The organism is Streptomyces sp. NPDC003284, assembly GCF_053589675.1.
In genome coordinates, this window is record NZ_JBSFSI010000020.1 from 1 (window position 1) to 115343 (window position 115343).

At 72.8% G+C, this 115343-nt stretch carries 97 protein-coding genes, 1 tRNA gene and 2 pseudogenes (1 of these 100 running past the window's edge); 50 read left to right on the forward strand and 50 right to left on the reverse strand.

What is annotated here, in order from left to right; all coding sequences use genetic code 11:
- From ACWDYF_RS30665 to ACWDYF_RS30690, 6 genes and pseudogenes are all read left to right on the forward strand, one after another.
- Positions 1-2447, forward strand: a pseudogene (locus ACWDYF_RS30665) (hypothetical protein); the annotation flags it as partial.
- Entirely contained in the window at positions 2447-3232 is a 786-nt protein-coding gene (locus tag ACWDYF_RS30670) for a hypothetical protein (protein WP_389474663.1), read from the forward strand. The pseudogene ACWDYF_RS30665 and the gene ACWDYF_RS30670, both read left to right, overlap by 1 nt.
- Before the next feature lie 56 nt (positions 3233-3288).
- Positions 3289-3513: a pentapeptide repeat-containing protein gene (locus ACWDYF_RS30675; RefSeq protein ID WP_389474685.1), complete on the forward strand. Its 225-nt coding sequence runs from the start codon at positions 3289-3291 to the stop codon at positions 3511-3513.
- A gap of 82 nt (positions 3514-3595) precedes the next feature.
- Positions 3596-4126 (forward strand): GNAT family N-acetyltransferase, encoded by a 531-nt coding sequence (locus ACWDYF_RS30680; RefSeq protein WP_389474665.1) that lies wholly within the window; start codon positions 3596-3598, stop codon positions 4124-4126.
- Positions 4127-4166: 40 nt separating this feature from the next.
- The gene (locus ACWDYF_RS30685) at positions 4167-4625 is read left to right on the forward strand and encodes an SUKH-3 domain-containing protein (protein ID WP_389474667.1); all 459 of its coding nucleotides are present in this window, start codon (positions 4167-4169) and stop codon (positions 4623-4625) included.
- 386 nt (positions 4626-5011) lie between these two features.
- The gene (locus tag ACWDYF_RS30690; RefSeq protein WP_389474669.1) at positions 5012-5890 is read left to right on the forward strand and encodes a hypothetical protein; all 879 of its coding nucleotides are present in this window, start codon (positions 5012-5014) and stop codon (positions 5888-5890) included.
- A gap of 12 nt (positions 5891-5902) precedes the next feature.
- Here ACWDYF_RS30690 and ACWDYF_RS30695 read toward each other — a convergent pair whose 3' ends face one another.
- Positions 5903-6316, reverse strand: a complete 414-nt coding sequence (locus tag ACWDYF_RS30695) for a hypothetical protein (RefSeq protein WP_389474671.1) — start codon at positions 6314-6316, stop codon at positions 5903-5905.
- A gap of 86 nt (positions 6317-6402) precedes the next feature.
- Between ACWDYF_RS30695 and ACWDYF_RS30700 the strand changes: the two genes are divergently transcribed.
- From ACWDYF_RS30700 to ACWDYF_RS30710, 3 genes are all read left to right on the forward strand, one after another.
- Positions 6403-6618, forward strand: coding sequence for a hypothetical protein (locus ACWDYF_RS30700; protein ID WP_158690406.1), 216 nt, complete (start codon positions 6403-6405; stop codon positions 6616-6618).
- A 128-nt stretch (positions 6619-6746) separates the two neighbouring features.
- Positions 6747-9017 carry an SF1B family DNA helicase RecD2 gene (gene recD2, locus ACWDYF_RS30705; protein WP_381743009.1) on the forward strand — a complete coding sequence of 757 codons (2271 nt, stop codon included), beginning with the start codon at positions 6747-6749 and terminating at the stop codon, positions 9015-9017.
- A 313-nt stretch (positions 9018-9330) separates the two neighbouring features.
- A complete protein-coding gene (locus ACWDYF_RS30710) occupies positions 9331-10620 on the forward strand; it encodes a citrate synthase (protein WP_018568388.1) in 1290 nt (429 codons plus the stop codon).
- Positions 10621-11434: 814 nt separating this feature from the next.
- Here the strand turns inward: ACWDYF_RS30710 and ACWDYF_RS30715 are convergent.
- Positions 11435-13696 carry a heavy metal translocating P-type ATPase gene (locus tag ACWDYF_RS30715; protein WP_389474674.1) on the reverse strand — a complete coding sequence of 754 codons (2262 nt, stop codon included), beginning with the start codon at positions 13694-13696 and terminating at the stop codon, positions 11435-11437.
- Positions 13697-13811: 115 nt separating this feature from the next.
- Entirely contained in the window at positions 13812-14051 is a 240-nt protein-coding gene (locus tag ACWDYF_RS30720; protein ID WP_064533239.1) for a heavy-metal-associated domain-containing protein, read from the reverse strand.
- 211 nt (positions 14052-14262) lie between these two features.
- Between ACWDYF_RS30720 and ACWDYF_RS30725 the strand changes: the two genes are divergently transcribed.
- On the forward strand, positions 14263-14655 hold the full coding sequence (locus ACWDYF_RS30725) for a hypothetical protein (protein WP_389474676.1): 393 nt from the start codon (positions 14263-14265) through the stop codon (positions 14653-14655).
- Positions 14656-14694: 39 nt separating this feature from the next.
- Here the strand turns inward: ACWDYF_RS30725 and ACWDYF_RS30730 are convergent, their stop codons facing one another.
- On the reverse strand, positions 14695-14895 hold the full coding sequence (locus tag ACWDYF_RS30730; RefSeq protein WP_018568391.1) for a helix-turn-helix transcriptional regulator: 201 nt from the start codon (positions 14893-14895) through the stop codon (positions 14695-14697).
- A 331-nt stretch (positions 14896-15226) separates the two neighbouring features.
- On the opposite strand from ACWDYF_RS30730, the gene iolC reads away from it, so the two are divergent.
- From iolC to ACWDYF_RS30755, 5 genes are all read left to right on the forward strand, one after another.
- Positions 15227-16177, forward strand: coding sequence for a 5-dehydro-2-deoxygluconokinase (gene iolC, locus ACWDYF_RS30735; RefSeq protein WP_389474680.1), 951 nt, complete (start codon positions 15227-15229; stop codon positions 16175-16177).
- Between the two features lie 559 nt (positions 16178-16736).
- A complete protein-coding gene (gene mmsA, locus ACWDYF_RS30740; RefSeq protein WP_389474682.1) occupies positions 16737-18239 on the forward strand; it encodes a CoA-acylating methylmalonate-semialdehyde dehydrogenase in 1503 nt (500 codons plus the stop codon).
- 385 nt (positions 18240-18624) lie between these two features.
- Entirely contained in the window at positions 18625-20043 is a 1419-nt protein-coding gene (locus ACWDYF_RS30745; protein WP_018568394.1) for an APC family permease, read from the forward strand.
- Between the two features lie 150 nt (positions 20044-20193).
- Positions 20194-22854 carry a CocE/NonD family hydrolase gene (locus tag ACWDYF_RS30750; protein ID WP_389472818.1) on the forward strand — a complete coding sequence of 887 codons (2661 nt, stop codon included), beginning with the start codon at positions 20194-20196 and terminating at the stop codon, positions 22852-22854.
- Positions 22851-23723, forward strand: a complete 873-nt coding sequence (locus ACWDYF_RS30755; protein ID WP_018568396.1) for an ABC transporter permease — start codon at positions 22851-22853, stop codon at positions 23721-23723. The genes ACWDYF_RS30750 and ACWDYF_RS30755 overlap by 4 nt, the downstream gene beginning before the upstream one ends.
- A 105-nt stretch (positions 23724-23828) precedes the next feature.
- On the opposite strand, the gene ACWDYF_RS30760 is transcribed toward ACWDYF_RS30755, so the two are convergent.
- Positions 23829-24221 (reverse strand): rodlin, encoded by a 393-nt coding sequence (locus ACWDYF_RS30760; protein WP_381743021.1) that lies wholly within the window; start codon positions 24219-24221, stop codon positions 23829-23831.
- A 247-nt stretch (positions 24222-24468) separates the two neighbouring features.
- Here ACWDYF_RS30760 and ACWDYF_RS30765 point away from each other — a divergent pair, with 247 nt between their 5' ends.
- The 4 genes from ACWDYF_RS30765 to ACWDYF_RS30780 all read left to right on the forward strand — a co-directional run bounded on the left by ACWDYF_RS30765 (position 24469) and on the right by ACWDYF_RS30780 (position 27907).
- Positions 24469-24861 carry a rodlin gene (locus ACWDYF_RS30765; RefSeq protein WP_381743022.1) on the forward strand — a complete coding sequence of 131 codons (393 nt, stop codon included), beginning with the start codon at positions 24469-24471 and terminating at the stop codon, positions 24859-24861.
- Positions 24862-25114: 253 nt separating this feature from the next.
- On the forward strand, positions 25115-25342 hold the full coding sequence (locus tag ACWDYF_RS30770; protein WP_018568399.1) for a chaplin: 228 nt from the start codon (positions 25115-25117) through the stop codon (positions 25340-25342).
- 135 nt (positions 25343-25477) lie between these two features.
- Positions 25478-26062: a chaplin gene (locus ACWDYF_RS30775; RefSeq protein WP_026252620.1), complete on the forward strand. Its 585-nt coding sequence runs from the start codon at positions 25478-25480 to the stop codon at positions 26060-26062.
- 216 nt (positions 26063-26278) lie between these two features.
- The gene (locus ACWDYF_RS30780) at positions 26279-27907 is read left to right on the forward strand and encodes a glycoside hydrolase family 26 protein (protein ID WP_389472828.1); all 1629 of its coding nucleotides are present in this window, start codon (positions 26279-26281) and stop codon (positions 27905-27907) included.
- Here the strand turns inward: ACWDYF_RS30780 and ACWDYF_RS30785 are convergent.
- Genes ACWDYF_RS30785 through ACWDYF_RS30820 form a run of 8 tightly spaced genes read right to left on the reverse strand, consistent with a single transcriptional unit; the run spans position 27893 to position 37468 of the window.
- Positions 27893-29062 carry a GNAT family N-acetyltransferase gene (locus ACWDYF_RS30785; protein ID WP_389472830.1) on the reverse strand — a complete coding sequence of 390 codons (1170 nt, stop codon included), beginning with the start codon at positions 29060-29062 and terminating at the stop codon, positions 27893-27895. The genes ACWDYF_RS30780 and ACWDYF_RS30785 overlap by 15 nt on opposite strands.
- Entirely contained in the window at positions 29059-29712 is a 654-nt protein-coding gene (locus tag ACWDYF_RS30790) for a lipopolysaccharide biosynthesis protein (protein ID WP_389472832.1), read from the reverse strand. The genes ACWDYF_RS30785 and ACWDYF_RS30790 overlap by 4 nt, the downstream gene beginning before the upstream one ends.
- Positions 29709-30893, reverse strand: a complete 1185-nt coding sequence (locus ACWDYF_RS30795; protein WP_389472834.1) for a glycosyltransferase — start codon at positions 30891-30893, stop codon at positions 29709-29711. Before ACWDYF_RS30795 ends, ACWDYF_RS30790 begins: the two co-directional genes overlap by 4 nt.
- A gap of 1 nt (position 30894) precedes the next feature.
- Positions 30895-31668 carry a polysaccharide deacetylase family protein gene (locus tag ACWDYF_RS30800; RefSeq protein WP_381743030.1) on the reverse strand — a complete coding sequence of 258 codons (774 nt, stop codon included), beginning with the start codon at positions 31666-31668 and terminating at the stop codon, positions 30895-30897.
- Complete coding sequence (gene murJ / locus ACWDYF_RS30805) at positions 31652-33349, reverse strand: murein biosynthesis integral membrane protein MurJ (protein ID WP_389472838.1); 1698 nt, start codon at positions 33347-33349, stop codon at positions 31652-31654. The genes ACWDYF_RS30800 and murJ overlap by 17 nt, the downstream gene beginning before the upstream one ends.
- Positions 33346-34737 (reverse strand): O-antigen ligase family protein, encoded by a 1392-nt coding sequence (locus ACWDYF_RS30810; protein ID WP_389472841.1) that lies wholly within the window; start codon positions 34735-34737, stop codon positions 33346-33348. The genes murJ and ACWDYF_RS30810 overlap by 4 nt, the downstream gene beginning before the upstream one ends.
- A gap of 5 nt (positions 34738-34742) precedes the next feature.
- Positions 34743-36194 carry an exopolysaccharide biosynthesis polyprenyl glycosylphosphotransferase gene (locus tag ACWDYF_RS30815; RefSeq protein ID WP_389472846.1) on the reverse strand — a complete coding sequence of 484 codons (1452 nt, stop codon included), beginning with the start codon at positions 36192-36194 and terminating at the stop codon, positions 34743-34745.
- Positions 36191-37468: a glycosyltransferase gene (locus ACWDYF_RS30820; protein ID WP_389472851.1), complete on the reverse strand. Its 1278-nt coding sequence runs from the start codon at positions 37466-37468 to the stop codon at positions 36191-36193. Before ACWDYF_RS30820 ends, ACWDYF_RS30815 begins: the two co-directional genes overlap by 4 nt.
- 244 nt (positions 37469-37712) lie before the next feature.
- Here ACWDYF_RS30820 and ACWDYF_RS30825 point away from each other — a divergent pair, with 244 nt between their 5' ends.
- Together ACWDYF_RS30825 and ACWDYF_RS30830 are read left to right on the forward strand one after the other, a co-directional pair.
- Positions 37713-37952, forward strand: a complete 240-nt coding sequence (locus tag ACWDYF_RS30825) for a chaplin (protein ID WP_018568410.1) — start codon at positions 37713-37715, stop codon at positions 37950-37952.
- 271 nt (positions 37953-38223) lie between these two features.
- Entirely contained in the window at positions 38224-39081 is an 858-nt protein-coding gene (locus ACWDYF_RS30830) for a hypothetical protein (RefSeq protein WP_389472854.1), read from the forward strand.
- 273 nt (positions 39082-39354) lie between these two features.
- On the opposite strand, the gene ACWDYF_RS30835 is transcribed toward ACWDYF_RS30830, so the two are convergent.
- Both ACWDYF_RS30835 and ACWDYF_RS30840 read right to left on the reverse strand, forming a co-directional pair.
- Positions 39355-39561, reverse strand: coding sequence for a DUF397 domain-containing protein (locus tag ACWDYF_RS30835; protein ID WP_389472857.1), 207 nt, complete (start codon positions 39559-39561; stop codon positions 39355-39357).
- A gap of 17 nt (positions 39562-39578) precedes the next feature.
- Positions 39579-40418 carry a helix-turn-helix domain-containing protein gene (locus tag ACWDYF_RS30840; protein ID WP_382845684.1) on the reverse strand — a complete coding sequence of 280 codons (840 nt, stop codon included), beginning with the start codon at positions 40416-40418 and terminating at the stop codon, positions 39579-39581.
- 249 nt (positions 40419-40667) lie between these two features.
- On the opposite strand from ACWDYF_RS30840, the gene ACWDYF_RS30845 reads away from it, so the two are divergent.
- Positions 40668-40982 (forward strand): recombinase family protein, encoded by a 315-nt coding sequence (locus ACWDYF_RS30845; RefSeq protein WP_451584314.1) that lies wholly within the window; start codon positions 40668-40670, stop codon positions 40980-40982.
- Complete coding sequence (locus ACWDYF_RS30850; RefSeq protein ID WP_382845689.1) at positions 40979-41518, forward strand: ATP-binding protein; 540 nt, start codon at positions 40979-40981, stop codon at positions 41516-41518. The genes ACWDYF_RS30845 and ACWDYF_RS30850 overlap by 4 nt, the downstream gene beginning before the upstream one ends.
- A gap of 227 nt (positions 41519-41745) precedes the next feature.
- On the opposite strand, the gene ACWDYF_RS30855 is transcribed toward ACWDYF_RS30850, so the two are convergent.
- The 6 genes and pseudogenes from ACWDYF_RS30855 to ACWDYF_RS30880 form a co-directional block, all read right to left on the reverse strand.
- A complete protein-coding gene (locus ACWDYF_RS30855; RefSeq protein ID WP_093563103.1) occupies positions 41746-42723 on the reverse strand; it encodes a TniQ family protein in 978 nt (325 codons plus the stop codon).
- Positions 42720-43658, reverse strand: coding sequence for a TniB family NTP-binding protein (locus ACWDYF_RS30860; RefSeq protein WP_389472863.1), 939 nt, complete (start codon positions 43656-43658; stop codon positions 42720-42722). The genes ACWDYF_RS30855 and ACWDYF_RS30860 overlap by 4 nt, the downstream gene beginning before the upstream one ends.
- 115 nt (positions 43659-43773) lie before the next feature.
- Positions 43774-45285: a Mu transposase C-terminal domain-containing protein gene (locus ACWDYF_RS30865; protein WP_389472865.1), complete on the reverse strand. Its 1512-nt coding sequence runs from the start codon at positions 45283-45285 to the stop codon at positions 43774-43776.
- A gap of 15 nt (positions 45286-45300) precedes the next feature.
- Positions 45301-45816: a hypothetical protein gene (locus tag ACWDYF_RS30870; RefSeq protein WP_389472868.1), complete on the reverse strand. Its 516-nt coding sequence runs from the start codon at positions 45814-45816 to the stop codon at positions 45301-45303.
- Positions 45816-46577, reverse strand: coding sequence for a TnsA-like heteromeric transposase endonuclease subunit (locus ACWDYF_RS30875; protein ID WP_323185593.1), 762 nt, complete (start codon positions 46575-46577; stop codon positions 45816-45818). Before ACWDYF_RS30875 ends, ACWDYF_RS30870 begins: the two co-directional genes overlap by 1 nt.
- A 43-nt stretch (positions 46578-46620) precedes the next feature.
- Positions 46621-46929: pseudogene (locus ACWDYF_RS30880) on the reverse strand (transposase family protein); the annotation flags it as partial.
- A 193-nt stretch (positions 46930-47122) separates the two neighbouring features.
- Between ACWDYF_RS30880 and ACWDYF_RS30885 the strand changes: the two are divergent.
- From ACWDYF_RS30885 to ACWDYF_RS30895, 3 genes are all read left to right on the forward strand, one after another.
- Positions 47123-47770: a hypothetical protein gene (locus tag ACWDYF_RS30885; protein ID WP_266482230.1), complete on the forward strand. Its 648-nt coding sequence runs from the start codon at positions 47123-47125 to the stop codon at positions 47768-47770.
- Between the two features lie 23 nt (positions 47771-47793).
- Positions 47794-48444 carry a hypothetical protein gene (locus ACWDYF_RS30890; RefSeq protein ID WP_239697271.1) on the forward strand — a complete coding sequence of 217 codons (651 nt, stop codon included), beginning with the start codon at positions 47794-47796 and terminating at the stop codon, positions 48442-48444.
- 134 nt (positions 48445-48578) lie between these two features.
- The gene (locus tag ACWDYF_RS30895; protein WP_389472873.1) at positions 48579-49691 is read left to right on the forward strand and encodes a hypothetical protein; all 1113 of its coding nucleotides are present in this window, start codon (positions 48579-48581) and stop codon (positions 49689-49691) included.
- 415 nt (positions 49692-50106) lie between these two features.
- Here ACWDYF_RS30895 and ACWDYF_RS30900 read toward each other — a convergent pair whose 3' ends face one another.
- Together ACWDYF_RS30900 and ACWDYF_RS30905 are read right to left on the reverse strand one after the other, a co-directional pair.
- Complete coding sequence (locus ACWDYF_RS30900) at positions 50107-50976, reverse strand: nucleotidyltransferase domain-containing protein (protein WP_385035402.1); 870 nt, start codon at positions 50974-50976, stop codon at positions 50107-50109.
- A gap of 7 nt (positions 50977-50983) precedes the next feature.
- Positions 50984-51526 (reverse strand): SLATT domain-containing protein, encoded by a 543-nt coding sequence (locus tag ACWDYF_RS30905; protein WP_032771831.1) that lies wholly within the window; start codon positions 51524-51526, stop codon positions 50984-50986.
- Positions 51527-52021: 495 nt separating this feature from the next.
- Here ACWDYF_RS30905 and ACWDYF_RS30910 point away from each other — a divergent pair, with 495 nt between their 5' ends.
- The 4 genes from ACWDYF_RS30910 (at position 52022) to ACWDYF_RS30925 (ending at position 54573) form a co-directional block, all read left to right on the forward strand.
- Complete coding sequence (locus ACWDYF_RS30910) at positions 52022-52306, forward strand: hypothetical protein (RefSeq protein WP_037892954.1); 285 nt, start codon at positions 52022-52024, stop codon at positions 52304-52306.
- A gap of 154 nt (positions 52307-52460) precedes the next feature.
- A complete protein-coding gene (locus tag ACWDYF_RS30915) occupies positions 52461-52973 on the forward strand; it encodes a hypothetical protein (protein WP_018568413.1) in 513 nt (170 codons plus the stop codon).
- A 207-nt stretch (positions 52974-53180) separates the two neighbouring features.
- Complete coding sequence (locus ACWDYF_RS30920; protein WP_389472878.1) at positions 53181-53723, forward strand: tyrosinase family oxidase copper chaperone; 543 nt, start codon at positions 53181-53183, stop codon at positions 53721-53723.
- A complete protein-coding gene (locus ACWDYF_RS30925; protein ID WP_381743044.1) occupies positions 53707-54573 on the forward strand; it encodes a tyrosinase family protein in 867 nt (288 codons plus the stop codon). The genes ACWDYF_RS30920 and ACWDYF_RS30925 overlap by 17 nt, the downstream gene beginning before the upstream one ends.
- A 170-nt stretch (positions 54574-54743) precedes the next feature.
- On the opposite strand, the gene ACWDYF_RS30930 is transcribed toward ACWDYF_RS30925, so the two are convergent.
- Positions 54744-55025, reverse strand: a complete 282-nt coding sequence (locus tag ACWDYF_RS30930) for a chaplin (protein WP_018568416.1) — start codon at positions 55023-55025, stop codon at positions 54744-54746.
- A gap of 277 nt (positions 55026-55302) precedes the next feature.
- On the opposite strand from ACWDYF_RS30930, the gene ACWDYF_RS30935 reads away from it, so the two are divergent.
- The 4 genes from ACWDYF_RS30935 (at position 55303) to ACWDYF_RS30950 (ending at position 62017) form a co-directional block, all read left to right on the forward strand.
- On the forward strand, positions 55303-56820 hold the full coding sequence (locus tag ACWDYF_RS30935; RefSeq protein ID WP_389472883.1) for a helix-turn-helix domain-containing protein: 1518 nt from the start codon (positions 55303-55305) through the stop codon (positions 56818-56820).
- A gap of 288 nt (positions 56821-57108) precedes the next feature.
- Entirely contained in the window at positions 57109-60309 is a 3201-nt protein-coding gene (locus ACWDYF_RS30940; protein WP_389472886.1) for a M28 family peptidase, read from the forward strand.
- Between the two features lie 260 nt (positions 60310-60569).
- Positions 60570-61334 (forward strand): IclR family transcriptional regulator, encoded by a 765-nt coding sequence (locus tag ACWDYF_RS30945; RefSeq protein ID WP_381743050.1) that lies wholly within the window; start codon positions 60570-60572, stop codon positions 61332-61334.
- Positions 61335-61534: 200 nt separating this feature from the next.
- Complete coding sequence (locus ACWDYF_RS30950; protein WP_389472889.1) at positions 61535-62017, forward strand: STAS domain-containing protein; 483 nt, start codon at positions 61535-61537, stop codon at positions 62015-62017.
- Here ACWDYF_RS30950 and ACWDYF_RS30955 read toward each other — a convergent pair.
- Together ACWDYF_RS30955 and ACWDYF_RS30960 are read right to left on the reverse strand one after the other, a co-directional pair.
- Positions 61974-62489 carry a potassium channel family protein gene (locus ACWDYF_RS30955; protein WP_389472990.1) on the reverse strand — a complete coding sequence of 172 codons (516 nt, stop codon included), beginning with the start codon at positions 62487-62489 and terminating at the stop codon, positions 61974-61976. The two genes, ACWDYF_RS30950 and ACWDYF_RS30955, sit on opposite strands and share 44 nt — an antisense overlap.
- A 284-nt stretch (positions 62490-62773) precedes the next feature.
- A tRNA-Arg gene (locus tag ACWDYF_RS30960) sits at positions 62774-62849 on the reverse strand.
- A 321-nt stretch (positions 62850-63170) separates the two neighbouring features.
- Between ACWDYF_RS30960 and ACWDYF_RS30965 the strand changes: the two genes are divergently transcribed.
- From ACWDYF_RS30965 to ACWDYF_RS30980, 4 genes are all read left to right on the forward strand, one after another.
- The gene (locus ACWDYF_RS30965) at positions 63171-64793 is read left to right on the forward strand and encodes a dynamin family protein (protein WP_381743054.1); all 1623 of its coding nucleotides are present in this window, start codon (positions 63171-63173) and stop codon (positions 64791-64793) included.
- Positions 64794-64796: 3 nt separating this feature from the next.
- Complete coding sequence (locus tag ACWDYF_RS30970; protein WP_389472893.1) at positions 64797-67106, forward strand: GTPase; 2310 nt, start codon at positions 64797-64799, stop codon at positions 67104-67106.
- Positions 67107-67350: 244 nt separating this feature from the next.
- Complete coding sequence (locus tag ACWDYF_RS30975) at positions 67351-67878, forward strand: single-stranded DNA-binding protein (protein WP_037892964.1); 528 nt, start codon at positions 67351-67353, stop codon at positions 67876-67878.
- 247 nt (positions 67879-68125) lie between these two features.
- Positions 68126-69592 (forward strand): Cys-Gln thioester bond-forming surface protein, encoded by a 1467-nt coding sequence (locus ACWDYF_RS30980; protein ID WP_389472898.1) that lies wholly within the window; start codon positions 68126-68128, stop codon positions 69590-69592.
- A gap of 95 nt (positions 69593-69687) precedes the next feature.
- Here the strand turns inward: ACWDYF_RS30980 and ACWDYF_RS30985 are convergent, their stop codons facing one another.
- The gene (locus ACWDYF_RS30985; RefSeq protein WP_389472901.1) at positions 69688-70218 is read right to left on the reverse strand and encodes an HAD domain-containing protein; all 531 of its coding nucleotides are present in this window, start codon (positions 70216-70218) and stop codon (positions 69688-69690) included.
- Between the two features lie 115 nt (positions 70219-70333).
- Positions 70334-70783 carry a hypothetical protein gene (locus ACWDYF_RS30990; protein WP_389472904.1) on the reverse strand — a complete coding sequence of 150 codons (450 nt, stop codon included), beginning with the start codon at positions 70781-70783 and terminating at the stop codon, positions 70334-70336.
- 223 nt (positions 70784-71006) lie between these two features.
- On the opposite strand from ACWDYF_RS30990, the gene ettA reads away from it, so the two are divergent.
- From ettA to ACWDYF_RS31005, 3 genes are read left to right on the forward strand one after another with little or no spacing between them, the layout of a single operon-like run.
- Positions 71007-72671: an energy-dependent translational throttle protein EttA gene (gene ettA, locus ACWDYF_RS30995; RefSeq protein WP_026252626.1), complete on the forward strand. Its 1665-nt coding sequence runs from the start codon at positions 71007-71009 to the stop codon at positions 72669-72671.
- A 9-nt stretch (positions 72672-72680) separates the two neighbouring features.
- The gene (locus ACWDYF_RS31000; RefSeq protein ID WP_018568429.1) at positions 72681-73097 is read left to right on the forward strand and encodes an acyl-CoA thioesterase; all 417 of its coding nucleotides are present in this window, start codon (positions 72681-72683) and stop codon (positions 73095-73097) included.
- Positions 73094-73879 (forward strand): serine/threonine-protein kinase, encoded by a 786-nt coding sequence (locus ACWDYF_RS31005; protein ID WP_389472909.1) that lies wholly within the window; start codon positions 73094-73096, stop codon positions 73877-73879. Before ACWDYF_RS31000 ends, ACWDYF_RS31005 begins: the two co-directional genes overlap by 4 nt.
- A gap of 49 nt (positions 73880-73928) precedes the next feature.
- Here the strand turns inward: ACWDYF_RS31005 and ACWDYF_RS31010 are convergent, their stop codons facing one another.
- The 4 genes from ACWDYF_RS31010 to ACWDYF_RS31025 form a co-directional block, all read right to left on the reverse strand.
- Positions 73929-74894: an ABC transporter ATP-binding protein gene (locus tag ACWDYF_RS31010; RefSeq protein ID WP_381743067.1), complete on the reverse strand. Its 966-nt coding sequence runs from the start codon at positions 74892-74894 to the stop codon at positions 73929-73931.
- A gap of 187 nt (positions 74895-75081) precedes the next feature.
- A complete protein-coding gene (locus tag ACWDYF_RS31015; RefSeq protein ID WP_389472913.1) occupies positions 75082-77820 on the reverse strand; it encodes an FtsX-like permease family protein in 2739 nt (912 codons plus the stop codon).
- 1 nt (position 77821) lies between these two features.
- The gene (locus tag ACWDYF_RS31020) at positions 77822-81106 is read right to left on the reverse strand and encodes an FtsX-like permease family protein (protein WP_389472916.1); all 3285 of its coding nucleotides are present in this window, start codon (positions 81104-81106) and stop codon (positions 77822-77824) included.
- Between the two features lie 225 nt (positions 81107-81331).
- Entirely contained in the window at positions 81332-81736 is a 405-nt protein-coding gene (locus ACWDYF_RS31025) for a globin (RefSeq protein ID WP_389472921.1), read from the reverse strand.
- A 129-nt stretch (positions 81737-81865) separates the two neighbouring features.
- Here ACWDYF_RS31025 and ACWDYF_RS31030 point away from each other — a divergent pair, with 129 nt between their 5' ends.
- Positions 81866-82864 carry a methyltransferase domain-containing protein gene (locus ACWDYF_RS31030; protein ID WP_389472924.1) on the forward strand — a complete coding sequence of 333 codons (999 nt, stop codon included), beginning with the start codon at positions 81866-81868 and terminating at the stop codon, positions 82862-82864.
- 18 nt (positions 82865-82882) lie between these two features.
- Here ACWDYF_RS31030 and ACWDYF_RS31035 read toward each other — a convergent pair whose 3' ends face one another.
- The 14 genes from ACWDYF_RS31035 to ACWDYF_RS31100 all read right to left on the reverse strand — a co-directional run bounded on the left by ACWDYF_RS31035 (position 82883) and on the right by ACWDYF_RS31100 (position 102443).
- On the reverse strand, positions 82883-84691 hold the full coding sequence (locus tag ACWDYF_RS31035) for an FHA domain-containing protein (RefSeq protein ID WP_389472927.1): 1809 nt from the start codon (positions 84689-84691) through the stop codon (positions 82883-82885).
- A gap of 81 nt (positions 84692-84772) precedes the next feature.
- Entirely contained in the window at positions 84773-86119 is a 1347-nt protein-coding gene (locus tag ACWDYF_RS31040; RefSeq protein ID WP_389472930.1) for a vWA domain-containing protein, read from the reverse strand.
- Positions 86120-86242: 123 nt separating this feature from the next.
- Positions 86243-87628, reverse strand: coding sequence for a protein phosphatase 2C domain-containing protein (locus tag ACWDYF_RS31045; RefSeq protein ID WP_389472934.1), 1386 nt, complete (start codon positions 87626-87628; stop codon positions 86243-86245).
- A gap of 3 nt (positions 87629-87631) precedes the next feature.
- A complete protein-coding gene (locus tag ACWDYF_RS31050) occupies positions 87632-90208 on the reverse strand; it encodes a serine/threonine-protein kinase (RefSeq protein ID WP_389472937.1) in 2577 nt (858 codons plus the stop codon).
- Positions 90205-91530, reverse strand: coding sequence for a hypothetical protein (locus ACWDYF_RS31055; protein WP_389472940.1), 1326 nt, complete (start codon positions 91528-91530; stop codon positions 90205-90207). The genes ACWDYF_RS31050 and ACWDYF_RS31055 overlap by 4 nt, the downstream gene beginning before the upstream one ends.
- An 83-nt stretch (positions 91531-91613) precedes the next feature.
- Positions 91614-92630 (reverse strand): glutamate ABC transporter substrate-binding protein, encoded by a 1017-nt coding sequence (locus ACWDYF_RS31060; RefSeq protein WP_381743081.1) that lies wholly within the window; start codon positions 92628-92630, stop codon positions 91614-91616.
- A gap of 41 nt (positions 92631-92671) precedes the next feature.
- Positions 92672-94162 carry a hypothetical protein gene (locus tag ACWDYF_RS31065; protein WP_381743083.1) on the reverse strand — a complete coding sequence of 497 codons (1491 nt, stop codon included), beginning with the start codon at positions 94160-94162 and terminating at the stop codon, positions 92672-92674.
- A 233-nt stretch (positions 94163-94395) separates the two neighbouring features.
- On the reverse strand, positions 94396-95367 hold the full coding sequence (locus ACWDYF_RS31070; RefSeq protein WP_018568444.1) for an N-acetylglucosamine kinase: 972 nt from the start codon (positions 95365-95367) through the stop codon (positions 94396-94398).
- On the reverse strand, positions 95358-96623 hold the full coding sequence (locus tag ACWDYF_RS31075; protein WP_381743085.1) for a 6-phospho-beta-glucosidase: 1266 nt from the start codon (positions 96621-96623) through the stop codon (positions 95358-95360). Before ACWDYF_RS31075 ends, ACWDYF_RS31070 begins: the two co-directional genes overlap by 10 nt.
- A gap of 5 nt (positions 96624-96628) precedes the next feature.
- Positions 96629-97522 carry a carbohydrate ABC transporter permease gene (locus ACWDYF_RS31080; RefSeq protein ID WP_389472946.1) on the reverse strand — a complete coding sequence of 298 codons (894 nt, stop codon included), beginning with the start codon at positions 97520-97522 and terminating at the stop codon, positions 96629-96631.
- 2 nt (positions 97523-97524) lie between these two features.
- The gene (locus ACWDYF_RS31085) at positions 97525-98466 is read right to left on the reverse strand and encodes a carbohydrate ABC transporter permease (protein ID WP_018568447.1); all 942 of its coding nucleotides are present in this window, start codon (positions 98464-98466) and stop codon (positions 97525-97527) included.
- Between the two features lie 7 nt (positions 98467-98473).
- Positions 98474-99811 carry an ABC transporter substrate-binding protein gene (locus ACWDYF_RS31090; RefSeq protein WP_389472950.1) on the reverse strand — a complete coding sequence of 446 codons (1338 nt, stop codon included), beginning with the start codon at positions 99809-99811 and terminating at the stop codon, positions 98474-98476.
- 90 nt (positions 99812-99901) lie between these two features.
- A complete protein-coding gene (locus ACWDYF_RS31095; protein ID WP_018568449.1) occupies positions 99902-101113 on the reverse strand; it encodes an ROK family transcriptional regulator in 1212 nt (403 codons plus the stop codon).
- 241 nt (positions 101114-101354) lie between these two features.
- Complete coding sequence (locus ACWDYF_RS31100; RefSeq protein ID WP_389472955.1) at positions 101355-102443, reverse strand: mechanosensitive ion channel family protein; 1089 nt, start codon at positions 102441-102443, stop codon at positions 101355-101357.
- 347 nt (positions 102444-102790) lie between these two features.
- Between ACWDYF_RS31100 and ACWDYF_RS31105 the strand changes: the two genes are divergently transcribed.
- The 4 genes from ACWDYF_RS31105 to ACWDYF_RS31120 all read left to right on the forward strand — a co-directional run bounded on the left by ACWDYF_RS31105 (position 102791) and on the right by ACWDYF_RS31120 (position 106503).
- Entirely contained in the window at positions 102791-103327 is a 537-nt protein-coding gene (locus tag ACWDYF_RS31105; RefSeq protein WP_018568451.1) for an HNH endonuclease, read from the forward strand.
- Between the two features lie 222 nt (positions 103328-103549).
- On the forward strand, positions 103550-103936 hold the full coding sequence (locus ACWDYF_RS31110; protein WP_389472958.1) for a hypothetical protein: 387 nt from the start codon (positions 103550-103552) through the stop codon (positions 103934-103936).
- Positions 103937-106159 carry a 4-alpha-glucanotransferase gene (gene malQ / locus ACWDYF_RS31115; RefSeq protein WP_389472960.1) on the forward strand — a complete coding sequence of 741 codons (2223 nt, stop codon included), beginning with the start codon at positions 103937-103939 and terminating at the stop codon, positions 106157-106159.
- Positions 106160-106242: 83 nt separating this feature from the next.
- Complete coding sequence (locus ACWDYF_RS31120; protein WP_026252631.1) at positions 106243-106503, forward strand: hypothetical protein; 261 nt, start codon at positions 106243-106245, stop codon at positions 106501-106503.
- Positions 106504-106696: 193 nt separating this feature from the next.
- On the opposite strand, the gene ACWDYF_RS31125 is transcribed toward ACWDYF_RS31120, so the two are convergent.
- The gene (locus tag ACWDYF_RS31125) at positions 106697-107362 is read right to left on the reverse strand and encodes a TetR/AcrR family transcriptional regulator (RefSeq protein ID WP_389472962.1); all 666 of its coding nucleotides are present in this window, start codon (positions 107360-107362) and stop codon (positions 106697-106699) included.
- Positions 107363-107520: 158 nt separating this feature from the next.
- Here ACWDYF_RS31125 and ACWDYF_RS31130 point away from each other — a divergent pair, with 158 nt between their 5' ends.
- The 3 genes from ACWDYF_RS31130 to ACWDYF_RS31140 all read left to right on the forward strand — a co-directional run bounded on the left by ACWDYF_RS31130 (position 107521) and on the right by ACWDYF_RS31140 (position 111084).
- A complete protein-coding gene (locus tag ACWDYF_RS31130; protein ID WP_389472965.1) occupies positions 107521-108957 on the forward strand; it encodes an FAD-dependent monooxygenase in 1437 nt (478 codons plus the stop codon).
- A gap of 223 nt (positions 108958-109180) precedes the next feature.
- A complete protein-coding gene (locus ACWDYF_RS31135; protein ID WP_389472968.1) occupies positions 109181-110083 on the forward strand; it encodes a DMT family transporter in 903 nt (300 codons plus the stop codon).
- A gap of 62 nt (positions 110084-110145) precedes the next feature.
- Positions 110146-111084 (forward strand): LysR family transcriptional regulator, encoded by a 939-nt coding sequence (locus ACWDYF_RS31140; protein WP_381743095.1) that lies wholly within the window; start codon positions 110146-110148, stop codon positions 111082-111084.
- A gap of 31 nt (positions 111085-111115) precedes the next feature.
- On the opposite strand, the gene ACWDYF_RS31145 is transcribed toward ACWDYF_RS31140, so the two are convergent.
- Together ACWDYF_RS31145 and ACWDYF_RS31150 are read right to left on the reverse strand one after the other, a co-directional pair.
- The gene (locus ACWDYF_RS31145) at positions 111116-111892 is read right to left on the reverse strand and encodes a GntR family transcriptional regulator (protein WP_381743097.1); all 777 of its coding nucleotides are present in this window, start codon (positions 111890-111892) and stop codon (positions 111116-111118) included.
- Positions 111889-112431, reverse strand: a complete 543-nt coding sequence (locus ACWDYF_RS31150) for a UTRA domain-containing protein (protein ID WP_389472971.1) — start codon at positions 112429-112431, stop codon at positions 111889-111891. Before ACWDYF_RS31150 ends, ACWDYF_RS31145 begins: the two co-directional genes overlap by 4 nt.
- A gap of 149 nt (positions 112432-112580) precedes the next feature.
- Here ACWDYF_RS31150 and ACWDYF_RS31155 point away from each other — a divergent pair, with 149 nt between their 5' ends.
- A complete protein-coding gene (locus tag ACWDYF_RS31155; protein WP_389472973.1) occupies positions 112581-113015 on the forward strand; it encodes an ATP-binding protein in 435 nt (144 codons plus the stop codon).
- Between the two features lie 120 nt (positions 113016-113135).
- On the opposite strand, the gene pepN is transcribed toward ACWDYF_RS31155, so the two are convergent.
- Positions 113136-115343 carry the 3' portion of an aminopeptidase N gene (gene pepN / locus ACWDYF_RS31160; protein ID WP_389472976.1) on the reverse strand. The gene runs 375 nt beyond the window's last position, so 2208 of the gene's 2583 nt are visible here — the last part of the coding sequence; the start codon falls outside the window, past its right edge — the gene reads right to left on this strand; the stop codon is at positions 113136-113138.

The window sequence follows — 115343 nt, forward strand, 5'->3', positions numbered from 1 at the left end:
GTGCGGTGACTTTCAATGTGCTGACCACGGTGTTCACGGGTGGTGCGGGGGGTGCGGCGTCGGGTGCGGGCAAGGCCGGCGCGGTCGCGAAGGCGTTGTCGGTGGCGGGCAAGGCGGGCAGGGTCATCGACCCGATGACGTATGTCGCCAAGGGCGCGGGCGCGGGCCTGTCGAAGATCGGGGACATCACCAAGGCCCTGAAAGGCATCGGCAAGATCGACATCCCGGCCCTCCCCGAGAACGCGATCACCCTCCCCAAGGACGCCTTCCGGCTCCCCGACGGCAGCTTCCACCTCCCCGAAGGCACCCCGATCCCGGAGGGAGCCACGAAACTGCCGAACGGCACCTTCAAGCTCCCCGACGACGTCCCCGTCGTCCACGACGGCGCCCACCCCCTGCCCGCCCCCGACCACACCGGTCCCCTCTATGGACACCCCGACGGCCACATCGTCGACGGCAACGGCAAAATCCTCATCCACGCCGACGAACTCCACAAACCCCCCACCACACAAACCAACCTCCCGCACACCCCCACCCCCACCCGCGAACCCGCCCTCGTCGGCACGGCCCCCCACACCGCGGAACACGCCGGTGAACACATCCGACTCGGCAGCAACACCAGTCACGACCTCGGAGACGTGCATGGAATCGGGGACAGCAGGCCCACTGCGTCCTCGGCTCACGGTGGTGGCCACCCCTCTGATGGCAGCGTGCATCACCACGGAACAGAGCCGTCAGCCGTTCACGAGTCGCCGTCGGGACACCCCAACGGCAACGAGGGTGCTGACCGCCCCCACCACGACAGTCACGTCGGGGACGGTCACGACGGCTCCACGGTGGATCACCACGATCCGCACGGAGGGGCTCACGGGCACGAATCCGACCTCGGCGGCGGAGGAGACACGCACCTCCCACGGGACATCGATCTCGACGGACCGATGGCGAACGTGCCCGACGGACCCTCCGGTTCCTTGCCGGACGGCTCGTGGGCAGGTGAGAACGGGCTGCATCTCGATCCCGAGGCGAACCGGGTGGCCGACGAGTTCATGGATCGTTCCAAGAAGGCCGAACCTGACATCACTGAGTCGATGCAGTCTGTTGCGAGCCGGGTCGACGAGGGGAAGCTCATCGGGCTCGAGTACCGGCTGAAGGGAGCGGACTCCCTCAAACGCAAGCTCGCCACAGACCTGTTCGAGAACATCGGCAGGCGTCCTGACGAGGTTCTGGGAGGCATCAAAGACTCCATCCGCTACACCATGGAGGTGCCGGTGGAGCGCTACACACATGGTGTTCAGCAGGCGATCGATGAACTCCAGGCCAAGGGTTTCGAGAACGTCACCTACAAGAACACTTGGGACTCCGCGGGATATAAAGGGATCAACTCCACCTGGCGGGACCCTGTCAGTGGCCAGGCGTTCGAAGTGCAGTTCCACACTGCCGACAGCTTCACAGCCAAGATGGACGGCCACATCCTCTATGAGAAGGAGCGCTTGCCTGGGGTTTCCCCCGAGGAACTCGCCGCCATCAAAGTTGAGCAGACCGAGCTGTTCGGCAGGGTACCGGTGCCTCACGGAGCAGCTGACATCCGGCTCGGCGCCCATGGATCCGCGGATGTTGTCCCGGCCATCAGCAGGGAATCCGGCGGGAGTGCCGGGCATGCGGTGCCTCCGACGCACGAGCCACATGGTCCCCCGCACGATCACCAGGCATCCGACCTCCACGACCCCGAGCACTCCGTCGAGCCGACGGGGCACGGCCAGGGGACGTCACACGGACACCAGGAATCGCCTGGTGAGAGTCCGTACACAGAGGGGCCGCGGGGCGGCTGGAGCGGTGCCGGCTGGGTGGAGAAGCCTGATCCCATTCATGACCCGGATTCTGTGGTCGCAGCCGAGATGTACGAGCACATCAGGTCGACGGAAAATCGGGTGGAGCTGCCCGCTATCTCGAAGAACACGGGTGTCGACGAATCGGTGCTCCGGCAGGTGAAGAGTCACTTGTTCCGGTCCCAGCATGAGGTGGCCATCGGTCCCGGCACCACCAAGAAGGGCCTCTTTACTCCTCGCAGGGACATCGGCGAGCTGTGGTTCGCAGCCAGGGAAGGAAAGCTGAGCGAGGAAGGAGTACAGCAGTTCAAGCACCTCATGGCGCATGAGTACGTGGAGAGCAGCCTCATGAAGTCGGGTCTCCCGTACATCCGCGAGTATGATCACTTGTGGGAGTTGGACCCGTCTGACGGCAAGTACTACCGACCTCAGTTCCCGCAGGATGTGCGCGACGCAGGAGCCCACGATCTGGCGCCCAACGACAAGATCGGGGGGTTCCGCCACTGGAGGTCCTTGGGGATGGAGCACCCTGGGGTCGTTCTGGCCGATGACCTGTCCAACCTCGATGACGTAGTGAAAGCAATTCACCAGCAATTGCGCTCGAAGGGGTTGGAGCTGTAGTGAGTACCGAACTGTCGCGCACCGTACTGGAACGTCTGCGTACGGTGGAGTGGTACGGCGACTGGGACACTGCCACTGCGCACACCCGATCGCGGGCACTCTTGATGCGTGAATTCATGCGCCGTTCCGCCCTTTGGGCAGAAAATTATGGTGCGCAAGCCGAATGGCCCTTCTTTGACATCACAGAGTTCATCGATCCGGCTTTCTCCTTCGATCCGGAAGTGGAGAGAGAGCTGGATGAATTTCTGATGCGTATGGTTCCCACTCCGTCGACTGCGAGAACGTGCCGCGGTGCCGTGCGGTGGCCGGCTTTTCGCGCAGTGCACGCGGAAGACTTGCCCGACCTTCCCGATCCGTACGAACCGCTGCTGCTCATGTATGGGAGGGGCGGTGGGTATTCGGTCGAGGAATTCATTGACCTCTACGGTGTGATGATTCCTTACGGGAATTTTGAGTCGAACCTCAGGGCCGAGCCGTTCCTCACGCTTGAGGCCTCCACGCTTGACGCGCTCGACCAAGACGCAACGGGTCGTATCACGTACTACGCCAAGGTCGCCGACGGTTACTCCCGCATCGCCCCGCTCGGCATCGTAAGGAGGAGAAAGGTCGGAAGGGAGGGTGCGACACATGACGAGGCATTCACGCGCAACCTGCGGTGGGAGCCTACGGAGTATATGCGTCGATACGAACTGGGAGAAAACGATGTGGACCATGTGGAGATTTCGGAGCGGGAAGCTGCCGCGTTCATCGAATCCGTGACCAAGCGCCTGGCGGGCGCTCGATAGCCATCGAAGGTCCGCAAAGGGAAACAAGGATCAGCAGGACGGACGACAGAGCCGATCTGACGGGCTCCTCGCTGGTGCAGGTCGAACTCGACGATGCCGTCATGAGGGAAGCGGTTCTCGGCGGGGCGGATCTGGCGAAGGCTTCGCTGTGTGACATGGATGTCATGAGAGCCGCCTGCCGTGGCGCTCGGTTCATGGGCTCCGCCCTGCCGGCCGTTGACTTCCGGTCCGCGGACCTCAGCGGCGCGGTCCTCGTCCGGGTCGTCGCCTCCGCCGGGTAGGGGCAGGAGTTCCGGTCAACTGACGCACGCGCGCTCCAATACCCAGAGGCGGCACCTGCCTGCGCAGTGCCATACTCCGCTCATGAAAACCGAGGTGGCGGGGACCGCGACGGCCTGGAGTCTGCGTCCCGCCGTGGTGACAGACATCGAGCCGATCGCGGAACTGCGGGCCGAGGTCATGCGCGCCGATCTGGAGCGCCTCGAACGCTACGACGAGCACCGGGTGCGGCAGCGGCTGCGCGACTCCTTCTCCTCGCGGCACACCTCAGTCATCGAGGTCGGCGGTGAACTCGCGGGCTGTGTGACCTTCCGTCCGGCCGACGGCAGGCGATGGCTGGAGCACTTCTACCTCGCCCCGCACCACCAGGGACGGGGCCTCGGCTCCGCCGTTCTCCGCACACTGCTCCGGCGAGCCGACGCCCAGGGCGAGACCGTCGCCCTGAACGTCCTTCAGGGCAGCCCTGCCCGCCGCCTCTACGAACGCCACGGCTTCACTCTGCACGCAGAAGACCCGGTCGACGTCTTCCTGGTCCGTCCACCAGGTGCGGACGTCTCGTCGTACGCGCGGAACGAGGCGAACCGGCCGGGCCTGCTTCCTCGAAAAAATGGCTGAGGAATCTCATGGCACTGGAGACGGCACCCCGTCCCGGGCCGTGTCCGAATGGCTTGTGGCGAACGGCTGGTTCCCCGCACGCGACATCGGTGCGGAAGCCGAGGAACTGGTCCGGATCCGGGCAGAGGATGCCCGGCGACAGGGCGTCACGCTGTCGCCCCTGCCATCCGCGTCGCGGATCGTCCACGTGTACGGCGGTCTCACACTGCCGTGGCCGGGAGCAGGGAGAGCGGCCCTGATCATGGAGCCGACTGTTGGCTACGACGGAGATGCGGCAGCGATCACCGAGTTGGCGGCTGCACTGGGGACCCGACTGTTCCCCGTGGGATACGAATGGCCCGAGTACGGCATCGTTCTGGTGGACGAGCATGGCCGATTCTTCATGCTGCACCACACCGGGGGGTACTACATGGGAAAGGACGAGTTCGACGCCTTTTCCCGCCTCCTGAGGTCGGAGGCGTATCCCGACGCGGAGGACTTCTTCGATGAGACCTGCTGATCCCTCTCATCCCTGCGAAGCCGCCTCTTGGATCTTTTGCAGCCGTGAGGGCCCAGCGGTCCTCTCGAAGGGCCCGATCCCCGGCTCGCCGGCGGCCAGGAACCCTTGGACGACCGGACCGAGGCGGTCGCAAGCCGCGTACGCGCCGCCGAACGGCAGGGCATCCGGAGGAACGGAGCCGGTCGGACCGGAGGAACGGAGCCGGTCGAGCGGCGGAGCTGCCCGGCCTGCGCGTCGTGCCCCACGTAGAACGTCGCGACGCCGGGAAAGCCCAGGCCGTGAACGTGTTCACGGAGGGCGGCCGCGGTCTGTCCGAAGGCGGCCACCACCTCGGACACGGTCAACGATCACCAAGGGCTCGTCCGCCACCTGACACCATGCTGCGGATGGACGTCTTCCTGACCCCGGCCGCGGCCGGACCCGAGGAGATACGGCGGATCCTGGCCGAGGCGTTCCGCGTCCCCGTCTCCGGCGTCGACGTCTCGGAGCAGTCCGAGGTGCGGTCGCGGAACTGGGACGCCCTCGTCACCTGCGAGTACGAGCACCTCGCCCGAGCCGCTGCCGGGGACCTCTCATGGGTCCTCGGCGTGTACGCGGCGCGAGAGGTCGAGCGGCGGCCCGCGGGGGAGGAACTGGCCGCCCACCTGGCCGGGCGGCTCCGCGTGCCCGTGTTCCACACCTGGGACGGTGGGCTGCCCTGGATCAACAGGGTCGCTCTGCCCGGCGGTGGGGTCACACTCGCGCGAGTGACCGAACCCGGTGGCCCGGAGGCCGGATTCTCCGTGGAAGCGGCCGAGGCGCCGATCACCGGCATGCCCCATGTGCCCGTCCTCCACCTCCCGGAGGTGGTGCGCGCCTTTCCGGTGCCGACGCCGCTGACCGACGCGGTGCTGTCCATGGGCGCGGCGAGCGGGCCGGAGCGGAGGGCTCGCGGAGCGTTGGCCGGCTGGGAGCGGCTGTGTGTGCGGCTGCGGAGCGGCTGGCCGCCTCGCGGCTGGTACTCCGCAGCCCTGTACGCCGAGGACCTGGCGTGGCGCGACACACTCGCGGCGGCCCTGGCGGACCTCCCCGACGGCCTACGGCACGAAGCCACCGGGCTACTGCGGGAACTGGACGGCGAGTACCGTGCGTCGACGCTGAACGACGCCGGGCACGCCCTCTCCGCCGCCCTTCGCACCGAGGCGGCTACGACGGCCCCGCCACCCGGTCGTGCCTGGTACTGGAACCGCCGCCCCCAGTACCTCCCATGGGCGGAACCGAAGTGACAGGGACCACCGTCAGTCCTCCCCGGCGAACAACTCCTCCGCATCCGCCGTCCGCACCGCCCGCTGGGCCCAGGCTTCGAGCTGGTCCAGGTCGGTGCAGGTGTTCACCCGCTCGCGGATGGCGTCCGTCACGGGGATGCCACGCCACTCGATGATGCGGAGCGTCATCTCGCGCCGGTCCTGGAGCCTTCCTTGCTCCCGGCCTTCCTCGCGCACCTGCTGGGCCAGCGGATGCCGCCAGAAGTACTGGATCGCCGTCATCAGTTCCCTCCACATCTGTTGTGCCTGGGGGTCGCCCAGGCAGGAGTCGACGAATTGCACGAAGACCGCGGCGCTGTCGGGGTCGATGGTTCCCAGGGCGGAAGCCAGGGACTTCAGTTCCGTACGAGACGAGCAACGAGCCGGGCCGCCGTAAGTCGCTCCCACGTCCGAAACTCGTGCCCGCGTCCGACAAGAGCCCCCTCCCGCGAAGCTCTGGATGTCCCCAAATGCCCCTGGCTATGCTGTAGTTCATGAAAATACGGAGAAACATCACCCGTCGTGCCGTCGCCGCCCTGGCCCTCGCGGGTGCCCTCGGGTTCGGTGCCGCTTCCTACGTCGGGGCGTCGCACAGCGAGGCCGGCCGGAAGACGGCGGCGTACGAGTTCGAGTGCAACGCCGACAGCTGTAACCCGACCAGCTGCAACTGGCTGTGGGGTTCGTACCCGGGAACCGGCTCCGGCTGCTGATCGCCCGGGGCGGACCCGGAGCCGCCGGATCCGCCCCGGCTCCCGCCGCCCCTGCCGACACCCTCTCCCTACCCCACCCTCCTCCCCACCCCGCCCCCACTGTCACCCCCCACCGGTACCGTCGGATCATGGCTCGACAGGCGGGGACCCAGGCGGCCCAGGGTGACGGTGAGCGGCGGTTCGCCGTGGTCGAAGGGGTGCTGGAGCGGATCACGTACGCGAACGAGGAGAACGGGTACACGGTCGCGCGCGTGGACACCGGCAGAGGCGCCGGTGATCTGCTGACCGTCGTCGGGGCGCTGCTCGGTGCGCAGGTGGGGGAGTCGCTGCGGCTGGAGGGCCGCTGGGGGTCCCATCCGCAGTACGGGAAGCAGTTCCACGTCGAGAACTACACGACGGTCCTGCCGGCCACCGTCCAGGGCATCCGCCGCTACCTCGGCTCCGGTCTGGTCAAGGGGATCGGGCCGGTCTTCGCGGACCGGATCACCCAGCACTTCGGCACCGACACCCTGCGGATCATCGAGGAGGAGCCCAAGCGGCTCATCGAGGTCCCCGGCCTCGGGCCCAAGCGGACCGGAAAGATCGCCGACGCCTGGGAGGAGCAGAAGGCGATCAAGGAGGTCATGCTCTTCCTCCAGACGGTCGAGGTGTCCACCTCCATCGCCGTGCGCATCTACAAGAAGTACGGCGACGCGTCGATCTCCGTGGTGAAGAACCAGCCGTACCGGCTCGCCGCCGACGTCTGGGGCATCGGCTTCCTGACCGCCGACAAGATCGCCCGATCCGTCGGCATCCCGCACGACAGCCCGGAGCGGGTCAAGGCGGGACTCCAGTACGCGCTGTCGCAGTCCGCCGACCAGGGGAACTGCTTCCTGCCCGAGGAGCGGCTGATCGCCGACGCGGTGAAGCTGCTCCAGGTGGACACCGGGCTGGTCATCGAGTGCCTGGCCGCCCTCGCGGAGCCGGACGAGGACGGCGGCGATCCCGGGGTCGTACGGGAGAAGGTGCCCGCCGCCGAGGGCGAGGCGGCCGAGTCCGTCAGCGCCGTGTACCTGGTGCCGTTCCACCGCGCCGAGCTCTCCCTGTCCGCCCAGGTGCTGCGCCTGCTGCGCACCGGGCAGGACCGGATGCCGCACTTCCGGGACGTGGCCTGGGACAAGGCGCTGGGCTGGCTGCGCGGACGCACGGGGGCCGATCTCGCGCCCGAGCAGGAGGCGGCCGTCCGGCTCGCGCTGACCGAGAAGGTGGCGGTGCTGACCGGCGGGCCCGGCTGCGGCAAGTCCTTCACCGTGCGCTCGATTGTGGAGCTGGCCCGTGCCAGGAAGGCGAAGGTGGTGCTGGCCGCGCCGACCGGCCGGGCCGCCAAGCGGCTGTCCGAGCTGACCGGCGCCGAGGCGTCCACCGTCCACCGGCTGCTGGAGCTGAAGCCCGGCGGCGACGCGGCGTACGACCGGGACCGGCCGCTGGACGCCGACCTCGTCGTGGTCGACGAGGCGTCCATGCTGGACCTGCTGCTCGCCAACAAGCTGGTCAAGGCCGTACCGCCGGGGGCGCACCTGCTGTTCGTGGGGGACGTGGACCAGTTGCCCAGTGTGGGCGCGGGCGAGGTGCTCCGGGATCTGCTGGCCGAGCGGAGCCCGGTCCCGGCGGTGCGCCTGACCCGGGTCTTCCGCCAGGCCCAGCAGTCCGGCGTCGTCACCAACGCGCACCGCATCAACTCCGGTCAGCAGCCGCTCACCGACGGTCTGAAGGACTTCTTCCTCTTCGTCGAGGACGACACGGAGGAGGCGGGCCGGCTCACCGTGGACGTGGCGGCGCGGCGCATCCCGGCCAGGTTCGGGCTCGACCCGCGCCGGGACGTGCAGGTGCTCGCGCCCATGCACCGGGGCCCGGCGGGCGCCGGCACGCTCAACGGGCTGCTCCAGCAGGCCATCACGCCGGGCCGCCCCGATCTCGCGGAGAAGCGGTTCGGCGGCCGGGTCTTCCGGGTCGGCGACAAAGTCACCCAGATCCGCAACAATTACGAGAAAGGGGCGAACGGCGTCTTCAACGGCACCGTGGGCGTGGTCACTTCGCTCGACCCGGTCGACCAGCGGCTGACGGTGCTGACCGACGAGGACGAGGAAGTGCCCTACGAGTTCGACGAACTGGACGAGCTGGCGCACGCGTACGCGGTCACCATCCACCGCTCCCAGGGCAGCGAGTACCCGGCCGTGGTGATCCCGGTGACCACCGGCGCCTGGATGATGCTCCAGCGCAACCTGCTCTACACGGCGGTGACCCGGGCCAAGCGGCTGGTGGTGCTCGTCGGCTCGCGCCGGGCCATCGGCCAGGCGGTGCGCACGGTCTCGGCGGGACGCCGCTGCACGGCGCTGGATTTCCGGCTCCGGGGCGCCTGAAGCCGCAGAACGGCCAGAGAAGGCCCGGAAGGGCGACAAAATCTGACGAACGGGCCGCTCCTGGCCCGGAAAATCCCGTCGCCGCCCCCGGCGCGGGCCCGTCGCGCAAAAAATGATCGATCAAACGAGTCGCAAAGGTCACAGAACACTTCCCGACACTGCTCCGAGGGGGCAGGATGAGCAGGTTGGCGGCACTGAGTGCCGCCAATAGGCCCAATGGTCGACCCCGAGTGCACTCTCCTGAGCCAAATGGGGGATGGTAGAGACAGTCAGGGCACCTCGAAGATGAGGCACTACGTCGGTGAGGGAAGACGTGAGCGACAACTCTGTAGTACTGCGGTACGACGGCGACGAGTACACCTACCCGGTGATCGACAGCACCGTCGGCGACAAGGGCTTCGACATCGGGAAGCTCCGCGCCCAGACCGGTCTGGTGACTCTGGACAGCGGCTACGGCAACACGGCCGCGTACAAATCCGCCGTCACCTATCTCGACGGCGAGCAGGGCATTCTCCGGTACCGCGGCTACCCCATCGAGCAGCTCGCCGAGCGCTCCACCTTCCTTGAGGTGGCCTACCTGCTCATCAACGGTGAGCTGCCGACCGTCGACGAGCTCTCCACCTTCAAGAACGAGATCACGCGGCACACCCTGCTGCACGAGGACGTCAAGAACTTCTACAAGGGGTTCCCGCGCGACGCCCACCCGATGGCGATGCTGTCCTCGGTCGTCTCGGCGCTGTCCACCTTCTACCAGGACAGCCACAACCCGTTCGACGAGAAGCAGCGCGACCTGTCCACGGTCCGGCTGCTCGCCAAGCTCCCGACGATCGCGGCGTACGCGTACAAGAAGTCGATCGGCCACCCGTTCGTCTACCCGCGCAACGACCTCTCCTACGTGGAGAACTTCCTGCGGATGACCTTCTCGGTCCCCGCCGACGACTACGAGCCCGACCCGGTCGTCGTCTCCGCGCTGGACAAGCTGCTGATCCTGCACGCGGACCACGAGCAGAACTGTTCGACCTCCACGGTCCGCCTCGTCGGCTCCTCGCAGGCCAACATGTTCGCCTCCATCTCGGCCGGCATCAACGCGCTGTGGGGCCCGCTGCACGGCGGCGCCAACCAGTCCGTGCTGGAGATGCTGGAGGGCATCCGCGACTCCGGCTCCGACGTCGACACCTTCATCCGCAAGGTGAAGAACAAGGAGGACGGCGTCCGCCTGATGGGCTTCGGCCACCGGGTCTACAAGAACTTCGACCCGCGCGCCAAGATCATCAAGGCCGCCGCGCACGACGTGCTCTCCGCGCTGGGCAAGGACGACGAGCTGCTCGACATCGCCCTGAAGCTGGAGGAGCACGCGCTCTCCGACGACTACTTCGTCGAGCGCAAGCTCTACCCGAACGTCGACTTCTACACCGGTCTGATCTACCGGGCCATGGGCTTCCCGACCGAGATGTTCACGGTCCTGTTCGCCCTGGGCCGGCTGCCGGGCTGGATCGCCCAGTGGCAGGAAATGATCAAGGAGCCGGGTTCCCGCATCGGCCGCCCGCGCCAGATCTACACGGGCGTCGTCGAGCGCGACTTCGTCCCGGTCGAGGAGCGCTGAGGCGCCGCTTCGCCGCACGGGCCTCGCGCCCCGGGCCCCGTTTCCGCCGGTCAGCCGGTGGGTGCGGGGCCTTCGTGTGTCCGGAGCCGTCCGGAGCCGTCCGGGGTCATTCGGAGCCGTACGGAAGGAGGCAAGGGGCCGAGCGGAGAGGAGGGCGGGGGAGGGCGAGTGAGGGCGAGGGCGGCGGCGGGAAGCGGAAGGCGCCCCGGTGTGCCAGTCCCCCCACGGGCCGGCGACCAGGGCGCCTTCCCATGTCCCGGTATCGGATTCCCCCCACGGGATCCGGCCGGGCGTCTGTGAGAAAACCAGCGCCTGAACCGCTGTTCTTCGTACTGCTGTACTGCCGTACTGCTGCCTCAGTTGCCTCCGGTGCGTGCGCCGACCGGCGCCCGCACCGTTACCGCTCCGCGCTGTGCCGGGACAGCGCACACCCGGGAGGGCCGCTCAAAGCTTCCCGAAGTACGTGTCCCGGCAACGCAGTTCCAGGGAAGTCCCCCAAGACATCCCCAGACGTCAGTCGGCGCCCCCCAAGACGCTTCCTGACATCGCCAAACTTAGACCTTCGAACCCCTTCGATGGTTACGTTCACATCACTGTGACATGCGTCTCTTGCATATGTCCCATAGGTGCGCAAGAGCCCTGATATGGCGATCGAGACCCAAGCGTAAGGATGATGCGCGAGCCTTGTGAAGAGCTTATGTGAGGCGCGCGCCGGACTCCAGGGGGTCCGGCACTTCCGTCTCCCAACCGGTATGTCCGTCGCGGAACCGGCACTTCCGCGGCGGGACCGGTACGTCCGGCGGGCCGGTCCGGCTCAGCGGAACCGGCGCAGCCGCAGGCTGTTGGTCACCACGAAGACCGAGGAGAACGCCATCGCCGCGCCCGCGATCATCGGGTTGAGCAGTCCGGCGGCGGCCAGTGGCAGCGCGGCCACGTTGTAGCCGAAGGCCCACACGAGGTTGCCCTTGATGGTGGCCAGCGTCCGCCGGGAGAGCCGGATGGCGTCCGCGGCCACCCGCAGGTCCCCGCGGACCAGCGTCAGGTCGCCCGCCTCGATGGCGGCGTCGGTGCCGGTGCCCATCGCCAGGCCGAGATCGGCGGTGGCGAGCGCGGCGGCGTCGTTCACGCCGTCGCCGACCATGGCCACCGTCCGGCCCTCCGCCTGAAGGCGCCGTACCGCCGCGACCTTGTCCTCGGGCAGCACCTCGGCGATCACGTCACCGGCGTCGATGCCGACCGCCCGTGCCACCGACTCGGCCACCGTCCGGTTGTCACCGGTCAGCAGCACCGGCCGCAGTCCGAGGGCGCGCAGCCGCGCCACGGCCTCCGCGCTGGTCTCCTTGACCGCGTCCGCCACGGCCAGCACACCGCGGGCCGCTCCGTCCCAGCCGACCACGACGGCCGTACGGCCGTTCTCCTCGGCCGCGCGCCGGGCACGGGCCAGCTCCTCGGGCAGCTCCTCGAACAGGCGCCCGACGACGACCTCATGGCCGTCCACGCGCCCGCGTACGCCCCGCCCGGGGACGTTCTCGAAGTGCTCGGCGGCGGGCAGCGGGCCGACGCGCTCCTCGGCGCCGGCCGCGACGGCGCGGGCGAGGGGGTGCTCGGAGGCGTGCTCCAGGGCGCCCGCGAGCCGCAGCAACTGCTTCTCGCCGGTGCCCTCGGCCGCGTGCACCTCCTGGAGGGTCATCCGGCCGGTGGTGACGGTGCCGGTCTTGTCCAGGACGACGGTGTCGACGCGCCGGGTGGACTCCAGCACCTCGGGACCCTTGATGAGGATGCCGAGCTGGGCGCCGCGCCCGGTGCCGACCATCAGCGCGGTCGGGGTGGCCAGGCCCAGGGCGCACGGGCAGGCGATGATCAGCACCGCGACGGCCGCGGTGAAGGAGGCGGTGACGTCGCCGGTGGCCAGCAGCCAGGTCAGCAGGGTGCCGACGGCGATGACCAGGACCACGGGCACGAAGACCGCCGAGATCCGGTCGGCCAGCCGCTGCACCTGGGCCTTGCCGTTCTGCGCGTCCTCGACCAGCCTCGCCATCCGGGAGAGCTGGGTGTCGGCGCCGACCCGGGTGGCCTCCACGACCAGCCGGCCGCCCGCGTTGACGGTGGCGCCGGTGACGGTGTCCCCGGTGGTCACGTCGGCCGGGACGGACTCCCCGGTGAGCATGGAGGCGTCCACCGCCGAGGTGCCCTCGACGACGGTGCCGTCGGTGGCGATCTTCTCGCCGGGCCGGACGACGAAGCGGTCGCCCACGGCCAGCGCGGACACCGGCAGCCGGACCTCGCGGCCCTCGCGCAGCACGGAGACGTCCTTGGCGCCCAGCTCCAGCAGGGCGCGCAGCGCGGCGCCCGCCCGCCGCTTGGAGCGGGCCTCCAGATAGCGGCCGAGCAGCAGGAAGGCGACGACCCCGGAGGCGACCTCCAGATAGATCGTCGAGGCAGCGTCCATCCGGGAGACGGTGAGCCGGAACTCGTCGTGCATGCCGGGCATCCCCGCGTCACCGAGGAACAGCGCCCACAGCGACCAGCCGAACGCGGCGAGCGTGCCGACCGAGACCAGGGTGTCCATGGTGGCCGCGCCGTGCCGGGCGTTGGTGAGCGCGGCCCGGTGGAAGGGCAGTGCGCCCCAGACGACGACCGGCGCGGCCAGGGTCAGCGCCAGCCACTGCCAGTTGTCGAACTGGAGGGCCGGGACCATGGAGAGCAGGACGACCGGGACGGCGAGCAGCGCGGAGACGGTCAGGCGCTGGCGCAGCGCCGTCAGCTCCGGGTCGCCGTCGGGCGCCGCGGCCTCCCGCTGCGCGGGCTCCGGCTCCGGGGGCGGCGGTTCCTCGGCGGTGTACCCCGTCTTCACCACCGTCGCGACGAGATCCGAGACCGCTACCCCCCGGGGGTAGCTGACCTTCGCCTTCTCGGTGGCGAAGTTGACGGTCGCGTGCACGCCCTCCATGCGGTTGAGCTTCTTCTCCACGCGGGCCGCGCAGGAGGCGCAGGTCATCCCGCCGATGAGCAGCTCGACCTCGGAGTGCTGCCCGGCCGTGTCGGGCGGTGTCGCTGTGCTGGTGGTGCTGGTCATGTCCGTACTCCAGTGAGCGGACCGGGCCGTACAGAACCAGTATCAGCTGGTCGATACGGCCCGGTGTCGAGAGATACGTGTCGAGTCGGGGGAGCCGGGGGGCGGCCCCGGACGGTCAGGCGCGGCCGACGAGCTCGAAGCCGGCCTCGTCCACCGCGGCGCGCACGGCGGCCTCCTCCAGCGGGGCGGCGGAGACCACGGTGACCTCGCCGGTCGAGGCGACGGCCTTCACCGAGCTGACCCCGGGCAGCTCGGAGATCTCGGCGGAGACGGAGCCCTCGCAGTGTCCGCAGCTCATGCCGCTCACCTTGTAGACGGTGGTGACGGTGTCCGGGGTCTCGGTCTGGGCGGTCATGTCGCTCTCCTCGTCGTGGTGTGCGGGATGGGAGTGGCCCAGAGGGGCTCACTGCATTCGACACTATACCCCTAGGGGGTATTTATCAAAGGAGTGGCGCGGTGCGGCCGCACGACCGGCAGGGGCGCGGCCCCCGGGCATCACGCCGCCACACGCGCCGGGGCACGAGCGGGCCGGGGGTGATCGAGGCGGTGGGCGAGAGGGGCACCCGGTGGCGGCCCGGCGAACGGGTGACCACCCCGCCCTCGTCTACGCCTGCGGCACCTGCCCCGCCCGCACGGCGGGCGACCGGCCGGTCCGCGAACGGTGGAGCGGGCCGGGGCGCCGGTGGTCGCGGTGGACGTGGCGCCGCGCGCCGGAGCCGGAACCCCCCGACGGCCACGGCATGGCCGCGCACGCTGCCCGGTACCGCCGCGCGCCCGGTCGCCTCCGGCGCGTACGCCCCGGCCTCCTGGCCGCCTCCATCATCGGCCTGGTGGCCGCACCCACCGCGACCACCGCACCCGCCGCGACCACCGCACCCGCCACACCCGCCGCGCCCGGCGCCGTCATGGGAACGGCGCCGGGCGCGGGAGGCACGGGCATCCGCCCGTGGAGCCGATGACCATGACCCCGGCCGCGCCGGGGCGGGGCGGCCGGGGCCTCAGCCGGACCTGCGGCCCCGGTTGCCCGGCCGGGCCGCCGCCCAGGCGCGGACCGTGTCGGCGTACCAGAAGGGGCGCCCGCCCTCGACCCGGTCGGGCGGCGGCAGCAGGCCGTGTTTGCGGTAGGACCGCACGGTGTCGGGCTGCACCCGGATGTGGGCCGCGATCTCCTTGTACGACCAGAGTGTTCGGTCGGTCATGGTGTGCACCTCCCCGCGCGCGCCACGGAGGCGGTCCGGAAGGCCGCCGGGGGGCCGGGCGCGGCGCCGGCGATCAAGAGAGCCTGTGCCGCGTGAACGAGGCGCGCGCTCCGGCGGCAAGGGCCTGTCGTACGGCTGTGACCGCCGTGTCACGAAATCGGGACATGTGTGACGGGAAGGTTGCTTACGGGGCAGATGCGCGCCGGACTTCCCCCGGGCTTCTCCCGGGCTTACCCCACACGTTCCCTTCTCGTCCGAATGTCCGGACAAAGCATTGACAGGCTTCCGCCTCCGGCACTAGAACCGGGGGAGCCGACGCGAAGGGGAGCCGATGGTGTACGACGTGATCACCATGGGGCGGATCGGGGTCGACCTCTATCCGCTCCAGACGGGCGTGCCGCTGTCCCGCGTCTCCACCTTCGGCAAGTTCCTGGGCGGCTCGGCGGCGAACGTGGCGGTCGCCGCGGCCCGCCTCGGCCGCCGTACGGCGGTGATCACCCGGACCGGGGACGACCCGTTCGGCGACTATCTGCACGAGGCGCTGCGCGGCTTCGGCGTCGACGACCGCCATGTCACGGCGGTGCCCGGACTGCCGACGCCGGTCACCTTCTGCGAGGTGTTCCCGCCGGACGACTTCCCGCTCTACTTCTACCGCCGCCCCAAGGCGCCCGACCTGGAGATCGACGCCCACGACCTCGATCTGGCGGCCGTCGCGGACGCCCGGGTCTTCTGGGTCACCGGCACCGGACTGAGCGAGGAGCCGAGCCGCACGGCGACGCTGGCCGCGCTCGCCCACCGGGCGCGGTCCGGGCACACCGTCTTCGACCTCGACTGGCGCCCGGTGTTCTGGACCGACCCGGCCGCCGCCCGCCCCTTCTACGCCGAGGCCCTGCGGCACGCCACCGTCGCCGTCGGCAATCTGGACGAGGTGGAGGTGGCCACCGGAGTGCGCGAGCCGCGGGCCGCCGCCCGTGCCCTGCTGGACGCCGGGGCCGAGCTGGCGGTCGTCAAGCAGGGCCCCGCGGGCGTGCTCGCCCTCGACCGCGCGGGCCGTACCGCCGAGGTGCCGCCGCTGCCGGTCGAGGTGCTCAACGGCCTCGGCGCCGGGGACGCCTTCGGCGGCGCCCTCTGCCACGGGCTGCTCGCCGGCTGGGACCTGGCGCGCGTCATGCGGTACGCCAACGCCGCCGGGGCCATCGTCGCCTCCCGGCTGGAGTGCTCCTCCGCGATGCCCGACGCGGCCGAGGTGGAGTCGGCCCTCGCGGCGGGCGCGGTGCGGTGAGCCCGGAGGTCCGGCCCGGACGGGTCCGGCCCGGGGGCGCGGTCCCGGGCGCCGCGGGCCTTCGGCGTACCGCGCCCGCCGGTTGTACGGTGCAGATACCTGCCGGTCCGGCCGGGGCAGAGTGCCAAACCCCGGGCGGCGAGCGCGTGTTGGGTGACACCATCCGGACAGCGCGCGTCGGCCGGCCATCGATCGCCTCCGGCGCGGGAGACCGCTTCGCCCTGGCAGGAGCGAAGTGCGAGCGACGACTCCCCGCCCGCTACGGCTCCCGCGCCGGAGGTCCCCGCCGCTGCTGCGGTCCGCCGCCGCTGCCGCGCCCCGCGGCGGTGCCGGGGACACTCCCACATGTGTCTACGCCGACCGGTGAACCGCAGACACAGTGTCGGGCGCGCTCCGGGCGCGTTGCTGGTGGGATGGTCATGTGACGGCGGCCGCGCCCCGCACCGGCGGTCCCGGCCCCCTTCCGGGGCCGCCCCCGGCCTCGGCGGGTCCCGGCACACGAGCCCCACGAACGGCACGTCTCGACCCGACGCCGCCATCTGCGAAGGAGTGACCCGGCATGACCAAGACCGTCAACCACTGGATCGGCGGGAAGGCCGTAGAAGGCGCCTCGGGGTCGTACGGTCCGGTCACGGACCCGGCGACCGGCGCGGTCACCACCCAGGTGGCGTTCGCCTCCGTGGCCGAGGTGGACGCGGCCGTGGCCGCCGCCCGGGACGCCTACCGCTCCTGGGGGCAGTCCTCGCTGGCGCAGCGCACCTCGGTCATGTTCCGCTTCCGCGCGCTGCTGGACGAGCACCGCGACGAGATCGCCGCGCTGATCACCGCCGAGCACGGCAAGGTGCACTCCGACGCGCTCGGCGAGGTCGCGCGCGGCCTGGAGATCGTCGACCTGGCCTGCGGCATCAACGTGCAGCTGAAGGGCGAGCTGTCGACGCAGGTCGCCACGCGCGTGGACGTGGCCTCGATCCGGCAGCCGCTGGGTGTGGTCGCGGGCATCACGCCGTTCAACTTCCCGGCGATGGTCCCGCTGTGGATGTTCCCCGTCGCCATCGCCTGCGGCAACACCTTCGTGCTCAAGCCCAGCGAGAAGGACCCCTCGGCGGCGCTGCGGATCGCCGAGCTGCTGGCCGAGGCCGGGCTGCCCGACGGCGTGTTCAACGTCGTCCAGGGCGACAAGGTGGCCGTCGACCGCCTCCTGGAGCACCCGGACGTCAAGGCGGTGTCCTTCGTCGGCTCCACCCCGATCGCCCGCTACATCCACACCACGGCCTCGGCGAACGGCAAGCGCGTCCAGGCCCTCGGCGGCGCCAAGAACCACATGCTGGTGCTGCCCGACGCCGACCTGGACGCGGCGGCGGACGCGGCGGTCTCGGCGGCGTACGGCTCGGCCGGTGAGCGCTGCATGGCCATCTCCGCCGTCGTCGCGGTCGGCTCGGTCGCCGACGAGCTGGTGGAGAAGATCCGCGAGCGCGCCGAGAAGATCAAGATCGGCCCCGGCACCGACCCGGACTCCGAGATGGGCCCGCTGATCACCGCCGCCCACCGCGACAAGGTCGCCTCCTATGTGAAGGGCGCCGCCGACGAGGGCTGCGAGGTCGTCCTGGACGGCACCGGCTACACCGTGGAGGGCTACGAGGACGGTCACTGGATCGGCCTGTCGCTGCTCGACCGGGTGCCGACGAGCGCGAAGGCGTACCAGGACGAGATCTTCGGCCCGGTGCTGTGCGTGCTGCGCGTGGACACCTACGAGGACGGCGTGTCCCTGATCAACGCCTCGCCGTTCGGCAACGGCACCGCGATCTTCACCCGGGACGGCGGCGCCGCCCGCCGCTTCCAGCTGGAGATCGAGGCCGGCATGGTCGGCGTGAACGTGCCGATCCCGGTGCCGGTGGGCTACCACTCCTTCGGCGGCTGGAAGGACTCGCTCTTCGGCGACCACCACATCTACGGCAACGACGGCACGCACTTCTACACCCGCGGCAAGGTGGTCACCACCCGCTGGCCCGACCCGTCCGAGGCCCCGGCCGGTGTCGACCTCGGGTTCCCGCGCAACCACTGAGCGTGACGCGAGCCCCCTTCGCGGCCGTCCGGATACCGGACGGCCGCGACTTTTTTTGCGCCCGGCCCTGCGATTCCCGTGTCCGGGGGAGGAAACGGGTGACGCAGGTTCACCCGGGAAGACTCCTTGGAAAGCAAGGTCACTATTCGCTCAGGCTTGATGAATACGGTGTTACGGCAATGTTGCCTGTGAAACAGATCCGTGAACGGCTCCGTCCCAGGTGCGGATTCCGAAGGTGAACAGCCATTGACGGGACGGTTTTCGTCGGGATTCCATGCTCGCGCCGGGAGCGGACGACATGACGAGAACGTACGACCGAAGCCGCCGGAGGCGATAGCGCTCCCGAGCCCCCATCACTGACGCACGAGTCGATCGGAACCGCCGCATGACCGACACGCTCCGCCCTGTCGACGACGCCGTCGCACCGGCGACCGGCAGCCCCGACGGGACGACGGGCAGCCCCCAGCAGCTCAAGCGCTCCATCGGCGTCGTCGGCGGCACCCTGCTGACCCTCTCGTGCGTCACCCCCGCCTCCACCCTCTTCGTGGTCGTGCCCGACCTGTTCGGCTCGCTCGGCACCGCCACCGCCCTCACCATCGCCATCGGCTCGCTGCTCTGCATCGCCGTCGCGTTCTGCTACTCCGAGCTGGGCACCCTCATCCCCAGCGCGGGCGGCGAGTACGCGATGGTCTCCACGATGGCCGGACGGCTCGCGGGCTGGCTGGTCTTCGTGCTGTCGCTGCTGGTCGTCATGATCGTGCCGCCCGTGATCGCCATGGGCACCGCCGACTACCTGGCGCCGATCGTGCACCTCGACCCGGCGATGACCGGCGCCGGTGTGATGCTGCTCGCCACCCTCGCCGGACTGCTGGACCTGCGCGCCAACGCCTGGATCACCGGCATCTTCCTGGTCCTGGAGGTCATCGCCGCCGGTGTGGTCGCCGTCCTCGGCTTCGCCCACAGCCACCGCGGCGCGGGCAGCCTGGTCTCCATGCAGGTCGCCGGCGGCGACGGCCACACCGACACCGTGACGGCCATGCTGGTGGTCTCCGGACTCGCCATCGCCCTGTTCATCACCCAGGGCTTCTCCACCGCCGTCTACCTCTCCGAGGAGCTGGAGCACCCGCGCCGCAACGTCGCCCGCACCGTCCTCGCCACCCTCGCCATCTCCACCGTGATCATCCTGGTGCCGGTCGTCGCCATCACCATGGGCGCCTCCGACATCAAGGAGCTCACCGGCGGCGACCTCAGCTCGATGGTGACCGCCTGGTCCAACTCCGCCGTCGGCACCTTCGTCAGCCTCTGCGTGGCCCTCGCCATCATCAACGCGGGCATCGTCATGGTCATCCAGAACTCCCGCGTGCTGTTCGCCTCCGCCCGCGACAAGGCCTGGCCCGGACCGGTCAACACCGTCTTCGCCAAGCTCGGCCGCTTCGGCTCCCCCTGGGTCGCCACGCTCGCGGTCGGCATCCCCGGCGCGGTCCTCTGCTTCGTCAACCTGGACACCCTCTACGGCGTCACCGGCGTCTCCGTGACCGCGATGTACCTGCTCGTCGCGGTCGCCGCCCTGCTGGCCCGCCGCGGCGCCCACCGGCACACGCCCGCCTGGCGCATGCCGCTGTGGCCCGCCGTCCCCGTGCTGCTGATCGCGGTCCTCGCCTACATCCTCAGCATGCAGGAGGTCACCTACCTGCTGTGGACCGGCGGCATCATGGCCGTCGCCACCCTCTACTGGGCCTTCTACCTCCGCCCGCGCCGCGACACCCGCTGGCTGGTGTCCATCCCGGAGGACGCACAGGTCTGACCCCGGCGGCCCCCCGCCACCGACGACACGGCCCGGCGCCCGCGTACCACGACTGCGGTACGCGGGCGCCGCGCCGTACTCCCGGGGGAGGGGCGGAGGTTCGGACCGGCGGTGGCATCCGCTGTCGGTGGCGGACCGTACGGTGGTGGCATGGATCTGCGACTGCCCGGACCGCGGGCACTGCTGCGCGGGCCCCGGCGGTGGCTGGCCGCCGGGGCCGCCGTCGCGGTGCTCGCCGGGGCCGGCACCTGGACCGCGACCGCCACCGCCGACGCCCGCCCCGCCGCCCACCGGAGCGACCGGATCATGGACCTGGGCACCGGCGTGCGCATCGACACGTCCTGGTTCACCCCGGCCGGCTCCGGCCGCCACCCCGCCGTCCTCCTCGGACACGGCTTCGGCGGCACCAAGGACGACGTACGGCAGCAGGCCGAGGACCTCGCCGCCGACGGGTACGCGGTGCTGACCTGGTCGGCCCGCGGCTTCGGCCGGTCCACCGGCAGGATCGGGCTGAACGACCCCAAGGGCGAGGTCGCCGACGTCAGCCGGCTCATCGACTGGCTGGCCCGGCAGCCGCAGGTCCGCCTCGACGGACCCGGCGACCCGCGCGTCGGCCTGGCCGGCGCCTCCTACGGCGGCGCCGTCTCCCTGCTCGCCGCCGGGTACGACCACCGGGTGGACGCCATCGCCCCCGCGATCACCTACTGGAACCTGGCGGACGCCCTCTTCCCGAACGGCGTCTTCAAGAAGCTCTGGGCCGGGATCTTCTTCGACTCCGGCGGCGGCTGCGCCCGCTTCCAGCCCGAGCTGTGCGCGATGTACCAGCGGGTCGCCGAGTCCGGCCGGCCCGACGCCGAGGCGACCCGGCTGCTCCAGGAGCGCTCCCCGTCCGCCGTCGCCGCCCGGATCAAGGTGCCCACCCTGCTGGTGCAGGGCCAGACCGACTCGCTCTTCCCGCTCGGCCAGGCCGACGCCGCCCAGCGGGCCATCAGGGCGGGCGGCGCGCCCGTCGACGTCGACTGGCTCGCGGGCGGCCACGACGGCGGCGACCTGGAGAGCGCCCGCGTCCAGGACCGCGTCGAAAGCTGGTTCGACCGCTATCTCAAGGGCGACGAGGACGCGGCCACCGGCCCCGCCTTCCGCGTCACCCGCACCGGCGGCGTCGACTCCACCGACGGCGCCGCCCTGCTGCGCGGCGCGAGCGCGAGCGCGTACCCCGGCCTGAGCAGCGGTACGCACACCGTCGCCCTGGCCGGAGGCACCCAGCGCTTCCAGAACCCGCCCGGCGGCAGCCCGCCCGCCGTCTCCGCCCTGCCCGGCCTCGCCGGGGCGGCCGGCGGCTCACTGACCCAGCTCTCCGCGCTCGGCCTCGGCGTCTCCCTGGACTTCCCCGGCCAGAACGCGAGCTTCCAGTCGGCCCCCGTCGACCACGACCTGCGCATCACCGGCTCCCCGACCGCCACCGTCCACCTCACCTCCACCGGCGACGACGCGGTCCTGTTCGCCAAGATGTACGACGTCGGACCCGGCTCGGCCCGCCCGGTGCTGCCCGCCCAGCTCGTCACCCCGGTCCGCGTCGAGGGCGCCAAGGCCGGCAAGGACGTCCGGCTCACCCTCCCGGCCATCGACCACGAGGTGCAGAAGGGCCACCGGCTCCGCCTGGTCCTCGCCTCCACCGACCTCGGCTACGCCTCCCCGGCCGCCCCCGCCACCTACACCGCGGCCCTGCGCGGCCCGCTGACGGTGCCCACCGCGCCCGGTGTGACCACGGCGGCGGCCCCGCTGCCCTCCTGGGTGTGGTGGCTGCCCGCCGCGGGCGCCGCGCTCGCCCTCGCCCTGCTGCTCACCGCCCGCCGCCGCACCGCGGCCCCCGCGCCCGACCCGGCCCTCGCCGGTGTCCCGCTCCAGATCACCGGCCTCAGCAAGCGCTACGCCAGGTCCGCCGACCGGTACGCCGTGCGCGAGCTGTCCTTCCGCGTGGAGCGCGGCCAGGTGCTCGGCCTGCTCGGACCCAACGGCGCGGGCAAGACGACCACCCTGCGCATGCTGATGGGCCTGATCCGGCCGGACGAGGGCGAGATCCGCGTCTTCGGCCACGCGATCCGGCCCGGCGCGCCCGTCCTGTCCCGGGTCGGCGCCTTCGTCGAGGGCGCGGGCTTCCTGCCGCACCTGTCCGGCCGGGAGAACCTGGAGCTGTACTGGCGGGCCACCGGCCGCCCGGCCGAGGACGCCCGCCTGGACGAGGCCCTGGAGATCGCGGGCCTCGGCGACGCCCTGGCCCGCGCGGTGCGCACCTACTCACAGGGCATGCGCCAGCGCCTGGCCATCGCCCAGGCCATGCTGGGCCTGCCCGACCTGCTGATCCTGGACGAGCCGACCAACGGGCTCGACCCGCCGCAGATCCGCGAGATGCGCGAGGTGATGATCCGGTACGCGGCCGGCGGGCGCACCGTCATCGTCTCCAGCCATCTGCTCGCCGAGGTCGAGCAGTCCTGCACGCACCTGGTCGTCATGGACCGGGGACGGCTGGTCCAGGCGGGTCCGGTCCGCGACATCATCGGCTCCGGCGACACCCTGCTGGTCGGCACCGCGACCCCGGTGGACGAGCCGGTGGCCGGGAAGGTCGCCGCGCTGGCGGGCGTGGCCTCGGCGGTCCGCACCGACGACGGCCTGCTGGTCCGCCTCGAACCCGGCGGCACCGCCGAGCGCCTGGTCGTGGAGCTGGTGCGGCTGGACGTGCCCGTCGCCTCCGTGGGCCCGCACCGCCGCCTGGAGGACGCCTTCCTCACCCTGATCGGAGGTTCCGCATGAGCACGCTCACCGAGGGAGCGGCGGCCGGGGAGACCGCCTCCGGCTACCACGCCGGGCGCACCCTGCCGCTGCGCGTGGAGCTGGCCCGGCAGCTGAAGCGGCGCCGCACCCTGATCATGGGCGGCATCCTGGCCGCCCTGCCGTTCGTGCTCGCCGTGGCCTTCGCGATCGGCGGCGACCCGGGCAGCCGCAACAACCAGGTGACCCTGATGGACACGGCCACCGCGTCGGGCGCCAACTTCGCCGCGGTCAGCCTGTTCGTCTCGGCCGGCTTCCTGCTGGTGATCCCGGTGGCGCTGTTCTGCGGGGACACCGTCGCCTCGGAGGCGAGCTGGTCCTCGCTGCGCTATCTGCTGGCCGCGCCCGTGCCCAGGGCCCGGCTGCTGTGGTCCAAGCTCGTCGTCGGACTCGGCCTGAGCCTGGCCGCCATGGTGCTGCTGCCCGTGGTCGCGCTCGCCGTCGGCACCGCCGCCTACGGCTGGGGCCCGCTCCAGATCCCCACCGGCGGCGCGCTCGCCGCGGGCACCGCCGCCCAGCGCCTCGTGGTGGTCGTGGCGTACGTCTTCGTCTCCCAGCTGGTCACCGCCGGGCTCGCGTTCTGGCTGTCCACGCGGACCGACGCGCCGCTGGGCGCGGTCGGCGGCGCGGTCGGCCTGACCATCGTGGGCAATGTCCTGGACGCCGTCACGGCCCTGGGCCACTGGCGCGACTTCCTGCCCGCGCACTGGCAGTTCGCCTGGGCCGACGCCGTGCAGCCGCACCCCGAGTGGGCCGGGATGATCCAGGGCACGGCGGTCTCCGTCGCCTACGCGCTGGTGCTCTTCGCCCTCGCCTTCCGCGGCTTCGCCCGCAAGGACGTGGTGTCGTAGGCGACCAAGGACGTGGTGCCGTAGGCGACGGAGACCGCCGCCCGGACGCACGGGAGCGGGCCGCCGAGCACTCGGCGGCCCGCTCCTCGCGGCGGTCCGGGGCGGTCAGCGCTCGCTGTTCGCCGACAGGATCGACACGTCCTCCAGCAGGTGCGCCAGCGCGCCGTCCCGCTTGGCCTGCGTGGAGTTCTCCGAGCACTGCTGGTTCTGCTTGTCCGACAGGATCGGGATGTCCTGGACGTTCACGGCCTGGAGCACCCCGACCGGCAGCTCGCCCACCGCGATGCACGGCCGGTTGAACGACCCCTGGATGAGCGCCATCTGCGGGCTCATGTTCCCGTACGTCGTCGCGTTGCCGTAGCTCTGCCACGCGCCGTTGCCGTTCGTGGCGGTGGGGCCGCTGTCGTTGCCGATCGCGAGGGCCTGCGGGGCCGCGGCGGCGGTGGCGCCCATCGCGGAGGCGGCGATGGCGGCGGTGGCGACAAACTTCTTGATCACTGGCCGGTCCTTTCTGAGGAAACCCCGTCTCCGGAGCGTTCTGGTCAACTCCCCGGAGGCACGCGGGTTTCTCCCGTTCACTCCCACGGCGGATGCGGCGAAGTGTTTGTGTGTTTTCCGGACTCCGTGATTTTCAGGCGTTCGGGAACGCCATGCGGGCCAACCGGGTGAACCCCCGCAACCAAACATCTCCCCTCGTGTTGAGGAGGCAGTAGGACCTGCGTCGCTACGAGGAAAGGAACGCGCAGTGCTCAAGAAGGCAATGGTCGCCGCTGCGGCCGCCGCAACTGTCGTCGGTGGATCGGTGGCGGCTGCTCCCGCGGCGCTTGCCATCGGGAACGACAACGGCCCGTCCGTCGCCAACGGCGTCGGCGCCACGTCGTCGTTCGGCAACTCGGCGACGAGGGGCGACATGAGCCCCCAGCTCTCGCTGATCGAGGGCACGCTCAACAAGCCGTGCCTGGGTCTGAACGAGACCAACGTCGGTGTGCTGCAGCTCGTCAACGTCCAGGACGTCCCGGTCCTGTCGGACAAGCAGAACCAGCAGTGCTCCGACAACTCGACCCAGGCCAAGCGCGACGGTGCGCTGTCGCACCTGCTGGATGACCTGTCGGTCCTCTCGGCCAACGGCGAGAGCTGAGCCGATTCCGGCCGGCCCAGGGCCGTCCGCTGCTGTGCCGGCGGTCGCCCTGGGCTTTTCCACAGGACTCTTTCGCCCGAGCAGCCGAGGGCGAGGCGTACGGTGCGCGGGGCAATCGAGTGAATTGTCGGGCGATCTACGTTCCGCCGTTTTCCATTACGTCTATTCCTCGTTCAGTGCCGCGACTTTCGAGGTCGTGCTCACTGGGTTTCTCGCCGTCATTGGGGCGCATCGCCCCGAGAAGGGAACTTCCATGAAGAAGAGCGTCGCTGTCGTGACCGGCGCCATCCTGGCTCTGGGCATGGCCGCCCCCGCCTTCGCCGACTCGGGCGCGGAGGGCGCCGCCGTCGGTTCGCCGGGTGTCATCTCCGGCAACACCATCCAGGTCCCCGTGCACGTCCCGATCAACGTGTGCGGCAACACCATCGACGTCATCGCGCTGCTGAACCCCTCGTTCGGCAACACCTGCGTCAACGGCTGACCGCGCGGGCACCCCGGCCCTCCCGGCCGTGTCAGGGCCGGCCTTGGACGTCGAACTCGCGACCCAGGGCCGGCCCTCCCTCATCTGAACGTTCCTCAAGCCGCCCCGGCGGCTTCGAGCAGGAAGACCACTAGATTGCGACAGACCCTGAGCAGGGGAGTGTTCGCGGCGGCAGCCGCGACGAGCGTGCTGTCCCTGTACGGCAGCGCCGCTTTCGCCGACTCGACGGCGGACGGAGTCAGCGCGGGTTCGCCCGGCGTGCTGTCCGGCAACACCATCCAGGCGCCGGTCGAGGTACCGGTGAACGCCTGCGGCAACACCGTCGACGCGGCGGCCGCGCTCAACCCCGCGTTCGGCAACAAGTGCGCCAACGTCTCGGACCACACCGAGAAGCCCACCCCGCCGCCGTCGCACACCCCCGACTGCGACGACCAGGGCGCGTACGGGGAGCAGCCCTCCTCCGGCGCGTACGGCGAGGAGCCCTCCCCGGGCCCGTGCTCGACCCCGCCGCCGAGCACCCCGCCCGCCACCCCGCCGAGCACTCCGCCGGCCACGCACCACACCACCCCGCCGCCCGTCGAGCACACCCCGCCGCAGATGGCGGAGACCGGCAGCGGCAACACCGGTGCGCTCATCGGTGCCTCGGCCGTCAGCGCGGTGCTGATCGCCGGCGGCACGGTCCTCTACCGCCGTGGCCGGTCCGCCGGTTCCCACCGGTAGTCCGCCCGCGGGGCCGACGCAAGGCCGCCGCGACCGAGCCGCCCCGGCGGCCGGTCGCGGCGGCGGCCGTTTCCGGGCGATGTCACCCGGCCGGCGGCGCGGCGCACCCGAAGGCCGTACCGGCGGTGGCGCCCCCGCTCCTCCCGTGCCTGACTTCAGAGAACACGCTGACGACCCGTCAGGGACCTTTGTGGCGGCGTGAGGGAAGGAGCGGGCATGACTGCACGGCGACACGGGAACCGGAGGCTGGCCGCCGTCACGGCGGCGGCCGTCGTATCGGCCGCCCTGGCCTGCGGGGCCGCGGCAGGGGCGGCGGACCCGGACCCGGCGGCGCCGCCGAATCCGCCCGCGCCGTGGACGAGTCCGTCCTCGGCGCCGCCCGCCGCGTCGGCGGCGGACCCCGCCTCGCTGGTGGCGGACCCTTCCTCGCCGGTGCTGCTCCCGCCCGGCACGCCCCTGGTCCCGCCGGATCCGCCCACCGCCGTGCCCGACCCGCCCGCCACGGAGGCGAGTCCGGGCGCACCGCCCGGGGAGACGCCCGGTCCGCCCGTGGTGCCACCGGGTCCGTCCGGTGCGGCCGAGAGCCCGTCCGCGCCCGCCGCCACGCCTTCTCCGCCCGCTCCGCCCGCGCCCCCCGCTCCCCCCGCGTCTCCCACGGCCTCCCCGGTGCCGCTCCCGGCGCAGGTGCCCGGCATGCGGCGGCCCGCCTTCGGGGCCTTCCTGGAGTCGGACGCGCGGGGCGTGGCCCGGATGGCGCAGCTCAGCAGCTGGCTGGGCGGCGCCGAACTGCGCGTCGGCCACACCTATCTGCCCGGCGACCGCTGGCGGGACATCGAGGGCGCCCCCGGCTTCCTCGACGTCTGGGCGCAGTGGCGGCAGCAGCGGCCCGACCGGCTGCTCGTCCTCAACGTCCCGCTGCTGGAGCGCAACGAGGACCGCTTCTCGGACGGCCAGGTGCGGTACCTGCTGCGGCAGGGCGCCGCCGGGCTGTTCGACGCGCACTTCCGCGCCCTCGCCCAGCGGCTGGTCGCGCTGCGCGTGCCGGACACGGTGCTCGTGCTCGGCTGGGAGATGAACGGCACCACCTACACCCACCGCTGCGGCCCCGACCCCGAGGCGTGGAAGACCTATTGGCGGCACATCGTCACCGCGATGCGCTCGGTGCCGGGCCAGCGGTTCCGCTTCGACTTCGCGCCGAACCGCGGCCGGGACGCCGTGCCCTGGACCGAGTGCTACCCGGGCGACGACGTGGTCGACATCGTCGGCATGGACTCCTACGACCAGCCGACCGGCCTGACCTTCGACCAGCAGGTGCGCGAGCCCTACGGACTCCAGGCGCACGTGGACTTCGCGAAGGCGCACCACAAGCCGGTCTCCTACCCGGAGTGGGGGCTGTTCCGCAACGGCGACAACGCCGCGTACATGCGGTCCATGCTCGCCTGGTTCGACGCGCACCGGCCGCTCTACAACACCCTGACCGACTACTGCCCGCACGGTGTCTGGCAGTGCGCGGCCAACCCGGCCTCCTCGCGCGTCTACCGCGCGGTCCTCTTCGGCCGTACGGACCTCATCGCCCCGACGCCCACGCCCCCGGGCATCCCGCTCCTGCCCCAGGCCCCAGCCCCGCAACCGGAGACCTCGGCCCCGCAACCGGAGACCTCGGCCCAGCAACCGGAGACCTCGGCCCCGCAGCCGGCGCCCGCCCCGGCCTCGCCGCAGGCGTCGGCCCTGACGCCACCTCAGGCCGAGCCCCCGACAACGCCGTCGGTCCCGGTGCCGCCCTCGGAACCGGCCCCCGTACCGCTCGCCGCGCCCGTGGCGGACGGCTCGTCAGGTGTCCGTTAGGCCACGGCGCACGCGCCCCTCCCCGCTCCCCTCCCCGCGCCGCACGCGGGCACGCAGGTCCCTGGCCCGGGTGCGGCCGGCCGTCGCGCAGCGCACCGCGGACAGCAGGGGCGCGGTGTGCCGCCGGGCCAGCAGCAGCCGCTCGTTGGCGACCGGGCGGGGGCGCCAGCGGTGCTTGTAGGGCTCGTCGCCGCGCAGCAGGCTCAGCGTGTCCGGGGCGCCGTCGCCGGTGTGCGCGGCGCACGCCTCCAGCAGCATCACCGCCACATCGGCCTTGCGTTCCCGCAGCAGCGGATGGGCGCCGTACAGATAGCCGCCCAGCAGGCTGCCGGAGCGCAGGGTGAGGTCCACGGCCACCACCTCGCCGTCGAGCCGGAACTCGGTCACCACCGCCTCCCCGGCGCGCGCCATCGGGCCCGCCGCCCGCGCCAGGTGCTCCTGGAAGCGCGTCCGCAGATGCTCCGGGGTGACCCCGCGGTCCTGCCACTGGAGCCGGTGCAGCGCGAGCAGCCGCCGTACGGCCGCGGCGGCCTCCTCGGGGCGTACGACACGCCGTTCCACCCCGAGCGCGCGCAGCCTGCGCAGTTGGGCGCGGACCCGCTGGGCCCTGGCGGACGGCAGCCGGGCGACCAGCCCGTCCAGGGGCAGGGCGGGCAGCTCCAGGCAGAGCGAGCCCGGCGCGCGGTGCCGGGGGCCGTCCCAGCGGTCGTAGACCTGTTCGACGGCGCTGCCGGGGCGGACCTCGGGGAGGTCGATCAGCGCGGTGCGGGCGGCCTCGGCCAGCGCCCCGGTGAGCGCGTCGGCCGCCGGGCCGGGGCGCCGGTCGTCGATCAGGACGTCGGCGTAGTCGGAGATCGCGCCGCCGAGCGGGACCAGCGCGGGCACCGGCGCGCGGCGCAGCATCAGGGGCGCGGCGGCGACCAGTTCGGCGCCCTCGCGGACCAGGAGGAGCCGCAGCCGCCCCGGGGCGCCGTACGACTGCCACCAGGAGTGCAGCCAGGTGTGGCTCTGGAAGGGGGTGGCGGCGGCGCAGTGTCCGGCCAGGCGGGTCCACTGCGGGGCGAGGGCGGCGAAGGCGCGCGGGTCGGTGACCAGTTCCGTGGTGAGGCCGGGGTGGGCCGCGCGCGGCGGGGGCGCGAGGCGGGTGGCGGTCACAGCCGGCCGTGGACGTCGGCGGCGGGGGCCGGGCCGGGCACCGCCGGGGGGTGCGCCAGGTCGCCGGGCGTGTTCCGCCGGGGCCGTACCAGCAGGGCCAGGCCGCCGAGCAGACCGCCCGCGCTCGCCCCGACCAGGCCGGTCACCGCCGGGGACGCCGAGGACGGGTCGGTGGGGCGTACGGCGCGCGCGAAGCGGACGAGGGAGATGTGCGTGCTGCCCGTGGTCTGCGTGGCGTGCCGGGTGAGGGCGGCGGAGACGGCGTCGGCCATGGCGGCGGCCGGACCCGGACGGCCCGCGAGGGCGGTCACGGCGATCATCGGCGCGTCGGGCGAGGTCTCCGCGCGCACGTCGCGCCGCAGGGTCCGCACCGGCACGCCCGCCTGCCGCTGGGCGTCCCCGAGCACCGCGACCTGGGTGGCGACCCGCCCGTACGCCTGGGCGAAGCCGAGCGCGGCGGCCGGGTCGGACTTCTGGTCGGGGACGGCCACGACATAGCTGGTGGCCGAGTAGACGGGCGGCGCGAGGACGCCGTAGGCGCCGCCGAGCAGCCCGCCGGCCACGGTGCCGGCCGCGACCAGGGACCAGGGCGGCAGACGCCGGACACGGGCGAGGGACAGGCGGCGGGGCCGGGGCGGTTGCTCGGTCATGGGGTGGTCGCTTCCTGGGGTGGGATCGGGGCGGGGCGGCCCGGGGGCCGGGACGCGGTGGCGGACAGGGTGGCCGTGTACACGTCCAGGAGCCGGGCGGCGGTGCGGGCGATGCTGTAGTGGCGGGCCGCGTCCGGGGGCGTCCGGGGGAGCGGGCCGCGGGCGCGTACCTCGGTGATCGCGCGGGCGTACGCCTCGGGGCCGCCCCGGACGCGCCGGGCGCCCGCGGCGGCGTGCGCGGGCAGGTCCTCCACGGCCGGGCAGGAGGCGTACAGCACGGGCAGCCCGGCGGCCAGCGCCTCCACGACCGCGAGACCGAACGCCTCCTGCGGGGACGGCGAGGCCAGCACGTCCATCGCGGCGGCCAGCGCGGGCAGATCGGGGCCCGCCGAGCCGTCCGGCGCGCAGGGCCGCTCCCCGGCGAACAGCACCCGGTCGGCGACCCCCGCCTCATGGGCGGTGCGGCGCAGCACGCTCTCCTCGGGGCCGCCGCCCACCAGCAGCAGCCAGTGGTCGCGGGGCAGCCGGGCCAGGGCGCGGACCACGACGTCGAACCGCTTGCCCGCGGCCAGCCGCCCGATGCCGCCGATCACATACGCGTCCTCGGGCAGGCCCAGGCGGCGGCGGGTGGCGGCGCGCCGGGCCGCGTCGAAGCGGAAGCGGTCCAGGTCGACGCCGTTGGGGACGACCTCGATGCGCGGCGCGGGCACGCCCCAGCGCCGGAGCCGGTCGGCCACCGTGGCGGAGACGGCGACCGTGGTGGAGCCGAGCCGTTCCCCGGCCAGGTACAGCGCGCGCACCCCCGCCGTCAGCGGGCGCCCCTCCAACTGCCCTTCGCCGAGCGAGTGCTCGGTGGCGACGACCGCGCGGACACCGGCCAGCCGGGCGGCGATCCTGCCGTACAGGCAGGCCCGGTACAGGTGGGTGTGCACGAGGTCGTAGCGGCCCGCGCGGATCACCCGGACCAGGCGCGGCAGCGCCGACAGGTCGCGGTTGCCGCCCATGCCGAGGTGGACGACGCGGACGCCGTCGGCGCTCAGCCCGGCGGCGACCGCGCCGGGCCGGGTGAGCGTCACCACGTCGCAGGAGACGGGCAGATGGCGCAGCAGCAGCCGCAGCTGCTGCTCGGCGCCGCCCACGCCGAGACCGGTGATGATGTGCAGGACCCGCAGTTCGCGCATCTCACACGCCCTTCACGGGGCGGCGGCGCAGCGGGTGCAGCCGGTGCTTGAGGTGCAGCCGCCAGGCCGTGTCCCGCTGCCCGATGTGCAGCCGGGGCAGCGCGTGCGGTCCGGTCAGCGGGCCGGGCGCGACGGCGCAGGCGTACCGGTACCCGGCCTCGCGCACGGCGGCCAGCACCCGGGCGTCCACCGCGCCGTAGGGATAGCAGAAGCCGTCCACGGGCGCGCCGGTCAGCTCTTCGAGGAGCGTCCGGCTGGTGCCGGCCTCGGCGGCGAGGGCGGCGTCGTCGGCGCGGGTGAGGTCGGTGTGGGTGAGCCCGTGCGAGCCGATCTCCACGCCCTCGGCCGCCGCGTGCCGGATGCCGTCGGCGCTCAGCAGCGGCTTGCGCGGGCCGCGCGGGTCCCAGGCGTTGTGCCCGCCGAGCCGGCCGGGCAGCACGAACAGCGTGGCGCCGCAGGCGTGCCGGTGCAGCAGCGGCAGCGCGGCGGTGACGAAGTCGGCGTAGCCGTCGTCGAAGGTGAGCCCGACCAGGCCCTGCCCGCCGCCCGCCGCGCGGGCGGCCAGCAGCTCCCGTACGGACACCCCGCGCAGCCCGCGCCGCCGCAGCCAGCGCAGCTGCGCGGCGAGCCGCTCGGGCGTCACGGTGACGCGGTACGGGTCGGGCGAGCGGTCGCCCACCGAGTGGTACATCGCCACCCAGGGGAAGGGCCCCGGGAGGGGACCGGCGGGCTCGCCGGTGCCGGTGAGCGGGACGGTGTCAGCGGGAGAGGCCATGCCGGACCCTTCGGGTGACGGAGCGCAGGGAGCGGAACACGGGTTCGACGCCCTCGGCGCCGAGGGCACGGGCGAGCAGGACATGGACGGCGGTGACGGTCAGCACCCCGGCCGCCAGGCCCGCCGCCGGGGACCCGGGCAGGGCCGCCGCGCACGCCCCGGCCGCGGTGGCGACCACCGCGGCGCGCAGCGGCCGGCTCGTCTCCGCCAGCACCCGCCGCAACCGCAGCGGCACCCCGCACCGGCCGGTACCGGCCAGCAGCAGCGCGGCCGTGAGGGTGATGCCGGCGGCGTTGGCGGCGGCGATGCCCGTCACGCCCCAGGGGCCGACGGCCGCGGCGCCGATCCAGGAGGTCGCCACGATGCCCGCGGTCATCGCGGCCACCGGGTACCAGGCGGGCCGCCCGCCGGAGAAGTACGAGCGGACCAGGGCGCCCACCAGCGCCTGGCCGAGCAGCCCGAGCGCGTACACGCGCATGACACCGGCCGTCGCGGCGGTGTCGTCCGCCGTGAACGCGCCGCGCTGGAAGAGGAGCTGGATGATCTGCGGGGCACAGGCGATCACCGCCGCCGCGCCCAGCAGCACCAGGAGCGCGACCAGCGCCAGGTCGCGTTCCACGCGGTCGCGGGCGCGTACGGTGTCGCCGTCGGCGAGCGCCCGCGCCACCACCGGGAAGGTGACGGTGCACAGCATCAGCGACAGCGTCATCGGGATCTGGGCCACCTTCTGCGCGTAGTTCAGGTGCGAGATGGCCCCGGCGGGCAGCGGCGAGGCGAGGAACCGCTCGATGAGCACCTGCGACTGGCGGCACAGCGCGAACAGCAGCACCGTGGCGACGACCGCGAAGTCCATGGGGTGCGCGGCGGCATCCGGGGCGCCCGTGCGGGGGCCGGGGCATACGCCGGTGCGCAACTGCTGCCACAGGGCGGGCACCTGGACCGCCACCATCAGACAGCCGCCCACCGCGACCCCGGCCGCCGCCGAGCGCACCCCCCACGCGCCGCCCAGCAGGAACATCGCGGCGACCACACCGGTGTTGTAGGCCAGGTAGATCGAGGCGGGCGCCACATAGCGGCCGTGCGCCCGCAGCACGGCGCTGCCGTACCCGGCGAGTCCGAAGCTGAGCACGCAGGTCGCCGTCAGCCGGGTGCAGTCGGCGGCCAGCCGCGGGTCGGGCAGGCCCGGCGCCAGCACCTGGACGAGCTGCGGGGCGGCGCCGACGGCCAGCGCGCACACCGCGGCGCACGCGAAGGCCAGCCGGGGCAGCGTGCCGGTGACCAGCGAGCGCACCGGGTCGCCCGTGCCGCCGCGCGCCCGCCGGGCCAGCGCCGCGCTGAACGCCGGGACCAGCGCGAACGCCAGCCCGTCCTCGATGAGCAGGGTCGCGGCGAACTCCGGCACGGTCCAGGCGACCAGGAAGGCGTCCGTGTCGGACCCGGCGCCGAACAGCCGGGCCAGCGACTGGTCCCGGACCAGGCCGAGCAGCGAGCCCGCCACCGACAGCACGACGGTGACCAGGGTGGCGCGGGCCAGGAAGCCCCGGGAGGCGGAGACCGGCGCCGGGAGCGCGCGGACGGCGCCCACGGCCGTCGCCGCGCCGCGCGCGGGCGGCACGGTCGCCGTGCCGTCGCCGCCCGGAGGGCCGGAGCGCGGCGGCAGGGGAGGGGGCGTCACCGTCATCGCGCGCCACCTCCCGGACCCGGCTCCGCGGCCGTCGCCCACCACGCCACCAGCCCGAAGGACAGGGCGGTCAGCACCGTCGAGGGGCCGCCGATGTCCCCGTAGGCGAAGTCGACGAGCTGCCAGAGCAGCAGCCCGCAGGCGATGAGCCCGCAGGCGGGGCCGCCCGCCCGCGCGGGCCGCTCCCGCCGCGCGCGCCGCAGCCCGCCGAGCGCGCACACCAGCAGCGCCAGCCAGCTCCCGGCGACCGCGGTCAGCCCGGCCAGGCCCTGCTCGCTGAGGACCAGGAGGTACATGTTGTGCGGCGACAGCAGCGGCTGCCGCCGGAACGCGGCGCCCGCGCCCCCGGTGTCGCTCGCCGCGGACAGGGACATCGGGGCGTGCCCGTCGCGTACCTGCGGAAAGTTCTTCAACCCCACTCCCGTCACCGGATGTTCGCGCCAGCTGCCGACCGCGGCGCTCCACAGCGCGTAGCGGTCGCGTACGGACTGGTCCGGGGCGTCGGCGACCCGGGTGATGCTGTCGAACCGCTCCGCCAGCAGGGCCGTCCCGACGCCCAGGCCGCCCACCAGGACCACCGCCGCCGCGGCCAGCACCGCGCCCGCCGCCAGCGCGCGCCGCACCCCGGCCAGCAGCAGTTGCGCCGCACAGGTCACGGCCGTGGCGATCCAGGCGCCCCGGCTGAAGGAGAGCGCCAGCGGCACGAGCAGCACCGCCGCGCATCCGGCGGCCACCGCCCGCTCCCGCGCGCGCGTGTCCCGGCCGAGGGCGAGACCGGCCGCGCAGACCAGGCCCAGGGCGACCGCCGTGGCCATGCCCATCACGTCCCCGGCGCCGAAGGTGCCCACGGCCCGGACCGGCGCGCCCTGGTAGGAGGCGCCGGTCCCGGTGAGGTACTGGTGCGTGCCCACGGCGCCCTGGAACAGCGCGAGGCCCACGAACGCCCAGGCCGCCGCCCGGAAGTCGGCGCGGTCCCGGACCAGCAGCAGCACGGCCGCCGGGACCAGCACGAACACCTGGAGATACCGGGCGAGCCCCGCGCACACGGCGGGTGCGGGAGACACGGCCAGCGCGGTCAGCGCCGCCAGGGCGAAGCCCGCCACCGGCAGCCCGAGCACCACGGCGGCCACCGGGGTCAGCGGGCGCCGCCGCGCGCGCAGCAGCCGCAGCGCGCAGCACAGCACCAGCAGCCCGGAGACCACGTCGGCCGGACCCGCGCCGCCCGCGCCGCCCGGCGCCACCGGCACGGCGAGCGCCGCGAGGACCGCCATCACGGGCAGCACCGGGCCGTAGGGCACCCGCCGGACCACCGGCGCGGCGCGCCGCGCGGCCGGCGGGGCGGCCTCGGCGCCGCGGTGCGCCGGCTCGGGCAGGGCGGCCTGGGACACGTCGGTCAGCTCCCCGTCGGCCGCACCAGCGCGACCGCGGTGCGCAGCAGGATGCAGACGTCCTGCCACAGCGACCAGTTGTCGATGTAGGCGTTGTCGAAGCGGGCCCGGTCCTCGATCGAGGTGTCCCCGCGCAGCCCGTGCACCTGGGCGAGCCCGGTGATGCCGGTGCGCATCCGGTGGCGGGCCGCGTATCCGGGGTGGTCCTGGCTGAACCGGAGCGCGAAGTAGGGGCGTTCGGGGCGCGGGCCGACCAGGCTCATGTCGCCGCGCAGCACGTTCCACAGCTGCGGCAGCTCGTCGAGCGAGGTGCGCCGCAGCATCCGGCAGAACGGCCGCATCTCCCGCTCGCCCGCGACGCTCCAGCGGGTGGCCGACTCGTGGGCGTCGGCGGGCCGGTGGGTACGGAACTTCAGCAGCGTGAAGGGCCTGCCGTCCCGGCCGATGCGCTCCTGCCGGAAGACCACGCCCGGCCCGTCGGCCAGCCGCAGCAGCACCGCGCAGCCCAGCAGCAGCGGCCCGGCGAGCAGCAGCAGGAGCCCGGAGACCAGCACGTCCAGCGCCCGCTTGCCCGCGCTGCCGCGCCGCGCGGGCGCCATCGAGAGCCGTCGGCAGGAGAACCCGGCCAGCCGCTGCTTGGAGGCGTACGACGGCGGGTCCGCGTCGACCTCCCACACCGCGCAGCCCGACTCGGCCAGCGCCCGCAGCAGCGGCCCCTGTTCGGCCCGTACGCACGGGTGGACGGCGAGCACCGCCCGCACCCCGTTCTGCACGACCGCCCGCTCGACGTCCTCGCCGCGGGTCAGCACCGGCAGCCCGCCCGAGCCGCCCCGGGGGTGCTCGGCGACGACCCCGACCGGCCGCATCCCGCACCGCGGGTGCCGCAGCAGGGCGGCGGCCACCCGCTGCGCGGTCGCCTCCGGGCCGATCACCAGGGCGGCGCGCGGACGCCGCAGCAGCGCGGCGCGCCGCCGGGCGTGCACCGCGCCGCGCAGCGCGCAGCCCACCGCCGCCTGGAGCGCACACCCGGCCAGCAGGGTGGCCGCGGTCAGCGCGTGCTCCGGCCGGTACGCCGCCACCAGCGCGGCCAGCGCCAGCCAGGCCACCGCGATCCGGCCGCACACGGCGGGCAGTTCGTCCAGGACCGCCGGGACCGGCGGCGCGGGCGGCTGCGGGCGCAGCAGCAGTGAGGCGGCCACGAGCAGAGCGACGAGCAGCGGCCGGTGCTCGGCCCCGGCGAACGCGGCGGCGGCGCCCAGCAGGGCGGCGGCACCGTCCGCGAGGAGCAGTGGCAGCGGCGCGCCCGCCGGTACCGGGGGGCGCCGACGGCGGGCCGGGAAGCGGAATCCGGGTGCCTGGCGGCGCGGCCCGCGGACCGGGACGGCCGTGCCTGCGTGGTCGCGTGGCGGCAGGCCGGGGGCCAGGCCGGGCGGGGGAACGGTGCTTTCCGCGGTCACGAGTGAGTGGACTCCCTGTGCTCGGTGGGCACGGCGTGCTCGGCCGGTGGCGCCTGCGGTGCCGGGCGGGCCGCGCCGGGGCGGGCGGCGAGCAGGTCGTGGTAGAGCGCCGTGACCGCGGCGGTGCGGCGCCGGACGTCGTGCGCGGACAGCACATGGGCGCGCCCGAGCCGGCCCAGCTCCGCGCGCAGCGGCGCGTCGAGCAGCAGGGCGGTCACCGCGCGGGCCAGCGCCGCCGGGTCCCCGGCGGGCACCAGGCAGCGCGCGGCGAGCGCGGGCGGCAGGCTCTCCCGGGCGCCGCCGACGTCCGCGGCCACCACCGGCCGGGCGCACGCCATCGCCTCCAGCGGGGCCAGCGCCATGCCCTCCCACCGGGACGGCAGCACCACCACGTCGGCCGCCCGGTACCAGGGCAGCGGGTCGGCGACGGCGCCGGTGAACGCGACGGAGGGCGGGGCGAGGTCCCGCAGCCGGTCGTGGTCGGGTCCGTCCCCGACCAGCACGAGACGCGCCCCGGGCACCCGTTCGGCGACCGGGCCCCAGGCCCGCAGCAGCACGTCCTGCCCCTTCTGACGGCACAGCCGCCCGACACAGACGACGAGCGGGCCGCGGGAGGTGCCCCCGGCGGTGGTGGTGCCGGTGGTGCCGGTGGGGTCAGTGGTGCCGGTGGGGTCGGCGGGGCCGGTGGGGGCCGGGGAGGAGTGTCCGGGGCCGACGGGGCCGGGGGCCGGGGAGAAGTGCCGGGGGTCGACGCCGTTCGGGACGACGTGCCAGTGCGCGGTGATCCCGGCGCGCAGGCCGGTCGCGCGCTCCTCCTCGCTGACACACACCACTCGCGTCGCCCAACGCGCCCCCCAGCGCTCCCACGCCCGCGCGAGCGCCGCGGTGCCGCCGCCGACCGCCTCGAACGACCAGGCGTGCGGCTGGAACACGGTCGGGATCCGTCCGCGCACGGCCAGCCGCCCGGCGAGCCCGGCCTTGGCGCTGTGCGCGTGCACCAGATCGGGCCGTACGTCGTCGACGAGACGGGTGAGCCGCCGTACCTCCCCGAGGAGCGAACACCCCGGCGCGCGCGCCGCGTTCCAGGGGCGCACATCCGCGCCGAGCGCCCGGAGCTGCCCGCCGAGCGGGCCGTCCGCGCCGTGCGGGCAGGCCACGGTCACGCCGAAGCCGTCCGCGAGCTGCGCCCGCACCAGGTCCGTCACGACGCGCGCGACCCCGCCGTCCACGGGCTGGGTGAGGTGCAGGACCCGCGGCCGAAGAAGGAGCCGCATGACCGTCGTTGCCTCTTTCGGATGGCCGATAAAGCCGACAAAGGGGTGGGGCAAGAGGTCCGCAACTCTAGTCGCGAAAGGTACTTATGCGACGAAAGCGGGCAAGTGTGTCGGAACTGTGAAGCCGGTCCGATCGGGAGATCACTCTTTTGGCGGCACAACTCGGGGGGCGCGCCGCGCGTTGACCCCAGCGCCGGGCAGCCCGCCCGGGTGTTTGTGTGTCAACTGCAAGGAGCACCTTTCCATGTCGCGTATCGCCAAGGGCCTGGTCCTTACCTCCGCCGCCGCCGCGGCTGTCGCCGGCGGTGCCGGCATCGCCGCCGCCGACAGCGGTGCGAGCGGCGTCGCCGCCCACTCGCCGGGCGTCATCTCGGGCAACGTGATCCAGGTCCCGGTGCACGTGCCGGTCAACGTCTGCGGCAACTCCATCAACGTCATCGGTCTGCTGAACCCGGCGTTCGGCAACACCTGCGTCAACGGCTGACGCCTGCGCAGCGAACCTCCTCCGGCCGGCCGCCCTCCCGGGAACCGGCGCCCACCGCTGTACGGGCGCCCGCGGGAGGGCGGCCGTGCCGTTCCCCCGATCGGACGGCGCGCGCCGGAGCCCCCCGGATGCGCGTCCCGCCAGGTGGGACCGCGTGGCGCCGCACGGCGGCCGGGGGCGGGCGGACGCGGTGGGCGGATGATCGGTTGCGGACCGCGACCGGCGCTTCCACGGTGGGCTCCAGATCCGGTGCTCAGCGAAAGGAACCCCCATGCGTGGTCTGCCAGCACGGCGTGTCGCCTCCACCGCCCTCTGCGCCGCCCTTCTGGCCGGGATCGGCGGCCCCGCCGCCATGGCGGCCGACTCGGTCCGGGGAAGCGGCCCGGCGGCGGCGCCGCGGGCCCCGCTCCCCGACCCCGGCACACTCCTCGGCCAGGTACAGAACCTCGCCGGACTCGGCGGCACCCTCGCCCCGGTCCGCGATCTGGTGACCGCCGTGCTCGACCCGGAGCAGGGCGTGCTGTCGGCCGCCGACACCCAGAAGCTCGGCACCGCGGCGAAGGACGCGCTGGCCCAGGTGGACGCGGCGCTCACCGCCGGTACGGCCCAGACCGCCCCGGCGGCGGCCACGTCCACCACACCGTCCACGGTGCCCTTCGCCGCCGCACCCGCCGCTCCCGCCGCCCCTGTGAGCACGGGTGTCCTGCTGCCCGCCGCCGGTACTCCGCGGGTCGCCGCCCCACGCGCCGCCGACCCCACGAGCGACGCGCTGGCCGCCGTGCGCAAGTCCCTCGACGGCCTGCTGAAGGCGATCGCCGCCGGTGACAGCACCCAGGTGCTCCCCGCCACCGACAGCCTGGTCAAGGAGCTCACCGCACTGGTCGGCACCGGCCTGCCGGCCGGCGCCCTGTCCACCCAGCCCGCCGCCTCCGGCACGGACCCGGCGGCCACCGCCTCGACCCTGCCGGCCCTGACGGACCCCGTCGCGGCCGTCCCCGACCTCCAGATCCCCGACCTCCAGATTCCCGACGTCCAGATCCCCGAGATCGGCGTCCCCGACACCACCGTGCCCGAGGCGCCCGCCCCGGCGGCGACCGTCCCGGCGGCGGCAGGCGCGGCGGGGGCGTAGCCCGGATCCGTAGCGACGGCTGGAGGGCCCAGGGCTCTCCAGCCGCCGTACCGGCCGCGTGGTCGTGTGGATGCCCATGCACCCCCGGAAACCTCTGGATCTCCCTCGTGGCGGGGGCTGCAAACGGAACGTAATGGCTGGGCAGGGGCCGTTGGCGCGGCCGACCGCTGGACCGTCGCCACGCTCTCAGGGAGCTCGTGCAGTCGAACAGCGAAGAGCGCCCGTCCTACTGCGAGGGCCGGGCGCTCTTGAACACGTTGATCACTTGGCTGGCTACGGCCGCTGGAACTCGCCGTCCACGGCGCCTCGCGCGAACGCCTTGAACTCGTCCGGCGTGAATATCAGCGCCGGGCCGTTCGGGTCCTTGCTGTCCCGCATCGCCACGACACCGCCGAGCGCGGCGACCTCGACGCACTGGCCATTGCCGCTTGAGTAGCTGCTCTTGCGCCACACGGCGCGGGAGAGGTCAATGTCCTTCATCCTTGCTTCCCCTCCTCTCACTTGCTTTCTCGAACTACTGACGCGATCAGGTCTGCCGAGTCGCTGGGACTCAACGCCATGGCGCGGAGGTGGTCGAAGATTTGGTTGTAGCGCCGTACGTCCTCGTCCGCTTCAAGGAAGAGGTCACCGGCCATGCTGTCGATATAGACCAACAGCGGGTCGTCGGGGGCGAAGTCCATCAGGACAAAGCTGCCAGGCATCCCAGGATGAGCCCCACTCTTGAACGGGATGACCTGGAGCGTCACATACGGCTCGGCTGCCATCTTGGCCAGGTGGTTCAACTGGTCCACCATGACTTCCGTACCGCCGACCGTCCTCCGTAGCGCGGCCTCGTCAACGATGGCCCACAGTTCAAGCGGGTCATTCTTGGAGAAGACGCCTTGGCGCTCGTTGCGCGCTTGAACCCGCTGGTCTACCTCCTTGCTCGTGGCGGTAGGAAGCACGCCCTTGATGACGGCTCGGGCGTAGCCCTGTGTCTGGAGCAGGCCAGGGATGAACGACGACTCGTAGTTGCGTACGCTCCGGGCCTCGGCCTCGAAGCTGATGTACCCAACGTACTCGTCGGGCAAATCGGCGTGATATGGCCGCAACCAACCCTGCTCGTCCGCCTGGTTTGAAAGCGCCAAGATCGCTTCCCGCTGCTGTTGGTCGACGCCGTACTCGTTGAGCAGTGCGATCAACGTGCGCTTCTGCGGGCGGCCCTTGCCGTGCTCCAGGCGGTAGAGCGTGGCTTCGTTGACCGCCGTCCTGGCGGTGACCTCTTCCCTGGTCAGGCCGCTCTCACTACGCAACCGGCGCATCTCCCGCGCCAGCTTGCGCAGACGAGCTGTCGGCATCTGCCGCTTTGGGGGCACCTACCTCGTCCCTTCGTTTGCACTGCTCGTCAGGGCGAGTTTGGCCGACTCTCGGCCCACCCAGCAAGTCAGCAAGCAAATGCAAGGTATGCATTCGCATGCCTTGCATACTATGGCTGTGCAGAGGCAAGCTAGGCATGCGCAAGCGTGGCACGCTCAGTCACCACTTGAGGGCGGAGCGTCAAAGAAGCACGCCTACGGGCGACCCGGACCAGTGCAAGGAGGGCGATCGTGAAGCCCCTGATCTTCGGTTACATGCGGGTGCCAGACGAGCTGACAGAGGAGGAAGCGAAGCGGCGCGAGGACGCCATCAAGGCGTACGCGGAGAAGGAGGGCTTCACCTTGGTGACGATCTTCCAGGAGATGCAGCAGTTCCACTTCTCGGCGTTCGAGGAGCTGATGAACGCGCTTAAGGAGGCCGAAGCGCGACGGGTGGTCGTCCCGTGCTACGACGACTTCGCGGCCTCGTACCACCTTCAGACTGCCCTTGTCCTCCAGGTACGGCATGAAGCGTCCGCACAAGTCATCGCCCTGGACGAGCTGTGAGCACACTCGTGTCGAACCTCCGCCTGGCGGCGACCCCCACGGCTGCCAGTTGTGCCCGCATCTTCGTGGCTCACGCCCTGCGCGAGTGGCAGGCTGACGCGCTCGTCCAGGATGCGCAGCTCGTCGTCTCCGAACTGGTGACTAACGCCGTCCAGGCAACGGGCGTGCGGAAGGAGTCGCCCACGTGGCTGGAGCTGGAGGGGTTACAGCTCCTTCACGTCGGTGTCTACGGTCACGGAAGGTCCGTGAACATCCAGGTCTGGGACAGCTCGAAAGAACCACCGGTCAAGCAGAAGGCCGGCGGGGAGGCTTGGGCCGAGAGTGGAAGGGGGCTGGCCATCGTCGAGGCGCTGGCGCTCCATGTTGGCCACTTCTTCCTGAGCACGGGCGGCAAGGTGGTGTGGGCCGAACTGGCGCTTCCCGGCGTCGTTCAACCGCTCTCGCGGAGGACGCCTGAAGCCCTCTCGAACGTCGTGCTGCCGCAGTCCGACCCCGACATGCTTCTTAGGCTCCTCGACGGCTTACAGAAGCTCTGAAGCACAGAAGCGCAAGTCTGCCACCCGCAGCGAAGAAAACCCCGTGCCGCGACGGACGCGGGGTGGTCTTCGTTGTGGTGCGGGGTTGATGGTTGCCGGGGGCAGTCGTCCTCATGGATGCGGACGATCAGCTTCTCCGGACCGGGAAACTCCGGGTAGCCGGTGTTGGTGTTCTTTCTCAGCGAGGGTGGCGAGAGAGGCATCTTCTGAACTGCGGTTCGCCATGTTCACTGAGAGGTTCGCGGTGTCGCTGTCTCGGTGATCATGGCGCTTTTGGGGTTTCGCCATCGCGCTCGGTCGGTCTGGACCGCGAGAAGGAACTTGTTGATGGGGTCGCCCGTGGGCTGACGTTGAGGGTCAAGGCCGAGGCTGAGCCGTAGATGCCTCTTGAACTTCCACTCCCGGATGCCTGGGTGCTTGAAGAAGAGGGGGTCGAGGTAGATCGGCACGAGTGCGCAGGCGAGGGTCACGACTTCTGGGTGCGCCATGATGTGGGTGGTCAGGTCCCAGCTACGGAACCAGTGGGGCAGGCCCAGTTCCATGCGGCGGTATTGCCATAGCTGTTCGAGCATGGGCTCCCGGCTCGGGATGCTGGCCCAGCCGCTGATGATCCAGCGGGCGTCGCGAACGCAGCAGGCCATGATGTGACTGCCGTGAACTTTGCGGAGCTTGCGAAGTCTTCGTTGTGCTCGTGCGATCTCCGGGATCGCCGAGATGTTCTTGGGTTCGGGTGTCTGCCAGGTGTAGTGACGGTGACACACGATGTCAGGCAGAGACAGGTGCGCTCGAACCTTGGTGGTGATGCCGCGGCGGAGGGTGCACTGACGGCAGATGACCGCATTGGGTGAGTGGGCCTGGCGCATCCAGAACGTGGGAACGTCCGTGGGCAGGGCCGATGCCTCACGGATCGACCAGGACAGTCCGGGCAGCGCCTTCCGCAACCGTTCGACGGGAATCCCGGACATGACAGCGAGTCGCGCGACGGCGGGCTGGTTGAGGGTGGCTTCCCAGGGCAGCGTGGTGCTGTTTGCTCCGGCTCTGTGGGGCACTCCGATGTATCTCCAGAGGGCCGTGTGCGGGATGCGGTTGGCCTGGGCGAGGCGGGCGACATAGGAGGGCAGGGACTCCCGTCCCCAGGGGCGGACGGGGATGCACAGGCTCCGGGCGACGGCCAGGGCTTCGGGAGTGTGCTGCGTGCGGTTCATCCGGCGCGTCGCTGTGCGGTGCGGGCTCGGCGCGAGCGCGCGGTGAGCGGTGCACTCGTCTCGGCGGCGGTGTCAAGGGGGATCTCCGTCAGCAGCTGCTTGGTGATTCTCTCGGTGCCGGAGGTCATGGCCCGCAAGGCCGCAGCCCGGATCAGGTGCGCAAGGCTGCCGATCATGCCGGAGGTCCGCTGGTAGAGGAAGTCCGCGTGAGCAGCCAGCATGCCAGGGGTGTGGCGGTGGAGCCGTAGGGACTGTTCCATGGTGGCCAGCAGGGCGAGCCATTCCTGCCGGTGGGCTGGGGTGGCGATGGTGAAGGCTTCTGCGTGGATGCTGACGAAGCGGCCCGCGATCTGCTTCCCGCGGGTGCCGGAGAACAGTCCGGCGGACTCGACGTCGATTCCCGTGTAGACGAACGTGGCCGCGATCCGCTCGGAGAGATATTTGAGCTGGTCGGATACCTCTGCGCCGGATCTGGTGGTGAGCGAGATGTTGTGGATCTCGTCGACCAAGACCAGTTCGCAGCGCAGCTCGGCCAGGACCTCGCAGACCGCGTTGGTGATCTCGGTCTGGTTCATGCGGCGCAACAGGGGGATGCCGAGGAACCGAGCGAATTCGATCGCGAGCATCTTCGGGGTGGCGGCCGGGGGGACGGTCACGTAGGCGACGGGCAGCCTGGGCCCGCTGCCGGCGGGCAGTCGTCGGCGGACGTGCTGTTCGTGGGCCTTGCCGAGCTGAGTGATCGCGGTGGTCTTGCCGGTGCCGGCCTCTCCGGAGACGATCAGGCCGCGACGGGCGGAGACCTGGCGGCGGTTGAGGAGGGTCAGTTCCCGGCCGGTGCGGATCACTTCCATCACGGTCGGGGTCTTCGCGACGAACAGCTGAGTGTGGTGCTCGGCTCTGGCCTCGTCGTAGAGCTCGCGCTCGATGTCGCTCACGCCGGCAGGGCGGGGCGATCGAGCAGAGGTGCGGTGACCGGGACGTGCTGGACGAAGCGACTCCACCCTTCCTTCGTGGTCAGGGGAAACTCGCGGTCGGCCGGGATACTTTCGGTCACCGGTAGTCCTCCTCGCTGAAGGGGGCGAAGACACCGAACGGGATGACCTTGGCCAGCTCTGTCGGGGCGGCCCCTTCTGGGTCTTCGCCGTCGTCGGGTTCCGCGGCAGGCCGCAGGGGAATCGCCGCCCGGGGAGGCGGAACGTCACCAGGGGGTTCTGACGCCTCGCGTTCGACCCGCCGCAGCAGTGCGTCCAGGGCTCTGGCAACGGCGGTCTGGTCGTCGCCGTCCTGGCCGCGCTCGACAACCTGACGACGGGCCTGGCGCCAGAGCGCATCGGAGAAGGGGCGGGCGACCAGCGGCAGAAGCGTCCAAGCGGCGGTGATCCAGCCGCCGTTGCGGTGGTTGCGTACGAACACGTGGCTGAGGTCGTGCGGGTCGTAGTGGACCTCCCACTTGCCGCGCTGGACCGCGACGCCGGAGGACTGCCTGCGGTAGGCGGCCAGCTCCGGTGCGTCGTAGGTGCGGTGGGCGATGCGGATGCCGTAGTCGTTGATCACCCGCCAGGTCACCGGCAGCAGCTCGATGTAATCCGACGGCCCCAGAGGCATCGGCAGGTGGCCGCTGGCGGCGACCTGGAGCGCGTAGGCGTCGTTGGGCGACAGGGACCGGCCGGGCAGGAAGGGGTGTACCAGTCCGTCGTGCGGGCGCATCTGCCAGTGGATGACCCATTCCTGGAGCAGGTCGTCCAGTTCGGGCAGGCTGAAGGCCGCTTTGCGGGCCGGGTCGACACCGCGCCGGCTCACGTCCCGTCCGGTGTAGCTGGCGACGTGCTGGCAGAACAGGGTGTTGATCGAGGAGAACGTGCGCTCGACGACGCCCTTGTCGGTCGGGGTGCCGGGATGTGCGAGCTGGACGGAGATGCCCAGGCGCTGGCAGGCAGCGGTGAACGTCTGCGAGAGGTAGACGGTGCCGTGGTCGGTAACGATGGTCTCCGGGACGATCACCGGCTTCGCCGCAGCGTGCTCGAACCGGGCGTCGATCGCCAGCAGCCGGGCATGCGGAAGCCGGGACGCGGAGGCGGCCAGCGCCTGCGGCCAGGCCGGGCGCATCAATTCGGGCACCAGCATCTTCGCCAGCAGCAGGGCGGCGTCCACCGCCTTCGTGCTCTCCGGACGCAGCACCGCCGCGCAGATCGTCCGGGTGGCGATGTCGACCGCGATCGTCAACTCCGGCCTGCGGACCGTGCCGTCATCAAGGACGGCCATCAGATCGAGTTTGGTGGTGTCGATCTGGACCTGCTCACCCGGCCGGCTGGCCATGGTCGGGGTGAACGGGCCGGCGGGCCGGTTGGCGTTCTGCCGCCGGGTGGTGGCCGCGCTGAAGGCGTGCCGCCCCGTGGAAAGCTGCTCGACCAGGCGATAGAAGGCCGCTCGGGACGGCATCGCCACCGCTCCGGGCCCATGCTCGGTCTCCAGGAGCCGTTCGACCCGCCGCATCAGCCGCGAGCGGGTTCCGGTGGACGTGTTGGTCTCTTCGCCGATCGCGCGGACGATCGCGTGGATCACCCGCTGGTCGGCCCGTCAAGTCGGGGACGTGGGCCGCATCGCCCTGTGATCCACCAGCCCCAGCAGCCCCTGGGCCCGGTAGCGGGCCCGCATCCGCTGCAAGGTGCGTCGGCCCACCGGCCGCCCCAGTGCGGCCAGTTCGGCGGCCTTCGCCCTCTCCCGGTCGGCCGGAATCGTGCAGGATGGGTCGTATTCCGGCTTGGGACGGGTTCCCGGCGGAGCGTCCGCGGGCAGCCCGCACTCCACCTCGGCAACATGCCGTTCCCAAAACCGCGCCTCGGCCACCGCCTCCGGCGGCAACGACTCCAGCACGCCCGCCGCCGCGAACTCCGCCTTCTCACTGGCCGTCCCGACGAGTGCGAACCCGTACGAGGACAGCAGGTAGGGCAGCAGCAGAGCCTGGTCACGACCGTCGTCGCCGTGCAGGCGCACGGTGACGCCCTCGATGCCGACCACGGTGTGCTCATTGTCTTCGAAGAGCACCCGGTCACCGACCCGGAGCACTCCCGGCCTGGACGCCATCGCCGTCATCACGCCGCCTCGGCCCGCCGGATCAGCGCGCACTCGCCCAGCACCACCGACAAGTCCGTCACCAGCCGACCCGACCACAGCAGATGGAACAGCACCGGCAAAACCGCAATCGGATCGCCGACCCGTTCAGCACCGACCCGCATGGGCGTCTCGCGGGCAAAGACGTCCAACAGCTGGTCAACGACAGCAGCCACCCGGTGTCGTGGATGCCGGTAGCCCGCCAGCCAGCGGACGTTCGCCAACTGGACTGCGTCCGGGGCCCCGACGAGGCGGAACTCCCATCCGATCTCCCGGCAGGCCCGCTCGGTCGCCGCGAACGTCTCGGCGTCCCGCGGCTTGACCCGGTCCAGCGGACGGCAGTCCACCACCAGCCCGGTGCCGTCCGACCGCCGCGCGAACCAGTCCGGGGCATGCGACCGGCGACGGCCTCCCGACATCCAGAACAGCCACATCGGCTGCGACGCGAACCCCGTGACCTCACGGTCGAAGTCCAGCAGCATCGCGTGATCACGCTCCAGCCAGGACTCGTAACCGACGTGCCGGCCCGTCGTCGCCGACCACCACAAGCCCGGATAGTTCCGCTGCCCCTTCCACGACGGGAACGATCTCACCGGACGGCAGTCCTCGAACCTCACGAGTGATGCGTCATTCAGGGCTACACGGTGCTCGCCACCCACCTTGCCTACGTACCCGACTTCGTATCCAGTCCCCGCTCTCGGAAGACCGCCAGTAACTACCCGAAGTGCTCTCACCTGCACCACGGTGGCAAGCGCCAGGAGGCAGCATTCGCCACTCTCGCCATGTTCACTGGGACGAGTGGTCGCATCGTAGGACTGTCACGGGAGGTCGACACAGTGAACCTTCCATCTTGATCAGGTGGCGAGTTCGAGGGCGAATCTTGGCGTGATTGCGGTTGTGGTGTCGGCGCCAGCCGCGGAGATGCTTGCCACGGATCGGGGCACGGATCGCAGGGCCGGCGCCCTGGTACGTCTTGTCGGCCCAACACTTGATGTCGTCTACGGCGAGGGCGGCGGGTATGCCGTGGTTCCGGGCCGCGGTCAGGTCGTGCGTGGCTCCCGGCAGTACGTCCGAGGCCCAGATCAGGCGCCCGGCGGGATCGGCGAGGACTTACACGTTCATCCCATCAGGTTGGAAAGGCTCACTGCCCAAGATCCACTTTCGATACACGACATCGCAGGCCGCGCCGGTTTGGTGGACCTCGGCAATCCACTGGCGCGGGGGCGCTGTCGGGTCATATCCTGATCTGTTCTTCGATGATCAACTACTACACGGAGGCTGCTAGTTGATGGACGTAGCGAGGATGATGGCTCAGCTTGATGAGCTTATTGCTGAGTACCGAGAAATGATCAGCACCCGGGCTGAAGGAGTACTGGCATCCGATCGAGCCAAGCTCCTTGTGAGCCGTCTCGAAGCCGCTATCGATCGCTTGGCACCTCCTGGTAGTAGCTACGTAAGGCAGCTAGATGCCCATCGGGAACAAAAGCGAACCTCGCTGAAGATTCGCGAGATATTTAGCATTGCTCTTGGCCTCCATCACGACCTGGCATCCGGATGGGTGGAGACAGTTGTTGAGATGGTGCACGCTGACACCCATAAAGATTACCTGGATATGGCAGAGACGTTGTTGCAATCGGGGTACAAGGACGCCGCAGCTGTCATCACAGGTACGTCATTGGAAGTTCATGTGCGAACGCTCTGTGTTAAACATGGCGTAGAAACCGAACTGGCCAGTGGTGCACCGAAGAAGGCCGACGCCATGAACTCCGACCTGAAGAAGGCTGACGTCTATGACGGACTACGGCAAAAGCAGATTACGGCCTGGATGGACCTACGCAACAAGGCGGCTCACGGTGACTACAAAAGCTACGACGAACACCAGGTACGTATGTTCATTGATGGCGTGCGGGACTTCATGCTGAAGCACTCGGCATAGCGCGCAGAGAAGAGGGATAAACGATGGCCAACGTCGACAAGATAGTCGAGCAGCTCAACTTTCTGATCAAGGCTTCCGAAAACTACGCACGGAACGATAACTGGTCTCTCTTGCATGACGGGGCCAACGACCCCGTTGTTCTCAGTAACCGGCTCGAAGCCGCAATCGAGCGAGCTACGCGATCGACCTCTATGTATATGAAGCAGCTTGACACTGCCCGCCGTAGAGTACAGCCTTACCGACTCAGAGAAGTGCGCATCGTCGCACTGGGGCTACGTGACGATTTGGTCGCCGGGTGGGTTGAATCGGTCGTCGAGCTGGTACACGCTGATACCTACCGCGATTACTTGGAAATGGCGGAGGGGCTACTTGCCAAGGGGTACAAGGATGCCGCGGCCGTCATTACGGGAACGTCCCTCGAAGTTCACGTGCGCGCTCTGTGCGCGAAGAACAATGTGACCACGGCAGTGGCAGGCAAGCCAAAGAAGGCCGACACCATGAACGCCGACCTCAAGAAGGCTGGAGTGTACGACGGCTTGCAACAGAAGGAAGTTACCGCCTGGATGGACCTCCGGAACAAGGCAGCCCACGGGAACTACGCCGACTACGACCGCGATCAGGTACGTCGGCTCATCAGTGGAGTAGAAGCCTTCATGAGGAAGTACCCAGCATAGGCGAACCAAGTGGGTCAGGGGGGCGTGAAGACTTCTCACTAGCAGCCACCCTTAGTGTACGTATGACTTGGGCCATCGTGATGATGTCATGACGTCAGGTGCGCCGAGAATAATTCGGATCAAAAGAAGAGGAAATGATGACAGTTCAAGATGATGTGGTGGCGCTCGGCATAAGAAGTGATGCTGCCTATGTCGGCCGGTTCAGTCGCGATTTGGGTGCATCGAGAGCCTCTGGACATGGCGGTACCATCATGTTCTGTTTGGCGCCGTACCTGTCACTGTTTGTACATGAGTCGTATAGCAAGCTCAAGCGAATTGATCCCGCATTGCCCGCCTTGTTGTCAGCTGACGCCGAAGCAATCGTGGCGCGTTCACGTCACAGTTTGAAGCTTTTCGAGGACAACCGGCGCGGCATTGAGGGGCAGCTTGCGTACTTCCGTGACGAGATCTCGCCTGCACACGCGGATAGGTTCCTGAACAACACATGGCTTAAGGCCGCCCGCTTTCTAGAGACAGACTTGGGTCTCTATAGCTACGACGGAAGGATTATCTCGACAACGCATGCCGCCACGTTCCATCTGGGATTTGATCCTGCCGCGCTACTGAAGGAGGGTTCGGGTTCGAATCTGCAATCCGTCTACGAAGAATACGGCCGTTACTTCAGCGGGCTGGGCGCGGTGACCGATTCAGGCGCGAAGACCTTTGTGAGTCATCTCGATCCGATGCGCTTTGATCAGCGGGAAAACGACGTTCGATCGACCAAGTACTACGGTCAGATATTTAATGGCAAGGGTACGCCAGACCTCAACCGGCTACTGATGGTGTTCCGAGGTTTGATGAATTTCGTCGACTCCATGGTCGGGCTGGGTGCAGATGCGAATAAGGTCGAGTACACCGTATTCAAGATGCGCTTTCTGACCCTGTACCAGGTTCTTGGCAGCTTGCAGATGCTTCATGACGAACGGTCCGGTGACCTCACCACGCAGTCCACGAGGCTTATCGAGAAGATCACGGGCACGTGGTCGGCAAGCCTGATTATGGGTCGCTCAGCAAAGCCGTTCCGCAACACCCTGATGCACTACAACCTAGACTCTCGCGTCGACCTGGCGAGGGTGGATACAGCTCAGCCACTCTTTGGACTCGTGCCGATCTATTTTCCGTCGCACGACGCTGCATCGTTCGCCGAGGCCGTTGACAGCTGTATCGAGGAAACCGCATCGGTCATAGAGGAGTGGGCTACTGCCTGAGCAGTGAGCGCGGAGTCGGTTCGGCGAGCACGAGGACTCGGCCGTCAGCACATAGAACAGCCCTGCGGCCACTGGTGGGGTGCTTGGCTTGCGCGGCCTATTTAGGCGGACCTGACAGGCGTGGCCGGCGCAGGGTTGGTCGGCTCGATCCAGGCGGCCGACTCCGGCTTCCCGCTCCTGGTGTCTTTGACCGCAACGCTGACGGCTACGACACCGATCAGCCACCGTCTACGACTGTCCTGCAAAAGGCCGTTGGCAGCATCGGCACAACAGCTGACACGCCAAAAACCGCAGCCTGGGCGAGCAGGCAATGGCCTCCCTGAAGGACTGGCACCTCCTATCAACACGCCTCCGCGTGAGGTTGGAAAGGGTTCAGTGCAGGCCAGGGGCTACCTACGCACAGGATTCCCAACGGTCAGCGTTTGGGGAACTGACCGCCGAACAACAAACCCAGGTAGTCGAAAGCCGACTGCCCGTTCCCGGACTGTTCAGCTGTGACGACCTTCCTGGCCCGTGTCGCAGCTGTGTGGAGGTTGGAAAGCGCAATTGTTCGGGTTGCCACGCTAGAGCATGCGGAGAAACGACCCGCCTTCCCCATAGGGTCGTTCATGTCCGCCAGGTCCATCTTGTCAAGCCACTCCAGGTATCCGCAGAAATACAGAGCAGCACTGAAGGATTTCTGTGCTGCCATGTACTGCGCAGCACGCATCTCCAGGTAGAAGGAAGAGATCGGCACTCGGTTGTAGTACTTCCATGCCTTGGCCAGCCGGGCGAGCTTCTTTGTGCCGCCGACGACGCCAACCTGCTGGTTGGTGCTGTTGACATAGTCCAGGTGCGCAGTCGGGGCCGAACTCATCCACCCACTTGCTGGTCCGGGTATGTCATAGATCGGCGTCTCACTCTGGGAGGACGTACGAAAGCCTGGGAGGATCTCCCATTGCTCCACTCCACCCGCGAACCTGACGACGACTGTTGGACGGCGGATCTCAACAGCGGTCGTCGGAAAGCTCGCCTTCAGGGCGTCTTTCACCCAGTTCAGAGCAGTGTCAGAAGTGGGCTGGCTACCACTCATGCTGACCAGGAGATCCACGTCGCAGTGGTTCCTGATGCCAGTTCCGTGAGTAAACGAGCCTGTCTCGCGGAAGAGTTGCACGCCGAAACGGGTGGACCCCTTCAATGAGGTTTCGACACTGAGTCGGTGTCGAGCCTTAGCGTCCCGCTCGCTCTGGAGAGGTGTCAATCGTTCCAGAAAAATGCCGAACCCCTGAGAGACCGTCAGCGCCATCGTTTCTCTACCGCCCCGTCGTCGTAGTCGTTTCGTCGACTGCGTAGGTCTGCCCACCGCTGCCGATGTTCCGCTGAGCTCGCCTGTACGCCCGAGTGTTTGGCGGCTCGGCAGTCTTGTTCTGCTCATCCCGTCGGGCCGTGAGTTCAGCTAGGGCTTGGCGTGCCTCCTCTATGGTCGAGTAAGGCAAGTCGATCTCCCTGACCTGGCGAGCCGCAGTCTGGATCTCCAAGTAGGCGTTACCTGCGGCCGCCGCCTGATTCATCCGCTGCGCGGCATTGATCGTGGTGAGGATTACGCCACAGCCAGAAGCGACGAGGGCGAGGATGCCAGCAGGAACCCGCCCCGCGGTGGAGACGAGGGCGGCAGCACCAGAGATGGCGGCCAGCACACTTGCTGGTATGCCGAGCCAGAGGTTAACGCTCCGCCACTGTTTGGTCAGCTCGAACTGCATCTGCCCGCTGTACATGGCGCTCTCTTCGAGCCGCTTCAGTTCGACTTCGATCGCACTCCGACGCGCGGCCTCGGAGGGGCCGTCAGGGTCTGTCATGCCGACAAAGGTACGGGCAAGCGGCGGGCATCCGGCAGTAGTTGCCAGCCACCAGCCCAGGTGGGGCGTCGCCCTGGCCATCACGAACGTCCCACTCGCCACCTTCGCCAGGTTCGGCGAGACGAGACGGCCGCGGCTCGCCAGCTTGAGTGGACATTCGCCACATACATGGAGAACGGACAGTTGGTCCAGCCCTCGGACTGCCAGTACGGGGTGTTGCTGGGAACTGCTGACTGATCCACCATTTGACGAGTTGACGGCTGTCGTGTGTCCTCCGCGCGCCCTGCGCGCGCCGCAGCCTCCGGCGGGCCTCGACCCCCCTATTGCATGTCCCCGCGTGCCCGCGCGGGAGATCTCATATGCGGAGGATCTCGTATGAGGACTCGGCAATCTCCCGCGCCGGGGTTTCCGGTCCGCGCGGGGCTCGTTGGGCAGGGAGACCCCGTCCCCGCCCGGTGACGTGACCCCGTCGCCGCGACCCGCCAAAGGAGCACGATGAAGTCCCTCAAGGCTGCCGCCGTCCTCGCCGGATCCCTGGTCGCCGTCGGCGCCGCCGCGCCCGCGTTCGCCCAGAACACCTCCGACCTGACGCCCACCAGCCTCAACGGCGCCGTGAACTCGCTGACCAGGGAACCCATCGACGTCATGCCGGTCAAGCACCAGTCCGACGCGCTCGACACCGAGAAGAAGGGCTCGCTGCTGCACACGGTCAACGGCGCCACGCAGAGCCTGAACTCCTCGGCCGGTCCGCTGCTCGGCGGCCTGCCGCTGCGGAGCTGACGCCCGCCGCGCCCGCCCGTCCGCCGTACCGGCCGTCCTTGGTGTCCGTCGTACTACTGCGGCACCCGGGCGAATTGTGCGCTGGTCGCCGCACCCCTCTCGTTGAGCGGTGCGGACGTTGAGCCACCGAATCCTGAAAGGGACCGTGCCTGCCATGAAGTCGACCACCCGAGGAACCCTCGCCGCCCTCGTCACGGGCGTGGCGGCAGCCGTCGGCGCCGCCACCCCCGCCGCGGCGGTCGGGACGGTCCCCGTCCCCGTACCGCTCGGCGGTGCCGAGAGCGCCCTCGGCATGGAACTGCCCAGCGTGGGCGGTGAGCTGCCGCTGCCCACCGCCGGCAGCCCCGAGGGGCCCCGGTTCGTCGAGGGCAGGCTGCTGCCGGAGCGCGCGCTGCCGCGCCTGCCGGTCGACGGCGGACTGCCCGGCCTGGACGTGCGGGCCCCGCTGGCGCACGTCCTGGGCGACGGGTTCGACCACGTGGACGTCGCGGCGCCCGCCTCCGACCTGCGGGCCATGGCGCCGGGCCTGACCGTGGACGGCCCGCTGACCGGACCCCGGCCCGGCAACGCCGGTCTGCCGGAGCTGACCCAGCCGGAACTGGGCGTCCTCGCCCCCGCGCTCCAGGCCGTGCCCGGAGCGAACCTGACGGCCGGTCAGGGCCTGTAGTCCCCCGCCTCCCTCCCCTGACCCCTCCCGCCGCCCGCACGGGCGCTCCCCGACCGCCATCCGGCCGTATCCCGGTGACCGTCCGCCGTCCGCCGCGGTTACCGCTGCGGACGAACGGCTACGGACATACGGCCACCGACAGACGGTCGCGGACCTACGGCGACGGACAGACGGCTCGGGCGACCGAACCGGACGAGGAGACGGGCCATGCGCTCAGGCAACGGCGGAACACCGGCACAGGCGGGCAGCACGGAGGCGGACGGCACCGGCACCGTCGCCGCGGCGGGCACCGGAGGCAGCACACGGCGGGAGGTGGCGCGGCGGCTGCTCACCTGCGCCGCCGTCGCCGCGCTGGCCCCGGTGACCGCCGCCTCCCGGCCCCCGGGCGCCGCCCCCGGGACCGGGACCAGTCCGTGGAGCACCCCGGGCGGCACTGCCTTCGACGAGACCTACCGCGGCCGGCGCATCCGCGGGGTGTGGACCCCGGAGCGCGGCGCCGGCGGCACCGGCCAGTGGTACGTCACGGTGGACGGCCGCCCGCTGCACCTGATGCGCCGCGCCGACGGCACCTGGCTGAGCATGGTCGACCACTACGGCTCGTACCGCACCCCCCTGGAGGCGGCCCGCGGCGCCGTCGACGAGATGGGACCGGGGCGGCGGCTGCGCGACCTGGCTCCCGGACCGGTCGGCGCGGGCGTCCCGTACGCGGGCACCTACACGGGGGGAGAGCACGGTGGCGTACACGCGTAAGAACATCACCCGGCTCACCGCCTCGGAGAAGCGGCGGTTCGTGAACGCGCTGCTGGAGATCAAACGCCGGGGCCAGTACGACGACTTCGTGCGCACGCACATCGCGTACTTCACCGCCGACGGCGAGAACGGGCTGCGCCCGGCCCACATGGCGCCGTCCTTCCTGCCCTGGCACCGCAGGTTCCTGCTGGAGCTGGAAGAGGCGCTGCGCCGGGTGGACTCCTCGGTGACCGTGCCCTACTGGGACTGGACGCGGGAGCGCACCCGCACCTCGGCGCCCTGGACCGCGGACCTCATGGGCGGCGACGGCCGGGCCTCCGACCGCCGGGTGACCACCGGTCCGTTCGCTTACGCGCACGGTGCCTGGACCCTCAAGGTGGGGGTGACCGACGGGGAGTTCCTCACCCGTGACCTGGGCCGTTCCCGCGATCCGATCCAGCTCCCGGACAAGAACGAGCTGGAATGGGCGCTGAAGGACGGCACCTACGACGTGGCGCCCTGGGACTCCACGGTCACCCGGGGCTTCCGCAACAAGCTGGAGGGGTGGGGCACCGGCCGGGGCAGCGTTTCCTGGCGCAACCACAACCGCGTGCACCGCTGGGTGGGCGGTGCGATGCTGGGCGCCGCCTCGGTCAACGACCCGGTCTTCTGGCTCCACCACGCCTTCCTCGACTTGCAGTGGACACGCTGGCAGAGCCGCCACCGGGGCGCCCGCTACCTGCCCGCCGCGCCGCCCGGACCGGGCGACGCGCAGCGCGGCCGGATCGTCGCCCGGCGCGAGAAGATGCCGCCCTGGGACGTCACCCCGGACTCGCTGGAGGACGTGAGCCGGATCTACCGGTACGCCTGACCCGCGCCGGGGCGGTGGGCCCGGCCCGTGCAGGGCCCGTGGGCCCGGTCCGGCTCACCGCCCGGCTCACCGTCCGGCCCACGGGAAGAGCCCCGGCGCTCGAGGTGCCGGGGCTCTTCTTGCCGGTCCGGTGCGGACCTTGCGGGTCCGGTGCGGACGGACGGGCGGTGTCAGCCGCCGTAGGCGCCCGAGCCGTCACCCTGGGCGAGGTGCCCGATGTTGGCGCAGGTGTTGCCGAAGGCGGGGTTGAGGACGCCGATGACGTCGATGGTGTTCCCGCACAGGTTCACCGGGATGTTGACCGGGACCTGGATCGTGTTGCCGGACACGACGCCGGGCGAGCCGACAGCCGCCCCCTCGGCGCCGGCGTCCGCCATGGCGAGACCGGCTCCGCTGATCACCACGGCACCCGTGCCGAGAGCGACGGCAGCCGCCTTCGCGATGCGAGACATCACGTTCTCCTAACTTGCTCGGTGAGTGCGGCAGCAGGACGCGCGGCCGCACTTCCCCTTCAACGCGACCGGGCCGCCCGGGTCACGGCGTATCTCCCCGGATCACCCGTTTTGAACAGCGTGGATCCGGTCGGGGCGCTGGTAGAGACCAATTCGACTGCTGTTTGGCCAACCCGATTGACGCGGTGGCGGCGGCTCCCCTGTGCTGTCCGGTAGCGGGAAGGCGAAGTCCGGGTGTCACACGGCAGAAGGCGCGAGCCTCGTCCGGGGAGGGGCCATGTCCGTCGAGACAGTGCAGGCGTGGGGCGAGTTCGGGCGGCGGTTGCGGTCCCGGCGAAGACAGGCCGGGCTCACCCAGTTGCAGCTGGGGCTGCGGGTGGGCTATCACCACACCCTCATCAGCAAGCTGGAGAGCGGGCTGCGGGAGCCGCCCGCCGGTCTGGTGCGGCGGCTGGACGCGGTCCTGGAGACCGGGGGAGAGCTGGCCGCGCTCGCCGCCGCACCGCGCGAGGCGCCACCGGCGGCGGACCGTCCGCCGCTGGACCGCAAGCTGTTCGGGGCCATGCCCGGGGCGGACGCGCCCGGCGCCGGTGCGGCGCCGGACCCCCGGCTGTGGCCCGCGGAACTGCCCGCCGAGGGCCTCGCCTGCCCGCTGCACGGCACGGCGGGCTGCGCGGTGCCCGACCGGGGGGAATTACCGGAGCTGCTGGCGGTGCTGGCCGCCCTGACCGGCCGCTCCCCGGGCGCCGCGGGCCTCGGCCCCCGCACCGGCGCGGCGGGCGCGCGGGGCGTGGCGGCGGCGGCCGCGCGGGCGCGCGGGACCGGCACGGGGACGGGCGCGGAGGCGGAGCTGCTGCACGCCCTGACCGCCGTGCTCGCCTGTCTGATCCGCGAGGCGTTCCACCGGACCACCGCGGACTCGCTGGCCACCGTCGAGCGGCTGCTGCGCTCGGTGGTGCGCTGGGCCGAGGAGGTCAACGCCACGGGACGGCTGCCGTACGGGCAGCTCCGGCTCGCCGCCCAGTACGCCCAGGTCGCCGGGCGGCTGCGGATGCAGCGCGGCCAGGGCGGCATCGGCATGGCCTGGTTCGGGCACGGCCTGGGATGGGCGGACGCCGTGCACGACGCCCCGGCGCGGGCGACCCTGCTCAGCGACATGTGCACGCTGGTCCGGCTGGACGAGGACCCCGGCTCGACGCTGGCGTACGCGCAGGCCATCGGCGCGGTGGACCCCCGGCGGCGGTGGGTCGCCACGCTGTCCGGCCTGTACCAGGCGCGCGGGTACGCCCTCGGGCACGACGCCGCCGAGTGCCGCCGGCACATCACCGCGGCCCGCCGCGGCTTCGCCCGGCTCGGCCGCCGCGACCTCCTGGAGGCGCCCTGGCTGGCGGGCGCGGAGGGGGAGATGCGGGTGGAGTCGGCGATCGGCGGCGCGCTGCGCGACCTGGCCGCGGCCACCGGGGACCGTACGACGGCCCGGCGCGCCGTCGAGGCCACCGCGCGCTCGCGGGCCCGGCTGCCCGAGGTGATGCGGGCCACCCATCTGCTGCTCACCCTGCGGCTGGCCGACGGCTGGGCGTGCGCGGGCGATCCCGGGGCGGCGGTCGCCGTGGCCGGTCCGGTGCTGCGCGAGGCGGTGGCCGCGCGCGAGCTGATGATCAGCGCCGAGCTGCGCGGACTGCACGGCAGGCTCTTCGGCCGCTGGGGCGATCTCGCGGAGGTGCGGGAGTACCGCGAGCGGCTGCTGGCGGCGGACGCGGCGGACGCGGCGGAGGCGACAGGGTCCCGTCTCTGAGGCCGACGGGGTCCCGTCTCCGAGGCCGTCGGGTCCGGGGCCGTCGAGGGGCCCGTGGCGCCGTCCGCGGAGGCCGGACCGGCGGGGAGCGCGGCCGGTTCGCGCGCTTGCCGGATTTTGACAGGTCTGGACCACGGGCCGGAAACCGTTGACCCGGCCGCGGGTCGATGTGAGGGTTCGGCCGGTCCAGACCATGGCATGTCACCGTCACCCCATCCCGGATTGACGTGCCCATGCTCTGGGGGCGACGGCCGGACAAGGGCCGCACACCTCTCACAAGGAGCCGCGATGCTGAGAAAGATGGCAGTGGCCGGGATATCCCTGGCCGTGACGCTCGGGGGGGTGGTGGTGCCGGCCTCGTTCGCCGCGGCGGCACCGGCTTCCGCACCCGCCGCGGGCACGCCGGAGCAGACCCCCGTCGCGAAGGCCGTGGCCGCCGCCGACCAGGCCGTGCGCAGCGGCCTCGACGCGCTCGCCAAGGGCCCGGACGAGCAGTACGACCGCCAGCAGGTCACCCCCTGGGTCAAGGGCCTGTACTCGGTCGCCTACCAGCGCACCTACGAGGGCCTGCCGGTCGTGGGCGGCGACGCGGTCGTCCTCGCCGACGGCACCGGCACGGTCCGCGGCGTCCAGTCCGCCACCAGGGCCCGGATCTCCGTCTCCACCGAGCCCTCGGTCACCGCCTCCCGGGCGGCGGCGGCCAGCCGCGCCCGGCTCGCGCACATCGACAGGGCGGACACCCCGCGCCTGGTGGTCCGGGTCGAGGACGGCGCCGCCGCCCTCGCCTGGGAGACCGTGCTGACCGGGCGTACCGGCACGAACGTGCCCAGCAGGCTGCACGTCTTCGTGGACGCCCGCACCGGCAAGGTCCTCGGCACCCACGACGAGGTGCACGCGGGCACCGGCAACAGCAAGTGGAACGGCCCCAACCCGCTGACCATCGACACCTCCAGCTCGGGCAGCAGCTATGTGCTGCGCGACACCACCCGCCCCGGCCTCCAGTGCTCGGACTACAGCGGCGGTGTGTTCACCAAGTCCACCGACAACTGGGGCACGGGCAACCCCACGAGCAAGGAGACCGGCTGCGTCGACGCGATGTTCGCGGCGCAGAAAGAGTCGGACATGCTCAAGAACTGGCTCGGGCGCAACGGCCACAACGGCAACGGCGGCAGCTGGCCGGTCAAGGTCGGCCTCAACGACCTGAACGCCTACTGGGACGGCTCCACCATCACCATCGGGCACAACAGCGCCAACGAGTGGATCGCCGGGATCGACGTGGTCGGCCACGAGTTCGGCCACGGCCTGGACACCTTCACGCCCGGCGGCGACAACCACGAGAGCGGCCTGGGCGAGGCGACCGGCGACATCATGGGCGCCCTCACCGAGGCGTACGCCAATGAGCCGTCGCCGTACGACACTCCCGACTACACCGTCGGCGAGATGATCAACCTCCAGGGCCGCGGCCCGATCCGCAACATGTACAACCCGAGCCTGATCAGCAACAACCCGAACTGCTACTCGGCGTCGATCCCCTCCACCGAGGAGCACGCGGCGGCCGGCCCGCTCAACCACTGGTTCTACCTGCTGGCGGAGGGCTCGAACCCGGGCGGCGGCAAGCCCTCCAGCCCCACCTGCAACAACTCCACCGTCACCGGCGTCGGCATCCAGAACGCCGGCAAGGTCTTCTACGGCGGCATGCTGCTCAAGACCAGCGGCATGACCTACAAGCGCTACCGCACCGCCACGCTCACCGCGGCCAAGAGCCTGGACTCCACCTGCGGTCTGTTCACCGCCACCAAGGCCGCCTGGGACGCGATCAGCGTCGGCGCCCAGACCGGTGACCCGACCTGCCAGATCGAGCAGTCCGACTTCACGCTGGCGCTGAACCCGGCCACGGGCTCGGTCCAGGCGGGCGCCTCCGCGCGCAGCACCGTCGGCACCACCGCCGTCGGCGGCACCCAGCAGGTCTCGCTGACCGCCTCGGGCGCTCCCGCGGGCGCGAACGTCTCCTTCAGCCCGGCGACGGTCACCTCCGGCGCCAGCTCCGCCATGACGGTCACCACCGCGGCGTCGACGCCCGCCGGGACGTACCAGATCACCGTCACCGGCAGCGGGGGCGGCAAGACCCACACCGCCCAGTACACGCTGACGGTCGGCGGGGGCGGCACCGAACCGGGCACCCCGCCCGACGTCGACGTGGCCAAGGTGCAGGCGCACCTGACCCAGCTGAACACCATCGCCACGCAGAACGGCGGCAACCGCCGCTCCACCTCCGCCGGTTACCGTGCCTCGGTCGCCTACCTCAAGGACAAGCTCCAGGCCGCCGGCTACACGGTCACCGAGCAGGCCTGCACCTCAGGCTGCACCTCCGGCGCGGGCAACAACCTGATCGCCGAGTGGCCCAAGGGCGACGCCAACAACGTGTACATGTTCGGCGCCCACCTCGACAGCGTGTCCGCGGGCCCCGGCATCAACGACAACGGCTCCGGTTCGGCGACCCTGCTGGAGAACGCGCTGACCCTGGCGCAGACCAACCCGACCATGAAGAACCGGGTCCGGTTCGCCTGGTGGACCGACGAGGAGCAGGGCCTGAACGGCTCCAGCTTCTACGCCCGCACGCTCTCTGGCACCGACCGCTCCCGGATCAAGGCGTACTACAACTTCGACATGGTCGCCTCGACCAACGCGGGCTACTTCGTCAACAACCTGAACTCGGCGGCCTCGGCCCCGATGAAGGCGTACTGGGACTCGCTGGGCCTGGCCCCGCAGGAGAACGTCGAGGGCCAGGGCCGCTCCGACGACTACTCCTTCCAGCAGGTCGGCATCCCCACCTCGGGCTACGCCACCGGCGCCGATGCGGTGAAGTCCTCCTCCGAGGCCGCCAAGTGGGGCGGCACCGCGGGCCGTTCCTACGACTCCTGCTACCACTCCTCCTGCGACACCACCAGCAACATCAACGCCACCGCGCTCAACCGCAGCGCGGACGGTGTCGCGTACACGATCTGGAAGACCTCGGTCGGCGACACCCCCGTGCCGGGCAACGACTTCTCGATCTCCGCGAACCCGGCCACCGGCACCGTCCAGCCCGGTTCCTCCGCCTCGGTGACCATCGCCACGGCGACCACCAGCGGCGACGCGCAGACCGTGCGGCTGTCGGCCTCCGGCGCCCCGTCCGGGGTGAGCGTCTCCTTCAGCCCGTCCTCGGTGACCTCCGGCCAGTCCGCCACCGCCACCGTCCAGGTCGCGGCGGGCACCACCGGCGGTACGTACACGCTGACCGTCACCGGTGCCGGCGAGGCCACGCACACCACCACCTACACCCTGACGGTGCCCGGCGGGGGCGGCGGGACCACCTGGCAGCAGGGCGCCACCTACCGGGCGGGTGACGTCGTGACGTACAACGGCGTCAGCTACCGGTGCCTCCAGGGCCACACCGCCTACCCGGGCTGGGAGCCGCCCAACGTCCCCGCCCTCTGGCAGCCGGTGTGACCGGCGGGGGTCCCTGTGATCCCCGGCTGATCCCGGGCCGGTCCGGGCTGATCCCGGGCCGATCCCCGGCCGGTCCGGGCTGATCCCGGGCCGATCCCCGGCCCGCGGGACGGACCCGTCCGTCCCACGGCAGCGCCCGGTCGCCGCACCGGGTGGGCCGAGCCCCGGGCCCCGGCCGTCCCCTCCCGTCATCCGGGGGACGGCCGGGGCCCGGTCCGTGTGCGCTTGCCGAGCCCGCCCGCGGCCCGCACGGTGGAGGTATGGGTGCGCAGGAGGGCCCCACCCTCATCTCCTCGGTGCAGCGGGCGTTCCGGCTGCTGGAGGCGGTCGGGGCCCACGAGGGCGGCGCGCCGGCCAAGCAGCTGGCGCGGGAGACCGGACTGGCTCTGGCCACCACGTACCACCTGCTGCGGACCCTGGTGCACGACGGCTATGTGCGCAAACTGGAGGACGGCGCCTTCGTCCTGGGCGAGCGGCTGGGCGCGCTGCACCAGGAGAGCCGGACGCAGGCGCGGCTGAGCCGGGTCCGCCCGGTGCTCGGCGCCCTGCGCGACGATCTGTCCGCCGCGGCCTACCTCACCTTCTACGAGGACGGCGAGATCCGGGTGGCGGAGATCGTCGACGGCCCCCGGGCGCCGCGCGCCGAGCTGTGGGTGGGCTTCGAGGACGCCGGGCACGCCACCGCGCTGGGCAAGTGCGTGCTGCGCGAGCTGGACGACGAGGCGCGCGGCGAGTACCTCTCCCGGCATCCGCTGGCCGACCTCACCCCCCGGACCGTCACCCGCCGCACGGAGCTGCTGCGGCGGCTGGACGCCTTTCCCGACGCCCCGGCCGTGACCGACCTGGAGGAGTACTCCCTCGGGATCGTCTGTGTCGCCGTCCCCGTGTACCGGGGCGACACCCTGGGCTCGCTCGGCGTCTCCCTGCGCATGGACCGCGACCGCCCGGTCCCGGACGAGAAGACCGTCGAGCGGCTGCTCGCGGCGGCGGACCGGGTGACCAGGGGCCTCTCGCTCACCATCTGAAAACCGCACTCTTGTGACGCGATGCGCGAAACACGTCTACTGGATGTGACGCGGCAAATGCGATCTATAGGTTATTTGATCTCCAGGTCATCCGATTCCGGGATCGCGCGCCGTGCGAGGGGAGGGCGGCGCGGTACGCCGGACGGCGAGAGAGACCGAGACCGAGAGAGACCGAGAGAGACAGCGAGGCAAGAGTGCGGATGCCCATACAGCCCATCCCGGCCCAGGTCCAGCCCATCCCGGCCCCGGAGGCCGACGTCCTCGGTCGGCGCACGGCGAACGGCTGGACCGTCGTCGGCGTGAGCGGCGAGGTCGACATCTGTTCCGCTCCCGGGATCCGCGCGGCCGTCCTGCGCCTCATCGACGAGGGGCACCGCCACTTCGTCCTGGACCTGCGCCGGGTGACGTTCCTGGACTCGATGGGCCTGGGCCTGATCGTCGCGCTCACCAAGCGTCTGCGGTCGCACGCCGGGTCCCTGGCCCTCACCTGCTCCGACCCCCGCGTCCTCAAGGTGTTCAAGGCCGGCGGCCTGCACGCCGTCTACGCCTTCCACGACACCGTCGCCGAGGCGACGCGGCACGCCCCCGAGGGCAGCGGTCTGGCGGGCTGGCCGCACCACCGGGCGTTACGGGCTCCGCTCACGGCCGGTCGTCGGGACGCCCGGCGCCCCCCTTCCCCATGAGCATGCGGACGCGTCGGCTGAGAGCCGCCCCTGCGGCGGTGAGGAAGACGAACGTGTAGAGGATCTGGAGCACGGTGACGACCCGCGCGGACTGGCCGTGCGGGGTGATGTCGCCGTAGCCGATGGTCGCCAGGGTCACCAGGGTGAAATAGAGCGCGTCCACGCGGGTGCTCAGCCCGGTGATCTCGCCCGGATGCCGGGACAGGACGTAGTACCCGCCCGCGAAGACCAGCACGGACAGGGCCATCAGGACCGGGATGGCCAGCCCTGGGCGGGTGTCCGGCCTGTCGGTGAGCACCTCGTGGATCTGCCGCAGGATCAGCGCCGCCACCGCGGCGAGCACCAGCACGAACACCGTCCAGCTCAGGACCGGGCGGTGCGGTCCGAGCCCGTCCAGGGGCAGCAGGAAGTAGACGGTGACCAGGGACCCCACGAAGAGCACCGCGCCCGCCGGGACCGCGGCCCGGCGCAAGGACCCCGCCCGGCCCGAGCCGTCGTCCCTCACGCTCCGCCTCCTCCCGTACGGCATCCGTACGGCATCCGTACGGGTCCCCGGTGACGGGCTCCAGTAAAGAACGCGGGGGTACGGGGCGCACGCCGGGCGCGCGTCCGGGCCCGGGGCGGCGGGAGGCGGCGGCACGACGGCGGCCGGGAAGCAGGGGAGGGAGGAGGGAGGAAGGATCGGTGAATGGCGGATTCCGGGGCGGCGGAGCGCCCGTGATCCGTGTATGCGCCGCCGGTCCGACAGGATGTCGGTGGCGCCCCCGGCAGGACTCGAACCTGCGGCCAAGCGCTTAGAAGGCGCCTGCTCTATCCACTGAGCTACGGGGGCCTGGTGGGTGGCTCTCGCCGTGGTGCCGCCCGTGCGGGCCGCTCCGTGACGTCGCCGGGGACAAGGATAGGGCTCCCGCGTCCTTGCCCCTGTCGCTTCGCCTCCGTGGCTCGATGTGGAGGTTCGGTGAAGCGGTCCTGATAATCGCAGGCAGGTGCGAATCGTGCATCGCTTTTGATGCCTCGGGCACCGGGTGTTGTGCACTCGTTATGCCTGGCCTGTGCCGTCGCCCCAGTCGTCCGTTCCATCCCTTGTGTTCCGTCGGCACGCAGACATGCTCATATGCTTCAGAATTCCCCTAAAATTGGGCATTCTTCGCATGTGGTGACCTTGGACGTACGGCCTCAGCTGCTCGAAGCACTCTCCGCCCTGCGCGACCGTGTCGCCGCCGCACGCTTCCCGCTGCCGCTCGCGGGGGCCCCACGCGCGCGTGCCAACCGCGACGAACTGCTCGCCCAGCTCGACGACTACCTGGTACCGCGGTTGAGGGAACCCGACGCGCCGCTGCTGGCCGTCGTCGGCGGATCCACCGGCGCGGGCAAGTCCACGCTCGTCAACTCCCTGGTCGGACGGCGGGTCAGCGAGGCGGGGGTCCTGCGGCCGACGACCCGGACCCCGGTCCTGGTGTGCCATCCGGAGGACCATCACTGGTTCAGCGGCATGCGCGTCCTGCCCGACCTCGCGCGCGTGTGGCTGCCCCGCCAGGACCCCGCCGCCACGGCGCTCGGCGACGAACTCCCCCCGACCGAGGACGATCCCGCGCGCGTGCTGCGCATCGAGACCGTGGAGACGGTGCCCCCGGGCCTCGCCCTGCTGGACGCGCCCGACATCGACTCCCTGATCGCCGAGAACCGGGCCCTGGCCGCCGAGCTGATCTGCGCCGCCGACATCTGGGTCATGGTCACCACCGCCGCCCGCTACGCCGACGCCGTCCCCTGGCACCTGCTGCGCACCGCCAAGGAGTACGACGCCACTCTCGTGACGGTCCTCGACCGGGTCCCGCACCAGGTCGTCTCCGAGGTCTCCCGGCAGTACGGGGCGCTGCTCACCAAGGCCGGACTCGGCGACGTACCGCGCTTCACGGTGCCCGAACTGCCCGAGTCCGCCTGGGGCGGCGGACTGCTGCCCGCCACCGCCGTGGCCCCGCTGCGCACCTGGCTCGTCCACCACGCCCAGGATCCCGCGGCCCGCCGCTACGCGATGGGCCGCACCGCCCACGGCCTGCTCGACTCGCTCAAGTTCCGGATGCCCGAACTGGCCGGTGCCGCCGCCGCGCAGCACTCGGCCGCCCTGCGGCTGATCTCGGCCGTCGACAGCGCCTACGACGGCGAGCACGCGCGCGTGCGGGGCCGGTTGCAGGCGGGGACCGTGCTCGCCGGGGACGCCCTGAAGCGGTGGCGCGCCTACCCCCTGGATTGCACCGCGGGCGAACTGCTCGACGCGCTCGTGGAGAGCCTCGGCGCGCTGCTGCTGTGCGCCGTGACCGCCGCCGACGAGCGCATCGACGACGCCTGGCGGCGCGAACCGGCCGCCACCGCGCCCGGACTCGCCGACCGCGCCCCCGCCGCCGAGGGCGCCGAGCACCGCATCGGTCTTGCCGTACGGCGCTGGCGGCGCGAGCTGGAGGAGTACGCCGAGGACGAGGTGCGCGAGCTGGACCGCAGCGTCGCGCCGGACCCCGAGGTCGTCGCCGCCCTGGCCGCGACCGGACTGCTGGGCGGCCGCCGGGGCCGGTCCGCGGGGGAGGGGCTGGCCGAGCGGATCGGCGCGCACGGCGCCCTGCGGCTGCGCGACCGGGCCGGCCGGCTGCTCGCCGACTACCTGGACCGCGTGATGCACACCGAACGGGAACGCCGGCTGGCCCCGCTCGACGCCCTGGAAGTGCACCCCGAACCCCAGGCCGAACTCATCGCCGCGCTGTCCGTACTGCTGAAGGAGAGGTGACCGGTGACCGCCGTCACTGATCAGGACCGAACGGAACACACCGCCCATGCCCCGCGTACGGGCCGTGCGGAGCACGCGGAGGCCGCTGAGGCCGCGGAGGGGCCGGGCGGGGGAGCGGACGCGGACTCGGGTGCGGGTGCGGGTGCGGTAGCCACCGGCAGGTACGGGGCGCGGGACGCGCCGGGGCGGGGGGCCGGGCGGTCCGGCCCCGGGAGGCCCGATCCGGGACGGGCCGACGCCCGTGGCGGCAGCGGCAGCGGCAGCGGTGGCAGCAGTGGTGGCGGGGGCGGCGGTGTTCCGGCGGGCCGGTCCGCCGGAGCCGCCCCGGCCGGTGAGGGCAGCGGTGGCGGCAGGGAGGAAAGGGAGGACAGGGACGGTGCGGACAGCAGGAGCGGCGGGGACGGCAGGACCGCCGCCACCGCGCTCGCGCGGCAGGCGGACCGGGACGAGCGGTACGCGCGCGTGAGGGACGACGAGACGCACGCGCGCGTGCGGGACGACGACCGGCACCCGCGCGGCACGGAGGGCGACGCCCCGGGCCGCGGCGGCGCCGACGGGTCCGGAGCCGGAGCCGGAGCCGGAGTCGGATCCGGGGCCGGGTCCGGATCCGGGGCCTGGGACGACGGGCTGATCGCGCGCCGGGTCACCGAGACCGGCACGGGCACGAGCGCCGCCGACCTCGTGCACGCGGACCCCCGGCCCGCCCGGACCCTGCCCGTGCCGCCGCTCGCCTACGACGGGCCGCTGCGGTCGCGGCTGGACGCGCTGCGCGAACTCGTCGGGCTCTCCCGCACCCGGCTGGACAGCCGCACCCTCGCCGAGGCGGGGCGCGTCCTCGACGAGGCGGCGGCGCGCCGCCGACTGTCCGGGCAGCACACCGTCGTCGCCATCGCGGGCGCCACCGGCAGCGGCAAGTCGCAGCTGTTCAACGCCCTCGCGGGCGTGGCGATCTCGGAGACGGGGGTACGCCGGCCGACCACCGCCGCCCCCATCGCGTGCAGTTGGAGCGACGGCGCCGCGAGCCTCATCGACCGCCTCGGCATCCCCGGCCGGCTGCGCAGGCGCCCCGTGCAGGGCCCGGACGCCGACCCGCAGCTGCGCGGCCTGGTCCTGGTCGACCTGCCCGACCACGACTCGGCCGCCGTGCAGCACCGCGAGCACGTGGACCGCATCCTCGGGCTCGTCGACGCGGTCATCTGGGTCGTCGACCCGGAGAAGTACGCCGACGCCGTCCTCCACGAGCGCTATCTGCGCCCTCTGGCGGGCCACGCCGAGGTCATGTTCGTCGTCCTCAACCAGGTCGACCGGCTCCCCGGCGAGGCCGCCGACCAGGTCCTCGACGACCTGCGGCGACTGCTCGACGAGGATGGCGTGGCCCTCGGGGAGTACGGCGAACCGGGCGCGACCGTGCTCGCCCTGTCCGCGCTCACCGGGGACGGCATCCCGGAACTGCGCGAGTCGCTCGGCCAGTTCGTGGCCGAACGCGGGGCCGCCGCCCGCCGGGTCGCGGCCGACGTCGACGCGGCGGCGGACCGGCTCCGGCCGGTGTACGACACCCGGCGGCGGCCCGGACTGAGCGAGGAGGCGCGCGAGGAGTTCGCGGCCCGCCTCGCGGACGCGGTGGGCGCCACCGCGGCGGGCGAGGCGGCCGAACGCGCCTGGCTGCGCAACGCCGGGCGCGCGTGCGGCACGCCCTGGCTGCGGCTGTGGCGCTGGTACCAGGACCGGCGCGAACCCCCCACGGGCCGGCTGCCGGTACGCGCGCAGCCCGACGAGGAGGCCACCGCGCGCCAGCGCGTCGAACAGGCGGTGCGCACGGTGGCCGAACGGGCGGCGGCCGGACTGCCAGCGCCCTGGGCGCAGGCGGTGCGCGAGGCCGCGGTGCGCGGGTCCCAGGGACTGTCCGAGGCCCTGGACGAACTCGCGGCGCGGGCCGGTCTGCCCCCGGGCCGTCCGCCGCGGCCGGGCTGGTGGCCCGCGGCGGTCATGGCGCAGGCGTCGATGACCATTCTCCAGGTGGTCGGCGGTCTGTGGCTGGTCGGCCAGATCGCCGGTGTCCTGTCCCCGAACCTCGGTGTGCCGGTGCTGTTGATGATCGCCGGGATCGTCGGCGGACCCATCGTGGAGTGGAGCTGCCGCATCGCGGCCCGTGGCCCGGCCCGCAGATACGGGCAGGAGGCCGAACGCCGGTTGCGGGAGGCCGCCGCCGGGTGCGGACGGGCCCGGGTGCTGGATCCGGTGGCGTCCGAACTGCTGCGCTACCGGGAGGTTCGCGAGCAGTACGCCCGGGTGACGGGGGCGAGCGGGCGGTGAGCGGAGCCCTGGCGGGGCCGGAAGGCACTCGGCACCCGATCGGGTGAGCGGGTTGTCCACAGGCGGGGGGTGCTCCACAGGGTCCGGCGGGCTCGTCCCGGCGGCGGCAGTCTGGTGCCGCGGCGATCGCGACGGAAGCGGTCGGCGCGGCAGCCGCAGCGGATGCGGCGGACTCAGCCGTACGGGACGGGCCCGTTCGGGTGTCCGCCCGGCCGGGGAAGGCCGGGCGAGGGAGGGGCAGACGATGAACGAGACGACGGTCTGCGTGGTCGGCAACGTGGCGACCCGGCCGGTGTACCGCGAACCGGCCGCGGGCGCCTCGGCGAGGTTCCGCCTCGCGGTCACCGCGCGCTACTGGGACCGGGAGAAGAACGCCTGGACGGACGGGCACACCAACTTCTTCACGGTGTGGGCCAACCGCCAGCTCGCCACGAACGCGATGGCCTCGCTGAACGTGGGCGACCCCGTGCTCGTGCAGGGCCGCCTGAAGGTACGGACGGAGACCCGCGACGGCACCAGCAGGACCTGGGCCGACATCGACGCCACGGCCATCGGCCACGACCTGGCGCGGGGCACGTCGGCGTTCCGCCGCTCGGGCCGCCCGGAGCAGGCCGCGCCCGCGGAGCCGCCGCGCCCCGAGCCTTCTTGGGAGACCCCGGATCCGGCACCGCGCGCACAGCCACGACAGCGATCGGGTCCGGAGCCGGAGGACCGTGAACCGGACCGGGAGCAGAACCGTGAACAGGACCGGGAACCTGCCGCGGTGGCCTGACGACAGGCTGTCCACCGGACCCGCCCGGCCCCACCCTCCGTCCGCGGGCAGGGTTGTTTTGTCGACAAGCTCTGCTCGCGGGCGGTGGCGGCGATAACGATTCCGATTCGGATCAGCCCCCTGACGACCTGACAGCAAGTGCCGGTGCAAGGGGTCCTTAGGATGCCGAACGTAGCTCATGGGCCTGGAGATTCTGCTGGTGGGACCGCACCCCCACGTGAACGGGTCCTGCTCGAAGGGGAATTCTGTGTGTGCTTCGTACTCTGCGCCGTCCGCGCGCGGGCGAGGGGCGGCCCGTCTCGCCGCCGCGGCGCTGGCGTCCGGACTCGCCGTCGCCGCCGTGCTGGCAACCGCCGGCCCGGCGGCCGCGGACGGCAGGCCGCAGAGCCAGGGCGGGGCCACCGCCGTGATGGGCGGTCTGAAGACGTACGGTGCCGCCGTCCTGCACGACGAGACCGGCAACCACCAGATCTCCGCAGGGCTGTTCGAGATGGCCGTGGACGGCGGCGGCATGCTCCAGACGTACTGCGTCGACATCCACAACCCCACGCAGAAGGACGCCAAGTACCAGGAGACCCCCTGGAGCGGCACCTCCCTCGGCGCCAACAAGAACGCCGGGAGGATCCGCTGGATCCTGGGGCACTCCTACCCCCAGGTGAACGACCTCGCGGCGCTCGCCGCCAAGGCCGGGGTCAAGAACCTCACCGAGCAGGATGCGGCGGCCGGCACCCAGGTGGCCATCTGGCGCTACTCCGACGGTGCCCGCGTCGACGCCGTCGACTCCCGCGCCGAGAAGCTCGCCGACTACCTCCAGCGCAGCGCCCGCGACGAGGCGGAACCGAGCGCCTCGCTCAGCCTGGACCCGCCCGCCGTCTCCGGCCGCCCCGGCGGACGACTGGGCCCGGTCACCGTGCGCACCGGCGCGAGCAGCGTGACGGTGTCGCCCCCCGCCGACGCCGGCGGTGTACGGATCGTCGGCAAGGACGGCAAGCCGGTCACCACCGCGAAGAACGGCACCCGCCTCTACTTCGACATCCCCAAGAGCCCCACGGGCGCCACCGACTCGGGCGAGAGCACCGACGGCACCCCCCGGACCCCGGACGCCGCGGCGGGCTCCGCCGAACTGACCGTCCTGGCCTCCACCACCGTGCCGGTCGGCCGCGCCTTCACCTCCGACAGCCGCAGCCAGACCCAGATCCTGGCCGGTTCCAGCGAGTCCACGGTCTCCGCGACCGCCGTCGCCACCTGGGGCGAGCACGGCCCGATACCGGCCCTGTCCGCCGAGAAGAACTGCGCCAAGGGCACCCTGGACATCCGCGTGACCAACAAGGGCGACCAGCCGTACACCTTCGACCTGATGGGCACCGCCCACAGCGTCCCCGCGGGCGCCACCCGCACCATCGCGATCCCCCTCCAGGAGGACCAGCCTTACGACTTCACCCTCGTGGGTCCTGACGGCCGCGCCCAGCGCTTCACCGGCGTCCTCGACTGCAAGACCCAGGGCGCCGCGATCGGCACCAGGACCCAGACCCTCGACACCCCGGCCCCGGCCCCCACCCCGGTCACCGCGGGCAACGTCCCCACCACCCCCGACCTCGCGGCCACCGGCGGCTCCGACACCACCCCCCTGATCGCCGCCATCGGCCTCAGCCTCCTGGTCCTCGGCGCCACGGCGCTGAGCATCCTCCACAAGAAGAGGACCACTCAGGACTGACCGGACCCGGATCCGCGCGGCGGCTCATTTCCACGACCGATGCCCGCATCCGGGACGGATGACGGTGGCTGTTCGAGCTGGAGAGCGTTCGGATGTCACCGCGTGGCCGGTCCGCCCGGTGGGTGGCCCATGGCGGCGAGCCAGCCCCCGACCGTGCGGAAGTCGGGGTCCGCCAGTCCTCTGGCCGGGTCGACGCGGTGGAGCAGGGACCGGGCCGGGTGCTGTGCGGTGACCCAGGTGTGGTCCATGGCGGTGATCTCGTCGTCCAGCCAGATGAACGGCCGGCCGTCGGCCCACTCGACCAGGGGGCGGGTCTTCCAGTGCAGGCCCCGGGGGCCGTCGTCCGGGTCGGTGGCCGGCCACTGCACCACGGGAAGCGGCGGCAGGCCGAGGAGCGGGGCGACGGTCTCGTTCGCGTCCTGCATCCATGTCGTGGCCCAGACGAGCGTGCAGCCCAGGGCCAGGAGGCGAGGTCCGATGGCGGGGTCCAGCCGGTCCAGCAGCGGGTTCCCCCCGGGCCCGGCGGGCAGGGCGGCGGCCTGCGGCAAGGCGTTCGAGGATCCGAAGGGGATGAGCGGGCCGTCGACGTCGAGGAAGAGGAGGGGAGGCTCCGCTGCGCTGGTCACAGCGGCACGATAGCCCGGCCGGGCGGCGAGTCCTGGCCGTCACCAGTGACTCCCCGGTCAGGTGTCCAGGGCCGACGCTTATCCGCTCGGACCGGCCGTGGGGAGCCCGGGAGCCTCAGGTCCGGCGGAGGGCGGTCCGCATCTCTTCGATCAGCGCGGTACGGGCCCGGCCGGCTGCGCGCCAGGCGTGGACGTACCGCGCCGAGTCCGGGGCGTGTCCCGCGGCCACCGCGTCATGGAAGTCGAGGACGCCGAGGGTGGCGCGGCCGGCGCTCTCGACGATCCTCCGTCGGGCCACCAGCTCCAGTCGCTGCTGTGCCGCGTACACGCCGTGCTCGCCGATCGCGAGGTGCCCCTTGCCCACCCGGTCGGGGGACGGGGCCGTCCGGGAGAACGCGTCCCTGGCCCCGGAAAGGGCCGACAGGTACTCCGTGCACGCGGTGCGCAACGTCTCACGGTCGCGTTCCGCCCGGTCGCGCCGCCATCGGACGTGATCGGCGGCGAGGGTGGCGATGACCCCGAGCACGGTGCCCACGGCTGTCGCCGCGATCGTCGACCACTGCATCTGTCCTCCACTGCATCTGCCCTCCCGGAAGGCGCCGGTACGGCGTGAGACCCCTGCGGACAGGGCGACGTCCACCGGACGTGCCGCCCCCAGCCTCCGGCCGCCATGGGCGAACCCCCAGGTCAGAGCCGCCGTACCCCACGCGTTTCCGCGCAGGGGTGGCCGTACGGCAAGATGGGGTGTATCTGCCCACTGCCAGTTTCAAGCTGCCGGACGGTTTCTCTTGGCTGAGTTCATTTACACCATGCGCAAGGCGCGCAAGGCGCACGGCGACAAGGTGATCCTCGACGACGTCACCCTGAATTTCCTTCCGGGTGCCAAGATCGGCGTCGTCGGCCCGAACGGTGCCGGTAAGTCGACCGTGCTGAAGATCATGGCGGGGCTCGAACAGCCCTCCAACGGTGACGCGTACCTGTCGCCCGGCTACACCGTCGGCATCCTGCTCCAGGAGCCGCCGCTGAACGAGGAAAAGACGGTCCTGGAGAACGTCCAGGAGGGCGTCGCCGAGGTCAAGGGCAAGCTCGACCGGTTCAACGAGATCGCCGAGCAGATGGCGACCGACTACTCGGACGCGCTGCTGGAGGAGATGGGCAAGCTCCAGGAGGAGCTGGACCACGCCAATGCCTGGGACCTCGACGCCCAGCTGGAGCAGGCCATGGACGCGCTGGGCTGCCCGCCCGGCGACTGGCCGGTGGCCAACCTCTCCGGTGGCGAGAAGCGCCGCGTCGCGCTGTGCAAGCTGCTGCTGGAGGCGCCCGACCTGCTGCTCCTGGACGAGCCCACCAACCACCTCGACGCCGAGTCGGTGAACTGGCTGGAGCAGCACCTCGCCAAGTACGAGGGCACCGTCGTCGCCGTCACCCACGACCGGTACTTCCTGGACAACGTCGCCGGGTGGATCTGCGAGGTCGACCGCGGCCGGCTGCACGGCTACGAGGGCAACTACTCCAAGTACCTGGAGACCAAGGCCACCCGTCTGCGGGTCGAGGGGCAGAAGGACGCCAAGCGGCAGAAGCGCCTCAAGGAAGAGCTGGAGTGGGTGCGGTCGAACGCCAAGGGGCGCCAGGCCAAGTCCAAGGCGCGACTGGCCCGCTACGAGGAGATGGCGGCCGAGGCGGACAAGATGCGCAAGCTGGACTTCGAGGAGATCCAGATCCCGCCGGGCCCCCGCCTGGGCAGCGTGGTCGTCGAGGTCGACAAGCTGAACAAGGCCTTCGGCGACAAGGTCCTCATCGAGGACCTCAGCTTCACCCTCCCGCGCAACGGCATCGTCGGTGTCATCGGCCCGAACGGCGCCGGCAAGACCACCCTGTTCAAGATGATCCAGGGCCTGGAGGAGCCGGACTCCGGCAGCATCAAGGTCGGCGAGACCGTCAAGATCTCCTACGTCGACCAGAGCCGCGAGCACATCGACCCCAAGAAGACGCTGTGGGCCGTCGTCTCCGACGAGCTGGACTACATCAACGTCGGCCAGGTCGAGATGCCCTCCCGGGCGTACGTCTCCGCCTTCGGCTTCAAGGGCCCGGACCAGCAGAAGCCGGCCGGCGTGCTCTCCGGCGGTGAGCGCAACCGCCTCAACCTCGCGCTCACCCTCAAGCAGGGCGGCAACCTGCTGCTCCTGGACGAGCCGACCAACGACCTGGACGTCGAGACCCTCGGCAGCCTGGAGAACGCGCTGCTGGAGTTCCCCGGCTGCGCCGTGGTCGTCTCCCACGACCGCTGGTTCCTGGACCGGGTGGCCACGCACATCCTCGCCTACGAGGGCGACTCCAAGTGGTTCTGGTTCGAGGGCAACTTCGAGTCGTACGAGAAGAACAAGATCGAGCGGCTCGGCCCGGACGCCGCCCGGCCGCACCGCGCCACCCACAAGAAGCTGACCCGGGGCTGATCGAAGCAGATGCGCCACACATACCGCTGCCCGCTGCGCTGGGCGGACATGGACGCCTACGGCCACGTCAACAACGTGGTGTTCCTCCGCTACCTGGAGGAGGCGCGCATCGATTTCCTGTTCCGCCCGGACAAGGATTTCCAGCAGGGGTCCGTGGTGGCGCGTCATGAGATCGACTACAAGCGGCAGCTCGTCCACCGGCACGAGCCGGTGGACATCGAGCTGTGGGTGGCCGAGATCCGGGCGGCGTCCTTCACCCTCGGCTACGAGGTGAAGGACGGCGACCGGATCTACGTCCGGGCGTCGACGGTGATCGTGCCGTTCGACTTCGAGGCGCAGCGCCCGCGGCGGCTCACCGCCGAGGAGCGCGAGTTCCTCGGGGAGTACCGGGACGAGACGGCCGAGGAGGAGGCCGTCGCCGCATGACGGTGCTCCACCTCGCCGACGAGACGGAGGCGGCCGACCTCGCCGCCTTCCTCTCCCGGCTGCTGCACTACGACCGTGCCGCCGCCGTCCGCCTCCAGGCGGCCGGGACGGCGCTCGCGGTGTTCGGGCGGCCGGCGTCGTTCGAGGTGCTGGCGGTGCGCGCGGTGGCGCTCGCCAAGCCCTACGAGGACGGTCTCGACGCCACGCTCGACGTGACCGTCTCCGCGGGCGAGCTGCTGGAGTCCATCGACGAGCAGGCCGCGACGGGCGTCGTACCGGCCGCGGTGACCGGGCCGCCGTGGGCGGGCGTGCTCCCGCCGCGCGGCGGCTGGCGGCGCGAGCCGGGGCTGCCCCCGGCCGAGGCGCTGCGCGCGCTGGTGTCGGCGGCCGTCGCCGAGTTCCGCTCCCGTACGGGGGGCCTGGTGCCCGAGCGGCGCACCCGCGCCGAGCTGGACCGGATCGGGCGGGAGATCTGGTCCCGGACGGTCGGCGAGACCGCCCTGCCGGTACGGGCCGTGCACGCGGCGCAGTCCCTGGGCTTCCTGCGCGGAACCGCGGCCACCGGCCCCACCGGGGCCTCGCCCGTGTCACCTGCGTCACCCGTGTCGCCTGCGTCGTCCGCGCCGCCCGCCGTCTCGGCCGGGGCCGCTACCCCCGCCGTGCCCGCGCCGGGCGGGCCCGCGCTGTTCTCCTCGGGTGCCTGGCTCCGGCTGCGCACCCCGTTCGGGTCGGTGGCGGTGCGCCGGGCCGGACTCGGCGCGCTGGGCGTCAGCGTCCGCTGAGCGCGGCCCGGTGCGCCGGGCCGCCGGTCCCGCCGGGCGCGGCGCGCGCTCAGGCCCGTTCGCTGTCGCTGTCGTCGGGCCACACCGCGATGTGGTCCTCCTCCAGTTCCAGCGCGACGCGGTCGCGCATGCCGAGGGTCCGGGTGTAGTCGGCGGGCAGCTGGAGCCGTCCGGCCCGGTCCAGCATGGCGTACTCGCGGCTGACCACCCGCTCGTCGCCGGTGGCGGCGTCCACCTCGCTGCGGCGCAGCACCTCCGTGGAGGTGCGGCCGTCGCGGATGGCGACCGTGCGGCGGACCTCGGTGGCCACCGCCTGGTCGTGGGTGACGATGACGATCGTGGTGCCCAGGCGTTCGTTGGCGGTGCGGAAGGCGGCGAAGACCTGCTCGCCGGTGTGCGAGTCGAGTTCGCCGGTGGGCTCGTCGGCGAGCAGCACCGAGGGATTGTTGGCGAGGGCCACCGCGATGGCGACGCGCTGCTGCTGGCCGCCGGACATCTGGTGCGGGCGCCGGTCGCGGCAGTCACCGACCTCCAGCAGCTCCAGCAGCTCCAGCGCGCGTTCGGCCTTGGCGCGGCGGGCCAGGCCGCGGGCACCGGCCAGCTGCATGGGCAGCGCGACGTTCTGCGCGGCGGTCAGGTACGGCAGCAGATTGCGGGAGGTCTGCTGCCAGACGAAGCCGACGACCTCGCGGCGGTAGCGCAGCCGGTCCTTGGCGGTCATGGCGAGCAGGTCGTGGTCCCCGACCCGGGCCGCGCCCGCGGTGGGCGTGTCCAGACCGGCGAGGATGTTCATGAGGGTGGACTTGCCGCTGCCGGACGCGCCGACGAGCGCCATCAGCTCGCCCTTGCGCACCAGCAGGTCGAGGCCCTGGAGGGCCTGCACCTCCACGCCGTCGGCGGAGAAGATGCGGACCAGCCGGTCGCAGGTGATCAGCGCGTCATGGCCGTAGGCGGGCCGGGTGCGGTCCTCGGTGGCGCGCCGGGCCAGGTCGGCGAGGGTGGGGTTCGTCGTCATCGCAAGACTCCTGCACGGCGGCTGTGGCGGCTGGGGCGGCTACGGCGGCGGGGGCGGGGGCGGTCGGAGGGACTGGTTCGGCTTCCGGCCCGCCCGAGCGGGCCGTCCGCCCCGGTGGCGTCCGCCCCGGCGGCGTTCGCTCCGGCGGTGCTCGTCGCGCCGGCCGCGTTCTCCGTGCCGGTGGCGCTCATCGCGCGTCCCCCGCCCGCAGCTCCCGTACGGACCCCTTGCGCCCCGTCCACCAGGCCTGCACGGCGGCGACCGCCACCGCCAGCAGCAGGACCGCGACGGCGGGCACGGCCAGGGACAGCGGGTCGGCGCGCAGCGCGCTCGCCCCGGTGGCGCCGACGTTCGTCGGCAGCGCGATCGTGGTCAGGTCGACACCGGGGGACAGCAGCCGGATCGTCGCCCAGCCGGTCAGCGCGCCACCGGCCGCGGCGAGCACCGCCTGCGGCAGCGACTCCAGCACCAGCAGGCGGCGCCCCTGGGCCCGGGTGAGCCCCATGGTGCGCAGCCGGGCGAGCATCGCGCCGCGCTCCTGCGCCGAGCGCAGCAGGGCGAGGAGCAGGGCGAGCACCGCGTAGCCGGTACCGGCCGCGACCGCCGCCGTGTAGATGCGCTCGGCGCCGGACTGGAGCGGCGAGTCGACGAACCGGGCCCGCACGGCGGAGCGCAGCTCCACGCCCACGGACGCCCCCGCCGCCCGGCGCAGCGCGCCCGCGTCGAGCCGGTCGCCGGTCAGCAGCAGGGTGCTGGTGCGGGCGGCCTGCCGGGTGAGGCCGGAGCGGTCCACGACCAGGAAGCTGGTGCCGATCACGGCCGGTGTCCGCTCCCGGACCAGTGCGATGCGCACGGTGACGTCGCTGCCGTCGTCCAGCCGCACCGGGAAGGGCTGGGTGCCGTAGGTCCGGGCGACCGAGGGGGAGGCCAGCGCGGGCAGCGGGCTCCCGCCGCCGGACGGCCGGCGCAGCGCGTCCTGGGCGAAGGCGCCGAGCCCCGTGCGGCCCGAGAGGGCCGCGTAGTCGGCGGGGACCACACCGGCCAGGGTCACCTGGGTGAACCCGGTGCCCGCCTTGGCCTGGTAGTTGACGGCGGCCTCGGTGACCGCGCGGACACCGGGGGTGCGGCGGACGCGGTCGGGCAGGGCGGCGGGCAGCACCCCGGTGCCCTCGACGCGGGCGTCGGCGCCGACCGCGATGAGCGCGGCGTGGTCGCGGGCGCCCGCCACCCCGGCCAGCACGGAACCGCCGAAGGCGGCCGTGGTGAGCGCGGTCAGCAGGGCCAGCAGCGGCAGTACGGCCGAGACGGACGTACGGCCCGCGCGGGCCAGCGACAGATGGCCGACGGCTCCGCGCAGCCGCGCGGCCGGGCGCGTCAGCAGGCGCAGCGGCAGCGGGTAGAGCCGCACCAGCACCAGCGCGGCGATCACGCCGATCAGCACCGGGGCCAGCGAGACCAGCTGGTCGCCCGAGCCGTCCGAGGCGCCGGACACCCCGCGGCGGCGCAGCGCGATGACCGCTCCCACGGCGATGACCAGCAGCGTCAGCTCGGCGACCGTACGGCCCCTGGAGGGACGTACCGACATGGTGTCCTCGCGCGGGGCGTGGACGCGGACCGTCCGGTGGGCCAGCGCCGCGCGCAGCGGCAGCGCGGCGCAGGCGACGGCCGTGACCGCGACGGCGGCGGCGACGGCCGGGAGACGGCGGCCCTCGTCCACGGCGAGCAGGGCCGCGCCCAGGCCGACGGCCCCGGCGGGCACCGCGACCACCGCGGTCTCGGTCAGCAGTCGGCCGGTGAGCCCGCGCAGCGAGGCGCCGCGGGCGCGCAGCAGGGCCAGTTCGGCGCGGCGGCGGTCGGCGGCCAGGCCCCCGGCCATCAGCAGGACGACGAGGGCGACCGTGGCGCCGCCGAACGCGGCGACCGCGACCAGCGGGCCGACGCCGGAGGTCAGCCGCCGGTAGGCGGTGAGCACGTCGTCGAGGTCGGTGTCCGCCTGCGCGGCCGGGTCGGTGGCGGCGCGGATCCGGCCGAGGCCCGGCCCGGCCTCCAAGGTGGCGACCGCCGACGTCAGCCCGTCCAGGTCGTAGGCGTGCAGGGCGCCGGGGTCGGGGGCGATCTGCCAGTAGCGGACCGGCTGGCCGTTGGTGGCCAGCAGGGCGGGGGCCGCCTCCGGCGGGAGCAGCAGGGCGCCCAGCCAGTAGAACAGGGGGTCGGGGTTGCCGGGGATCCGCACCAGGGCGGGTGTGCGCAGCAGCGTCTGGGCCGACCAGTAGGCGCCGTTCGGCTCGCGGGGTGTGACGATGCCGGTGACGCGGACGGCCAGCGGCGGCCGGGACACGGCGGGCACGTGGACGACCGAACCCACCTTCACATGCAGGCTCCTGGCCGTCTCGGCGGTGACGGCGGCCTCCACCTCGGCGCTCTCGGCGCTCACCTCGCCGTCGGCCCGGGGCAGCCGGCCCTCGCGCACGGTGGAGTGCGCGGCCAGGCCGCTCTGCGCGGCGAGCCGGATCTGCGCGGGGATGCCGTAGGGCCGCGGGAGCCACGGGTCCGGTGCGCTGAGATCGGCGGTGTTCTGCACCCCGTACGAGGACTGGGCGGCGTCGACGCTCAGCGGGGCCGGTACGGCACCGGCGACCCGGGCGAACTGGCGGCCGAGCGCCGGGGGCAGCAGCGCCTGGTAGCGCTCCTCGGCGGGCAGCTGGAGGCCGGGCTGCGGCGCCGTCACCGTCAGGACGGTGCGTTTCGGGGTCGCCTGGTCGACGGCGCGGGCCAGGCCCGCGTCCTCGTAGCGGTCCAGGGCGCGCGGGAAGGCGGCGGCCAGACAGGCCGTCAGCGCGACGAGCAGGGCCAGGGCCGCGGCGGCACCGGGCGCGGTGCGCAGCCGTACCCGGACCCAGGCGGGAGCGACGGTGCGGGTGTTCACCTCACTCACCTCCGCGGTCTCGAAGGGACACCGCCGGGTCGGCCCGGCGCAGGGTCATGACCGCCGTGACGACGAGCGGTGCGGCGGCGACACCGGCGAGCAGCAGCGCCACCTGGCCGGGCGGGAGCTGGACCAGCACCGTCGGCACCGGTTTCGCGGCCTGCCCGGTCAGGACGATCAGCGGAATCACGGCCCGGGTCAGGACCGTGCCCAGGGCCACGCCGACCACCAGCGCGAGGGCCACCAGCACGCCCTGTTCGGCGGCGAGCATCCGGGCGAGCTGGCGGCGCGGGGCGCCCAGGGCCCGCAGCACCGCGAACTCGGCGTCCCGTTCGCGCAGCGCCCCGGCCGCGCTCACCGCGAAGCCGAGCGCGGCCAGCGCCGCCGCGACCACCGCGGCGGCCGTGAACGCGGCGGCCGGTCCGGCGCCGAACGGGTCGTCGCGCAGCCGGTCGGCGATCTCGGCGCGCACCACGACCTGCGCCGGGTCGATGTCGGGCAGGGCGCGCAGGGCGGCGGCGACGTCGGCGGTGTGCGCGGGGTCGGCGCTCAGCCACCACTCGGTGGGCTCGGCGCTCTCGCCGTAGCCGCTCTGGAGCAGCCGGTTCACCGACCGCAGGTCCATCAGGATGCCGCCGCCGTCGTGGGCCGCGTCCGGGGCGGCGCTCTGGCCCGCTCCGGACGTGGTCGGCAGCTCGTGCACCGCGCGGACGATCCGCACCGGCAGGTTGCGGCCGGCGAACGTGACGTCCATGCGCTGTCCGGTGCGGGCACCCGTGGAGGCCAGGAAGCGGTCGGTGGCCACCGCCGCGATCTCCGTCTGCGCGGGCTGCCCGACCTGGAGCCGGACGCTCACCGTGCCCACCTCGTAGCTGTCCTCGCGCGGCACGTACCCGGTGCCGTAGGTGACCGTCAGCGGCCGGGCCGAGGTCACCTTCGCGGCGGCCGGGGCGTTCCTGCGGTCGGGGAAGGAGTCCTGGTCGCCGCCGGAGGAGAGCGCCGTCCACGCCGTCGGCAGGGTCAGGGCCCGCGTCGTGCCGCCGTCGCCGACGGCCTCGATCCGGGACACGGTCAGACGGTGCTCGGCGGCCCGGTCGACCGGCTGGGCCACGCTCAGGTCCAGGCCGGTCAGCGTCAGCGGGCCCGCGCCGGGCGGCAGCCGCAGGTCGAGGGGGCGGGCGCGGCCGTCGGCGGGCAGCGCGGGCAGGGACGTGCGGTAGGGGACGCCGTACCGGTCCTCGACGGTGACCGCCAGGTCGACCGGGGACGCCGGCTGCTCGGCCGGGGTGCTGCGCACCGCCGCCGTCAGGCGCAGCCGGGTGGTGCCCTTCGGCACCGGCACGCCCGCCGCCGCGCCCTTGGGGGCCAGCTGCGCGAGCAGCGGCGTCACCGGCTGCGGCGCCAGGTCGGGGCGCATCAGCACCGCGCCGGAGGCGGTGGTGGTGTCCAGGGCGAGGGCGGTCGCCGTCCGGTCGCCGGACAGCGGCAGGGACGAGCGGACGGCGGGGGCGGCGGACCGCACGTGCGGGACGGCCGCGTACTGCTCGGTGCGGCCGAGGCCGCCCTCGCCCGCGCCCATCACCCGCACCGGCGCACCGGCGAGGAAGTCGGCCTGGTCGTCCTGCGAGCGGTCCCAGGAGGCGTTCTGGCCGATCGCCAGCATGCCCAGCGCGATGGCCAGCACCAGCAGCAGCACCGGTCCGGCGCCGCGCGTGGGGCGGCGGCTGAACTGCCAGCCGGCCAGCGCGGTGGGCAGTCCGCGGCCGCCGGCCGCCCGCCGCTCGGCCAGCCGCGCCACCGGCGGCAGCAGCCGCAGGGTCAGCACCGTGCCGGCCAGCAGGGCGAGCGCGGGCGCGGTGACCAGCAGCGGGTCGATGCCGAGCCCGCCGGCGCGGTCGCTGCCGACCGCGCCGGAGGACTGCTGGTTCAGCTGCCAGTAGGCGACACCGGCCACCGCCAGCAGGCCGACGTCGGCGCCCGCCCGCAGCGGCGCGGGCAGCGCGCGGGCCCGGTGGCCGGGCGCGAGGGAGGAGGTCAGGGCGGGCAGCGTCACCGCGAGCGCGCAGCCCAGCGCCACCGCGGCGGCGACCAGCCAGACGCCGGGGCCGCCGGTCACCGGGACGTCCGGGTGCAGCCCGATCCGGGCCAGGGCGCCCTGCCCGGCCAGCAGCCGGGTCAGCGGCCCGGCGAGCAGCGGCGCGCACACCACGGCCGGCACGGCCAGCAGCAGCGCCTCCGTGGCGGCGAGGCCCGCCAGCCGGGCCCGGGAGCCGCCGCGGGCCCGCAGCAGCCGGCTCTCACCGGCGCGTTCGCTGCTCAGCAGCCGGGCCACGAGCAGCAGCGCGTACCCGGCGAGCAGCGCGAGCTGGAGCGCGGCGATCAGCAGGGTCGAGCGGGCCACCAGCAGGGAGCGGTCGATCCGGTCGAGGACGTCGGGCAGCGTGGTGGTGACGGTCGGGGTGGCGCCCAGGGCGGTCGTCTTCTTCAGGGCGCCCGCGCCCGCGCCGACCGCGTCGCGCAGCGCGCCGGTCCGGCCGGTGGTCAGGGTGCCGAAGTCCGCGGCGGCCTGCCAGGCGGTCTGCCCGGCGCTCACCCGGTCCCCGGCGAGCAGTCCGGCGTCGGCCAGCAGCGGCCCGTACGTCGTGAAGTCGACCTTGCGGACACCGCGTCCGCCCAGGTCGTCGAGCTGCCAGTACGGCGCGTCGGCCTGTACGGGCCGGTATAGGCCGGTGATCCGCACCTGGACCTCGCGGTCGTGCAGGCGGTCGCCGAGGGTCAGCCGGGCGCCGGGCTCCAGGCCCAGGCGCTGCGCCGCCGCCTGCGGCAGCGCGGCCTGGAGCTCGCCCGTCGCGGTGGCGTGCGGGAGGCTGCCGGAGACCAGCCGCACCTGGGCCGGTTCCAGGGCGGCGAAGTACGTCAGGTCCGGGTCGCCGGAGCGCTGCGCGGCGGTCTGGAGCGTGCGCGGCAGGGAGTAGGGGCCGGAGCGGGCCAGCGTGTGCACGCTCACCGGCAGGCCGTCGAAGGCGGTGCGGACCTGCTTCCGTACGGCCGCGTCGGCACCGGCGCGCTGCGCGGGCGGTACGTCGGCCTTGACGACGAGGGTGGTCCCGGCCGCGTTGCGCGGGTCCCGCAGCGAGTGGCGCAGCGCGGCGTCGCCGATCGCGCCGGAGTAGGCGGTGAGCGTGGCCAGCACGGCGGTCGTCAGCAGGACCGAGAGCACCGCGGCGGCCAGGAGCAGCCGGTGGGCGCGCGCCCGCGACAGGATGAATCCCGTGAACCCCGCCACCCGGCTCCCCCGTAGTTGTTCAGACCTTTCGGCGATGCTGTCAGAGGAGACCGGGCACGGGTAAGCGCTTGTAGACCGAGCTTGATCGGATTGTGACCGGAAATCGGCGTCGAACGACCGGAATGCGGGACTCCGAGCGATGTTCCGGACTCGTGCGCGTCACCCGGTGGCTCAGAACCGTCGGTCCGGGCCGACGGCGGTCCGGGCCGGGGCGCGCCGGGCGGCTCAGCCCGGGGTGTTGACCATGGAGGCGGCCGCGTACGTCAGGTAGTTCCACAGCGTCCGCTCGTGCTCCTCGGACAGGCCCAGCTCGTCCACGGCGGTCCGCATGTGCCGCAGCCAGGCGTCGTGCGCCGCCCGGTCCACCGTGAAGGGCACGTGCCGCATCCGCAGCCGCGGATGGCCGCGTTGCTCGCCGTACGTCGTCGGGCCGCCCCAGTACTGCATCAGGAACAGCCGCAGCCGCTCCTCGGCCGGACCGAGGTCCTCCTCCGGGTACATCGCCCGCAGTTCGGGGTCGCCCGCGACCCCCTCGTAGAAACGGTGCACGAGCCGGCGGAAGGTCTCCTCCCCACCGACCTGCTCGTAGAAGGTCTGCTCCTGAAGCGTGCCGCGCCGAATCTCATTCACCCGTTCATCGTCTCAGACCGCCGGACGGAGGACCCCGGTCCTAGGACCCGTTCACCGGCCGGGGGAGGGGCACTGCCGGTGCCGGTGCCGGTGCTCGCCTCGCGGCGCTCCGCGCAGCACAGTGGAGGCATGGGCGCGCACGCTGTCGGGACCGACGAGCAGGACTGGGCCGGCCTCGCCGCCGAGGCGCGGGCGCGGCTGGTGCGCGAGATCGAGGCGAGCGGGGCGTGGGCGGCCGACCCGGTCTGGCGGGAGGCGTTCGCCCGGGTGCCGCGGCACCTGTTCGTGCCGTACTACTACGTCGCCGGACCCGGCGGCCACGAACGCCGCTGGGGCCAGAGCCCGGACGCCGCGGCGCGCGAACGGTGGCTGCGCGGCGCCTACGAGGACGTACCGCTCGCCACCCGGCTGCGCGACGGCGAACTGGTCTCCTCCAGCAGCCAGCCCTCGCTGATGGCCCAGATGCTGGCCGAACTGCGGCCCGCCGACGGCGACCGGGTCCTGGAGGTCGGCGCGGGCACCGGCTACAACGCGGCTCTGCTCGCCCACCGGCTCGGCGACGACGGCCTCGTCACCACCGTCGACCTGGAACCGGAGATCACCGAGGCGGCGCGGTGCCATCTGGCCGCCGCGGGCCACCATCCGGTGGTGGTCACGGGCGACGGCGCCCGCGGGGTCCCCGAACGCGCCCCCTACGACCGGATCATCGCCACCTGCGCGCTGCCCACCGTCCCGCGCGCCTGGCTCGCCCAGTGCGTGCCCGGCGCCCGGATCCTGACCCCGCTCGCCACCGGCCTGGTGGTGCTGACCGTGCGGGACGCCGCGCACGCCGAGGGCCCGTTCCTCGGCACCGCCGCCTACTTCGTCCCGCTGCGCGGCACCGGCGGCGGCCCGGACGCGCCGCTCCCGGACCTGCGAGGGGTGCCCGCGCGGGCCCGGGAGGACGACGACTTCCGCTTCCTGCTGGCCCTGGCCCGGGGGCGGACCGGCCCGCGCGAGGCCCACGCCCTGTGGGAGCGCGCGGGCCGCCCGCCGCGGGAGCGCTACGGCGTCACCGTGTGCGACGGGCGGGCCTGGGCGTGGCTCGACGACCCGCGGGGGCCGCACCGCTGGCCCCTGCCGGGGTGATCCGTACGGCGGCGCGGGTCAGCCGCGCCGCACCGTGATCGTCGTCCACGCGCCCACGTGCACCCGGTCGCCGTCCTGGAGCGGCACCGGCACGAAGGGCTGGATGGGCTCGTCGCCGCCGTTGACCGTGGTGCCGTTGGTCGAGTTCTGGTCGACGACCGCCCAGCCGCCGTCCGGCTGCTGGACGAGCACCGCGTGCTGGTGCGAGACGCCCGGGTCCTCCGGCGGCACCGACAGGTCGATGTCGGGGGTGTCACCGGTGGAGTGCCTGCGGCGGCCGATGGTGACCTGGCCGCCGCCGAGCGTGCGCTGCTGCTCGGGCGAGTACGCGGGCAGGTTCAGGCCCGCGGCCTCGGGGCCCGAGCGCTGCATCATCGCCATGAAGTAGTCGCGGTCCGGCCCGATCGTCGCCGTCCAGGTCGCGGGCTGCTGGGGCTGCTGGGGCTGGTGCGGCTGGTTCGGCTGCTGCGGGAAGGGCGAGGAGGACGGCGACTGCGGGGAGCCGGGCTGCGGGTAGCCGTAGCCGCCGCCCTGCCCGCCCTGCCCGCCGGGGTCGGTGGACGAGGGCGGGGAGAGCACCCAGTCGTCGTCCCCGCCGAAGCCGCCGGGCCCGCCGGGGCCGCCCGGCTGCGGCCGGTTCGCCTCCTGCGGGAACGCGGGCGGCGCGGGCGGACCGGACCGGTGGAACGCCTGCGCGGCGCCACCGGGGCCGCCGCCCTGCTGACCGTGACCGCCGCCCTGCTGGCCGGGACCACCCGGGCCTGTGGGGTTGCCGAAGCCGCCAGGGCCGCCGGGTCCGCCAGGGCCGCCCTGCTGACCGGGACCACCAGGACCACCGAAGCCGCCCTGACCGCCTGGCCCGTTGGGGCCGCCCTGCTGACCGGGTCCGCCGGGTCCGCCGGGGCCTGTGGGGTTGCCGAAGCCACCGGGACCGTTGGGACCGCCGAAGCCCCCCTGGCCGCCCGGACCCTGGGGACGGCCGAAGTCGCCTTGGCCGCCCGGCCCGTTGGGGCCGCCCTGGCGGCCGGAGTCGCCGAAGCCACCGGACTCGCCGAAGCCACCGGGACCGCCCTGCCGACCGGAGTCGCCGAAGCCGTCGGGGCCACCCTGTCGGCCGGGGTTGCCGAAGCCGCCCGGACCACCCGGACCGCCCTGACCACCGGGACCGGCGGGCGGGGTCGGGCCGGGGGGCGGCGGGACCGGTCGGGACGGGTCCGCGCCGAAGCCGCCCTGGCCGCCGGGACCGCCGGGGCCACCAGGAGCGCCGGGACCGCCGGGTCGGCCGAAGCCGCCGGGCGCACCCGGGCCGCCGGGTCCGCCCTGGCCGCCGGGCTCCGTGCCGAAGGGCGGGATCGGCTCGGCGGGCCGGTTCACCTGCGAGGGCCGGGAGCCCTGGTACTCGTAGGAGTCACCGCCGCCGTAGGACGGGCCCGGTGCCTGCGGGAAGCGCGGGCCGGGGCCCGGGTTCTGCGGGCGCGGCGCGGCCGGGGTGTACGAGGTGGCGGTGTTCGTCAGGAAGTTCCAGCGGCACTCTTCGCAGAACGGCGCGCCGCCCTCCCGGGGCGTACGGCACTGCGGGCACAGCTCCGCCCGGCCGCCGGGCCCGGCGGAGGGGGGCGGGAAACCGCCGGCCGGACCGGGGCCGCCCTGCCCGCCGGGACCACCGGGGCCGCCCTGGCCACCGGGGCCGGGCGCGGGCGGGAAGCCGTAGCCGCCGACCGGGGGCGGCGGCGGAGGCGGGGGCGGTACGGCACCGGCCATGCGGTGACCGCAGACCTCGCACCAGTCGTCGGAACCCGACTGGTGTCCGTTCGGGCAGGTCGGCATGTCGGCGCTTCCCCCTCTCCTGTCCGGTCGCGTCGACCGGATTTCTCCCACCCCGAGGGGCCGGGCTCGCTGTCTTTCAGGTCACTTCTTTACACGAACAGTCTTTGTGGACCGGGTTTCGAGAGTCATCTCGTCGGCTTCCTCGACCTTCGCCTTCAGTCGCACAGTACCCGCCGCCGCGTCCACCACGTCCACCACCTTGGAGAGCAGCTTGGCCGTATCCGCGTTCCCCGAGGCGGCGGCGAGCTGGACCGCCCGCCCCAGTCGGGCCGTCGCTCCGTCGGAATCGCCCGCTTTGCGGAGATCGAGCCCCTGTTGGATGACCTGGGCCAGTTCGGCCTGCCCGGTGTAGTGGGCGACCTGGGGGTTGATCGAGGTGGAGGCGGCCATGTCGTCGGTCCACACGGCCCGTACCAGCCCCTGGGCGCCGAGGTTCTGGGCGCCGCCGTCCGGCTGCGGCACCACCAGGGAGACCCGGGCCGCCAGCATCTCCTGGCCGAGGTGGGCCGCGGGCACCTCGACGCACAGGTGGTAGTCGCGGGACTCGTCGCCCCAGGAGCCCGTCGGATAGTCCCCGGCGCGCGGACCCGCCTCGGCGCGGCGGCCGGTCAGGTCCTCGACCGTGGGCGCGACCTGCTTGACGAACCGGATCGTCGTGCCGACCGGTGTCCACACCCGCAGGGCGACGTCGGCGACCTCCTTGCCCATCGCCGTCTCCATCATCTGCGCGAAGTCGGCGGCCAGGCCCGCCGGGTCGGCGACGATGTCGGCGGTGCCGAGCAGCGCGGAGGCGATCCCTGTGACCTCTTTCACCTCCCAGTCGGTGCCCACGCCCCGGGCGTCGCAGGTGAAGCGCCCGGCGCACGCGTCGAGCGCCGCCCGCAGGGCCTCGGGCGACTCGTGCTCGTTGCGCCCGTCGGTGAGCAGGATGCCGTGCCGGATGGCCACGTCCGCCGAGGCGAGCAGCCGGTCGGCGAGCCGCAGCCAGGTGCCGATGGCGGTGCCGCCGCCCGCACTGAGCTTGCGCAGCGCCAGCTTGGCGTGCCCGCGGGTGGTGGAGTCGGCGACGGCGAGCCTGCCGCCGCCCGGATAGACCTCGGTGGCCCGGTGCGTCCCGGCGACCACCGCGAACCGCACCCCGTCGCGCAGGGTGCTGATCGCGGCGGCCGTGGCCTCGCGGGCGTTGCGCATCTTGGCCGGCGGATAGTCCATCGAGCCCGAGCAGTCGACCATGACGACCACCGCGGCGGACGGCCCCTCACCGGGGCCGGGCGGATGCGGGGCGCCGGCCGCGCTCCCGATGGTGCCGCCGCCGGTCGCCGTCACCGTGACGACGGCGTTGACCTCGCGCCCGCCCTCGGGCAGGTACTCGTTCTGGTACACGTCCACCGAGAACTGCGGCACGCTGGACTTCGCGAAGTTGGCCATGCCCTGCCAGATCCCCCTCCGGGCCCCTGAGCGGGGCCGACGACTGTGCGGTTCCTGCGGACCGGTCCCTTCCGGTCCACCGGCGCTCCCCGTACCCGTGGCCGCCCCGCCCGGTCCGGTCCCTCAGGCCGATCCTGCCCCCTGCGGCGCGACCGGGAACGGCAGCAGCGCCACTGTTACGTTGTCGTGGCCCCCGCCGTCCAGCGCGTGGCCCACCAGCACCCGGGCGCTGTGCAGCGGGCGTTCGACGGCGTCCCGGGGCAGCGCCTCGGCCATCTCCTCGGCCGTCTCCGCGTAGTTCCACAGGCCGTCCGTGCAGACCACGACCACTCCGGGCCGGTCCGGCTTGAACGACGCGGTGTGCGGCTCCAGTTCGTAGGCGTCCGCGCCGAGCCAGCCGGTGATCGCGTGGGCGCGCTCGTCGGCGTACGCCTGCGCCTCGCTCATCAGCCCGGCGGCGACCATCTGCGCGGCCCACGAGTCGTCCTCGGTGAGCCGGGCGGGCGGCGCCGAGCGGTCCACCGGCACCCAGTAGACGCGGCTGTCGCCGACCCAGCCGACCACCAGCAGCCCGGCGGTGACGACCGCGCCGACGAGCGTGCAGGCGGGGGAGTTCTGCTGCGGGGAGTGCTCGCGGCCCGCCGCGGGCTCCTCGGCGAGCGCGTCGACCGCCCGCGCGGCGGCGACGATCGCCTCGTGCATCGCCTGCTGCGGGTGGACGCCCCGGGGCAGGGCCTCCAGCAGCGTGGCGCTCGCCGCCCGGGACGCGGCCAGGGACGCCTCGTCGGGGCGGGTCGCGGAGGACACGCCGTCGCAGACGACGGCCACCGCGGCGGGCGAGCCGTCGGGCAGCACCGCGTTGCCGATCGCGAACGCGTCCTCGTTGCGGTGGTGGCGCAGCCCGCGGTCGCTGACCGCCGCCACGGGCCCCGACTCCCGCTCCATGTGGTCGCGTTCGCGCGGCTGGGCGTGCCCGCAGTTCTCGCAGTAGCCGTCGTCGTCCACCCGGCCCGCCCGGCAGGCCACGCACACGGCGGCGGTCGGGGCGGCGGCGGGCTCCGCCGGGGTGCCGGGCGCGTCCGGCGCGCCGGGGACGGGTCCGCGCGGATCCGGTGCCTGCAACGGGTACTCCTCGGGCTCGGACCCGGCCGCGCGGTCGAACCGCACGCCCGCGCCCGGCTGTTGTGGTGCCGGCTGCCCCTGCGCGGGCAGCGGCGAGCCGCCCGAGTCGGTGCCGGGCAGATCCGTGGGGCGCTGCATGCGCGCCCCGCCGGAGCTGTCCGACTGCGGGGCGAGCGGCCACTCCTCGTCCGCGGCGCCGTCCTCGGCCGGTGCGGACGGGCGCGGCACCGCGCCGGTGTGCATGGCGACCGTCGGCGTGTCGGACGGCGCCGCCGCGGCCGCGGACAGGTCGAATCCGCAGGCGCCGCAGAAACGGTCACCCGATTCGAGCGGCTCCGCGCAGCTCGGGCAGTTCGTCAGGGCGGCCTGCTGGTGCATCTGCGACATCAACTACACCCATGTCCGGGGGCGGTAACGGTTGGCACGTTCCACCAGGTCGATCCTCTCCTCACCGCCGGGCGCCAGCCGGGCCAGCGTGCGGTACGTACGCTCCAGGCCGAAGCGGAGTCCCCGCTCGTCCAGGTCGCTGCCGAGCAGCACCCGTCCCGGGGACGGATCCGCGGCCCTGCCCCCGGAGAGTATCCAGTCCAGCGCGCAGCCGAGAACCTCGGCCGACAGCGACTCGTGCCGCGCCGGGTCCAGACCGTGCGCGCGCAGCGCCTCCACCTGGGCGGCGGCGGCCGTCAGATCCTCCTGGAACGGCGTGTCGGAGGCGAGCGCCGTACGGTGCCGCAGCCGGGCCCGTACCGCCGCGACCCGGGCCGCCGTGCAGTGCACGGAGGACTCCGGGACCGACTCCAGGGTCCGTACGGCGGCGCGCCGGTCGCCGCCGGCGAGCTGGACCCGGGCCAGGCCGAACGCCGCGCTCACATGGCTCGGGTCGCTCGCCCAGACCAGGCGGTAGTACTCGGCGGCGTTGTCGAGCTGGCCGAGCACCTCGGCGCACAGGCCGAGCGCCAGCTTGGGCGCGACCTCGCCGGGGAAGGCGTCGTAGACCGCGTCGAAGGCGAGCGCCGCCTCCTCGTGTTCGGCCGTGACCAGGGACGCCAGGCCCCGGTACCAGACCACCCGCCAGTCGTCGGGGTGCGCCTCCTCCAGGGCGCGCAGCACCCGCAGCGCCTCGGTGCTCTCGCCGGTCTCCAGCCGGGCGCGGACCAGGCGCAGCCGGGTCTCGGTGGACTGCGCGGGCGCGGCGGCCAGCGCGGGGATCAGCTCGGCGGGCGCGGAGGCCAGCAGGCCCGCCAGGAAGCCCGCGTTGGGGTCGGTGGTGTCGACGTGCGGCACGGGCAGGGCGAGGGCCGCCGCCGGGGCGTCCAGCGGCCGCACCAGGGCGGGAGCGGCGCCCGGGGTGCTCACGGCGCTCACGGCGGTCGCGGTGCCTCCGGTGCTTCCGGCGGTCAGGGCGGGCGCGGGGGCGCCAGGGCCGGGGCCGAGCGCCGGGGCGGGCGCCGGAGCCGCCCGGCCGCGTCCGCGCCCGACGGGCGCCCGCGCGCCCAGCCGGGACACGTCCCCGTCCAGCGGCGGGAACAGCTCCGTGTCGGTGACCCTGGTCTCCGGGCCGAACAGCGTCGACAGCGCCGGACGGGCCCGGCCCGTCTGGAGCGACACGACCTCCCGGAGCACCCCCGTCAGCTGCTCGGCCATCTCCTGCGCGGAGGCGAACCTGCGGGCCGGGTCCGGATCGGTGGCGCGCACCAGCAGCCGGTAGAAGGACTCGTAGCGCCGGAACACCTCGATGGTGTCCGGGTCGGGCAGCGAGTCGGCGTAGGTGTTCGTGTAGCCCTGGAAGTCGAAGGTGAGCACCGCGAGCGTGCGGCCCACCGTGTACAGGTCGCTGGCCACCGAGGGGCCGGTCTCCGCGACCTCGGGCGCCTGGTAGCCCACGGTGCCGTAGATGGCCGACTCGTCGTCGTCCGCCCGGCGCACCGCGCCCATGTCGATCAGCTTCAGCTCGTCCTCGGTCTGGATCGCGTTGTCGACCTTGAAGTCGCAGTACAGCAGGTTGCGGCTGTGCAGATGGCCGAGCGCCTCCAGCGCCTCGATGCCGTACGCGCACGCCTGCTCCACCGGCAGCGGGTCGCGCCGTCCGTCCGGGGTGCGGCGGGCGTTGGCGATCTCCTTCAGCGACTTGCCGCCGACGTACTCCATGACGATGTAGCCGTCGAGGGAGCCGGTGCGCTGGTCCAGGTGCTCCACGAAGTTGTAGATCCGCACGATGTTGGCGTGCTCGATCTCCGCGAGGAAGCGCCGCTCGGAGATGGCCGCCGCCATCGCGTCCTGGTCGCCGGTGTCCAGCAGGCCCTTGAGGACCACCCACCGGTCGGCCACGGCCCGGTCCACGGCCAGATAGATCCAGCCCAGACCGCCGTGCGCCAGGCACCCGGCGACCTCGTACTGGCCGTGCACGATGTCCCCGGCGCGCAGCTTGGGCACGAACGAGTACGGATGGCCGCACTTGGTGCAGAAACCCTCCGTGCGGCCGGGCCGCTCCCCGCGCGCCCGGCCCACCGGCGCCCCGCAGTCCGCGCGCGAGCAGAACCGCTTGCGCTCGGGCACCTCCGGGTTCTCCAGCACCATCGAGCGTGGGTCGGGCCGCGGCACCTGCGGCACCTGCACCAGACCGGCCCCCAGCCGGGCACGGCCCGAGGAGCCCGCCGCCGAACCCGAGCTGCGCACCGACACCGACCGGCTGGTCGACCGCCCCGACACCGAGCGCGTCAGCCGCCCCGACACCGACCGGGGCGACCTCGACGACTGCGACGACGTACGCCCGCTGGGGCGCGAACCGCCGCTCGCCGCCGAGCCGTTGCCGCCGCCGACGGTGCCGGTGGGGGCGGAGGCCACCAGGCCGGTCGCCGACACCACCGGCGCCAGACCGCAGGTGTCGCAGTACAGCTCACCGCCGCCCACGTCCTCGTACGCCCCGCCGCAGTCCGGCCGCTGACAGGTCTGACCCGCCTGACTCATGACTCCCCCCCACCGTCGCCGTCCCGAGGACCGCCCTGGCGCGGCACCCGTGCCGCGCCCAGCAGTTCCGCCGCCGCGTGCTGATAGCGCAGCACCGCCTGTTCGGCCACCCGCAGGTCGCAGGGGGCGCTCCACAGCATGCGGCGGGCCGCGTCGTACCGCTCGACCAGCAGCGGATCCTCCGCCAGCCCGAGCCGGGTCACCTTGGCCCGGTACGCGTCCAGGCGGCCGCGCAGCTCGGCGCGGACCGCCAGCGGCGCCGTGACCGCCGTCAACGACTCGCGGGCGCGCAGCAGTTCGTCCTCGGCCTTCTGTTCGAGGGACTCCAGCAGCGGCGACAGCCGGTGCCACTGGGCCTGCCTGCGGTACTCGGCCGCCGCCGACAACTGCTCCTGGAGCGCGGTCGGCGGGCCGCTGACCACCGGCACCTCGGTGGCGGCGATCTTCGCCAGCACCTCACCGCGCGCGGTGCGCGCCTCGGCGAGGGTGCGGTCGGCGCGCGAGAGCACGTCCCGCAGCCGAATCAGCCGCTGTTCGGCGTCCTGGCGCACCCCGAGCACGGCGTCGATCTCCCGGCGCACGTCCTCCAGCGCCCGCGCCTCGCGGTCGTACACCGTGGTGTCGGGGCGGCCGCCGCCCGGCGCGGAACTGCCCTGCGCGGGCACCCAGTGGGCGAGCGGATCGCTGACCACCTGCTCGCGCAGCCGGGTCAGGGTGCGGGTGATGCGCTCCAGGTCGTCGCCCGCCGGATGCTCGCCGGGGCGCACGCCCACCGAGTGCGCGAGCCGCCGGGTGCGCTGGAGTTCGGCGGCGAGCAGGTCGATACGGGCGGGCAGCGCCGACCACACGGCGTCCGCCGCGACCACCATGTCCAGGCTGCTCGCGTACAGCTCGTTCATCCGGTCCACCAGCCCGGCCAGCGAGAAGGACTGGCTCAGGCGTCCCGCCTCGGCCAGCGCGGGCGCGCCTGCCGCGGCGGCGCCGGGGACCGTGACGCCCGTGCCGCGCAGCAGCCCGGTCAGCTCCACCAGGTCCTCGCGGCTGGACCAGCGGCGACGGGCGCGGATCTCACGGGCGGTGCGCAACGCGCCCGCGTAGGCGTCGAAGTACGCCCACAGCAGTGTTATCGACGCCTCCGTCACCGCCCAGCGCTCCTCGGTGACCCCGGTCAGCCGGGCGCCTTCGAGGAGTCTGCGGCCCGCGTGGTCCTGGAGGGCGAGCAGCGAGGTCTCGATCGCCTCGTGCTCCGCGCCGAGCCGCGCCAGCGCACGGTCCACCTCGTCCCGGTCCAGCACCGGCCCGGCGGGGTCCGCGCCGCCCATCGATCACCTCTCGCTGCTCTTCGTGGTCCGTCGGCCCTGCGCCGCTCGGTGGCCTCTTCGTCCGCGGCCCGTGCGGGCCGGGATCACCGGTAGGCCGGTGCCGGCGGAGTCGCCGACTCCGAGTCCTTACCCAGGGTGGCGGACAGCCAGTGGTCGTACGCCGCCTTCCAGCCCCCGTCCTTGCGGTAGTCCTCCAGGCTGCGGTTGACCTGACGTACCAGATCGTCGGCGCCCCGCTGCATCGCCACGCCGTAGTACTCCTTGGTGAAGGTGCCGCCCTTCAGCTCCACCGCCGGGTCCTGCGCGGCCTGGCTGGCGGCGAGCGCGCCGTCGGTCACCACCGCGTCCACGTCGCCCAGTTGGAGACGCACCAGGCAGTCCAGCTGGTTGGGGACGGTGGTGGAGATGTCCGTGGACGCGGGCAGGGCACCGCTCTTCCGGTCGGCGGACAGATGGTCGTAGGCCGTCGAACCGGTCGCCGAGCACACCTTCTTGCCGGCGAGGGAGGCGTCGTACCCGGTGATCGGCGAGGTGCGCGGCGCGAGGACCTGCTGGCCGGTGAGGAAGTACGGCGCGGAGAACGCCACCTTCTCCAGGCGCTTGCAGGTGATGGTCATGGTGCGCACCACCAGGTCGACCCGGCCGCTCTCCACCGCGTGCTCGCGCTCGTTGGTGGGGATCGCCCGGAAGGTGACCTTCGTCGGGCTGCCCAGCAGGTCCTGCGCGATCCGGCGGGCCAGGGCGATGTCGAAGCCGTCCAGGTCGTCGGAGGTGCTGTTCGGGTTGCGGTAGCCCCAGCCGTAGCTGTTCTGGTCGACGCCGACCACCAGGGAGCCGCGCTTCCTGATCCGCTCGACGGCGGGGCCGTCCGCGTCGGCCGGTGCCAGGCTGCGGTTCTGCACGTCGCCGTCGTCGCAGTCGCCGGCCCTGGCCTGCACGCCGCGGGCCGCCCCGGCGCCGCCGGCGGCCGGGGGAGGCCCGCCGTGCGAACGGGTGGCGGGCAGCACCAGGACGAACGCCAGCGCCAGGACGCAGACGACCGCCATCGCGCCCACACCGCCCCAGCCCCTCAGACCGGACCGCAGTCGCCGCACACGCATCCGCACGCCTCCTTCCACCCTTGTCACGCCCCCTCTCACTCTCACCGGTACTCCGACAGCCTTCGCCCGATGCCCAGCAGGGCACCGGCCCCGCCGAGCAGGGCCAGGGCGGCGGCGCCCTCGGGCAGCAGGCCCAGCGCGCCGAGCCCGTCCTGCGCGGCGTCCTCGAACTTCGCCGTCTCGTGGTCGATCGCCGTCCTGAGCGCGGCGTCGACGTCGTCGAAGCACGCACCCGTCGACTCGTCCTTCGCGCCCTTCGCGCCCTTGCCGTCCGTCGCGCCGGTGCCGATGACCCGGTCGCGGGCCGTGCGGTAGTCCCCGGCGTCGTCGGCCTGGCGGGCCAGCGCGTGCCGGGACTTCCAGACCTTCACCGACTCGCTCGCGGCCGCCACCGGCGCGCGGCCCGCCGCGTCGTCGGCGATGGCCGCGGCCGTCGCCAGCTTGCCGGTGAGGTCGCCGATCTCCTGGTCGTAGTTCCAGTCGTAGGCGTCCATCACCTTGCCGCCCGGCAGGGTCTTGGTCTCCGCGCCCCGGCTGACCAGGGTGAGGTTCTCGTCGCCGCGCGCCTTGAGGGAGGCGATCCGGGCGTCGTGCAGCACGTTCAGCGAGTCCACGTCGCGCCGGGAGTCGTCCAGGGAGGAGCGGGCGAGGCCGTGCCCGGTGACCAGCCACAGCAGGACGGCGGCGGTCGCGGCGGTGGCGCCCACCAGGCCCCGGCTCAGCACCCGGTTGGTCCGCCGGTACTCGCGGCGCTGGGCCCAGCCGAGCGCGGCCAGGGCGAGCACGCCGAGCGCGATGGCGGCCCACGGGTAGGGCGTCGCGTCGCCGTAGTCCGCGCCGCGCCGCCCGTTCTCGTTGCGGTACAGCGTCTCGGCGGCCGGGAGCATCTGCTGCTGCATCAGGGTGTTGGCGGTGCGCAGATAGGCGCCGCCGACCGGGAAGCCCTGCCGGTTGTTGGCGCGCGCCGACTCCACCAGGCCCTTGTAGCGCGGCAGCAGCGCGTTGAGGTCGCCGATGGTCTTCGCCGCCGGGGAGCCGGGCGCGGAGTTGGCGGCGGCGGTCACCAGGCCCTGGGCGGCGGTGCTGATGTCCGACTCGTAGCGCCGCCGGGTCGTCTGCGTCTCCTGGAGGCCCGCCAGATAGCCGCTGCTCGCCATGGTGTTGGCGTCGGCGAGGGAGCGGTAGATCCCGGCCGCCTCGGAGCTGAGGGGCTGGCTGCGGTGCAGGACGTCATGGGCGGCGGTCCGCCGGTCGCCGCTCTGCCAGGCGGCGACGGCGCCGAACGCGAGGACGAGCAGCGCCAGGAGCGCGCCGATCGCCCGCAGCCTGCCCGGCCCGGTGACGGCGGCGGCGCGCAGCCGGTCCAGGCCCTCGGCGAACGCCGTGCGGCGTGGCGGCGCGGGCACCGGCGCCGGGGCCGGCGGCGTCCGCCCGCCCGGTCCGGCGGGCGCACCGGGCTGCGGCGGCACGGCGGGTGTCGCGGGCGCGCCGGGGTGCGGCGGCGCCACGCTGCTGTTCGGCGAGTGTGTCACTGCTGACCCCCCCATGGTCATCCGTCGCCGCAAGTATCCCTGCCGGGACCGGCATCCGCACCGGCCTTCGTCCGATCTTGCTCCGATCGCGACGGGGAGCCCGGCCGCGCGCCCGGCGCACGCCCCCCTTCTCAGGAACACGTGAAGCGGAACGGTTCGGTTCCCCCGGCAGACACGGACACGGGCCGGTCACCCGAGTGCCGGCCCGTGTCCCGTGTGTGTGTACCGCCCGTTCAGCCCCCGAAGTACGCCCGCACCCGCTCCTGCACCTCGGCGGGCGCGCCCACGTGGTCCAGGCCCAGCAGGGCCGCGCCCAGGACCGGGCGGGCGGTGACCACCCGCGGGACGGCCTTCGGGGCGCGCGCGGACAGGCGTTCGCGCAGCGACGCGTCGAGCTGCGGGTGGCGGGCGGCCAGGACGCTGCCCCCCAGCAGCACCGGGGCCTCCTCGTCCAGCAGGTCCAGCCGGCCCAGGGCGACCACCGCCATGGCCACCACCTCCTCGGCCAGGCGTTCCACGATCGAGCGGGCGATCGCGTCGCCCTCGGCGGCCGTCGCGAACAGCACGGGGGCCAGTTCGTGGCGGCGCTCCGGGTCGACGTGCTCCAGGTGCAGCGCCTCGATCAGGGCGTACATGGAGTCGAGTCCGAAGTGGCCGGGCAGCGTGCGTACCAGCGCGGTCGGCTCGCCGCGGCCGTCCTCGGCGCGGGCGGCGTACCACAGGGCCTCCTCCGCCAGGCCCGAACCGCCGCCCCAGTCGCCGGAGATGCGGCCTATCGCCGGGAAGCGGGCCGTCCGGCCGTCCGGGCGCATGCCGACGCAGTTGATGCCGGCGCCGCAGACCACCGCCACGCCGCGCGGCTCGGCCACGCCCGCGCGCAGTATGGCGAACGTGTCGTTGCGGACCTCGACGGTCGTGCCCCACGCGCGCGCGTGCAGGGCCGCCGCCAGCTGCTCCTCCTCCACGGGCAGGTCGGCGTTGGCCAGACAGGCCGACACATGGGCGACCGAGGCGACGCCCGCCTCGGCGCAGGCGCGCGTGACGGCGTCGGCGAGGACGTCCACGGCCGTCTCCACGCCCACCACGGGCGGGCGGAACCCGCCGCCGCGGGCCGTGGCGAGGACGCTTCCGTCGGCCGCCACGACCGCGACGTCGGTCTTGCTGTTGCCCGCGTCGATGGCGAGGACGCTTGCGGTCAGGCCCACGCGAGATGCTCCCGGTTGTGTGCGACGAGCTGGTCGGTCAGGGTCTCGGCGTAGGAGTACTGGCCGATCAGGGGGTGGGCGAGCAGCGCGCGGAAGACCCGCTCCCGGCCGCCGTGCAGGGCCGCCTCCAGGGCGAGCTGCTCGTACGTCGTCACATGGGCCACCAGGCCCGCGTACAGCGGGTCCACGGGGGCCACCGGCAGCGGGGTGGCGCCCTTGGCGCCGACCGCCGCCTGCACCTCGATCACCGCGTCGTCCGGCAGGAAGGGCAGCGTGCCCCGGTTGTAGGTGTTGACCACCTGGTACGGGCTGCCGCCGCCGCCGAGCAGGGCCGCGGCCAGGTCGACGGCCGCCTCCGAGTAGTAGGCGCCGCCGCGCTTGGCGAGCAGGGCCGGCTTCTCGTCCAGCGCCGGGTCGCCGTACATGTCCAGCAGCTCGCGCTCCATCGCGGCCACCTCGGCGGCCCGGGACGGCTTGGTGCGCAGCTCCTCCACCACCTGGTCGTGCGCGTAGTAGTAGCGCAGGTAGTACGAGGGGACCACGCCGAGGCGGTCCAGGACCGGGCGGGGCAGCCGCAGGTCCTCGGCGACGGCGTCGCCGTGCTCGGCCAGCAGCCGGGGCAGCACGTTCTCGCCCTCGGGGCCGCCCAGGCGCACCCCGGTCTCCCAGGTGAGGTGGTTCAGGCCCATGTGGTCCAGGTGGACGTCGTGCGGGGCCACGCCGAGCAGCTTCGCGAACTTGCGCTGGAAGCCGATGGCCACGTTGCACAGGCCGACCGCCCGGTGCCCGGCCTCCAGCAGGGCACGGGTGACGATGCCGACCGGGTTGGTGAAGTCGATGATCCAGGCGTCGGGGTTGGTGCGGCGCACCCGCTCGGCGATGTCCAGCACGACCGGGACGGTGCGCAGCGCCTTGGCCAGGCCGCCGGCGCCGGTGGTCTCCTGGCCGACGCAGCCGCACTCCAGCGGCCAGGTCTCGTCCTGCTGGCGGGCGGCCTGGCCGCCGACGCGCAGCTGGAGCAGCACGGCGTCGGCGCCCTCCACGCCCGCGTCCAGGTCGGAGGTGGTGACGATCCGGCCGGGGTGCCCCTGCTTGGCGAAGATCCGGCGGGCCAGGCCGCCGACCAGCTCCAGCCGGTCGGCCGCCGGGTCCACCAGGACCAGCTCCTCGACGGGCAGGGTGTCCCTGAGCCGGGCGAAGCCGTCGATGAGTTCGGGGGTGTAGGTCGAACCGCCGCCGACCACGGTGAGTTTCATGTCTGTCAACCCTTTACTCCGGTGAGCGTGACACCCTCGACGAACGCCTTCTGCGCGAAGAAGAACACGAGGATCACGGGGGCCATGACCAGCACGGTGGCGGCCATGGTGAGGTTCCAGTCGGTGTGGCGGGCGCCCTTGAAGGACTCCAGGCCGTAGGACAGGGTCCAGGCGGCCGGGTTCTCCGAGGCGTAGATCTGCGGGCCGAAGTAGTCGTTCCAGGCGTAGAAGAACTGGAAGAGGGCCACGGCCGCGATGCCGGGCTTGGCCATGGGCAGCACCACCCGCACCAGGGTGCGCAGCTCGCCGCAGCCGTCGACCTTCGCCGCGTCCAGGTACTCGTTCGGGATCGTCGTCAGGAACTGCCGCAGCAGGAAGATGGAGAACGCGTCGCCGAACGCCATGGGGATGATCAGCGGCCACAGGGTGCCGGACAGGTCCAGCTGCTTCGCCCAGAACAGGTACATCGGGATGATGATCACCTGCGGGGGCAGCATCATCATCGAGATGACCAGCATCAGTGAGAGATTGCGGCCGCGGAAGCGGAACTTGGCCAGCGCGTAGGCCACCGGGAGCGAGGACACGACGGTGAGGACCGTGCCCGCTCCGGCGTACAGGAGGGTGTTCCGCCACCAGGTGAGGAAGCCCGGCGTGTCGAAGACCTTCTTGTAGTTGCCCCACTCCCAGGTGTGCGGGATCAGATCGCGGCTGAGCGCCTGGCTGTCGCTCATCAGCGAGGTCAGGAACACGAACACGAAGGGCAGCACGAAGAAGAGGGCGGCGGCCACACCGAGCGAGTGGACCGCGATCCACTCCAGGAGGGCCTTGCGGCGGGCGGTGCGCTCCGCGGGCGAGACGGGGGCCTTGAGGGCGGCCGGGTGGTCCAGGACATGGGTCATCGTCAGTCACCTGCCTGCATGAGACCGCCCCGGCGCCGCATCAGCAGAGAGGTGAACGCCATGGACAGGACGAACAGCACCAGCGCGACCACACAGGCCGAGCCGTAGTCGAAACGCTGGAAGCCGAGGTTGTACACGAGCTGGGGGAGGGTCAGCGTGGACTTGTCCGGGTAGCCGGGCTCGAACATGGTGCCCGCGCCCTGGATCACGCCCGAGGCGACCTTCCCGGCGATCAGCGGCTGCGTGTAGTACTGCATGGTCTGGATCACCCCGGTGACCACGGCGAACATCACGATCGGCGAGATGTTCGGCAGGGTGACGTACCGGAAGCGCTGCCAGGGCGAGGCGCCGTCCAGCTCGGCCGCCTCGTACTGCTCGGTGGGCACGTCGAGCAGGGCGGCCATGAAGATGACCATCAGGTCGCCGATGCCCCACAGGGCGAGCAGGGTCAGGGCGGGCTTGGACCAGGTGGGGTCGTTGAACCAGCCGGGCGCGGGGATGCCCACCTTCTCCAGCAGCGAGTTGACCGGGCCCGTGCCGGGGTTGAGCAGGAAGGCGAAGGCCATGGTCGCGGCGACCGGCGGGGCCAGATAGGGCAGGTAGAACAGGGTGCGGAAGACACCCGTGCCCGTCTTGATCTTGGTGATCAGCAGTCCGATGCCGAGTCCGAACAGGACCCGCAGGGACACCATGATCACCACCAGCCACAGGGTGTTGCGCAGGGCCGGCCAGAACAGCGGGTAGTTCTCGAAGACGTACGTCCAGTTCTGCGCGCCGCTCCACGTCGGCGGGTTGAAGCCGTCGTAGTGCATGAACGAGAAGTAGACCGTGGAGATCAGCGGATACGCGAAGAAGACCGCGAATCCGATCAGCCAGGGCGACATGAAGGCGAGGGTCCGCAGGGCCGCGCGGCGGCGTTTCGACGCCAGGGTGACGGTGGTCATCGCGTGCCTACTCCGCCTGCGCGATGTCCGTGTCGATCTGATGGGCGGCCTTTTCCAGGCCGCCCTTCAGGTCCTTCTGCTTGCCGCTCTCGTAGTCGTAGCCGAGCTGCTGGACCGTGACCAGGTACTGGCCGCCGTTGATCGAGGCGGGCGTGGTCGTCGAGTTCGTGTCGGCCGCGATGTCGAGGAACGTCTTGAACCGAGGATCGTACGTGAGCTTCGGGGACTTCAGGGCGGCCAGCGTGGAGGGCACGTTGTGGATGTCGTTGGCGAAGCCGACCACCGCGTCGGTGTCCGTGGAGATGTACTTCACGAATTCCCAGGCCGCCTTCTGCTTGCGGCTGGTGGCGGCGATACCGGTGATGGTGCCGGTGATGTAGCCCTTGCCGTACTGGCTCTCCTGGTCGTCCGGCACGGGCAGCGGGGCCACGCCGATCTCGAAGCCCGGCTTGGCCTCCTCGGCCATGCCGAGCCGCCATTCGCCGTCGAGCTGCATGGCCACCTGGCCGGTGTGGAAGGGGTGCTTGGGGCCCCATTCGTCACCGAGCGTGGCGCGGTACTTCTCCAGCTTCTGGAATCCGCCGAGTTCGTCGACGAGCTTCTTCTGGAAGGTGTATCCCTTTTCGAAGGCGGGGTCCTTGGCGACGTTCGACTTGCCGTCGGCGTCGAAGTACCGCGGGGAGAACTGCGCGAAGAGGTGCTCGGTCGTGGTCTCCCAGCCGTGGTACGTCGGCATGACACCGAGCTGCTTGAAACCGTCCCCGTCGGGAATCGTCAGCGCCTTGGCGTCCGCCTCGAACTCGGACCAGGTCCTGGGCGCCTGCTTGATCCCGGCCTTCTCGAAAGCGGTCTTGTTGTAGTAGAGCCCGTACGCGTCGCCGAGCAGCGGCGCCGTGCACCGCTTCCCGGCGAACTGCGTGTATTCGTTCATCGCCTTCGGGAACGTCTTGTCGGCGTCGATGCCCGCCTTCTTGAAGAGCGGGTTGAGATCGACCAGCGCGCCCGAGGAGCAGAACTTGCCCACGTTGTTGGTGGTGAAGGAGGAGATCACGTCCGGCGCCCTGTCACCGCCGGTGCGCAGCGCCTGGTTCATCTTGTCGTCGGTCATGTTGCCGACGATGTTGACGTGGATGTTGGGGTGCGCCTTCTCGAAGCCGTCGACCAGCGCCTGGACGCCCTTCACCTCGTTCGGCGCGCTCCATGCGTGCCAGAAGTTGATCGTGGTGTCCTTCGAGGCGTCGTCGTCCGCTCCGGAGCTGGGCTGGCCGGTGCAGGCGGTGGCGAACAGCGCGACGGAGACGGAGGCGGCGAGGACGAGGGCCGCTTTCCGGGGCACTTCGGGCATGGCGGGATCTCCCTGGGGCGGGGGGCGGGACGGTGCGGTGCGGACGGGGGAGGACAGGTGGTGCGGGGGGCGGTCGTGCGGTGGTTCAGTTCAGCGCGAGGTGTCGAAGACCTCGTCGCGGGTGGCCGCGAGGGCGCTCTCCAGCGCGCCGCGCAGCACGGGTTGTTCGCGGACGTCGCCGACCACGAGGCGCGGCCGGGCGGCGGCCAGGTCCTCCAGCTCGGCCTGGACCAGGGCGCGCAGCACCTCGCCGCCGGCGGTGAGCGCGCTGCCGCTGAGCACCACCAGCTCCGGGTCGAGCACGGACACGAGCGAGGCGAGACCGGTGGCCAGATGGGTCGCGTACGTCGTCAGCAGGGTGCGGTGCGGGCCGCTCGCGTGGTCGGCGGCGCGGGCCACGAGCGCGGCGGCGGCGTCGGTGTACGGCCCGGTGGGCACGTCCGCGAGGCCGAGCGCGCGGGCCAGCTTGGGCACGGCCTGGGCCCCGGCGAGTTCCTGGTAGCCGCCGCTGTTGGCCTTGGTCACCTGGCGGACCAGGGGCGCGCCGGGCACCGGCAGGAAGCCGACCTCCCCGGCGCCGCCGGTCCAGCCGCGGTGCAGCCGCCCGCCGAGGACCAGGGCGGCGCCCATGCCCTCCTGGTTCCACAGCAGCACGAAGTCCTGGTGGCCGCGGGCCGCGCCGAGGCGCTGCTCGGCGATGGCGACGAGGTTGACGTCGTTCTCGTACTCCACCGGCATCGGCAGGGCCGCGGCCAGCTCGTCGAGGATCGTGGGGGAGTGCCAGCCGGGCAGGTGGGAGGCGTAGCGCAGCCGGCCGGTGTTCGGGTCGAAGGCGCCGGGGGTGCCGATGACGAGGCGGTGCACGTCGCCGCGGGCCAGGCCCGCCGCCTTCACCGCGCCGTCCAGCGCGTCGGTGACCTGCCGGACGACCGGCTGGGTCGGGTGCCGGCCGGGTGTGGGCAGCTTGAACTCGCCCACCGTGCGGCCGGTGACGTCGGCGACGGCGGCGCGGATGCGGTGCGGGTTGACGTCGAGTCCGGCGGCGTGCGCGGCGGCCGGATTGACGGAGTACAGCTGCGCGTTCGGCCCCGGCCTGCCCTCGCTGGTGCCGGTGGCGAGCACCAGCCCGGCGGCTTCGAGACGCGCCAGCAGCTGTGAGGCGGTCGGCTTGGAAAGACCGGTCAGCTTGCCGATCCGGGTGCGCGACAGCGGCCCGTGCTCCAGCAGCAGATCGAGGGCGGCCCGGTCGTTCATGGCGCGCAGGACGCGCGGGGTGCCCGGCGTACCGGCGGTCCCTGCCATGCGTCTCGCCCCCTGCCCTGGAAGATCACTGTTAGGAAAGTTTCCTGTTCGAGTGCCAGGAACCTAAGCCCGGGATGAAGGGGGCGTCAAGACCGGGCGACGGGGAGGCTGCGGAGTCGTTATGCGCGGGTGCCGCCCCGCGTCCGCGGAACGGCGCTTCCGGACCGCGGGCCGCCGCTCCCGCCGCACTCCCGGGCGGGGTCCCCGGGCGGACCGCCGCCCGGGTCCGTCCGTCCCGGCCCTACTTGCCCGTCGGCTGCTGCGGCGGGATCGGGGTGGTGGCCTTGGCCTGGTCGGAGGCCGGGTTGGCGAAGGCGGAGGGGGCGGCGATGGCGGCCATCGGGTCGGGGGCCTCGTCCTCGACGGGGGCCGTGGCGCCGCCCACGATGCGGATGTCCGCCTCGTCGAAGGCGCGCTTGATGCGCCAGCGCAGCTCGCGCTCGACCGCCGTCGACTTGCCCGGCATCGTCTTGGCCGAGACCCGCACCACCATCGAGTCGATCAGCACGCTGTCCAGGCCCAGCACCTCGATCGGGCTCCACAGCAGCTCGTTCCAGGGCTCTTCCTTGCCCATCTTCTCCGCGACCTCGGTCAGCGTCGCCCGGAGCCGGTCCAGGTCCTCGTCCGCCCGGACGGTCACGTCCACGCCCGCCGTCGCCCAGCCCTGGGAGAGATTGCCGATCCGCTTGACCTCGCCGTTGCGGACGTACCAGATCTCGCCGTTGTCGCCGCGCAGCTTCGTCACCCGCAGACCGACCTCGATCACCTCACCGGAGGCCACGCCCGCGTCGATCGTGTCCCCGACGCCGTACTGGTCCTCCAGGATCATGAAGACACCGGAGAGGAAGTCCGTGACCAGGTTCCGGGCGCCGAAACCGACCGCGACACCCGCCACACCGGCCGACGCCAGCAGCGGCGCCAGATTGATCTGGAACGCGGACAGCACCATCAGCGCGGCCGTCCCCATGATCAGGAAGCTCGCCACCGAGCGCAGCACCGAACCGATCGCCGCCGACCGCTGCCTGCGCCGCTCCGCGTTGACCAGCAGACCGCCCAGCGCGGTGCTGCTCGCCTGCTGCGCGGTGCGGTTCATCCGGTCGATCAGCTTGGTGATCGCCCGCCGCACCACCACCCGCAGCACGCTCGCTATCACCAGGATCAGCACGACCCGCATGCCGATCGCCAGCCAGGTGGACCAGTTCTGCTCCACCCAGCTCGCGGCCTGGTTCGCGCTCTCCTGGGCGTCCTGGAGCGTGGGGACCGTCACGGAGGGTGACTCCGAGGGGGACGGCGAGGGGCCGGCGGCCAGCAGGACGGCGGACAAGGACACGGCAGGTACCTCCAGGTGCGCCTGCCCGCCGGCGCCGCGATCCGAAACGCGGCGGTCGATATCGTCTGGGTCACGAAGTGGTCACCGCACGGGCAGGGCAACCACACTAACGGGGCACGGAACGCCGCTCCCCGCGAACTCCCGGCCCGGCCCGGCCCCGGCACCGCCCCTCCCCCTCTGATCAGGCCGTGTGGGCGCGCTGCGGCCCGGGGACCGCGCCAGGTGTGGTCGAAAACACTCCCGGCCCGTTACCGGGACATGGTGGCGCGTTCACCAGGCATGAGGGGAGACTGACTCCAGATCGTCCCGGCGCGAGCCACGCGCCGCCGGCGTACAAGGAGGCACCCGTGCCGCATGTCCTGGTCCTCAACGCGTCGTACGAGCCCCTCGGCGTCGTACCGCTCCGCCGTGCGCTCGTCCTCGTGCTGGAGAACAAGGCGGTCTGCCTCGAGGAGTCCGGCGCCCATCTGCACAGCGCGACCGTCACCGTCCCCGCACCCAGCGTGGTCCGGCTCAAGCGTTTCGTCCGGGTCCCCTACCGGGGGCCCGTCCCCCTGACCCGCAGGGCGCTGTTCGCCCGGGACGGGGGCCGGTGCATGTACTGCGGCGGTGTCGCCACCAGCGTCGACCACGTCGTCCCGCGCTCACGCGGCGGGCTGCACGCCTGGGACAACGTGGTGGCCTCCTGCCGCCGCTGCAACCACGTCAAGGCCGACCGCCACCTCGTCGAACTGGGCTGGCGCCTGCGGCACAAGCCGGCCCCGCCGACCGGTCTGGCCTGGCGCATCATCGGCACCGGCCACCGGGACCCGCGCTGGCTGCCCTACCTCCAGCCGTACGGCGCGGACGACGCGCTGGCGCGGATCGACGGGATCTCCGCCTGACGGTCCGCCCCGCCTCGCCCGCTTCGCCTCTCGGGACGGCACCGGTCACCCGCATTCCGCCGTCCACGCGACCGGAAGTGGCCGCCGGGCCGTGCGTAGCGCAACCTGGTGGGAGCGGAATGTGACCGAGAGCACGTAGTTCGCTCGCGTGCGTCTGCCATCGCGCGCACTGGGTAGGGCTGCGGTAATCCGCTCGATGCCGCAGCCGACAAGGAGACCCCCGTGACCGCACCGGCGCACCTGCTGCTCTCGGCCCTGACCGACACCGTCCTCTCGGACACCGCCCTGTCCGACGCCACACCCGAGGGCACCTCCTCCTCCGGTGTGCCCGGACCCGACCGGACCCTGCCCAAACCCACGGCGGGGCCGGACCACCGGCTCCGCCCGGACCCCACCGGCCCGGACGAGACCGGCCCGGACGGCCTCCACCCCGGCGACCCCTACCCGGACGTGTTCACCTCGGAGGCGCCCTGGGCCGAGGCCCCGCTGACCAGCGAACCGCCGCTGCCCGACGCCGAACCGCTCACCAGCGAACCGCCCCTCGCCGAGGCCGCGCCGCTGACCAGCGAGTCCACCGCCGACCCCGGCCCGTGCGGCGCGGAGCGGTAGATGGCCGCGCCACGGCCGGCCGGACCCGCCGGACCCGCCGGACCCGCCGGACCCGCCGGGGATGCCGGGGGTGCCGGGGACGACGATCTCGCCCGGCTCGCCGCGCTGCACGGCGTCGCCACCTCCTACAGCCCCGCACCGGGCCGTACGGTGGCCGCCTCGCCCGGCGCCGTCGTCGCCGCGCTCGCCGCCCTGGACGTCGACGCGAGCACCCCGGAGGCGGTACGCGCCGCGCTCACCGCCCGTGAGAGCGCCCTGCGGGAACGCCTGCTGCCGCCCACCCTGGTCCACTGGACCGACGCCGGACCCCCCGAAGCCCTCACCGCGCTGCCGTCCGGCACCCGGCTCACCGTCGAGACCGAGCAGGGCGGGACGCGCTCCGGCGCCGACGGCCTGCCCCCGGGCGTCCACCGGCTGACCGCCACCGCCCCCGACGGCCGGAGGGCCGAGGCGCACCTGATCGTCGCCCCGCCCCGGCTGCCCCCGCCGCCCGGACGCTCCTACGGGCTGCTCGTCCAGCTCTACTCCCTGCTCTCCCGCCGCTCCTGGGGCATGGGCGACCTGGGCGACCTCGCCGAGCTGAGCGGCTGGGCCGGGCGGAGCCTGGGCGCCGGGTTCGTCCAGGTCAACCCGCTGCATGCGGCCGTGCCCGGCGACCCCGCCGAGCCCACCGATCCCTCGCCCTACCGCCCCTCCTCCCGCCGCTTCCCCGACCCCGTGCACCTGCGGATCGAGGACGTCCCCGAGTACGCGTACGTCACCGGCGACGCGGACCGCGCGCGGCTGCACACCCTGGGGGAACGGGCCGCCCGCCTGCGCGCCGAGGTCCTCGGCAAGGGCGCCCTGATCGACCGGGACGCGGTGTGGGACCTGAAACGCGAGGCCCTGGAGATCCTGCACCGGGTCCCGCTCGGCCCCGGCCGCGCCGCCGCCCACGCCGCCTTCCTCGCCCGCGAGGGCCGCGCCCTGACGGACCACGCCACCTGGTGCGCCCTGGCCGAGGCGCACGGCTCCGACTGGAGCCGCTGGCCCGCGGGGCTGCGCGACCCGCGCTCGCCGCAGACGGCCCGCGCCCGCGCGGAACTGGCCGACCGCGTCGGCTTCCACACCCGCCTCGCCTGGCTCACCGACGAACAGCTCACCGCCGCCCAGCGCGCCGCCCGCGAGGCCGGCATGCCCCTCGGGATCGTGCACGACCTCGCCGTGGGCGTGCACCCCGGCGGCGCCGACGCCTGGGCGCAGCAGGACGTCTACGCCGCCGGGATGTCCGTCGGCGCCCCGCCGGACGCCTTCAACGCGCACGGCCAGGACTGGGGCCTGCCCCCCTGGCGCCCCGACCGCCTCGCCGCCTGCGGCCACGCGCCCTTCCGGCGGCTGCTGCGCGCCCTGTTCCGCTCCGCGGGCGCCCTGCGCATCGACCATGTGATGGGCCTGTTCCGGCTCTGGTGGGTGCCGCGCGGCCACCCGCCCACCGAGGGCACCTACGTCCGCCACGACGCCGAGGCCATGCTCGCCGTGCTGGTCCTGGAGGCCGCGCGGGCGGGGGCGGTGGTGATCGGCGAGGACCTCGGCACCGTGGAGCCCGGGGTGCGCGAGACCCTGGACCGGCGAGGAGTGCTCGGCACGTCGGTGCTCTGGTTCGAACGGGGCTGGGACGGCGACGGCCGCCCGCTGCCGCCCGCCCGCTGGCGCGCCGACTGCCTGGCCACGGCCACCACGCACGACCTGCCGTCCACCGCGGCCCGCCTCACCGGCGAGCACGTCGCGCTGCGCCACCGCCTGGGCCTGCTCACCCGCCCGCTGGAGGAGGAACGCGCGGAGGCCGCAGCGGACGTGGACGAGTGGCTGGCGCTGCTGGGGGAACTGGGGCTGCTCCCGGGGACGGCGGGAGACGGAGCCGGAACCACGGCCGGAGCGGCCGGAGCGGCCGGGGGTCCCGGGACCGAGGCCCGGGTCGAGGCCGGGATCCAGGCCGTCCACCGCTTCCTGCTGCGCACCCCCGCCCGGATGGTGGGTCTCTGGCTGCCGGACGCCGTGGGCGACCGCCGCCCGCAGAACCTGCCCGGCACCTCGGCCGAGTACCCCAACTGGCGCCTGCCCGTCGCCGACGCCGAGGGCCGCCCGGTGACCCTGGAGGACCTGGCCGCCTCGCCCCGCCTGCGCGCCCTGGCGGACGTACTGCGCGCCGGGGTGCGGAAGGACGGAGGTGCCGAGGGGCGCTGACGGCGGGGGCGCGCGGGCGGTCCGCGCGCCTCGTACGGCACCCCGGACGCGCGGCCCGTTCCGGCGTTCGCTACTTTGGCACCGTGGACAAGAAGAACGCCCTGCGCGCCGGCACCCTGGCGGCCGGTACGACGCTGATGATGCTGCTCATGTCGTCCCCCGCGCTCGCGGTGATCCGTGACGACGGCGACGACCCCGGCAAGGGCCTGGGCGTCGCCGAGACGCTGGGTCTCTTCGTCGGGATCCCGCTGGCCCTGTTCGTGATCATCGGCGGTCTCGTCATGGTCCTGGACCGGTCCCACAAGCACCAGGACACCGGTCGCAAGGCGGACGCCAAGGCCTGACGGCCACCGGCGGTCCCCTGCCCGGTCCCGCACCTGCACCGAGGGCGCCCGCCCCGCCGTGCGTACGCGCATTCGCCGTACGCACGCGCCGGGGGCGGGCGCCTTCGTCGTGCCCGGCGTCGGCCCCGGCCCCGGCCCGGCTCGGGCGTGGGTCAGGGGACGGGCGGGCGCCAGGGGCTGGGGCTGGGCGGTGTCAGGGGCTGGGCGCCGTGAGGTAGCGCTGCACGGTGGGCGCCAGCCAGGCCAGCGTCTCGTGGCGGGCCAGGGCCACGGCCGCCGGGATGCGCAGCACGTACCGGGTGAGCGCCAGCCCGAGCAACTGGGACGCGCACAGCGCCGCCCGCGCCGGAACCTGCTCGGGATCCGGGCACACCGCCTGCGCCACAGGCAGCAACTGCTCCCGGAACACCCGCTGCAACCGCTCGGCCCCGGCGGTGTTGGTGACACCGACGCGCAGGATCGCCGTCAGTTCGCCGCTCTCCTCCCAGAGGCCGAGGAAGTGCGAGACGAGAGCGTGGCCGATCTGGTCGCGGGGGAGCGCGGACAGGTCCGGGAGCCGCAGATCCACGGAGACGGCCGCGGCGAACAGGCTCTCCTTGTTGCCGTAGTAGCGCATGACCATCGACGGATCGATCCGCGCGTCCTTGGCGATGGCCCGGATGGTCGCCCGTTCGTACCCGTCCGCCGCGAAACGGGCCCGCGCGGCGGCGAGGATGGCGGCGCGGGTGGCGTCGGAACGGCGGGCGGAGCCGCCCGCGCCGCTGCCCGCACTGCCTGAGGCGGAGGAGCTGGATGAGCCGGACGAGGCCGATGAGCCGGACGAGGCTGGGGGAGTGGCTGGGGTGGCGCGATCTGGCATGCCTACGAGCGTAGGCCAACACATGTGGGCCAACAAGCGTTGACGCACTCGCGCCGCCGGGTCTACGTTTGCCAACAGGTGTTGGCCCACGGTTGTTGGCCCACAAGTGTTTGCCCACAAGCGTGGACCGGCCGAAGCAGCCATCGAGGAGGCCCCTCATGACCACCACCCCCGTGATCGTCGTCGGCGCCGGCCCCACCGGACTCCTGCTGGCCGGCGACCTCGCCGCCGCCGGTGTCCCCGTCACCCTCGTCGAGAAGCGCCCGCACCGGATCAGCAACCTCTCCCGCGCCTTCGTCCTGCACGCCCGCACCCTCGAACAGCTCGACGCCCGCGCGCTCGCCGACGAACTGGAGGCGATCGGCCGCCCCCTGGACCGGCTGGACCTCTTCGGCCGCCTCTCCCTCGACCTCACCGCCCTGCCCACCCGTTTCCGCCATGTCCTCGTCCTGCCGCAGTACGAGGTCGAGAAGGTGCTGGAGCGGCGCGCGGCCGAGAACGGCGTGGACTTCCGCCACGAGACCGAGGTGACCGGACTGTCCCAGGACGCGGACGGCGTGACCGTGGCCGTGCGCGGCGCGGACGGCCGGCCGGGGTCGCTGCGCGGGTCGTACGTCGTCGGCGCGGACGGGATGCGCAGCGCGGTGCGGCGGGCTGTCGGGCTGCCGTTCCCGGGGCGGTCGGTGATCCGTTCGGTGGTGCTGGCGGACGTGCGGCTGGCCGAGCCGCCCGAGACCCTGCTGACGGTCGCCGCGGCCGGGGACGCGTTCGCCTTCCTCGCGCCCTTCGGGGACGGCTACCACCGGGTGATCTGCTGGCGCCGGGGCCGGGAGGAGGCCGACGACGCGCCGGTCGGCCTCGACGAGGTCAAGGAGATCACCCGGCTCGCGCTCGGCCGCGACTACGGCATGCACGACGCCCGCTGGACCTCCCGCTTCCACAGCGACGAGCGGCAGGCGCCCGCCTACCGCGTCGGCCGGGTCCTGCTCGCCGGGGACGCCGCCCATGTGCACAGCCCGGCCGGCGGACAGGGCATGAACACCGGCCTCCAGGACGCGGCCAACCTCAGCTGGAAGCTCGCGCAGGTCGTCACCGGGCACGCACCCGAGGCGCTGCTCGACACCTACCAGGCCGAACGCCACCCGGTCGGCAAGGCCGTGCTGCGCAGCAGCGGCGGCATCGTGCGGCTCGCGATGGCCGGGCGCCCCTGGACCCTGGCCCTGCGCGCCGCGCTCGTCACCCTCCTCGGCGCCTGCGCTCCGCTCCGCCGCCTGGTCACCGGCCAGGTCACCGGGATCGGCTACCGCTACCGGGCGCCGCTCGGCGCGCACCGGCTGGTCGGCTCCCGTGTCCCGGACGTGGCGCTCGCGGGCGGCGGCCGGCTGTACGAGGCCCTGCGCGGCGGCCGGTTCGTCCTGCTCAGCCCCGATGCCCGCGAGGTGGCCCCGGAGCGCGCCGCCCGCCTGACCGCCACGCGCTGGGCGAGCGGCCGCCGTACGGCCGTGCTGGTCCGCCCCGACGGCTACGTGGCCTGGGCGGCGGACACGGCCGACCCGGCGGCGATCGAGGCGGCGCTCGCCACCCACGTGGGCTGACCCGCCGCGGCACCCTTCAACCGCTCAACCTTTCGGTTCTGCTGAAAAGACCGCTCGAAAAGTTTCGATGGACCTGACAGGTCGGTCGCTGTCACGGTGGGTCCGGACCGGGTGGGACGTCGCCGCCCCGCCCGCCGTCCCACCCCCGTCCAGCGACCGTCCCGCCCCGTCCAGCGAAAGGACCCCCGTGGCCCCCGTCCGGCACCGGACACCCCGCCCACCCGTGGCGCCACCGGCCCCGGCGACCGCGTCCGCCGCGCGGCCCGTCGCCCTCGGGACCGCCCTCGCCGCGCTGGCCACCGTCGTCTGGGCGGGCAGCTTCGTCGCCTCCCGCGCGCTGCACGACAGCGTGCCGCCGGTGCAGCAGGCGTTCTGGCGCTGGGTGGTGGCGCTCGTGGCGGTGGCGCCCTTCGGCGCCCGCGCGGCCTGGCGGCAGCGGGAGCTGATCCGCCGCCACGCGGCCTTCGTCCTGCTGGCCGCGCTGCTCGGCATCGCCGTCTACAACACCCTGGTCAACCAGGCCGGACTGACCACCCCGGCCGCCGACATGGGCATGATCATGGCGGCCTCGCCGGTGCTGATGGCGGTCCTGGAACGGGCGGGCGGCACCCGGCTCGGCGCCCGCCGGGTCGCGGGCCTGCTCACCGCCTGCGCGGGCGTGGTGCTGCTGATGGCGGGCGGCGGCGGGACCTCGTTCGCCGCCGGGGACCTGTGGATGATCGCCGCGGCCTGCTGCTTCGGCGGCTACAGCGCCCTGCTGCGCCGCCGCCCCGCCGGGCTGGACGGCGCCGGGTTCCTCTTCACCACCTTCCTGGCCGGCTCGCTCATGCTGGTGCCGTGCCAGCTCGGCAGCCTCGCGCTCCAGGGCGGGTTCACCCCGTCGCCCGGCACCGTGCTGCCCCTCCTCTACGTCGGCGTGATGTCCTCCGCCCTCGCCTTCTTCGCCTGGAACAAGGCGATCTCCCTGGTCGGTCCGGTCCGCGCCGGACTCGTCTACTACCTTCAGCCGGTCTGTGTGGCGCTGCTGTCCTGGGCGCTGCTCGGCGAGGCGGCCGGACCGCGCCAGGCGCTGTGCATGGCGCTGATCCTGGGCGGTGTCGTCCTCGGCTCGGCGGCCCGCCGCTGATGCTGCTGACGCCGCCGAGGACCGTACAGCCGTACGGTTCGTACGGCCGTATGGTTGCCGCCATGGCCGAGTGGGAGATCCGGAAGCTGCGCATCCTGCGGACGCTGCGGGAGCGGGGGACCGTGACCGCGACGGCCGAGGCGCTGCACATGACCCCGTCCGCCGTCTCCCAGCAGCTGACCAACCTCGCCGCCCAGCTCGGGGTGCCGCTGCTGGAGGCGCGGGGGCGGCGGGTGCGGCTCACGGACGCGGCCCGGCTGGTGCTGCGGCACGCCGACGCCGTGTTCGAGCAACTGGAACGCGCGGACGCGGAGATGGCGGCGTACACACGCGGCGAGGCCGGTGAGGTGCGGGTCGCGGCCTTCTCGACCGCGGTGCCCGCCCTGGTGGTCCCGGCGGTACGGGCGCTGCGCGCGAGCCGGCCCGGGGTGAGCGTACGGGTGCGGGAGGCGGAGGCGGGCGAGGCGTACGACCTGCTGGCCGCCGGTGAGGTGGACCTCGCGCTGTCGCTGGCCGCGCACGCGCCGACCGCCGTGGACCCCGGCTTCACCCGGGTGCCGCTGCTCGCCGACCCGCTCGACCTCGCCCTCCCGCCCGGCCACGCGCTGGCCTCGGCGCCCGAGGTGCGGCTCGCCGATCTCGCCGCCGAGGCCTGGATCTTCGGCGGCAGCGGTCCGTGGTCCGACATCACCCGTACGGCCTGCGAGGCGGCCGGGTTCAGCCCCCACCAGGGGCACACGGCGGCCGGCTGGACGGCCATCCTGGCGATGGTGGAGGCGGGCATGGGCGTCGCGCTCGTACCGCGCATGGCCGCCCCGCGCCGCGACGGCGTGGTGCTCCGCGAACTGGCCGCCGACCGCCCCCACCGCCACGTGGTCGCCGCCCTGCGCCAGGGCGCCCGCGACGCCCCCGCCCCCCGGACCGTCCTGACGGCCCTGCGCACAGCGGCCACACACCTGACGACCGGCCAGGACGCCCGGATCGAGGCGCGCGAGGACTGACCGGGAAGCGCGCAGACGGACGCCCCGGCGGTCAGTCGGGTGTGAACTCGTACTGCAACTCGTAGAGGTGCCCGGCCTTGACCATGACCGTGGCCTCGACGGGGAAGTCGTCGTCGCTGAACACCACGCGCAGGGTCCGCAGCACCGGCAGGTCGCTGGGCAGCGCCAGGGCCTGGAACTGCTCCTGCGTGGGGACCCGGGCCGAGACCCGGTCCACGCTGAGGCGCGGGGGATACCCGAGTCCGGCGAGGAGTGCCGGGGTGCCGCCCCGGATCTTCCGTTTCTCGGTGATGGCGGTACCGCGGGCCACCGCCATCGGGTAGTAGGACTTGACCAGTTCCACCGGTTCGTCGTCGAGGGAGAGGACCTGGTGGCGCAGCAGCGCCGTCTCACCGTCCGCGAGGCCCAGCGCGACGCGGACATCGGCAGGCGGGTTCGATTCCCGTACGTCCAGGAGCGTGCTGTGCGCCCGGCTGCCGGGCTTCGTCGCCTCGGTCAGCCACCGGTAGGGCTCTCCCGGGGCGGCCGGACTCATGAACGAGGCCGGACGCATGGTCCGCTGGCGGTGCTCGCGCACTGTGATCGCGGCACCGGCGCGGCCGACCACCAGTTCCTCGTCCTTGAGGATCTGCACCGCCTTCTGGATCGTGGCGTTGGAGGCGCCGAACCGGTCCTTGAGCTGGGCGGTGGAGGGCAGGCTGGTGCCCGGCGCCAGGTCGCCGCTCATGATGTCGTCCCTGAGGTCGGCGGCGATCCGCTCGTGCAGTGAGCGCCGGTCCGGGAATCCGTTGTCGTCGGGCACGGTCATCCGATTCGCATCTCGTAGCGCAACTGCTGCCGGTGGGCGGGCATGAGCATCTGATCGACCTGGATGGGCCGGTCGGTTCTGTCCAGCGTGACGCGGCTGAGGCGAAGCAGCGGCTGGGCCGGTGCCATGCGCAGGACCTCGCACTCGTCCGGATCGGGCATACGCGCTGTGACGTCCTCGCGTACGCGCGCGCCGACATGACCGAGTTCGGCGAGAAGGGTCACGGCCCCGCCCGGGATCCTCGCACGCTCGGCGAGGCGGGTTCCGCGCGCGATGGCCAGGGGATAGTAGGTGTTCGTCAACTCGGTGGGCCACTCGTCCAGTTCGATGACCCGGCGGCGTACCACGACGACTTCTCCGGCGGGCAGGTCGAACAGTGCGGCGACCTCGTCCGGAGCGGGCACCTCGCCCGCGTACGTGATGCGCTGGCTGCCCTTCCCGCCTCGCGCCGCCGCTTCGGCCGCCCAGGCGTCGGGCTGCCCGGACTCGCGCGGAGCCAGATACGGCATCGAGGTGCTGACCCAGGTGCTGTCACTCACGCGGTCCTCCTGTGTTCGGGCCGACCTTCTGCCGCCCACCACGTTAGCGACCGGTCTCGCAGTCACTCACACAGGTCACCTCTCTGCTTTTCGCGAAAAGTGATACGGTGACGCCGTTCTCATGTCCCGGCACGAGGTGGTGGTGAACCATGCCCCTGTTACGGCAACGACGATTCCCCCGGAGCCGCAGATCGGTGGGCAGGGCGCGGCTGTTCGCCGTGGAGACACTCGTCGAGTGGGGGCGTCTCGACAGACAGGACGAGGTGCGGCTCTGTGTCTCGGAGCTGGCGACGAACGCTGTGTTGCACGGAGTGCCGCCGGGCAGGGAATTCTGTCTTACGCTCATCGACGACGGCTCCTCGGTCCGCGTGGAAGTGCGCGACAGCGGGGGCGGGCGGCCGCAGGTGTCGGACGTCGACGTGGGGGAGCACGGGGGGCGGGGCCTGCGTATTGTCATGGCACTCGCCGATGGCTTCGGGGTCACACCGCACAATCCCGGGAAGACCGTGTGGGCGGTCTTCGGGACACGGTCCGTGCCCGTGCCGGTGGCCCGGGACGGGGACGCGCGGCCGGTCACACGCTGAAGAGGCACAAGCAGACGGACGGGGATACGCGCACCCGTGTGCCCCACGGCGAAAGGCGCCCGGCAAGCACGCCGGGCGCCCTTCGCTCACCGTCGCTGGTGGTGGCTGCGCGGCAGATGCCTAGCGGCCGGCCGCCGCGTCGGCCGCCTGGGCGCGGAGGGAGCGTTCGATGCCCGCGCGGGACTCCGAGACGAGGCGGCGCAGGGCCGCGTTCGGCGGGGCGGAGGCCAGCCACTCGTCGGTGCGGCGCAGGGTGTCCTGGGAGACCTGGACCGAGGGGTACAGGCCGACCGCGATCTGCTGCGCCATCTCGTGGGAGCGGGAGTCCCAGATTTCCTTGAGCACCTCGAAGTACCGCTCGGTGTACGGCGCCAGCAGCTCGCGCTGGTCGGTCTGGACGAAGCCGCCGATGACCGCCTCCTGGACGGCGTTCGGCAGCTTGTCGGAGTCGACGACCGACGCCCATGCCTCGGCCTTGGCCTCGTCGGTCGGGCGGGCGGCGCGGGCGGTGGCCGCGTGCCGCTCACCGGCGGCGGTGCGGTCGCGCTCGTACTCCCCGGCGATCTCCGGCTCGTCGAACCGGCCCACCGCCGCGAGCCGCTGCACGAACGCCCAGCGCAGCTCGGTGTCCACGGCCAGGCCCTCGATCGTCTGCGAGCCCTCCAGCAGCGCGTTCAGCAGGTCGAGCTGCTCGGGCGTGCGGGCGGTCGCCGCGAAGGCGCGGGCCCAGGCCAGCTGGTGGTCGCTGCCCGCCTCGGCGGTGCGCAGATGGGCCAGCGTGGCGTCCGTCCAGCGGGTCAGCAGCGCGTCGCGGGCGGCCGGGTCGGCGTACAGGTCGATGGCCAGCTTCACCTGGCGCTGGAGCGACTGCACCACGCCGATGTCGGACTCCTTGCCGATGCCGGACAGCACCAGCGACAGGTAGTCGCGGGTGGCCAGCTCGGCGTCGCGGGTCATGTCCCAGGCCGAGGCCCAGCACAGCGCGCGCGGCAGCGAGGACGCGAAGTCGCCCAGGTGCTCGGTGACGACCGCGAGCGACTGCTCGTCGAGACGGACCTTGGCGTACGACAGGTCGTCGTCGTTGAGCAGGACGACCGCCGGGCGGCGACGGCCGGCCAGCTGCGGTACGGCGGTCAGCTCGCCGTCCACGTCCAGCTCGATCCGGCCGTCCTCGGCGCGCACCAGCTTGCCGCTCGCCTCGTCCAGGTCGTACAGGCCGATCGCGATGCGGTGCGGGCGCAGCGTGGGCTCGCCCTTGGCACCGGCCGGGAGCGCGGGGGCCTCCTGGCGCACGGCGAAGGAGGTGATGACGCCGTTCTCGTCGGTCTCGATCTCGGGGCGCAGGATGTTGATCCCGGCCGTCTCCAGCCACTTGTGCGACCAGGTCCGCAGATCGCGGCCGGAGGTCTCCTCCAGGGCGCCCAGCAGGTCCGACAGGCGGGTGTTGCCGAAGGCGTGCCGCTTGAAGTACGCCTGCACGCCCCGGAAGAACTCGTCCATGCCGACATAGGCCACCAGCTGCTTGAGGACGCTGGCGCCCTTGGCGTAGGTGATGCCGTCGAAGTTGACGAGGACGTCGTCCAGGTCGTTGATGTCCGCCATGATCGGGTGGGTGGACGGCAGCTGGTCCTGCCGGTACGCCCAGGTCTTCATGGAGTTCGCGAACGTGGTCCACGAGTGCGGCCAGCGCGAGCCGGGGGCGTGCGCCTGGCAGGCGATGGAGGTGTAGGTGGCGAACGACTCGTTCAGCCACAGGTCGTTCCACCACTCCATGGTGACCAGGTCGCCGAACCACATGTGGGCCAGCTCGTGCAGGATCGTCTCGGCCCGCATCTCGTACGCCGCGTCGGTCACCTTGGACCGGAAGACGTACTGGTCGCGGATGGTCACCGCGCCCGCGTTCTCCATCGCGCCCGCGTTGAACTCGGGCACGAACAGCTGGTCGTACTTGGCGAAGGGGTAGGCGTAGTCGAACTTCTCCTGGAACCAGTCGAAGCCCTGCCGGGTGACGTCGAAGATCGCGTCGGCGTCGAGGAACTCGGCGAGCGAGGGACGGCAGTAGATGCCGAGCGGCACGGACTGCCCGTCCTTCTCGTACACGCTGTGCACGGAGTGGTACGGGCCGACGATCAGCGCCGTGATGTACGTCGAGATGCGCGGCGTCGGCGCGAACTCCCAGACGTTGTCGCGGGGCTCGGGGGTCGGCGAGTTGGACACGACGGTCCAGCCCTCGGGCGCCTTCACGGTGAACCGGAAGGTCGCCTTCAGGTCGGGCTGCTCGAAGGAGGCGAAGACGCGGCGGGCGTCCGGCACCTCGAACTGCGTGTA

Bases quoted from the DNA above. Each gene is read 5' to 3' on its own strand.
- ACWDYF_RS30840 (WP_382845684.1), bottom strand. From the start codon at position 40,418: ATGCCGACAGCTCGTCTGCGCAAGCTGGCGCGGGAGATGCGCCGGTTG.
- ACWDYF_RS30680 (WP_389474665.1), top strand. From the start codon at position 3,596: ATGAAAACCGAGGTGGCGGGGACCGCGACGGCCTGGAGTCTGCGTCCC.
- ACWDYF_RS30720 (WP_064533239.1), bottom strand. From the start codon at position 14,051: ATGACCGCCCAGACCGAGACCCCGGACACCGTCACCACCGTCTACAAG.
- ACWDYF_RS30730 (WP_018568391.1), bottom strand. From the start codon at position 14,895: ATGACCGACCGAACACTCTGGTCGTACAAGGAGATCGCGGCCCACATC.
- ACWDYF_RS30800 (WP_381743030.1), bottom strand. From the start codon at position 31,668: ATGGCCTCTCCCGCTGACACCGTCCCGCTCACCGGCACCGGCGAGCCC.
- ACWDYF_RS30745 (WP_018568394.1), top strand. From the start codon at position 18,625: ATGACCGACACGCTCCGCCCTGTCGACGACGCCGTCGCACCGGCGACC.
- ACWDYF_RS31010 (WP_381743067.1), bottom strand. From the start codon at position 74,894: ATGACGACGAACCCCACCCTCGCCGACCTGGCCCGGCGCGCCACCGAG.
- ACWDYF_RS30870 (WP_389472868.1), bottom strand. From the start codon at position 45,816: ATGACGGCGATGGCGTCCAGGCCGGGAGTGCTCCGGGTCGGTGACCGG.
- ACWDYF_RS30835 (WP_389472857.1), bottom strand. From the start codon at position 39,561: ATGAAGGACATTGACCTCTCCCGCGCCGTGTGGCGCAAGAGCAGCTAC.
- ACWDYF_RS30890 (WP_239697271.1), top strand. From the start codon at position 47,794: ATGGCCAACGTCGACAAGATAGTCGAGCAGCTCAACTTTCTGATCAAG.
- iolC (WP_389474680.1), top strand. From the start codon at position 15,227: ATGGTGTACGACGTGATCACCATGGGGCGGATCGGGGTCGACCTCTAT.
- ACWDYF_RS31085 (WP_018568447.1), bottom strand. From the start codon at position 98,466: ATGACCACCGTCACCCTGGCGTCGAAACGCCGCCGCGCGGCCCTGCGG.
- ACWDYF_RS31130 (WP_389472965.1), top strand. From the start codon at position 107,521: ATGACCACCACCCCCGTGATCGTCGTCGGCGCCGGCCCCACCGGACTC.
- ACWDYF_RS31080 (WP_389472946.1), bottom strand. From the start codon at position 97,522: ATGACCCATGTCCTGGACCACCCGGCCGCCCTCAAGGCCCCCGTCTCG.
- ACWDYF_RS30905 (WP_032771831.1), bottom strand. From the start codon at position 51,526: ATGACAGACCCTGACGGCCCCTCCGAGGCCGCGCGTCGGAGTGCGATC.
- ACWDYF_RS31030 (WP_389472924.1), top strand. From the start codon at position 81,866: ATGGGCGCGCACGCTGTCGGGACCGACGAGCAGGACTGGGCCGGCCTC.
- ACWDYF_RS30945 (WP_381743050.1), top strand. From the start codon at position 60,570: ATGGGTGCGCAGGAGGGCCCCACCCTCATCTCCTCGGTGCAGCGGGCG.
- ACWDYF_RS30950 (WP_389472889.1), top strand. From the start codon at position 61,535: ATGCCCATACAGCCCATCCCGGCCCAGGTCCAGCCCATCCCGGCCCCG.
- ACWDYF_RS30770 (WP_018568399.1), top strand. From the start codon at position 25,115: ATGAAGAAGAGCGTCGCTGTCGTGACCGGCGCCATCCTGGCTCTGGGC.
- ACWDYF_RS31050 (WP_389472937.1), bottom strand. From the start codon at position 90,208: ATGAGTCAGGCGGGTCAGACCTGTCAGCGGCCGGACTGCGGCGGGGCG.
- ACWDYF_RS31060 (WP_381743081.1), bottom strand. From the start codon at position 92,630: ATGCGTGTGCGGCGACTGCGGTCCGGTCTGAGGGGCTGGGGCGGTGTG.
- ACWDYF_RS31125 (WP_389472962.1), bottom strand. From the start codon at position 107,362: ATGCCAGATCGCGCCACCCCAGCCACTCCCCCAGCCTCGTCCGGCTCA.
- ACWDYF_RS30750 (WP_389472818.1), top strand. From the start codon at position 20,194: ATGGATCTGCGACTGCCCGGACCGCGGGCACTGCTGCGCGGGCCCCGG.
- ACWDYF_RS30700 (WP_158690406.1), top strand. From the start codon at position 6,403: ATGAAAATACGGAGAAACATCACCCGTCGTGCCGTCGCCGCCCTGGCC.
- ACWDYF_RS31090 (WP_389472950.1), bottom strand. From the start codon at position 99,811: ATGCCCGAAGTGCCCCGGAAAGCGGCCCTCGTCCTCGCCGCCTCCGTC.
- ACWDYF_RS31035 (WP_389472927.1), bottom strand. From the start codon at position 84,691: ATGCCGACCTGCCCGAACGGACACCAGTCGGGTTCCGACGACTGGTGC.
- ACWDYF_RS30755 (WP_018568396.1), top strand. From the start codon at position 22,851: ATGAGCACGCTCACCGAGGGAGCGGCGGCCGGGGAGACCGCCTCCGGC.
- ACWDYF_RS31000 (WP_018568429.1), top strand. From the start codon at position 72,681: ATGCGCCACACATACCGCTGCCCGCTGCGCTGGGCGGACATGGACGCC.
- ACWDYF_RS31145 (WP_381743097.1), bottom strand. From the start codon at position 111,892: ATGACCGTGCCCGACGACAACGGATTCCCGGACCGGCGCTCACTGCAC.
- ACWDYF_RS31095 (WP_018568449.1), bottom strand. From the start codon at position 101,113: ATGGCAGGGACCGCCGGTACGCCGGGCACCCCGCGCGTCCTGCGCGCC.
- ACWDYF_RS31075 (WP_381743085.1), bottom strand. From the start codon at position 96,623: ATGAAACTCACCGTGGTCGGCGGCGGTTCGACCTACACCCCCGAACTC.
- ACWDYF_RS30855 (WP_093563103.1), bottom strand. From the start codon at position 42,723: ATGAACCGCACGCAGCACACTCCCGAAGCCCTGGCCGTCGCCCGGAGC.
- ACWDYF_RS30830 (WP_389472854.1), top strand. From the start codon at position 38,224: ATGCGTGGTCTGCCAGCACGGCGTGTCGCCTCCACCGCCCTCTGCGCC.
- recD2 (WP_381743009.1), top strand. From the start codon at position 6,747: ATGGCTCGACAGGCGGGGACCCAGGCGGCCCAGGGTGACGGTGAGCGG.
- ACWDYF_RS30825 (WP_018568410.1), top strand. From the start codon at position 37,713: ATGTCGCGTATCGCCAAGGGCCTGGTCCTTACCTCCGCCGCCGCCGCG.
- ACWDYF_RS30820 (WP_389472851.1), bottom strand. From the start codon at position 37,468: ATGCGGCTCCTTCTTCGGCCGCGGGTCCTGCACCTCACCCAGCCCGTG.
- ACWDYF_RS30910 (WP_037892954.1), top strand. From the start codon at position 52,022: ATGAAGTCCCTCAAGGCTGCCGCCGTCCTCGCCGGATCCCTGGTCGCC.
- ACWDYF_RS30900 (WP_385035402.1), bottom strand. From the start codon at position 50,976: ATGGCGCTGACGGTCTCTCAGGGGTTCGGCATTTTTCTGGAACGATTG.
- malQ (WP_389472960.1), top strand. From the start codon at position 103,937: ATGGCCGCGCCACGGCCGGCCGGACCCGCCGGACCCGCCGGACCCGCC.
- ACWDYF_RS30920 (WP_389472878.1), top strand. From the start codon at position 53,181: ATGCGCTCAGGCAACGGCGGAACACCGGCACAGGCGGGCAGCACGGAG.
- ACWDYF_RS30790 (WP_389472832.1), bottom strand. From the start codon at position 29,712: ATGACCGAGCAACCGCCCCGGCCCCGCCGCCTGTCCCTCGCCCGTGTC.
- ACWDYF_RS30915 (WP_018568413.1), top strand. From the start codon at position 52,461: ATGAAGTCGACCACCCGAGGAACCCTCGCCGCCCTCGTCACGGGCGTG.
- ACWDYF_RS30795 (WP_389472834.1), bottom strand. From the start codon at position 30,893: ATGCGCGAACTGCGGGTCCTGCACATCATCACCGGTCTCGGCGTGGGC.
- ACWDYF_RS30715 (WP_389474674.1), bottom strand. From the start codon at position 13,696: ATGACCAGCACCACCAGCACAGCGACACCGCCCGACACGGCCGGGCAG.
- murJ (WP_389472838.1), bottom strand. From the start codon at position 33,349: ATGACGGTGACGCCCCCTCCCCTGCCGCCGCGCTCCGGCCCTCCGGGC.
- ACWDYF_RS30975 (WP_037892964.1), top strand. From the start codon at position 67,351: ATGAACGAGACGACGGTCTGCGTGGTCGGCAACGTGGCGACCCGGCCG.
- ACWDYF_RS31155 (WP_389472973.1), top strand. From the start codon at position 112,581: ATGCCCCTGTTACGGCAACGACGATTCCCCCGGAGCCGCAGATCGGTG.
- ACWDYF_RS30885 (WP_266482230.1), top strand. From the start codon at position 47,123: ATGGACGTAGCGAGGATGATGGCTCAGCTTGATGAGCTTATTGCTGAG.
- ACWDYF_RS31055 (WP_389472940.1), bottom strand. From the start codon at position 91,530: ATGGGCGGCGCGGACCCCGCCGGGCCGGTGCTGGACCGGGACGAGGTG.
- ACWDYF_RS31040 (WP_389472930.1), bottom strand. From the start codon at position 86,119: ATGGCCAACTTCGCGAAGTCCAGCGTGCCGCAGTTCTCGGTGGACGTG.
- ACWDYF_RS30895 (WP_389472873.1), top strand. From the start codon at position 48,579: ATGATGACAGTTCAAGATGATGTGGTGGCGCTCGGCATAAGAAGTGAT.
- ACWDYF_RS30690 (WP_389474669.1), top strand. From the start codon at position 5,012: ATGGACGTCTTCCTGACCCCGGCCGCGGCCGGACCCGAGGAGATACGG.
- ACWDYF_RS30780 (WP_389472828.1), top strand. From the start codon at position 26,279: ATGACTGCACGGCGACACGGGAACCGGAGGCTGGCCGCCGTCACGGCG.
- mmsA (WP_389474682.1), top strand. From the start codon at position 16,737: ATGACCAAGACCGTCAACCACTGGATCGGCGGGAAGGCCGTAGAAGGC.
- ACWDYF_RS30930 (WP_018568416.1), bottom strand. From the start codon at position 55,025: ATGTCTCGCATCGCGAAGGCGGCTGCCGTCGCTCTCGGCACGGGTGCC.
- ACWDYF_RS31045 (WP_389472934.1), bottom strand. From the start codon at position 87,628: ATGTCGCAGATGCACCAGCAGGCCGCCCTGACGAACTGCCCGAGCTGC.
- ACWDYF_RS31140 (WP_381743095.1), top strand. From the start codon at position 110,146: ATGGCCGAGTGGGAGATCCGGAAGCTGCGCATCCTGCGGACGCTGCGG.
- ACWDYF_RS30990 (WP_389472904.1), bottom strand. From the start codon at position 70,783: ATGCAGTGGTCGACGATCGCGGCGACAGCCGTGGGCACCGTGCTCGGG.
- ACWDYF_RS31005 (WP_389472909.1), top strand. From the start codon at position 73,094: ATGACGGTGCTCCACCTCGCCGACGAGACGGAGGCGGCCGACCTCGCC.
- ACWDYF_RS30935 (WP_389472883.1), top strand. From the start codon at position 55,303: ATGTCCGTCGAGACAGTGCAGGCGTGGGGCGAGTTCGGGCGGCGGTTG.
- ACWDYF_RS30940 (WP_389472886.1), top strand. From the start codon at position 57,109: ATGCTGAGAAAGATGGCAGTGGCCGGGATATCCCTGGCCGTGACGCTC.